This is a genomic window from Streptococcus sp. F0442 (assembly GCF_000314795.2).
Taxonomy (GTDB): domain Bacteria; phylum Bacillota; class Bacilli; order Lactobacillales; family Streptococcaceae; genus Streptococcus.
The window spans coordinates 269,454-384,796 of sequence record NZ_KB373314.1; the positions used below are offsets into that span (position 1 = coordinate 269,454).

Annotated in this window: 104 protein-coding genes, 1 pseudogene and 1 other annotated feature (1 of these 106 only partly in view); of the genes and pseudogenes, 11 read left to right on the plus strand and 94 right to left on the minus strand. The window is 41.3% G+C overall.

All coding sequences use genetic code 11. From position 1 onward, the window contains the following. Positions 1-195 precede the first annotated feature (195 nt). Entirely contained in the window at positions 196-1,266 is a 1,071-nt protein-coding gene (gene xerS, locus HMPREF9186_RS01470) for a tyrosine recombinase XerS (RefSeq protein ID WP_009731048.1), read from the plus strand. A gap of 85 nt (positions 1,267-1,351) precedes the next feature. Here xerS and HMPREF9186_RS01475 read toward each other — a convergent pair whose 3' ends face one another. From HMPREF9186_RS01475 to HMPREF9186_RS01825, 70 genes and pseudogenes are all read right to left on the minus strand, one after another. Then, positions 1,352-1,993 carry a hypothetical protein gene (locus HMPREF9186_RS01475; protein WP_009731049.1) on the minus strand — a complete coding sequence of 214 codons (642 nt, stop codon included), beginning with the start codon at positions 1,991-1,993 and terminating at the stop codon, positions 1,352-1,354. A gap of 115 nt (positions 1,994-2,108) precedes the next feature. Beyond that, the gene (locus HMPREF9186_RS01480) at positions 2,109-2,999 is read right to left on the minus strand and encodes a C39 family peptidase (RefSeq protein ID WP_009731050.1); all 891 of its coding nucleotides are present in this window, start codon (positions 2,997-2,999) and stop codon (positions 2,109-2,111) included. Between the two features lie 14 nt (positions 3,000-3,013). Continuing rightward, complete coding sequence (locus HMPREF9186_RS01485; protein ID WP_009731051.1) at positions 3,014-4,147, minus strand: hypothetical protein; 1,134 nt, start codon at positions 4,145-4,147, stop codon at positions 3,014-3,016. A 70-nt stretch (positions 4,148-4,217) separates the two neighbouring features. After that, complete coding sequence (locus HMPREF9186_RS01490; RefSeq protein ID WP_009731052.1) at positions 4,218-4,844, minus strand: putative bacteriocin export ABC transporter; 627 nt, start codon at positions 4,842-4,844, stop codon at positions 4,218-4,220. A gap of 1 nt (position 4,845) precedes the next feature. Further along, positions 4,846-6,855: a DUF1430 domain-containing protein gene (locus tag HMPREF9186_RS01495; RefSeq protein ID WP_009731053.1), complete on the minus strand. Its 2,010-nt coding sequence runs from the start codon at positions 6,853-6,855 to the stop codon at positions 4,846-4,848. Positions 6,856-7,228: 373 nt separating this feature from the next. Continuing rightward, positions 7,229-8,218 carry a lipoate--protein ligase gene (locus tag HMPREF9186_RS01500; protein ID WP_009731054.1) on the minus strand — a complete coding sequence of 330 codons (990 nt, stop codon included), beginning with the start codon at positions 8,216-8,218 and terminating at the stop codon, positions 7,229-7,231. A 228-nt stretch (positions 8,219-8,446) separates the two neighbouring features. Next, positions 8,447-10,150, minus strand: coding sequence for a dihydrolipoyl dehydrogenase (gene lpdA, locus HMPREF9186_RS01505; protein ID WP_009731055.1), 1,704 nt, complete (start codon positions 10,148-10,150; stop codon positions 8,447-8,449). A 41-nt stretch (positions 10,151-10,191) separates the two neighbouring features. After that, positions 10,192-11,235 carry a dihydrolipoamide acetyltransferase gene (locus tag HMPREF9186_RS01510; RefSeq protein WP_009731056.1) on the minus strand — a complete coding sequence of 348 codons (1,044 nt, stop codon included), beginning with the start codon at positions 11,233-11,235 and terminating at the stop codon, positions 10,192-10,194. Positions 11,236-11,566: 331 nt separating this feature from the next. Next, the gene (locus HMPREF9186_RS01515; RefSeq protein WP_009731057.1) at positions 11,567-12,559 is read right to left on the minus strand and encodes an alpha-ketoacid dehydrogenase subunit beta; all 993 of its coding nucleotides are present in this window, start codon (positions 12,557-12,559) and stop codon (positions 11,567-11,569) included. A gap of 16 nt (positions 12,560-12,575) precedes the next feature. Further along, a complete protein-coding gene (locus HMPREF9186_RS01520) occupies positions 12,576-13,544 on the minus strand; it encodes a thiamine pyrophosphate-dependent dehydrogenase E1 component subunit alpha (protein ID WP_009731058.1) in 969 nt (322 codons plus the stop codon). 223 nt (positions 13,545-13,767) lie between these two features. After that, positions 13,768-14,933, minus strand: a pseudogene (locus HMPREF9186_RS01525) (ATP-grasp domain-containing protein). A gap of 22 nt (positions 14,934-14,955) precedes the next feature. Then, a complete protein-coding gene (locus tag HMPREF9186_RS01530) occupies positions 14,956-15,696 on the minus strand; it encodes an esterase family protein (RefSeq protein WP_009731061.1) in 741 nt (246 codons plus the stop codon). Positions 15,697-15,734: 38 nt separating this feature from the next. Next, complete coding sequence (locus HMPREF9186_RS01535) at positions 15,735-16,562, minus strand: alpha/beta hydrolase (RefSeq protein WP_009731062.1); 828 nt, start codon at positions 16,560-16,562, stop codon at positions 15,735-15,737. Between the two features lie 93 nt (positions 16,563-16,655). Beyond that, a complete protein-coding gene (trmFO, locus tag HMPREF9186_RS01540; RefSeq protein WP_009731063.1) occupies positions 16,656-17,990 on the minus strand; it encodes a methylenetetrahydrofolate--tRNA-(uracil(54)-C(5))-methyltransferase (FADH(2)-oxidizing) TrmFO in 1,335 nt (444 codons plus the stop codon). A gap of 170 nt (positions 17,991-18,160) precedes the next feature. Then, entirely contained in the window at positions 18,161-18,865 is a 705-nt protein-coding gene (locus HMPREF9186_RS01545; RefSeq protein ID WP_009731064.1) for a DUF3307 domain-containing protein, read from the minus strand. Then, complete coding sequence (locus tag HMPREF9186_RS01550; protein WP_009731065.1) at positions 18,849-19,526, minus strand: SatD family protein; 678 nt, start codon at positions 19,524-19,526, stop codon at positions 18,849-18,851. The genes HMPREF9186_RS01545 and HMPREF9186_RS01550 overlap by 17 nt, the downstream gene beginning before the upstream one ends. Positions 19,527-19,633: 107 nt before the next feature. After that, a complete protein-coding gene (topA, locus tag HMPREF9186_RS01555) occupies positions 19,634-21,715 on the minus strand; it encodes a type I DNA topoisomerase (RefSeq protein ID WP_009731066.1) in 2,082 nt (693 codons plus the stop codon). 86 nt (positions 21,716-21,801) lie between these two features. Continuing rightward, on the minus strand, positions 21,802-22,656 hold the full coding sequence (gene dprA, locus HMPREF9186_RS01560; protein WP_442852208.1) for a DNA-processing protein DprA: 855 nt from the start codon (positions 22,654-22,656) through the stop codon (positions 21,802-21,804). A gap of 55 nt (positions 22,657-22,711) precedes the next feature. Continuing rightward, positions 22,712-23,641: an ROK family protein gene (locus tag HMPREF9186_RS01565; protein ID WP_009731068.1), complete on the minus strand. Its 930-nt coding sequence runs from the start codon at positions 23,639-23,641 to the stop codon at positions 22,712-22,714. Positions 23,642-23,654: 13 nt separating this feature from the next. Then, positions 23,655-24,425: a ribonuclease HII gene (locus HMPREF9186_RS01570; protein ID WP_009731069.1), complete on the minus strand. Its 771-nt coding sequence runs from the start codon at positions 24,423-24,425 to the stop codon at positions 23,655-23,657. After that, a complete protein-coding gene (gene ylqF, locus HMPREF9186_RS01575; RefSeq protein ID WP_009731070.1) occupies positions 24,412-25,263 on the minus strand; it encodes a ribosome biogenesis GTPase YlqF in 852 nt (283 codons plus the stop codon). Before ylqF ends, HMPREF9186_RS01570 begins: the two co-directional genes overlap by 14 nt. Before the next feature lie 112 nt (positions 25,264-25,375). Next, a complete protein-coding gene (locus tag HMPREF9186_RS01580) occupies positions 25,376-26,812 on the minus strand; it encodes a zinc ribbon domain-containing protein (RefSeq protein ID WP_009731071.1) in 1,437 nt (478 codons plus the stop codon). A gap of 17 nt (positions 26,813-26,829) precedes the next feature. Further along, positions 26,830-27,657, minus strand: coding sequence for an ABC transporter permease (locus HMPREF9186_RS01585; protein ID WP_009731072.1), 828 nt, complete (start codon positions 27,655-27,657; stop codon positions 26,830-26,832). Continuing rightward, positions 27,647-28,987, minus strand: a complete 1,341-nt coding sequence (locus HMPREF9186_RS01590) for an ATP-binding cassette domain-containing protein (protein ID WP_009731073.1) — start codon at positions 28,985-28,987, stop codon at positions 27,647-27,649. The genes HMPREF9186_RS01585 and HMPREF9186_RS01590 overlap by 11 nt, the downstream gene beginning before the upstream one ends. 102 nt (positions 28,988-29,089) lie before the next feature. Beyond that, the gene (locus HMPREF9186_RS01595; protein ID WP_003001449.1) at positions 29,090-29,428 is read right to left on the minus strand and encodes an ATP cone domain-containing protein; all 339 of its coding nucleotides are present in this window, start codon (positions 29,426-29,428) and stop codon (positions 29,090-29,092) included. A 142-nt stretch (positions 29,429-29,570) separates the two neighbouring features. After that, positions 29,571-30,200 carry a hypothetical protein gene (locus tag HMPREF9186_RS01600; protein WP_009731074.1) on the minus strand — a complete coding sequence of 210 codons (630 nt, stop codon included), beginning with the start codon at positions 30,198-30,200 and terminating at the stop codon, positions 29,571-29,573. A gap of 20 nt (positions 30,201-30,220) precedes the next feature. Beyond that, the gene (gene dapA / locus HMPREF9186_RS01605) at positions 30,221-31,156 is read right to left on the minus strand and encodes a 4-hydroxy-tetrahydrodipicolinate synthase (protein ID WP_009731075.1); all 936 of its coding nucleotides are present in this window, start codon (positions 31,154-31,156) and stop codon (positions 30,221-30,223) included. 88 nt (positions 31,157-31,244) lie between these two features. Further along, a complete protein-coding gene (locus tag HMPREF9186_RS01610) occupies positions 31,245-32,321 on the minus strand; it encodes an aspartate-semialdehyde dehydrogenase (RefSeq protein WP_009731076.1) in 1,077 nt (358 codons plus the stop codon). 155 nt (positions 32,322-32,476) lie between these two features. Beyond that, the gene (locus tag HMPREF9186_RS01615) at positions 32,477-33,031 is read right to left on the minus strand and encodes a LemA family protein (protein ID WP_009731077.1); all 555 of its coding nucleotides are present in this window, start codon (positions 33,029-33,031) and stop codon (positions 32,477-32,479) included. 2 nt (positions 33,032-33,033) lie between these two features. Continuing rightward, a complete protein-coding gene (locus tag HMPREF9186_RS01620; RefSeq protein WP_009731078.1) occupies positions 33,034-34,032 on the minus strand; it encodes a DUF3137 domain-containing protein in 999 nt (332 codons plus the stop codon). Between the two features lie 346 nt (positions 34,033-34,378). Next, positions 34,379-34,906 carry a GNAT family N-acetyltransferase gene (locus HMPREF9186_RS01625; protein ID WP_009731079.1) on the minus strand — a complete coding sequence of 176 codons (528 nt, stop codon included), beginning with the start codon at positions 34,904-34,906 and terminating at the stop codon, positions 34,379-34,381. A gap of 298 nt (positions 34,907-35,204) precedes the next feature. After that, complete coding sequence (locus HMPREF9186_RS01630; protein WP_009731080.1) at positions 35,205-36,977, minus strand: ABC transporter ATP-binding protein; 1,773 nt, start codon at positions 36,975-36,977, stop codon at positions 35,205-35,207. A gap of 13 nt (positions 36,978-36,990) precedes the next feature. Continuing rightward, positions 36,991-38,730: an ABC transporter ATP-binding protein gene (locus HMPREF9186_RS01635; RefSeq protein WP_009731081.1), complete on the minus strand. Its 1,740-nt coding sequence runs from the start codon at positions 38,728-38,730 to the stop codon at positions 36,991-36,993. Positions 38,731-38,909: 179 nt separating this feature from the next. Then, positions 38,910-39,362, minus strand: a complete 453-nt coding sequence (locus HMPREF9186_RS01640; RefSeq protein ID WP_009731082.1) for a hypothetical protein — start codon at positions 39,360-39,362, stop codon at positions 38,910-38,912. Between the two features lie 147 nt (positions 39,363-39,509). After that, the gene (locus HMPREF9186_RS01645) at positions 39,510-39,953 is read right to left on the minus strand and encodes a hypothetical protein (protein ID WP_009731083.1); all 444 of its coding nucleotides are present in this window, start codon (positions 39,951-39,953) and stop codon (positions 39,510-39,512) included. Between the two features lie 250 nt (positions 39,954-40,203). Next, positions 40,204-40,572, minus strand: coding sequence for a 50S ribosomal protein L7/L12 (gene rplL / locus HMPREF9186_RS01650; RefSeq protein ID WP_003016256.1), 369 nt, complete (start codon positions 40,570-40,572; stop codon positions 40,204-40,206). Between the two features lie 76 nt (positions 40,573-40,648). Then, entirely contained in the window at positions 40,649-41,149 is a 501-nt protein-coding gene (rplJ, locus tag HMPREF9186_RS01655; protein ID WP_009731084.1) for a 50S ribosomal protein L10, read from the minus strand. Positions 41,150-41,187: 38 nt separating this feature from the next. Then, positions 41,188-41,322: a sequence feature (ribosomal protein L10 leader region), on the minus strand. 61 nt (positions 41,323-41,383) lie between these two features. After that, entirely contained in the window at positions 41,384-42,181 is a 798-nt protein-coding gene (locus HMPREF9186_RS01660) for a formate/nitrite transporter family protein (RefSeq protein WP_009731085.1), read from the minus strand. Between the two features lie 166 nt (positions 42,182-42,347). Then, entirely contained in the window at positions 42,348-43,049 is a 702-nt protein-coding gene (locus HMPREF9186_RS01665) for a glucosaminidase domain-containing protein (RefSeq protein ID WP_009731086.1), read from the minus strand. Positions 43,050-43,196: 147 nt separating this feature from the next. After that, positions 43,197-43,799: a ribosome biogenesis GTP-binding protein YihA/YsxC gene (yihA, locus tag HMPREF9186_RS01670; protein ID WP_009731087.1), complete on the minus strand. Its 603-nt coding sequence runs from the start codon at positions 43,797-43,799 to the stop codon at positions 43,197-43,199. Positions 43,800-43,810: 11 nt separating this feature from the next. Next, on the minus strand, positions 43,811-45,043 hold the full coding sequence (gene clpX / locus HMPREF9186_RS01675) for an ATP-dependent Clp protease ATP-binding subunit ClpX (RefSeq protein WP_009731088.1): 1,233 nt from the start codon (positions 45,041-45,043) through the stop codon (positions 43,811-43,813). Between the two features lie 208 nt (positions 45,044-45,251). Beyond that, positions 45,252-45,761, minus strand: a complete 510-nt coding sequence (locus HMPREF9186_RS01685; RefSeq protein ID WP_009731090.1) for a dihydrofolate reductase — start codon at positions 45,759-45,761, stop codon at positions 45,252-45,254. A 145-nt stretch (positions 45,762-45,906) separates the two neighbouring features. Further along, positions 45,907-55,113: a CshA/CshB family fibrillar adhesin-related protein gene (locus HMPREF9186_RS01690; protein ID WP_009731091.1), complete on the minus strand. Its 9,207-nt coding sequence runs from the start codon at positions 55,111-55,113 to the stop codon at positions 45,907-45,909. A 205-nt stretch (positions 55,114-55,318) separates the two neighbouring features. Beyond that, a complete protein-coding gene (locus HMPREF9186_RS01695; RefSeq protein WP_009731092.1) occupies positions 55,319-56,158 on the minus strand; it encodes a thymidylate synthase in 840 nt (279 codons plus the stop codon). Positions 56,159-56,236: 78 nt separating this feature from the next. After that, positions 56,237-57,196 carry an ROK family glucokinase gene (locus HMPREF9186_RS01700; protein ID WP_009731093.1) on the minus strand — a complete coding sequence of 320 codons (960 nt, stop codon included), beginning with the start codon at positions 57,194-57,196 and terminating at the stop codon, positions 56,237-56,239. Positions 57,197-57,282: 86 nt separating this feature from the next. Beyond that, positions 57,283-57,801, minus strand: coding sequence for a hypothetical protein (locus HMPREF9186_RS01705; RefSeq protein WP_009731094.1), 519 nt, complete (start codon positions 57,799-57,801; stop codon positions 57,283-57,285). Positions 57,802-57,810: 9 nt separating this feature from the next. Next, positions 57,811-59,679 (minus strand): ABC-F family ATP-binding cassette domain-containing protein, encoded by a 1,869-nt coding sequence (locus tag HMPREF9186_RS01710; RefSeq protein ID WP_009731095.1) that lies wholly within the window; start codon positions 59,677-59,679, stop codon positions 57,811-57,813. Further along, a complete protein-coding gene (locus HMPREF9186_RS01715; protein ID WP_009731096.1) occupies positions 59,676-60,887 on the minus strand; it encodes a CCA tRNA nucleotidyltransferase in 1,212 nt (403 codons plus the stop codon). Before HMPREF9186_RS01715 ends, HMPREF9186_RS01710 begins: the two co-directional genes overlap by 4 nt. Continuing rightward, positions 60,884-61,651, minus strand: a complete 768-nt coding sequence (gene dapB, locus HMPREF9186_RS01720) for a 4-hydroxy-tetrahydrodipicolinate reductase (RefSeq protein WP_009731097.1) — start codon at positions 61,649-61,651, stop codon at positions 60,884-60,886. Before dapB ends, HMPREF9186_RS01715 begins: the two co-directional genes overlap by 4 nt. A 10-nt stretch (positions 61,652-61,661) precedes the next feature. Next, entirely contained in the window at positions 61,662-62,510 is an 849-nt protein-coding gene (locus HMPREF9186_RS01725) for a DegV family protein (protein WP_009731098.1), read from the minus strand. Between the two features lie 3 nt (positions 62,511-62,513). After that, positions 62,514-62,888, minus strand: a complete 375-nt coding sequence (locus HMPREF9186_RS01730; RefSeq protein WP_009731099.1) for a DUF1149 family protein — start codon at positions 62,886-62,888, stop codon at positions 62,514-62,516. Positions 62,889-63,112: 224 nt separating this feature from the next. Beyond that, positions 63,113-63,493 carry a hypothetical protein gene (locus tag HMPREF9186_RS01735; protein WP_414325783.1) on the minus strand — a complete coding sequence of 127 codons (381 nt, stop codon included), beginning with the start codon at positions 63,491-63,493 and terminating at the stop codon, positions 63,113-63,115. 162 nt (positions 63,494-63,655) lie between these two features. Continuing rightward, positions 63,656-64,735, minus strand: coding sequence for a hypothetical protein (locus HMPREF9186_RS01740; protein ID WP_009731102.1), 1,080 nt, complete (start codon positions 64,733-64,735; stop codon positions 63,656-63,658). Positions 64,736-64,792: 57 nt separating this feature from the next. Continuing rightward, the gene (locus HMPREF9186_RS01745) at positions 64,793-65,230 is read right to left on the minus strand and encodes a hypothetical protein (RefSeq protein WP_009731103.1); all 438 of its coding nucleotides are present in this window, start codon (positions 65,228-65,230) and stop codon (positions 64,793-64,795) included. Between the two features lie 123 nt (positions 65,231-65,353). After that, positions 65,354-67,324: a PTS fructose transporter subunit IIABC gene (locus HMPREF9186_RS01750; RefSeq protein ID WP_009731104.1), complete on the minus strand. Its 1,971-nt coding sequence runs from the start codon at positions 67,322-67,324 to the stop codon at positions 65,354-65,356. Beyond that, positions 67,321-68,232 carry a 1-phosphofructokinase gene (gene pfkB / locus HMPREF9186_RS01755; RefSeq protein WP_009731105.1) on the minus strand — a complete coding sequence of 304 codons (912 nt, stop codon included), beginning with the start codon at positions 68,230-68,232 and terminating at the stop codon, positions 67,321-67,323. Before pfkB ends, HMPREF9186_RS01750 begins: the two co-directional genes overlap by 4 nt. After that, on the minus strand, positions 68,229-68,972 hold the full coding sequence (locus HMPREF9186_RS01760; protein WP_009731106.1) for a DeoR/GlpR family DNA-binding transcription regulator: 744 nt from the start codon (positions 68,970-68,972) through the stop codon (positions 68,229-68,231). The genes pfkB and HMPREF9186_RS01760 overlap by 4 nt, the downstream gene beginning before the upstream one ends. 230 nt (positions 68,973-69,202) lie before the next feature. Then, positions 69,203-71,524: a CAP domain-containing protein gene (locus tag HMPREF9186_RS01765; RefSeq protein ID WP_009731107.1), complete on the minus strand. Its 2,322-nt coding sequence runs from the start codon at positions 71,522-71,524 to the stop codon at positions 69,203-69,205. Positions 71,525-71,937: 413 nt separating this feature from the next. Further along, on the minus strand, positions 71,938-72,654 hold the full coding sequence (trmD, locus tag HMPREF9186_RS01770; protein ID WP_009731108.1) for a tRNA (guanosine(37)-N1)-methyltransferase TrmD: 717 nt from the start codon (positions 72,652-72,654) through the stop codon (positions 71,938-71,940). Continuing rightward, positions 72,644-73,162, minus strand: coding sequence for a ribosome maturation factor RimM (rimM, locus tag HMPREF9186_RS01775; RefSeq protein ID WP_009731109.1), 519 nt, complete (start codon positions 73,160-73,162; stop codon positions 72,644-72,646). The genes trmD and rimM overlap by 11 nt, the downstream gene beginning before the upstream one ends. A gap of 53 nt (positions 73,163-73,215) precedes the next feature. Beyond that, a complete protein-coding gene (locus tag HMPREF9186_RS01780) occupies positions 73,216-73,548 on the minus strand; it encodes a MazG nucleotide pyrophosphohydrolase domain-containing protein (RefSeq protein WP_009731110.1) in 333 nt (110 codons plus the stop codon). A 42-nt stretch (positions 73,549-73,590) separates the two neighbouring features. Continuing rightward, entirely contained in the window at positions 73,591-73,830 is a 240-nt protein-coding gene (gene kphA / locus HMPREF9186_RS01785) for an RNA-binding protein KphA (RefSeq protein WP_009731111.1), read from the minus strand. 19 nt (positions 73,831-73,849) lie between these two features. Continuing rightward, on the minus strand, positions 73,850-74,122 hold the full coding sequence (rpsP, locus tag HMPREF9186_RS01790) for a 30S ribosomal protein S16 (RefSeq protein ID WP_006596292.1): 273 nt from the start codon (positions 74,120-74,122) through the stop codon (positions 73,850-73,852). A 123-nt stretch (positions 74,123-74,245) separates the two neighbouring features. Next, on the minus strand, positions 74,246-74,986 hold the full coding sequence (locus tag HMPREF9186_RS01795) for a hypothetical protein (protein WP_037613869.1): 741 nt from the start codon (positions 74,984-74,986) through the stop codon (positions 74,246-74,248). Positions 74,987-75,036: 50 nt separating this feature from the next. Then, a complete protein-coding gene (locus HMPREF9186_RS01800; RefSeq protein WP_009731113.1) occupies positions 75,037-75,723 on the minus strand; it encodes a YjjG family noncanonical pyrimidine nucleotidase in 687 nt (228 codons plus the stop codon). After that, a complete protein-coding gene (locus tag HMPREF9186_RS01805; RefSeq protein ID WP_009731114.1) occupies positions 75,723-76,217 on the minus strand; it encodes a YkgJ family cysteine cluster protein in 495 nt (164 codons plus the stop codon). Before HMPREF9186_RS01805 ends, HMPREF9186_RS01800 begins: the two co-directional genes overlap by 1 nt. 84 nt (positions 76,218-76,301) lie before the next feature. After that, positions 76,302-76,946: a hypothetical protein gene (locus HMPREF9186_RS01810; RefSeq protein WP_009731115.1), complete on the minus strand. Its 645-nt coding sequence runs from the start codon at positions 76,944-76,946 to the stop codon at positions 76,302-76,304. Positions 76,947-77,059: 113 nt separating this feature from the next. Next, entirely contained in the window at positions 77,060-77,704 is a 645-nt protein-coding gene (locus tag HMPREF9186_RS01815; protein WP_009731116.1) for a hypothetical protein, read from the minus strand. A 162-nt stretch (positions 77,705-77,866) separates the two neighbouring features. After that, entirely contained in the window at positions 77,867-79,693 is a 1,827-nt protein-coding gene (gene lepA / locus HMPREF9186_RS01820) for a translation elongation factor 4 (protein ID WP_009731117.1), read from the minus strand. Between the two features lie 66 nt (positions 79,694-79,759). Continuing rightward, entirely contained in the window at positions 79,760-80,197 is a 438-nt protein-coding gene (locus tag HMPREF9186_RS01825; RefSeq protein ID WP_009731118.1) for a GNAT family N-acetyltransferase, read from the minus strand. Between the two features lie 195 nt (positions 80,198-80,392). Between HMPREF9186_RS01825 and HMPREF9186_RS01830 the strand changes: the two genes are divergently transcribed. From HMPREF9186_RS01830 to pepT, 3 genes are read left to right on the plus strand one after another with little or no spacing between them, the layout of a single operon-like run. Further along, positions 80,393-81,148: a LexA family transcriptional regulator gene (locus tag HMPREF9186_RS01830; RefSeq protein ID WP_009731119.1), complete on the plus strand. Its 756-nt coding sequence runs from the start codon at positions 80,393-80,395 to the stop codon at positions 81,146-81,148. Continuing rightward, positions 81,145-81,966, plus strand: a complete 822-nt coding sequence (locus HMPREF9186_RS01835) for a Cof-type HAD-IIB family hydrolase (protein WP_009731120.1) — start codon at positions 81,145-81,147, stop codon at positions 81,964-81,966. Before HMPREF9186_RS01830 ends, HMPREF9186_RS01835 begins: the two co-directional genes overlap by 4 nt. 2 nt (positions 81,967-81,968) lie before the next feature. Continuing rightward, complete coding sequence (pepT, locus tag HMPREF9186_RS01840) at positions 81,969-83,189, plus strand: peptidase T (RefSeq protein WP_009731121.1); 1,221 nt, start codon at positions 81,969-81,971, stop codon at positions 83,187-83,189. Positions 83,190-83,225: 36 nt separating this feature from the next. Here the strand turns inward: pepT and HMPREF9186_RS01845 are convergent, their stop codons facing one another. The 16 genes from HMPREF9186_RS01845 to HMPREF9186_RS01925 form a co-directional block, all read right to left on the minus strand. After that, on the minus strand, positions 83,226-84,965 hold the full coding sequence (locus tag HMPREF9186_RS01845; protein WP_037613872.1) for an ATP-binding protein: 1,740 nt from the start codon (positions 84,963-84,965) through the stop codon (positions 83,226-83,228). Beyond that, positions 84,962-86,053, minus strand: a complete 1,092-nt coding sequence (locus HMPREF9186_RS01850; protein ID WP_009731123.1) for a carbamoyl phosphate synthase small subunit — start codon at positions 86,051-86,053, stop codon at positions 84,962-84,964. The genes HMPREF9186_RS01845 and HMPREF9186_RS01850 overlap by 4 nt, the downstream gene beginning before the upstream one ends. A 124-nt stretch (positions 86,054-86,177) precedes the next feature. Beyond that, positions 86,178-87,101, minus strand: a complete 924-nt coding sequence (locus tag HMPREF9186_RS01855; RefSeq protein ID WP_009731124.1) for an aspartate carbamoyltransferase catalytic subunit — start codon at positions 87,099-87,101, stop codon at positions 86,178-86,180. A gap of 39 nt (positions 87,102-87,140) precedes the next feature. Next, the gene (pyrR, locus tag HMPREF9186_RS01860; protein WP_009731125.1) at positions 87,141-87,662 is read right to left on the minus strand and encodes a bifunctional pyr operon transcriptional regulator/uracil phosphoribosyltransferase PyrR; all 522 of its coding nucleotides are present in this window, start codon (positions 87,660-87,662) and stop codon (positions 87,141-87,143) included. Between the two features lie 262 nt (positions 87,663-87,924). Next, positions 87,925-88,560 carry a Pr6Pr family membrane protein gene (locus HMPREF9186_RS01865; protein WP_009731126.1) on the minus strand — a complete coding sequence of 212 codons (636 nt, stop codon included), beginning with the start codon at positions 88,558-88,560 and terminating at the stop codon, positions 87,925-87,927. 43 nt (positions 88,561-88,603) lie between these two features. Next, positions 88,604-88,939 carry a zinc ribbon domain-containing protein YjdM gene (locus HMPREF9186_RS01870; protein ID WP_009731127.1) on the minus strand — a complete coding sequence of 112 codons (336 nt, stop codon included), beginning with the start codon at positions 88,937-88,939 and terminating at the stop codon, positions 88,604-88,606. Between the two features lie 117 nt (positions 88,940-89,056). After that, entirely contained in the window at positions 89,057-89,809 is a 753-nt protein-coding gene (locus tag HMPREF9186_RS01875) for an HAD family hydrolase (protein WP_009731128.1), read from the minus strand. Next, the gene (locus tag HMPREF9186_RS01880; RefSeq protein WP_009731129.1) at positions 89,784-90,188 is read right to left on the minus strand and encodes a PaaI family thioesterase; all 405 of its coding nucleotides are present in this window, start codon (positions 90,186-90,188) and stop codon (positions 89,784-89,786) included. Before HMPREF9186_RS01880 ends, HMPREF9186_RS01875 begins: the two co-directional genes overlap by 26 nt. A 121-nt stretch (positions 90,189-90,309) precedes the next feature. Continuing rightward, complete coding sequence (locus tag HMPREF9186_RS01885) at positions 90,310-90,777, minus strand: 8-oxo-dGTP diphosphatase (protein WP_009731130.1); 468 nt, start codon at positions 90,775-90,777, stop codon at positions 90,310-90,312. Positions 90,778-91,411: 634 nt separating this feature from the next. Continuing rightward, a complete protein-coding gene (locus tag HMPREF9186_RS01895; RefSeq protein WP_009731132.1) occupies positions 91,412-91,765 on the minus strand; it encodes a hypothetical protein in 354 nt (117 codons plus the stop codon). Between the two features lie 103 nt (positions 91,766-91,868). Further along, on the minus strand, positions 91,869-92,492 hold the full coding sequence (locus HMPREF9186_RS01900) for an NAD(P)H-dependent oxidoreductase (RefSeq protein WP_009731133.1): 624 nt from the start codon (positions 92,490-92,492) through the stop codon (positions 91,869-91,871). Between the two features lie 93 nt (positions 92,493-92,585). Continuing rightward, on the minus strand, positions 92,586-93,083 hold the full coding sequence (locus tag HMPREF9186_RS01905) for a GNAT family N-acetyltransferase (protein ID WP_009731134.1): 498 nt from the start codon (positions 93,081-93,083) through the stop codon (positions 92,586-92,588). 14 nt (positions 93,084-93,097) lie between these two features. Beyond that, the gene (gene uvrB, locus HMPREF9186_RS01910; RefSeq protein WP_009731135.1) at positions 93,098-95,086 is read right to left on the minus strand and encodes an excinuclease ABC subunit UvrB; all 1,989 of its coding nucleotides are present in this window, start codon (positions 95,084-95,086) and stop codon (positions 93,098-93,100) included. Between the two features lie 446 nt (positions 95,087-95,532). Beyond that, the gene (locus HMPREF9186_RS01915) at positions 95,533-96,222 is read right to left on the minus strand and encodes a hypothetical protein (protein WP_009731136.1); all 690 of its coding nucleotides are present in this window, start codon (positions 96,220-96,222) and stop codon (positions 95,533-95,535) included. Then, positions 96,203-97,015, minus strand: a complete 813-nt coding sequence (locus tag HMPREF9186_RS01920; protein WP_009731137.1) for a hypothetical protein — start codon at positions 97,013-97,015, stop codon at positions 96,203-96,205. Before HMPREF9186_RS01920 ends, HMPREF9186_RS01915 begins: the two co-directional genes overlap by 20 nt. 1 nt (position 97,016) lies before the next feature. Beyond that, positions 97,017-97,727 (minus strand): ABC transporter ATP-binding protein, encoded by a 711-nt coding sequence (locus HMPREF9186_RS01925; protein WP_009731138.1) that lies wholly within the window; start codon positions 97,725-97,727, stop codon positions 97,017-97,019. 158 nt (positions 97,728-97,885) lie between these two features. Here HMPREF9186_RS01925 and HMPREF9186_RS01930 point away from each other — a divergent pair, with 158 nt between their 5' ends. Together HMPREF9186_RS01930 and HMPREF9186_RS01935 are read left to right on the plus strand one after the other, a co-directional pair. Next, positions 97,886-98,557: a response regulator transcription factor gene (locus HMPREF9186_RS01930; RefSeq protein WP_009731139.1), complete on the plus strand. Its 672-nt coding sequence runs from the start codon at positions 97,886-97,888 to the stop codon at positions 98,555-98,557. Then, positions 98,542-99,618 carry a sensor histidine kinase gene (locus HMPREF9186_RS01935; protein ID WP_009731140.1) on the plus strand — a complete coding sequence of 359 codons (1,077 nt, stop codon included), beginning with the start codon at positions 98,542-98,544 and terminating at the stop codon, positions 99,616-99,618. The genes HMPREF9186_RS01930 and HMPREF9186_RS01935 overlap by 16 nt, the downstream gene beginning before the upstream one ends. Positions 99,619-99,727: 109 nt before the next feature. Here the strand turns inward: HMPREF9186_RS01935 and HMPREF9186_RS01940 are convergent, their stop codons facing one another. Next, a complete protein-coding gene (locus HMPREF9186_RS01940; RefSeq protein ID WP_009731141.1) occupies positions 99,728-100,660 on the minus strand; it encodes a CPBP family intramembrane glutamic endopeptidase in 933 nt (310 codons plus the stop codon). Between the two features lie 262 nt (positions 100,661-100,922). Here HMPREF9186_RS01940 and HMPREF9186_RS01945 point away from each other — a divergent pair, with 262 nt between their 5' ends. Continuing rightward, entirely contained in the window at positions 100,923-103,106 is a 2,184-nt protein-coding gene (locus HMPREF9186_RS01945) for an amino acid ABC transporter substrate-binding protein/permease (RefSeq protein ID WP_009731142.1), read from the plus strand. Continuing rightward, entirely contained in the window at positions 103,106-103,846 is a 741-nt protein-coding gene (locus HMPREF9186_RS01950) for an amino acid ABC transporter ATP-binding protein (RefSeq protein WP_009731143.1), read from the plus strand. The genes HMPREF9186_RS01945 and HMPREF9186_RS01950 overlap by 1 nt, the downstream gene beginning before the upstream one ends. 382 nt (positions 103,847-104,228) lie before the next feature. On the opposite strand, the gene HMPREF9186_RS01955 is transcribed toward HMPREF9186_RS01950, so the two are convergent. From HMPREF9186_RS01955 to asnS, 4 genes are all read right to left on the minus strand, one after another. Continuing rightward, on the minus strand, positions 104,229-105,971 hold the full coding sequence (locus HMPREF9186_RS01955) for an ABC transporter ATP-binding protein (RefSeq protein ID WP_009731144.1): 1,743 nt from the start codon (positions 105,969-105,971) through the stop codon (positions 104,229-104,231). Continuing rightward, the gene (locus tag HMPREF9186_RS01960) at positions 105,968-107,695 is read right to left on the minus strand and encodes an ABC transporter ATP-binding protein (RefSeq protein WP_009731145.1); all 1,728 of its coding nucleotides are present in this window, start codon (positions 107,693-107,695) and stop codon (positions 105,968-105,970) included. Before HMPREF9186_RS01960 ends, HMPREF9186_RS01955 begins: the two co-directional genes overlap by 4 nt. Before the next feature lie 167 nt (positions 107,696-107,862). Further along, positions 107,863-109,062 carry an MFS transporter gene (locus HMPREF9186_RS01965; RefSeq protein WP_009731146.1) on the minus strand — a complete coding sequence of 400 codons (1,200 nt, stop codon included), beginning with the start codon at positions 109,060-109,062 and terminating at the stop codon, positions 107,863-107,865. A 117-nt stretch (positions 109,063-109,179) separates the two neighbouring features. After that, positions 109,180-110,523: an asparagine--tRNA ligase gene (gene asnS / locus HMPREF9186_RS01970; protein WP_009731147.1), complete on the minus strand. Its 1,344-nt coding sequence runs from the start codon at positions 110,521-110,523 to the stop codon at positions 109,180-109,182. 317 nt (positions 110,524-110,840) lie between these two features. On the opposite strand from asnS, the gene HMPREF9186_RS01975 reads away from it, so the two are divergent. Next, the gene (locus HMPREF9186_RS01975; RefSeq protein ID WP_009731148.1) at positions 110,841-111,863 is read left to right on the plus strand and encodes a hypothetical protein; all 1,023 of its coding nucleotides are present in this window, start codon (positions 110,841-110,843) and stop codon (positions 111,861-111,863) included. A 59-nt stretch (positions 111,864-111,922) separates the two neighbouring features. Here the strand turns inward: HMPREF9186_RS01975 and HMPREF9186_RS01980 are convergent, their stop codons facing one another. Further along, entirely contained in the window at positions 111,923-113,101 is a 1,179-nt protein-coding gene (locus HMPREF9186_RS01980) for a pyridoxal phosphate-dependent aminotransferase (protein WP_009731149.1), read from the minus strand. 16 nt (positions 113,102-113,117) lie between these two features. Further along, complete coding sequence (locus HMPREF9186_RS01985) at positions 113,118-113,531, minus strand: cell wall elongation regulator TseB-like domain-containing protein (RefSeq protein WP_037614003.1); 414 nt, start codon at positions 113,529-113,531, stop codon at positions 113,118-113,120. A 293-nt stretch (positions 113,532-113,824) separates the two neighbouring features. Between HMPREF9186_RS01985 and HMPREF9186_RS01990 the strand changes: the two genes are divergently transcribed. Then, the gene (locus HMPREF9186_RS01990) at positions 113,825-114,271 is read left to right on the plus strand and encodes a MarR family winged helix-turn-helix transcriptional regulator (RefSeq protein WP_009731151.1); all 447 of its coding nucleotides are present in this window, start codon (positions 113,825-113,827) and stop codon (positions 114,269-114,271) included. Positions 114,272-114,542: 271 nt separating this feature from the next. Here the strand turns inward: HMPREF9186_RS01990 and yaaA are convergent, their stop codons facing one another. Beyond that, positions 114,543-115,268 (minus strand): peroxide stress protein YaaA, encoded by a 726-nt coding sequence (gene yaaA, locus HMPREF9186_RS01995; RefSeq protein ID WP_009731152.1) that lies wholly within the window; start codon positions 115,266-115,268, stop codon positions 114,543-114,545. Positions 115,269-115,334: 66 nt separating this feature from the next. Between yaaA and HMPREF9186_RS02000 the strand changes: the two genes are divergently transcribed. Continuing rightward, a protein-coding gene (locus HMPREF9186_RS02000; protein WP_009731153.1) for a DUF1836 domain-containing protein crosses the window boundary here: on the plus strand, positions 115,335-115,343 show its 5' end (the start). Its footprint extends 492 nt past the window's final position; only the first 9 of its 501 coding nucleotides appear in the window; it begins with the start codon at positions 115,335-115,337; its stop codon lies beyond the right edge, outside the window.

A 115,343-nucleotide genomic window follows, 5' to 3' on the forward strand; every position in this document is an offset into this window, starting at 1 on the left:
TTCAAGTAGATAATGTACAGAATTTAAGTATGCGAAAGATTTAGTTTTCGCGGGAATAAAGTACATTTTTTGCTCAAAAAAAAATTTTTGTTAACCTATATAAACCCTATAACATCTTTCCGAAAAACTATAATTTTCTTGAAAAATATATCTAGCTATGCTATACTACTAGTATAGAAAGATTTGGAGAAAAACATGAAACGCGAGATCTTATTAGAACGGATTGATAAACTCAAACAAGTCATGCCTTGGTACGTCTTAGAATATTACCAATCAAAACTGGCCGTTCCATATAGTTTTACGACCTTATACGAATACTTAAAGGAATACGATCGATTTTTCACCTGGGTCTTGGAATCTGGTATATCAGATGCTGACACCGTGGCTAATATCCCTTTAGAGGTTCTGGAGCACATGACCAAGAAAGATATGGAATCCTTCATACTTTACTTGCGTGAACGTCCTCTGCTTAATGCCAATACTACGAAAAATGGGGTTTCTCAAACAACCATTAACCGTACCCTTTCGGCACTTTCTAGCCTTTATAAGTATTTGACTGAGGAAGTTGAAAACGAGCAAGGGGAACCTTATTTCTACCGTAATGTCATGAAGAAGGTTGCTACCAAGAAAAAGAAAGAAACCTTGGCTGCTCGGGCTGAAAATATCAAGCAAAAGCTCTTTTTAGGTGATGAGACAGAAGGTTTCCTTAACTATATCGACCAGGAATACCCTCAAACACTCTCAAATCGTGCCTTATCTTCCTTTAATAAGAATAAAGAACGAGATTTAGCGATTATCGCACTCCTTCTTGCCTCTGGTGTCCGTCTCTCTGAAGCAGTTAACCTTGATCTTCGAGATCTCAACCTTAAGATGATGGTGATTGACGTCACTCGAAAAGGTGGAAAACGAGACTCAGTCAATGTTGCTGCCTTTGCTAAGCCTTATTTAGAGCAATATCTTGCTATTCGAGACAAACGATACAAGACAGAGAAGACCGATACAGCCCTCTTCTTAACCTTGTATCGAGGTGTTCCAAACCGGATTGATGCTTCTAGTGTTGAAAAGATGGTGGCCAAGTATTCAGAAGACTTCAAAGTCCGCGTAACCCCCCACAAACTGCGGCATACTCTTGCAACCCGTCTCTATGATGCTACCAAATCCCAAGTTTTGGTCAGCCACCAGCTAGGACACGCTAGCACACAGGTAACAGACTTGTATACGCATATCGTTAATGACGAACAGAAAAATGCCTTGGATAGTTTATGAGATACATAATATAAATTATGTAATATTTCAGCGTTAGAAAAAGAGCGTAGGATTTTTTATGAAATCTTACGCTCTTTTATTCTTTCTATAAAAATTCGATCCAATAATTACGGTGTGGCTCAATAATGACTGGTTTTCCCCAGAATGATTTTAGATAGACCAAGTTTGCAGGGGTGACCGGTCTTTTTTCACCATTGAACTTCTCTGCACTCTCTTCCGTTAGAAAGCATTTAACTGCTTCATATGGTGTACCATCGCTCGCTATTCGATCAATTCCTAAATAAGCAATTTCATCACCTGTTTTTGGAAAATCTGTAAATAGTTTACCAATAAAATAAACCGTCTTATCTTTCATTAATTCATAAGCCTTACTATTTTCCAGTCTGTTATTCGCTGCAGCGTACATAATACAAAAACTATCTACAATATCTTTCAAAGGCATTAATTCTTCTTTGCTGACGATAATTTCGTCGGGAGCAAGTCCACCAAGGATTAAATTTTTATAATGAGGTTGCTGGATGATATTATCTAAAGCCATTCCTAATGGTAGTTGGACAGCTTGATAGCCTAATGGTTCGAGCTCTTGCTTTTTCCGGTCAAGGTGTTCTTGTGTAATACTGATATTCAAATCATATGGACTTGAAGGTTGTTGCTTGCTAAAAAAAGCCACTACTATACGATCTAACTGTTCAAATAGACCAAGATTTTCAACTGGAATTTTCATCATCGAATATGAACCCCTTTTTTGTTGAGATTTCCTCTATATTCTACTCTCATTATTTTTGAATATCAAGAAAAGAGACCGTGTCATGAACTAACTTTCGTTTTACAACTATATTTTCTCACCAGGCATAATTTTTCTCACCGCATGTAACCATGGCTGCTAATAACTCCTCTGGTGTCAGTTTCTTCAAGCCTCCATAGGTTGGATCCTGTACATGTGTATCGGGGTCTAGATAATAGATTGCTGAGATGTCCTTGCCATCTGCTGTCAATTCATAGCCTACTCCAATCACATTATGTTCCCCACTTTTTCCAGGATAGATTTGTGCCACATTGAAGGTGTAATAGAGAGGATAGCCATCATCAATATCTTTGCGCACGCGTTCTTTAAAGATTCGGATATCTTCAGAATCTGGACGAGCGTCCGTTACAGTAGCTAGTCGATAACCAGCTTGATTTCCACTTGGTTCTGGATAGCCAAATAGATTCTGATTCAATACGCGAATCGCATCTCGATTATGAGTCCCATAGGGATTATAAGTCCCCATTTCCTTAGCTAATTGATGTTGAGAGACGCTAACCCCTCGACTAGCCAGCATCATATGGACTGTCGCTGGAGCACAGAAATACCATTCTTCTTGAAGTTTTAAAGAAATAGGCAATAGTTTTCGGATCCCTTGATTCTCTTGGGACGATGTTCCTTGTTTGACCGATTGAGAAGGTTGCGTATTCTCTTTCAATGAAGCTTGTTCCTCGCTTGAAGATGGCAAGGTTTCCTGACTACCGGCTTCCGTTCTGCCTTCCTTGATTTTTAATCGCTCTACTACTTCTGCTGGCATTGGTGGATTAGGTTCTGTACGCTCCTTCGTTTTTTCACTAACTGTTTTTGATGAAGAGGATGTGACCTTACGAGTGCTAGAAGGACTTGTTTGGCTTCTTTTTTGTGTCTCTGTACAGCCAGATAAACCAAGCAAAGCTAGAAATACAAGAAATAAATGAACTTTTCTCATGATTTTTCTCCTTTCTACCATTCCTGATAGCGCATTACGGAGTTTTCATTTCGGTAGATTTCACCTTTTGGAATCTCACTATCCTTCTTTTTGAATTGAATCCATAGAATCCCTTTATCCGATAGTAAAATGGGGCCATGATCATATAAATAATGAATCCGATGCTTTAAATCCCACAAATAATATTGAGATTTAACACGCTCCTCACTTCTTCTTTCTCCCATATATGTGAGATAAATATTGCGATATATGGAGGTTTCTGCCTGTGAAGTAGAAAATATCTTCTTATAGTTTTTATTTTCAAAGGTAAATGAAGCGTCTTTATTATTTACAACCAAGTAAAGGAGTTTGTGCCCATTCGTCAATAAATCGACATAATAGCGTTGATCATCCTTTGTTTGATCTATAACCTTTTTCTGCCCATCACTTAAGGAGTAGGCTACAATTTTTGTGGTTAAAGCTGTGTTATCAATTTGTACATAATACAAGTAATCTTTAAAGACATTCGGAAAACCGCTATTTTCTGATTCAATCGTCTGATGAGACCCTGTTTCAAGGTCAAATTCTTCAATTTGATATAGGCTATCGCCTACTTCATAATTTATAAAGAGTTTCTGGTTGGATCGAGCTACTTGAGTAACTGGAACCGTTCCAATAGGTTTCCTATCGATCAGTGTCGTTAAAGATTTGTCTTTTATCTTCCAAAGATAGTAAATCCCTGTCTGATTGAGTTGATCATACTCTTCAAAAACAACAATATCATGATCTACATAGCTAACAGCCACATGAGTCAGATTAGATGTCTTTTCAACATCTTTTATCTTTTGAAAGTCCTTGGTATGTAAATTCATACAGGCAAGATAATTCTGATCTTCGTGTCCTTGGTCAACAGCCTCGCCATAAGCAATCCCATCATTTGACAGCGCGGTAGGTGTAAAGATTTTCCCATCTGGATAAGGAATAGGAATAGAATTTTTTAATAAATCTTCTGCCTTTCTTTCCTCGAATCCTATTTTCCTAGACACATTGGTACTACCGGAAGGAGATTTTTGGGGTGGCCCTACAAGAGTGCAGGCTGATAAGAGTATGATAATCCCAATGATGATAAAACTTAAAAATTTTTGTTTGACAAGATCTTTTTTCTTCATCAGCCTATACCTCATGAATAGCTAGCTATAAAAGATAATGTAGAAAATCAAACCATTCTTCAGCCATGGACTAGTTGAGTTTTATCACTTCGTCAGCTTTTTCCCAAATCACTGGATTATGGGTTGCGATAATGATTATACGCTCTTGATTCTTTAACATTAAGAGCAAGTCCATCACCTCTTGTGAGGTTTCTGGATCCAGTGCTGCAGTTAGTTCATCTGCCAAAATTAAAGGTGGATCTTTTAAAATAACTTTAGCTAATGCGACACGTTGCGCCTCTCCCCCCGATAATTCATAAATCTTTTGATCCAGAGCAAGGTAAGCCAATCCTACTTTTTTGAGCACTTCTTCCTCTTGCTGCTTCTTCTCTTTTTTCGTTAATTTTTGCCCAATCAATCCCAAATCTAAATTTTTAGCGATCGTTTCGTTTTCAAGTAGGCCAAAGTTTTGGAAGAGATAACCTAATTCACGCTTAAAGAAGTGATGCTGTTTGATTTGTTTCAGTTCTTGCCCCTGATAGCTTATACTCCCTTCTTCATAAGGCTCTATCTTCGCCAAAATATTAAGCAAGGTTGTTTTACCACACCCACTATTTCCGATCAGAGCATAGACCTTACCTTCTGTAAATTGCAAGCTCAAATCTTGAAAGACAGTTCGTTGGCCAAATGATTTGGTTAAATGTTCTACGCTAATCATATTAGGCTCCTTTCAGTACAGTGGCTAACAAGTGGTCTTCTTTATGAGACCGGTACAGGAGAATGAACCAAGCATTAGTAATAAATAGCAAGAGAGTGACAAGAGCAATCCACCATTCCGAAGTGAGAATGATTACCAAGAGGCTTCCTAATAGCAAGAGGCTACTTTCTGAGAGCAAAATCATTTGGTGAATGTTTACAAATCCCAGACCTGCAATCTTCTTCAAGAAGATTTGTTTTCTAAACTCTTCAAAATATAGGAAATTCATAGTGTTAAAAAGAAGAACAGAGGTTGCTATACCAAAGACTCCTCCTGCAATCGCCATGAGATTTTCTATTTGTATTTTTTGGGCCATTTGCTGGTAAACGTCCACTGCATAGTCGTACTGACTAACACTTTTTTCAAGATTATACTCAGCGATTAGCTTCTTACTATTCTGAAGCCCATTAAAATAAAGGTAGGAATCAAGGTGGGTGAAATATGGATTCTCATAGCCTCCAAAACTTTCAGGTTGTATAACCACTAAAACAGGATCTGTAAAGAATTGCTGATAGCTGATTGGTGTGTTGTTGTAGATAAAGCGTTTTTGATGATTCGGAATATACGTTACCTGCGCCTTCATTGATAAGGTGATATTTCCTTGATCATCTCGAGGAGATAGATAATCTTCATATCGTTTGATCATCTCCTCTTCTCGACCTTTTAATTTTTCCGGAAGTAACAGACCAAATTCCCCTGCTTGTAAGTGATTTAAGTGATCTTTTTCTTCAGGAGAAACTGGAACACCTTGGATTTCGAGGTAATTTGGAGTTACATAGAGAGTTCGTGCAAGAGGATCGTAATCTGTGATTGAAAACTCTTTACCTGTACTAGGATCCGTCATAACTCCTTTTGGACTAAAAGATACGAGGTGATGATAAGCTAAAAGACCACCATTTTCAATGCCAGACTCGATGAGCTTAGACCATTTTGCTCTGTTCTCAATTTGCGTCTCTTTGTTTGTTTTCTGTGAAAAATCCTCCCGACTTGTACTAATTTGGACCCAATTCGACTGTTTTAACCAAGCCTCACTTCCCTCTCGGTGAGTTTGCCAGACTGATCCATAAATACTGATTCGATGAATCGCAAGGCCAATTAATGCCACAGCGAGAAATTGACAAATAAAGAGGAAAACCAATATGCGCTTCAATGGAACCTTCCCTTTTAAAAGGGGGACTAAATGAATCGTTTGAATACTATATGCAAAGAGGAAGGATAAGAAAACAGACAAAATTAGTAAAATCCCATTGTAAATAATACTACTGAAAATGACGATGGAATAGGAAAAAGGTGTCAATTGAAAGCAATAAATCAGAACAGCACCAATTATACTTGCGCCAATACATCCCAAAAGCAACTCTATACTATCATCTTTTAGAGAATGTCCGAAAAGTTGCAAGCGTCTCATTCCTGAAATATATCGAATCCCAGCACTTCTCATTTCTTGTGTTTTTTGAATAATCGTAAAAGAGCTAAAACTAATGATAAAAATGACTAAGGCAAGTGATTGTGAACCTGAGCCAAAAAAGGCAATAAAGGTCAGCAGAAGATTTGGTTTCTCAATAAAAGTTTGTGAGAAACCAAGAGTATGAAGAGTTTGATCCAGCTTTTCAGTTTCCAATTCACCTGTTAATACATAATAATTCGTTAGCAGGCTTTCTTTGGCAGCCAGTTCTTTCTTCTCTCTTTTAATCCCAAGAGGAAGTTTTCCCTCTCCGTAGATTTCATAGGTGAAAACAACCTGCCCCTTAGAGTCTGTTCTTTGTATCTGACGGGCAATTATACTATGATTTTCCCTTGCCAAGCGGTCTAAACTGGAAGATAACTCTTCATATGTGACGCTCTTATCTTGTCTTACCACACCTACTACCGGAAGACTGCGGTGGATAAGCGTATTTGGAGAAATAAAGGCAATCCAAATCAAAAAGCTATAGATGAAAAGGTTTGATAAAATAATAAAAACACGTTTCATATCATCACACTTTCTAAAGCAGAAAAGGAAAGTAATACCTAGCTAGTCAATTAATTTCGTTGTTTAATAATTACTGAGTTTTATAAATTACAGTTACATTCTTTGTAAGCGAATACACTTTTCCACCTTTACTATACTACAAAATCCTTAGTAAAACAATAATTTCTATGTGAAACTAGTTTCAAAAAAAGAGGCTGGGACAGAAGTCCTAGCCTCTAAATTGTTTTTATTTTGTCGAGCAAGACGCAGTGGTTGAGTGGGCTCTACTACGCCGATTTCATCAGCTTTTACAGCCCTACTCAACTGTGCGGAGGTGGGACGACGAAATCGAATTCTAACGAATTACCGATTTCTGTCCCACTCTCTTATGACTTTATTCCACCACAGCCTCAGCAATTTCTTCTGCAGTGATTCCTGCGAAGTAACGACCTAGGTTAATGGTTTGAAGGGCTTTAAGAACGTCTTCGCGTTCGTATTTGACACCACGAAGGACATCTTCTACTGCTGCAACATCTTCGATACCGAAAAAGTCACCGTAAATCTTGATGTCTTGGATTTTGGATTCAATGACATTTGCGAAGATTTCAACCTTACCGCTTGGGAATTTGGTGCCACGACGGACATTGTATTCAGGGGACTTCCCATAGTTCCAATCCCAGCTACCGAACTTGGTTTCCTTAATACGATTGATTTCAGCCAATTCTTCATCCGAGAAGACATATTCTGTCATCTCAGGATATTCTTTCTTCATGTAGTCCAAAAGTAGGTCACGGAACTCTTCAACCGTGATTTTTTCTGGCAATTCATCGATGATATTGGTCACACGAGCACGAACCGATTTAACCCCTTTAGACTCGAACTTGTCTTTAGATACCTTGAGAGCATTGGCAAGGACTGACAAATCAACGTCAAAGAGAAGGCAACCATGGTGCATGATCCGACCATTGATGTAAGCTTGGGCATTTCCACAGAATTTCTTGCCGTCAATCTCTAAGTCATTACGACCTGTAAATTCAGCCTTAACCCCAAGTTGAGCCAAGGTATTGATCACTGGAGTCGAGAAGCTCTTGAAGTCAAAAGCCTTGTTTTCATCTTCTTTTGAAATGATGGTGTAGTTGAGGTTGTTCAAATCGTGATAAACAGCTCCACCACCACTGATCCGGCGAACCACTTCAATCCCATGCTCCCGAACGTAGTCACGGTTGATTTCTTCAATGGTATTTTGGTGACGGCCCACAATGATCGATGGTTTGTTGATCCAAAGAAGGAAGATTTGATCCTCGTCCAAAAGGTGTTTAAAAGCATATTCCTCTAAAGCAATATTAAAAGCAGTGTCATTTGAATAATTAATAATGTATTTCATAGTAATTCCAAAAATTCGTTTTATAAATCCTACTCATAGCAGGATGAGCATTAGACAGAAATAGTTGAATTTCACTTAATTTTCTGAAGTAGTAAAAAGAAATGTAACGAGTTATCGTTACATTTCTCGGAAAAATTGAGACAAGTGGCTCAATTTTTAGGCATGGAACTCTAATAGAGGTCGCTGCCGTCCGTACTACTTTAAGAAAATCTAATTGAAAGAATGATATTATTTCTTCTTAGGTGAGTGAACTGCCAAGCCAAGTACATCCGCAAAGGCTTCGTACATCACTTCTGAGAAGGTTGGGTGCCCATGGATGGTCTTGAGCATTTCTTCTACAGTGATTTCCATCTCAATGATAGTTGAAGCTTCGTTAATCAATTCAGCTGCCGCTGGACCAATGATGTGAACCCCAAGAACTTCACCATATTTCTTGTCTGCAATGACTTTTACAAATCCTTGAGCCGCATCTGATGCAATGGCACGTCCGTTAGCCGCAAAGTTGAATTTACCGATTTGGATATCATATTTCTCACGAGCTTGTTCTTCTGTCAAACCAACAGCCGCAACTTCTGGAAGTGTGTAGATAGCTGCAGGAGTCAAGTTCAATTTGGCAACAGCGTGGTTTCCCTTAAGGGCATTTTCAGCCGCTACTTCACCCATACGGAAGGCAGCGTGAGCCAACATCTTCGTACCGTTGATATCACCTGGCGCATAGATACCTGGAACAGATGTTTCCATATATTCATTGACCTTGATACGACCACGGTCTAATTCAAACTCAACTTCTCCGATTCCTTCAAGATCTGGAACACGACCGATTGAAAGAAGAGCTTTGTTTGCAATGATATCGTCTTTTCCTTCAACCTTGATACGAAGTTTGCCATCTTCTTCAATGATTTCTTGCAGTTTCGTATCGGTCAAGATTGTCATACCTTTGCGTTCAAGGATCAAACGAAGGTTCTTAGATACTTCCGCATCCATAGCTGGAACAATGCGGTCCATCATTTCAATAACAGTTACTTTTGAACCAAAGGTCATAAAGGCTTGACCAAGCTCGATACCGACAACCCCACCACCAATGATCACAAGGCTTTCTGGGACTTCATTCATATCCAAGATGTCATCACTCGTCATTACAAGGGAAGACTCCATACCAGGAACGTTAATCTTGCTGACTTTTGAACCACCAGCAAGGATAATTTTCTTAGTTTCAAGTAACTCAGAACCATTGACCAAAACATTCTTATCTTTCGTAATGGTACCGATCCCCTTATGAACATCCACTCCGTAGCTACGAAGAAGTCCTGCAACACCACCAACCAAAGTATTTACGACCTTGTTCTTAGTTTCAAGAACCTTGTCCATATCCACTGTGAAGCTAGGATTGTCAATGATGATCCCACGGTTTGCCGCATGACCGATATTTTCAATGATTTCAGCGTTGTGTAGGTAAGTCTTAGTTGGGATACATCCGCGGTTCAAGCAAGTTCCACCAAGTTCAGATTTTTCAACAAGAGCAACCTTACCACCCAATTGAGCCGCCTTGATAGCAGATACGTAACCAGCAGGACCACCACCAATAACAACGATATCATAAGCATCATCGCTCTTACCATCATCGTTCGAAGCGCTTGCTGCAGGTGCTGGGCTAGCTTCTGGTGCAGTTGCTCCAGCTGTTGGGATATTTTCCCCTTCTTCACCAAGATAACCAATCACTTCTGTTACAGGAACAGTCTCGCCGTCCCCTTTCAGGATAGCGATCAAGTAACCGTCTTCTTCAGCTTCCAATTCCATGCTGACTTTGTCAGTCATGATTTCAAGGAGAATTTCTCCTTCTTTTACAAATTCGCCGACTTTTTTATTCCACTGAACGATTTGTCCTTCGGTCATATCTACGCCGGCTTTTGGCATAATTACTTCTAAGGCCATTTTATTTCCCTCTTTTTCTTGTTTCTATTCTCTCTCGTTAATTAGACCAACATTGAAATCGGGTCTTCAATCAAGGCTTTCAAGTCTTTCATAAACTTAGCACCAGCCATACCATCTACGACACGGTGGTCAATTGTTAAACCAAGACTCATAATTGGACGAATCACGATTTCACCATTAACTACAACAGGTTTCTCAATTGTCGAGCTAACCCCAAGAATGGCAGAGTTTGGTTGGTTGATAATCGGTCCAAAAGATTGAACACCAAACATTCCCAAGTTACTGATAGTAAAGGTTGAATTTTGCAATTCGCTTGGCGCTAATTTACCGTCCAAGGTCCGTCCGATAACGTCCTTGAAGGCTACCACCAACTCTGATAAAGTCATCTTTTCTGCGTTATAGACAACCGGTGTCATCAGCCCATTGTCCATCCCAACCGCCATAGCCAAGTTGACATAGTTGTGAGTGATGATGGTTTTGCCATCTTCCGTCAATGACGCATTGATGTATGGATGTTTCATCAAGGTCTTAACCACTGCTAGAGAAAGCAAATCTGTTACAGTGACTTTCTTGCCAGTTGCTTCCATGATTGGATCCAATACTTTCTTACGAAGGGCCAACATTTGAGACATATCGACGTCATAGTTCAATGTAAAGGTTGGTGCTGTCAAATAAGATTCTACCATCCGTTGAGCGATTACCTTCCGCATTGGTGTCATCGGAATTCGCTCGATTTCACCATAAGGTGTCACATTATCTGGAGCTTCCTCCACCTTCTCGATTTGAGCAGGTGACTTAATGGTATCCTTCTCAATATTTTCAGGAAGGAAAGCAAGGACGTCCTTCTTCATGATCTTGCCACGATGACCAGTTCCTTGGATTTCTTGCCAAGCAATATTGTGTTCTAAAGCAATTCGTTTTGCAAGTGGTGAAATGCGAACCACATTTGTGTCTTTATATGTTTCCACGTCTTCTTTGTGGACACGACCGTTTGCGCCTGAACCAGAAACATCATAGAGGTTGATCCCAAGATCATCCGCTAATTTTCTAGCCGCAGGAGTCGCTCTTAGCTTATCATCAGCCATGACCTCTCCTATTCTATTATAAGATACTAAGGGCGTTAAAAGTCAAAGTGAAAATAGGAAACTTGACGAAGAAACTTTAGTTTCTAGGAAAGTTTATCTTTTTCACACAGACTTTAGCCCGAGTTCAATTATATGATGCAAAGGGCGTTTAAAAGCGTCCGAAAAATAGGAAATCAACGCAGACTTCGATGAAGTCAAGGAGATTTATCTTTTTTCCGAGCTTTTAGCCCGTGCTCTAATCTTAGATATCAAGGACGCAGAGAACTTTGCATCGATAGATACAAAGTTTCTTCGTCTGATTCAATAGATGCCACATAATTTAAATTATGTATCATTCTTTATTATACGTTTTCCGAATGGCATCTTTGATGCTTGCAACTGTTGGAATCATTGCATTTTCAAGGTTTTGTGCGTAAGGCATTGGCACATCTTCCCCCGCACAACGACGGATGGGTGCATCCAGGTAATCAAATGCTTCTGATTCAGAAATGATAGCTGAGATTTCACCGATATAACCACTTGTTTTATGGGCATCATTGACAAGGACGACTTTCCCTGTTTTCTTAACAGAATTAATAATAATCTCTTTATCAAGTGGAACCAAGGTACGTGGGTCTACTACTTCTACTGAAATGCCTTCTTCAGCTAATTCTTCAGCTGCTTGCATGACACGACGAAGCATTTTCCCGTAGGTTACGACAGTGACATCAGTACCCTCACGTTTGATTTCTCCGACACCAAGTGGAATAGTATAGTCGGGATCAACAGGAACTTCCCCTTTTTGGTTGAATTCTGATTTGTACTCAAGAATGATAACGGGGTTGTTATCACGGATAGAAGACTTGAGAAGTCCTTTCATATCCGCTGGAGTTCCCGGAGCAACAACTTTCAAACCAGGAATATGGGTAAACCATGATTCCAAAGATTGGGAGTGTTGAGCTGCAGATCCAACTCCGTTACCGGCAGCACAGCGAATGGTCATCGGTACTTGCCCTTTTCCACCAAACATGTAGCGCGTCTTCGCAGCTTGGTTGACGATAGCATCCATGGCAATCACTGAGAAATCCATGAAGGTCATATCAACGATTGGACGAAGTCCGGTCATGGCTGCACCAGCTGCAGCACCTGAGATAGCAGCCTCCGAAATTGGACAGTCACGAATACGTTCTGGACCGAATTCCTCTAGCATCCCTACGGAAGTTCCGAAGTCTCCACCAAAAACTCCGACATCTTCCCCCATCAACAATACATTTTCGTCGCGACGCATTTCCTCAGACATAGCAAGGATAATGGTATCGCGGAAAGACATTAATTTTGTTTCCATAATTCTCTACTCCCCCTTAGTCTGCGTAAATATCTTCGAAAGCTGATTCGAGTGGAGGGAATGGGCTTTCTTCCGCAAATTTCACTGAAGCTTCAACGGCATCTTTCACTTCTTCTTGAATCTGATCCAATTCTTCTGCGCTCGCAATTTCATTTTCAAGGAGATACTTACGAAGATTTTCAATCGGATCTTTCTTCTTCCACTCTTCGACTTCTTCACGAGTCCGGTATTTACCAGGGTCAGATGAAGAATGACCAAGCCAACGATAGGTGACACTTTCGATCAAGACAGGACCTTTACCGGAGCGGACGTGTTCAACAGCTTTTTGGAATCCTTCATAGACATCAATGACGTTGTTACCATCAGGAATAAACATTCCTGGAATTCCGTAAGCAGCACTACGCTCATGAATGTGCTGGATATTGGTCATTTTCTTAATGTCAGCAGAGATTCCATAACCATTATTAATACAGTAGAAAATTACTGGTAGGTTCCAGATGGAAGCCATATTGACCGCTTCATGGAAGACACCTTCATTGGTTGCACCATCCCCAAAGAAGCAGACAACAATCTTACCAGTCTTATGCATTTGTTGAGTAAGGGCAGCCCCTACAGCAATCCCCATACCACCACCAACGATACCGTTGGCACCAAGGTTACCAGCATCCAGGTCAGCGATATGCATAGAGCCTCCCTTCCCTTTACAAGTACCAGTATACTTACCAAGGATTTCAGCCATCATGCCATTCAGGTCGATACCTTTAGCGATCGCTTGACCGTGACCACGGTGGTTAGATGTCAGCAAATCGTCATCGTTTAAAGCCAGCATCGCTCCAACGTTTGCTGCTTCTTCCCCAACAGAAAAGTGCGTCATTCCTGGCACTTTCCCTTTTTTTACTAACTGTGCAATTTTTAAGTCCATGCGACGGATTTCTTCCATTTTACGGAACATTTCCAATAAGAGACTTTTGTCTAATGTTGCCATTATTTCGCCTTTCTTAGCATTTATTCATTCTCTTTTATTCTAGCCAAAAATGAAAGCACTGTCAAAACAAATGCTCATTTCCTTTCACAAACTAATCCGTCTAGAACACTGATAGATATGAATTCCCAAACTATTATATAAAAGATTCACAAACTTAAATACTGAACTGCCCTTACTAATTTTGCAATAAAAAACCGATAGGAGAACACCTATCGGTAAGATTTTATTCAGCGCGTTGGCCAAAATCATGAATCATTTGTTCTAACTCTTCACGACTTGGCGTTGTTAACATGTAGAGGTAGTCCCCTTGAAGTTCCGCAAAGGCTGCAGGCATGTCTTTTTTCACTCGGAATTGATGCTGGTATTTTGCTAAAACTTCTTCCTCTGAAAGGACATAGGCTGCATTGGCACGGCGTGAAGTCGCCAAACAATAAAGTGGCTCAAACTCAGAAGCTGGGAAAGGTTCGCCGGCTACAAGGGCCGCGTAGCCTCTGTACAAGTCGATAGAGTGAGCATAATTGTAAAATCGATGGTAAAGCCACCTGCTGGGCGATTATTGTACTCGATCGCAATATAGTCATCCCCATCGCGGAAGAACTCAATATGGAAGAAACGCTCCTTCATTCCAAAAGCTTTGACAATCGCTTCTCCGTATTGACGCAATTTTGGATCCATCTCTTTGAGGACATAATAAGAATTGTCCATCTTGTAGAGCATTAAGTCAAGTGGCGTATAGGCATAGTCAAAAGTAGTTGAGAAGACAATGTTACCATCGCGATCGACCAGACCATCGAAGGTACAAATCTCGCTAGAAGTGACGAATTTCTCAAAGAAGTACTCCGTATGTCCATCCCATTCAGCTTTAAAATGGTCGACATCTTCTGGTGTTTCAAGTTTAAAGGTCGCTGCTGCACCTACTCCATTATCAGGCTTGGCAATCAATGGCAACCCAATCTTCTTCACAGCCTTGTCGATATCTTTTTCTGCTTTTACCACAGCACCAGGAACGACAGGAACTCCTGCTTTCTTGAAGAGTTTTTTCATTTCTGATTTAAACTTGGTTTTCTTCAAATCTTTAGGTTTGGCCCCAAAGACATTAAATTGCTCACGAAGTGCCGCATCCAATTCCAACCAGTATTCATTATGAGACTCGATGCGATCGATTGGGCCGTGTTTATAGAACAGAAAGGCTGTTGCACGCTTCACTTCATCTAAGTCTTCCATATTTTCTACACGGAAATACTCTGTCAAACTATTGCGCAAAGGCTCATCTAACTGTTCGTACGGCTCTTGACCAATCCCCAAGACAGTGATTCCTTTGTTAGCTAGTTCAATGGTGAATTGTTGGAAATTTTGTGGATAATAAGGTGAAATAACAAGATAATTCATAGAAGTCTCCTCCCTTTTTGACTTATAGATACATTTGTCCTAAGAAATATGGCATTTGCTTGCGCCACCAGTCCCAATCATGGGCTACATCGTGTCCCCATTCAGCAAACCAAGCAGGAATATTTTTCTGGTCAAAGGCTTCTTTCAGTTTGTAGAAAGATGGTAGGCCATCCTGTTCCCAAGCGCCAAGACCGGTACAAACGACAATCTCCGCCTGACGGTAACGGTCGATAAACCAGCCATCATTTTGATGCCAAATGTAATCAGATGGAGAATTTTGGTAAATCGCTTCATCCCCACCAAACTCACCAACAAAGAAACGAGCATCATAGATACCACTCAAAGCTACAACTTTGTTGAAAACATCTGGATGTTGCAAGAAGAAATTAAGGGCATGGTAGGCTCCCATAGAGCAACCGGTTGTCATCATTGGGTCAAACCAACCCGTTTTGTGCTTAATGAAAGGAATGGCTTCTTCAATCACGTAGCGTTCATAGGCACGATGCATTTCTGCACGGTCGTGAGGGTTTTTCCAATTACAAAGCCAGCTTTCACTATCGACACTTGAAAGGGTGAAAAATTGAACCCGTCCTTCTTCGATGAACTGAGCACAGGCATCAATCATACCAAAATCATAGTATTCGTTATGGCTTCCACCTGATGAAGCGAAGACCACTACAGGAATCCCTGCATGTCCATAACGGTTTAGATACATTTCGCGGTTAAGTTGACCACTCCAGTGGCTTAGATGTTCAATATTCATAGGTTCCCTCTTTCTTTATGATAAAAATTTAAAAGCTTCTAGTCCCACTTCTCTGCTAAGAAACGCAGACATTCCGGTAAATGCTCTGCCCAGGCCTCTTCATGGTGGATAGCTCCAGACTGAATCCGAATGGCGATATTTTCTAAAGCTACTCCTTGTTGAATGACATCATGATAGTAACGAAGAGATGAGTCAATATAGGCTTGCTTGATATTCCCTGCCATCAGGGTTTTATCTGTATCATCCGCCTCTTCAGTCCCCACATAGATGTAGATACGTTGATCTGCATAAAGGTTCTTCCGCTCAATATAGCGGTCAAAAGTCTCTTGGTGTAACCAGTTAGCAGATGAGAAGACTCCCAGACAACCGATTTGGTCTTGGTATTCCAAGCCCAAAAATTGGGTAATATTTCCACCAAGCGACGAGCCAATCATGGCTGTATGTTCTCGATCAGCAAGCGTTCGATATTCTTGATCAATGAAAGGTTTGACCACTTCCATAACGAACTCTCCGTACTCAATACCCTTGCCACCAAATTGCATCCCAGGGATATTGGATTCCTTGTATTTCCAGGCAGAGTATTCGTTCATACGCTGTAAGCCATCATTATCAATCGCAACAACAATCATCCGACTAATATCGGGATTCCGCTTAATGGCTGGAATGACCTTCCAAGAGTGACCTACATAGGCCTCCTTGCTATAGAAGACATTTTGCCCATCATGAAAATAAACCACAGGGTAGCGTCGATCGGTATCTGTTTCATAATTCTTAGGTAATAAGACTCGCACACGACGGAGTTTTCCGGTATAAGGCACTTTCAACTCGTGTGTCTTCATATCTAAATAAAAATAGGAATTGTTCATTGTCAGAAAACTCTCTATATTCTAAATTTTATTCATTATACCATTTTTAGAAGAAAAAGTCTGGATTTTCTCCAAACTTTTTCACTTCATACACTATTTTTCCATAAATTGGGCCAAATCTTCTAAAGAACGTTCGGCAATTTTTTCATAGCGTTCTTTCTTATCTCGAATGCGTGGGCCTTCTAGCTCCTTGATTATCCCGAAGTTGACATTCATGGGTTGGAAATGCTTGCTGTCAGCATGGGTGATATAGTGGGCTAAACTTCCGATAGCAGTTGTTTCAGGGAACACAAGTGCTTCTTCCCCATTAAAGAGACGAGCTGCATTAATCCCAGCCACCAAACCTGAAGCTGCCGACTCGACATAGCCTTCTACCCCTGTCATTTGACCTGCAAAGAAGAGGTTGGCTTGTTTCTTCGAACGGTAGGTTTGTTCAAGCAGATTTGGAGAATCCATGTAAGAGTTGCGGTGCATGACTCCGTATCTCACAAACTCCGCATTTTCCAAACCTGGAATCATTTGGAAGACTCGTTTTTGCTCACCCCATTTGAGATGCGTTTGGAAACCAACGATATTGTAAAGACTTCCCGCTGCATTGTCTTGGCGTAACTGAACGACTGCGTATGGGGTCTTAAACTCCCCATCACGAGGTCCTTTGTAGTCATCCGGATACTCGAGCCCAACTGGCTTCATGGGACCATAGAGCATCGTTTTGATGCCGCGTTTAGCCATGACTTCAATTGGCATACAACCTTCGAAATACTTTTCTTTTTCAAAAGAGCTGAGCGGGGCTTCTTCCGCATTCACCAAAGCCTCATGGAAGTCCATAAACTCTTGTTTGGTCATGGGACAGTTGAGATAGGCTGCTTCTCCCTTGTCATAGCGTGATTTGAGATAAACCTTGTCCATATCGACCGTATTGACATCGATGATCGGAGCCGCTGCATCGTAGAAATAGAAGCCATCGCCACCATTGAGGGCATGGATCTTTTCTGCCAAGGCATCGCTGGTTAGAGGACCCGTTGCGACCACTGTGATCGCATCTGTAGGCAATTCTGTAATTTCATCGCGAATGACTTCAATGAGCGGGTGTTGGGACACCTTTTCCGTCACTCGGCTAGCAAAGCCTTCCCGGTCCACAGCAAGAGCTCCACCGGCAGGTACCCGAGTCGCTTCTGCTGCTTCAAGAATGACCGAACCCAAGCAACGCATTTCTTCTTTGAGGAGCCCGACAGCATTGGTTAACGAATCCCCACGAAGAGAGTTGGAACAGACTAACTCAGCAAAATTGTCTGTTTTATGTTGCGGAGTAGATTTGACCCCACGCATTTCATAGAGCTTGACCGGAATTCCCTGTTGGGCAATCTGATAAGCCGCTTCCGAGCCAGCAAGGCCCGCACCGATAACATTGATATAAGATTGAGACATGACACTAATACCTCTTTGGGTGGAATCGAAATCCATAGTAAAATACACTGGACTGTTTGACACCCACAAATCTTTCTAATTTTCTACTCGGTCTATTATACCAAAAAGCCAGGTAAAAAGACAGGAAGGCTAATCCTTCCTGTCTAGGCTTAAGTCTGTTATTTGTTTCCTTATAGGCACAACCAGGCTGCTAAGAGGGCAGAGAGGATACTGAATAAGGACCCAATCAAATAATACTCCGCAAAGGCTGGATTTTCCGAAATTTTATTGTAGCGAGCAATGGACTTGGCTGTAAAGACTAGGCCGATCGAAGCAAATTGCCCATAGACGAGACAGGCCCCAATCACCAAACGCTCTAAAAAGCCAATCATGGAACCAGCCCCAGTGATAGTATCCATTTTCTTCTTGCTGGTTGGTTGATACTTAGCAAACAGAATTTTAAAAACAATATTGGTCGGTTTCCCAACTAGGAGAACATATAAAATCAGATTTAAACTGTCCATAGGCAGATAGGTTGAACCATTCTTCGCTCCTAAAAGGACTAGACAAGTAATGATACCGATATGCAAGACTTGATCCAGCGCAAAGGTCCAGGAAGTTTTCAGTTCTAACTTTTTTTGAAGCCAGGGCTTACCATAATCTATTCCCGCATGAGTCAGCAAAATGATCAAGCAAATCCACCACAAGTCTAGATGAAAGAGCGAAACAATGAACAAAGGCAAAGCCACATACAGAATATGAAGGCCAAGTACTTTCTGATCCTGATCCTTGCGATCTGCCATCTTCTGACTTTGAAAATAATAATCCGATAACAAATGACAAATCAACAAGAGGATCAAGTATGGATTCGTTACGATACTAGACAATCCGCTCATAGGCCTCTCCTTTCTCTAAGCTATGAATACAAGCTAGTGCTGCTGCTCGTCCCCGTAAATAAACGCGAATACTGCTACTCTTTAAACGTTTGGACAGAGCACTTGGGTTGATGGCCAGTGATTGGGCCAAGTCCTGCTGGCTAAAGGTTTCGCTATAGACAGATCTCTTTAAAAGATCAAGCAGGATTTCTTCCTGACTGTCTCTCCAACTTGAACGAATAGCCTCTCCAGAAGCGATGAGGGCGTTCACCAATAAGTCCTGGCTGTCGTTCCCACTTGAAAAATAGATCTGGGTGTTGCCATAATCATTTTTCTGATGAACCAAATTAATGGCTGCGCGTGCATTCCAATAGGCTGGACCATCTGCTCCAATACTTTGCAAGGGATCAATAGCTGTTACAATCTCTCCAAGACCAATCCCAAAACGAAGTTGCGTCGGGCTTAGTTCTGAACGCAGGGTATCGATGATTTGAAAAACCGGAGCATTCATTTTTAAAAGCGCCTGAAACTCATCCCCCAAGGTTAAGGTAAAACAGGATGCCAAGTAGTCCGCAAAAAGTCCATTCATCTTTTGAAGCGTTTCTTCTAACTGTTTTTGCAAGTTGAAACGTGCTTGAACCATTTTAGAATCGATGACATCTGCAATCAAAGCAAGATACATAAGCCCACCTCCTTATGTCTATTATAACGGAAAAAATAAAAAATGTCTATTATAACAGACATTTATGAAAATTTCCGTTATAACAGACATCGGATCATTCTAAAAACTTACTTTACTTTTTCTTCTTCGTAGTCCCCATTGCTACATACGACTTGCTTCCCACCACCACGAACTTTTTTCTCAACTAAGTAGTGACCACATTTTGGACAGTCACGGCCGATTGGCTTGTCCCAAGAAGTGAATTCACAGTCTGGGTAGCGATTACAGCCATAGAAAATACGGTTCCGTTTTGTTTTACGCTCGATGATCTGTCCCTGGTGACAGTCTGGACATTCCACCCCAATTTCTTTGACAATCGCTTGGGTATGACGACAATCTGGGAAGTTGCTACAAGCATAGAACTTACCAAAACGCCCTAATTTAATGACCATTGGACTTCCACAAACCTCACAGTCAAAACCAGCTGGTTCGTCTTTGATTTGGATTTTTTCCATCTCTTCTTCAGCCTTGGCTACTTCTTTTTTAAATGGTTGGTAGAAGGAATCGATGACCTTTTGCCACTGCTCTTTCCCAACTTCGACATCATCCAGTTTCCCTTCCATCTCCGCTGTGAAGGTCACATTGACAATATCTGGGAAAAATTCAACAATCAGTTTATTAACGATCTCCCCTAATTCCGTTGGTTCAAAGCGTTTGGCTACCAGCTTCACATAATAGCGTTTTTGAATGGTCTCAATGGTCGGTGCATAGGTTGAAGGACGACCTACTCCATTTTCCTCCAGCGTCTTAATCAAGGTCGCTTCAGAATAACGAGCCGGTGGTTGGGTAAAGTGTTGCTCAGGCTTGCTATTGACCTGCTTGACCATATCACCTTCTACCATATCCGGCAGCATCTTGTTTTTGTCTGAATCATTATAAATCGCCAAATAACCGTCAAACTTTACCTGACTCCCATTCGCTGTATATTGGACCCCATTTTGACCTAACCGAATATTCATGGTATCAAAGACAGCTGCAGTCATCTGGCTGGCGACAAAACGGTTCCAGATCAAGGTATAGAGCTTGAGCTGATCCTTGTCCAGGTACTTGGCAATTTTCTCAGGCGTATTGTGGACGCTAGAAGGACGAATAGCTTCGTGGGCATCTTGGGCACCGGAAGCATTCTTGACCCGACTACCATGCTTGGAATACTTTTCTCCAAAGCGATCTACGATAAAGCCGGCTGCTTCATTTTGTGCAACTGGGCTAATCCGTGTGGAGTCTGTACGCATGTATGTAATCAAACCTTGAACACCAGAACCAATATTAATTCCTTCATACAACTGCTGCGCTACCATCATGGTCTTCCTCGTACGGAAGTTGATCTTATTGGCAGCATCCATCTGCATGGAAGAAGTTGTATATGGAAGTGGCGCATTTCGACGACGCTCTTTCTTTTCCACCTTTTCAACGGTAAAATCTTTGCCATCTAAGCGTTCAAGAACAGCTTTCACCTCTTCATTGGTGTTGAGCTTCATCTTCTTGCCATCAATCCCATAGAAACTAGCCTGGAATTGCTTGGTTCCTTTTTTGAAGACGCCATCGATGGTCCAGTATTCTTCCGGCTTGAAATCATTAATTTCATTTTCACGATCAATGATTAATTTAAGGGCAACAGATTGCACGCGCCCTGCAGAAAGACCTTTTTTAACCTTTTTCCAAAGAATAGGAGAGATCGAGTACCCTACAATCCGGTCCAAAACCCGACGTGCTTGCTGGGCATCAACCAGGTCCGTATCGATTTGGCGCGGTTCTTTGAAAGCATTTTTGACCGCATCCTTAGTGATTTCATTAAAAACTACTCGGTTCTTTTCTTTGGCATCTAAGTTCAAAATATGCGCTAAATGCCAAGAAATAGCTTCTCCTTCTCGGTCCGGGTCACTTGCGAGAAAGACTTGTTTGGCTTTTTTAGCTTCTTTTTTCAAATCATTGATCAAGGGGCCTTTCCCGCGAATATTGATGTATTCCGGTTCATAGTTATTGTCGAAGTCAATCGACATGGTTGATTTTTTCAGGTCCCGAATATGACCAACACTGGCCATGACTTTATAGTTACGACCAAGGTATTTCTCGATTGTTTTCGCCTTGGCAGGAGACTCCACAATCACCAAATTTTTCTTGGTTGTACTGCTTTTCTTTTTTGTTACCACGTTTTATCCCTCTGTATTGTATAAATCTCATTGAGTTTAATACATTTTAAGAAAGATGTCAACTAGGAACTTCTCCTATAGGAAAATCACAATTCGTATTTCAATTCATCCAGGATGTCCTGGCCTGATGTGACAAGCTTTGCGCCTTCTTGAATCAAGTGATGGCAACCTGCAGATTTTCCATCTAAAATATTTCCTGGAATAGCAAAAACATCTCGTCCTTCCTCCATGGCCCGCTCACAGGTAATTAAACTTCCTGAACGGAGTCTTGCTTCTACCACAATCACGGCTTGACAGAGTCCTGCAATGATGCGATTTCTCTCAGGAAAATGAAACTTCAAAGGAGCCTGTCCTGGTCCATACTCGCTCAAGACAAGATGGTGTTCTCCCATGTAGGTCTGTAATTTCTGATTGCTTTTCGGATAAAAAACATCCAGCCCCGTTCCTATGACTCCGATGGTCTTTCCACCATTGCGAATGCTGGCATAATGCGCTGTCGCATCAATCCCTTTTGCTAGTCCACTGACGATGACCAGTTCATTACCAAGTTCCTTAATAATTTTCTCTACAGATCGCACCCCTTCTCGCGTGGTCTCCCGAGCTCCAACGACTGCAATCTTCGGTTTGGTTAATAGCTCCAAATCCCCTTGGTAAAAAAGGAGTACAGGAGGATTGTAGATCTGTAGTAATTCCTCAGGGTATTCAGGATCAAAAATGGATAAAGATGGGAATCGTTCAAAGTCTTTGTGTAATCGATCGTCATCTAGTTGCCGGTATTTGTCTACAAAATGAATGATACTGCGAGAGCCAGCTATCCTTGCTATCTCTTCTAAGCCTGGTAAGGGTTCATCTTTTCTACAGTAATGCAAGACTCTTAAGACTTGCTCATTTGATAAGCCAGCTACTTTTAATTTAAAAATTTCAAATTTCTCCATGGTCACCTTCCACTTCCTCTTACTTATCTATTCGAAAAAGAAAAGAAAAAAAGATCTATTTCTAGAACTTTTTTTGATGTGTAGAAGAATAAAAGTAAGATGCGGCACCAATCAAGTTGCTTTCATTATGGAAGCGAGCTGCTTGAATGGGCAAAGCCTCAAATTGTTTATGGCCTTTTTGAGAGAGCAGGTCATGGTATTGGTGATTGATTTCATCGATCAGTAGCGGTTGGCTACTAATGCCACCTCCAATGGTCACCTTCTCAAGTCGCAACAAAGATTGAAGATTAAAAATCAGAATAGCAATATCATAGCAATAGGCCTGAAACAAGGTTTTCAGCTCCTCGTTGCCTCCTTGCTCAAGAGCCTTGAAAACAGCTATACCGTCTGCCTCTTCTAGGTTCAAGATGTGACTAGCTTTCTCAACAAATTGAACAGCTGAACCGGTGTTTTCCAAAAGATTGGAAATACCTTGAAAAAAGAGTTCACGATGAAAGCGACGATTTTCTGGTGTTCTATCTGTCTTATCAATAGACCGAATGTATTCTGTCAGTTGCCATCCTCTCAATAAATCACCATTAGAAAGAAGAGCAAGACCAACTCCTGTCCCTAAGACCAAGATTGCACCGCACGGACAATCTTTTAGATTGCCAAGGCTTGCTTCCGCTAAACCTGCAGCATCCCCATCGTTGAGGACGGTCACTGGGACTTGAAACGCCTTGATTAAACGAGAAGCTAAAGGAATATTCCTTAAATAAGGAATGAGGCCACCTTTAAAGACAAAACCAAGTCGACTATTGATTTCACCCGGACAAGAGATGGCAATCCCAGTCATTCGATTTTGGAACGAGCAAATCACGTGCTCGAGAGCTTCCCAGAATTCCTCAATAGTATCTGGTGTCGGGACTTTAGAAGAATCACTCACCTGATAGGCTTCATCGACTAAGGAATATTTAATAAAAGTTCCCCCAATATCAAAGGCTAATAGCATGTCTCTCTTCCTCCTAATCAAAGTTTGTCATCGACTTAATGGGTTCGAAGCTTCGGCGATGGATAGGAGTAACCCCATGTTTTTCCAATCCTTCAAGATGCTTGGTTGTCCCATACCCCGCATTCTGACCAAAATCATAACCTGGATACTCTTGGTCATATGCCACCATCATCTGATCCCGAGTCACCTTAGCTACGATAGAGGCTGCAGCAATGGATAAGGAATTAGCATCTCCTTTGATGATACTAGTTTGAGGGATAGAAAGATCCAACTTCATGGCATCAATCAAAAGATGCTGGGGTTGAGGATCTAGCTGACCAATAGCCTCCATCATGGCTAGTTTCGTAGCTTCATAGATATTGACCTGGTCAATCACCTGATTGTCCTTGACACCGATGCCGATCGCAATAGCTTCTTTGAGCACAGCCTCATAGATTTCCTTGTGTTTGGATTTCGGAATCTTTTTACTATCGTTAAGTCCTGGAATCTTAGAACCTTTGGGTAAGATCACAGCAGCTGCAACAACTGGTCCCGCTAATGGGCCACGTCCCACTTCATCCACTCCTGCAATGAGCTCAATTCCACGCGCATAGCATTCTTTTTCATAGGCCAGCATTCCTTCCAAGCGCTCTTCTTCATCTAAACGTTTTTGGATTTCTCTTTTTCGCTTTGCGACCGCTTGGACAACACCAGATCGGCTATCCTGTTCCAATTCATCCAATAAAGGGTCATCTAACTGCCGGATGTTTGCTAATTGTTCTTTAATTTCCTTAATGGTTGCCATCAATTTCCCCTACACGATCCAGCGTATACCGGCCCAATTTCCCATCGCGGACATCTTTGACAAAGAGTTGGTAAAACCGGTCGTAATCCTCGCGAAATCCCATTTTTTGAGTCATCTCCATAATAATTTCAGGAGCTTCTTGCTCCAGGTCCATTTGTTTAAAACGTTCCTGCAAAACAGCTGGGTAATGCTCTTTAAAATAGTTGAGACCGAAAATAGTCACTTCATCCATTGGAAGCAACTGGTCCTTAATAGCTCCTGTTAAGGCAAGCTTTAAGGCCACTTCTTCATCTTCAAATTTGGGCCAAAGAATCCCAGGAGTGTCCAAGATTTCGAGATCCTTATTGGTTTTCAACCATTGTTGCCCCTTGGTCACCCCTGGTTTATTGCCAACGACTGCAATCTTTTTCCCTGCTAAACGATTCATCAGCGTTGATTTACCAGCATTGGGAATCCCGATGATCATGGTCCGAAGGGTTTCAATCTGAATCCCACGTTCCTTTTGACGAGCAATTTTATCGGCCATCAAGCTCTTAGCAGCATCCGTGACCTTCTTAACCGTCGACTGCTCTTTGGAGTTGATCGCCAAGGTTTTGATGCCTTGAGATTCGAAATAGTCCTGCCATTCTTTTGTTGCCACAGGATCTGCCAGGTCTACCTTGTTCAAAATCATTAATTTTGGCTTCTCACCAACAATTTTTGTTAACATGGGATTTTGGCTTGATAGGGGCAAACGAGCATCTACCAGAACCGTCACAAAATCCACGAATTTTAAATTTTCTTGTACTTGTCTTCTAGCTTTGGACATGTGTCCAGGAAACCATTGAATAGTCGCCATAATCTCACTTCCTTTCCAGTTCAATCTCCTCTATTATACCATGTTTTCTTGAATTCTCAGCCTTAAATGAGAATACAAAAAATGAAGCTACCTAGGCAACTTCATTTTCGCTCTATTCCGTCCAATTGATCAACGATTTCAATTGATCGTCCATTGTATAGGTATAGGTGTCGATATTTCTAGTAAAGTAGTTCTTCAAGTCTTTCTCATCAGACATGCTTTGGAAGTCGTACTTCTTAGCATTTTTCTCAAAGGTTTGAATAGTTTTTCCAGGCTTTTTATGAACATTGGCTTTTCCATGATTTTCGACCTGTTCAATAACCGCTATGTTTGAAATAACAAAATAACTTGTTTTTGATTTACCATAAGATGTATCGGTAATAGAGTATACATAGACCAATTGCGGGATTTTGGAATCAAATGTACCTCCCCAATCAACTCCATCTTTGATTGCCGCAAAAGCCATCCCTTCAAATTTTGGAAGGTCTTTATAGTTGCGGTCAGCTGCATAGGCCTTTGCTGCATCCTCTACATTCTTAGAGATGGCTTCTTGTGTATCCTCATCCACTTTTGACAAGGAAGTCACATAAGCCCCTTCCTCAAAATCAGCCAAAGTGACCTTGTATTTCTTACTGTCTTTTCCTTTCTCAACAGTTTTACCATCTTTTTTCAATGCATTTTTACCACTTTCATTGAGACGAATTTCGATTTCATCACCAACTGCAATAGGATCATTACTTGAAACTTCTTTTCCATTCAGATAATAATCAAACGGGAAGCCATCGTTAGCGGTTGCTTTTGCAACAAATTCTAAGTCTTTTCCTTCAAATTGAGACGGTTTTGATAAACTTCCATTTGGAGAAATGCCCTTGATCTTTGGATAAAAACCCTTAAAGGGGTCAATACCTACAAGCGGGATTAGATCAGCCTCCTGAGTTACAGATGTACCAGTAAAATGAAGGCCAGGTATTATGTCTTCAAGATCATTTTTATCGTAAAGTAATTTGACCGTAATTTTATCGTGATTGTTTAGGTTTTTCCGTTCTTTTACATCGATCAGTTCATCGCCTTTATAAACACTAAATTTTACTTTTGAAACTAGCTGATCGATATTGTAGTTTGAACTCTCGGTATTCAAGCCTTCTGCTTCTATCTTTTTCTTGATATCCCCGTCTAATCTTTCCTTGTTCAAACTAGGCGACTTCTCAGCAAAATAGCCTTCACCATCAGTCCCTTCAATTTCCAGCTTCACATAGTCCTCTAAATTAATGGTGTCACTGCTACCACGGTTTAATAAGAAATAACCTGCAACAGCAATGACAGCAAGAAGGACAAAGATCCCGGCTAAAATTCCTTTAACGTTTCTTTTTGGTTTTTTAGGTGCTGGGGCTTGAGTTGAACTTGGACTTGGCCCTAATTGCACTGTCTTTGGTTGAAACGCAACAGCTTTTGGTTCAGCTTGGGCAGCTACTTGAACTTTAGCTCCACACTTAGAACAAAAGGCATCACCAGCATGGATAGGTGCCTGGCAATTGGTACAGTTTTTCATACATCATCTCCTTAAATTTATCGAGCGTCCTTACGGACAGAAGTCAATACGAGGGAAGTTGCGACCATAAATAGAGCTGCAAAAGCAAGCAAGACTCCCCAATTTCCAAGAATCGCAAGTAGATCATAAGCATAGGTTCCTACCCCATCTTTTTGATAAACTTGCCAGTCAGTATGACCTTGAGACGGGACCATATTATTCATATTTGCAATCCGAAAGAAGGCCGTTGTTCCCCATCTCGTAATAGTCGCATGTGAGATCCATACTAAAAACGGAATTTTCTCATCCAAAGATTGGAGAAAATTGGAAAACAGCAATTGAACCATCAAAACAAGCGGCATGACTGTCATCGCTTGGGATGATTTTTTTACAAAGGCTGAAATCAATAAGGCCAACATATCTGAAGTAAAGATCACTAAAAACAAAGTGATCCCAAAAAGGAATATCTGGCTACCGTTTCCTTGGATATGTGGATAGCGCACAACAATGGTTCCAATCATTAAGATCGCTTCCGCAAAACAGAGAACCAACTCTGTTAGCACGCGCGCCGTCACATAAGAAGGTAAGGACAAACCTTTAATTTGGTACTCAAACTTGATGACTTTACGCTCATTACAAATACTGGTCACTGAATTAAAGAGACCAATCCAGAGTGCTGCAGAAATAAACATAATGGAAGAAGTTCTCGTAATATGGTATTTATCAAAAACTTCATTGGCGTTAAAAGCGATCGAAATGATGAAAGGAAGAAGAATCGCTTCTAGCACAAAAAACAGAGATTTTTTATTGAGAAGGAGTCGAAGGAATTTTCTAAAATAAATCGAGACTTGCTTCTTATCCAGCATGGCCACCTCTCCTTTCATTTTCAAACCATTGAACATATTGGTCAACAAGAGCTGCATTTTCAGCACCTGAAATTTTATGGACGATTTCTTCTAAACTCTGAGCAGCAAAGACTTTCAGGGCATTGTCTACGGAGCCAAAATAACACAGTCTACCACAGCCTTCCGAACTCTTTCCGACCACCATGACCTTATCAAAAAGATGACGAATACGATCGGGCGTATGCGTGATGACACATAAGATCTTTCCTTCATCTGTAATCTCTCTCAATGTGGTCATGACCTCCATGACCATGCTCCCATCAACACCGGAATCCGGCTCATCCATAAAGAGGATTTCAGGGCTCGTGATGTATTCCATGGCTATCGTGAGTTTTTTCTTTTGTCCTCCAGATAGAGAAGAACACTTGGATCCTTTGACAGATTCTAAATCCAGCTTTTTCAGAACAGATAGCACTTCTTCTTTTCGAAGTTCAGGATTGTCTGTTAATTCGGATGGACCATAGAGTTTTGCTGCATCTTCTAGATTCTTATAGACCGTATCTTCCATTCGGTAATGCTCATCAGGAGATTGAGGAGCCAGGGTGATGACCCCTTGTTTCACCCCATCATTTAACAAATCCACTCCATTAAAATAAGCACTAGTATTTGAATGAACGAGTCCCGTTACTGCTTCCATAAAGGTAGATTTCCCAGCACCAGAACCACCCAGAATGAGTATCATCTCCTTAGGCTTAAATTCTACTTGAATATCCTTGAGGATGGTTTTACGGTTTAAGAGATTTCCGACTGTTACATCTTGAATAGCAATCGTTAGTGATGAATAAGAAAACTTCGACCCCTCAGCAGATGATTGAGAAGAACTGACAGGTCCTGCTTGAAGCTCTTGGTAAATAACTTGATCACCTAGGCGCACAACCAACTGATCAGATAAGATGGCACAATCAATTGAAGCAAGCGAGGACAGATCCGACGGAAAAGCATCTTTTGCTATAGTCTTCCACTCAATAGATTGCATTTCAACAATGATGAATTTTGAGCGAAAAACATGGCCGTCGGCGTCACAAAGATGAATAATGGAACGATGATTTAATAAAACACGTTGATTTTTCGGATAGGTGACACCATCCACCTCGATCATCCCAGATAAACATTCAAGAAACCATTGACCGTTTAGAAAATGGAAAACAGCTTCAGAGGGGGACTGAAAATCATCAGCCAAATGCAAATCTGCCTGACTTTCTTGAGAAATACCATCGACGCTCAATCCATCAAAAAGTGGAATAGCTGTAAAATCCTGATTGAGATAGGTATAGATGGTTGGGTTTTGCATATAAGTAAACCTTTCGAAATAAACGAATTTGCTAGACAGTCAAAACCACCCTATAAGGGTGGTTCAAACACGATGGCGTTACCTCGCGAGCACTACTCTAGCTTAGCGAATTTGCTCAAAATGCAAATGTACGGCGATGTGATCACCATAACCACTCCGTTCCAAATCGCGTTGCAAGCGATAAGAAATGTAGTGTTCTGCAATGGTAATATAGCCTGCTCCCAGCAAACGTTGTTCCACTAATGATTGGATCATACTGATGGTTGCGCGTTCTACTTGGGCTTCATCCAAGTCCATGGCAACTTTCTTGGTCACTTGAGCTAGGTTTTGTCGCAAATCATCTGTCAAAACATAGACAACTTGCGCAGCTTTCAAAATAGCTTGGTAAATTTTATCTGGGTTGAATTCAACCACTTCTCCACTACGTTTAATGACTTCCATCGGAGTCTCCTTTATTTTAAATATTCATGAATACTCCATTTCCTTTATAAAGAAATGAAGACCTACTACTTTATTATATAATTTTTTTGCCAAGAATCAAAGCTCTTTTCAGGAATCACCGTGGTTGTTTGGATGAAAAAATCTAACGATCACTTTTCTCCATGACCACATCTTCTTTTTTATAGCTGTAGGTCAATCTCCAAAGATGGTCAGAGACATGGTCCAAACGGAAAGTCTTCAAAATCTTCTTCAGAGGTAACTTCTCCATCTCTACTTTTCTAAGGAGTTCCACGAGTAGTTCACCACCAGCATTGACAGCAATTAGATGATCTTCGTCACTATCATATTGGAGAAGGACTGTTTTAGTCGGTTTATAGAGAACATTGTAGAGATTGTAGGCGCTATCGATTTCAAAAAGTTTATTCTTATCGGCTTCTCGTGAGTAGCGGTGAACCGTAAGCGGACCGATTTGAAAAGCTCCTGCTAAACTAAAAACGAATCCTAAAGCAGCGATCGATTCCCAGAGTAAATTGAGTAACTTGGAATCAAAGTCAAACACTAAATGAACTAGGAACAGAATGATTCCTGTTCCAAATCCCAGTAAAAGTAAGAGTGCACCGATACAGCCGGCTTTTTCACCTGTTTTTATCGTCGGTTTATCATAGATCATCACACCGTCTAACTTTTCAAGGCTATGACCTTCTTTAAATTTTTCTAGTTCTGATTTTTCTGAATCCGTTTTTTCTAGCTCTGTTTTCTCTAACTCTGACATACATTCCTCACGACATTTTTTTAATAATCCGGACGAAGAACTCCCGTAATAATCTCTTTGCTGGCATGGTAATCCCCATCCACTACTACTTTGATGATGCGCTTAGCTTCCTCAGCGGGTGCTGGCACCAATGGCAGACGAGTCGGACCTGCTTCAAATCCCATATAGTTCAAGACAGCTTTAACAGGAGCTGGGCTTGGATAAGAGAAGAGAGCATTGACTTTAGGGATAAATTGGCGCTGGATAGCCGCTGCCTTTTTAATATCATTATTCTCAATGGCTTGGAACATTTCGTGCATTTCATCCCCATTAGTATGAGATGCTACTGAAATCACACCGTCTGCTCCAAGGTTCATAGCGTGGAAAGCATCCCCGTCTTCCCCTGTATAGATGAGAAACTCATCTGGCTTGTGCTCGATTAAATAAGCCATATTGGCAAGAGTCGTACATTCTTTGACCCCGATGATGTTTGGATGTTCGGCCAAGCGGAGCATGGTTTCTGGTGTCATTTCGACCACCACGCGCCCTGGAATGTTATAGATAATAATTGGCAAGTTAGAAGCGTCTGCAATAGCCTTAAAATGCTGGTACATCCCTTCTTGAGAAGGTTTATTGTAGTATGGAACAATGGCCAAACCAGCAGCAAAGCCACCAAACTGATCTACTTCCTTTACAAACTCAATGGAATCTCGGGTCTCATTGGTCCCGACACCAGCAATCAAAGGCACCCGTCCATTGACTACCTTTTGCACCGCAGCAAAAAGTTCTAATTCTTCATCGTGAGTTAGAGTAGGGCTTTCTGCTGTGGTACCAGCTAAAAGAATCCCATCTGTGTGATGAGCTAAAAGATGTTCGATGAGTGGAGGAATGGCCTCGAAGTTTATCGAACCATCTTCATGGAAGGGAGTGATAAAGGCAGTGATCATTCTACAATTTTTTAAATCTTGATAAGACATACATACTCCTTCTTGAGACAATCATAGGGAAGAGGGACAGCACCAAAAGTTGGTAGCTGTCCCCTATACAAATTATTTAGTTAATGAATCATTTCAACTCAAACTTCAATTCAGCTGTCGGGCGAACGAGTCCACGTTCATGAAGCGTTTCTGCAATTTGAACTGAGTTCCAAGCAGCTCCTTTAAGAAGGTTATCCGAAACAACCCACATATGGATCCCTTTTTCAGCATCCAAGTCTTTACGGATACGACCAACAAAGGTATCGCGTGAACCAACGGCATTGACAGCTTGTGGATAGATTTGGTGAGCGACATCATCTTCCAAGACGGCACCAGGAAAGGCCGCAATCGCCGCTTTTACTTCGTCGATTGGAGCTACTTCCTTGGTCTCGATGTAGACAGACTCTGAGTGAGCTGATAAAACTGGAATCCGCACACAAGTTGCAGAAACGGCGATGCTATCATCTTCCATGATTTTCTTGGTTTCATTGGTCATCTTCATTTCTTCGTAAGTGTAGTCATTGTCAGTGAAGACGTCAATTTGAGGAAGAGCGTTAAAAGCAATTGGATAGTGTTTCTTATCACCACCTGATGGCAAGATCTCCGCCTTCACATCACGAGGATCTACACCTTCATCCAACACTTCTTTCAACTCGCGTTTGGTTTCAAGAATAGCTCCCATCCCTGCACCTGAAACAGCTTGGTAAGTGGATACAATAATCCGGTCCAAGCCCCATTTTTGACGAACTGGCTCTAAAGCTACCATCATTTGAATCGTTGAACAGTTAGGGCAGGCGATAATCCCGTTGTGAGCATCAAGAGCATGAGCATTTACCTCAGGCACAACCAAAGGAACATCCGGATTTTGGCGGAAGAAAGATGTGTTATCAACTACTACTGCGCCTGCTTTAACAGCATAGGGTGCATACTTAGCTGAAGTAGATCCACCCGCTGAGAAGAGAGCAATATCAACTCCTTCAAAAGCATTTTCTGTCGTTTCTTCAATCGTTACTTCTTGACCTTTGAATGACAAAACTTTCCCTGCAGAACGTGCAGACGCAAGGTAGCGAATCTTATCGATTGGAAGAGACGATTCTTCCAACATTTTGATCATTTGAGCACCAACGGCACCTGTAGCACCGACAACAGCAACTGTGTATCCCATAGTAAATCCTCTTTCAAAATTTTCTAAAAATTTATGAATTTCAACTATTATACTATTTTTCCCAGTAAATGAAAAGACTTATTTGTATTTGAAGAGACAAAAAAACCGATCTTAAATCGGTTTTTTTCTGAACAAAATCAATGATTTATCCAAGCTTAATGGATTTCATAATCCAAATCACTCAAGTCCCTCTTTCCTTGTGTATCCTCCATTAAAAATGGCACCTGTTGCATTCCTTTGATTCCAGCAACGACTGAAGTTGGGAAAGTTACGATAGCTTGGTTGATTTGGCTAATATTGCTATTGACAATGCGTTTAGAAGCTGCCAAATCTTCATTCTCGTCAGCAATTTCTTTTTGCAAGGCCAAGAATTGGTTTGAAGACAAGAGCTCAGGATAATTCTCACCTACCGCTCGGATTTGTGCCAAAACATCGTTTTGATTGGCAATGACTTGGTTGGATTCTTGGATGGACGCACCTTGACGAAGGGCTACCAATTCCGTGAAGACCTTTTCCTCATGTTTGGCGTAGGCCTTAGCCGCCTTCAACATTTCAGAAATGGTATCGTAGCGTTTGACAAGAGTGATATCCACCGTTCTCTTTGCTTCTTCAATCATGACCTGATAACGGTTCAAGCGATTGCTTTCTCCGATAAACCACATAACAACTACAAGAGCAAAAACGACAATGGCAATTATTAAAGCTGACATAGTTATTCTCCTTTAAATATATTGGTTAATTCATCGACGAGGTCGATTTCCTTACAAAGTTTTTGATACTCTTCAGCGATCGAAAGACGTTCGATTGCTTCTTTGTTTCCTGGCGTTGGGAAAAGATAGCGACTTGTATATAAGGCTATATAGAGTGTATCTTGAACAAAATACACACACATGGCATTTTTTGATATTTGTTGATCAAACCATTCTAGGATCTTGGGTTTTAGAAATTTTCGAGCAGCCAGTTCATCTGTACAATAGATATTGTAGTTTTCATTGTTTTGGATATCTTCTGTTTCAATTTGGACTTCATTAGGTCCAGCACCCGGATAGGCACCTTTGACTTCTCTTTTTAAAAAGAAAGATTTCTTAGTCGGTATAACTCTCAAGTGTCCTGGAAATGAAATTGGAGATTTTAAAGAGAAGATCTGACCAGCGAAATCCTCCACTTCTTTTTCGACAGTTTCGATATGCCCATTAGAATCTCTCTCAATCCTGGTCTCTATATGATAGGCATACAGGTTGGTCACCGTTAGATTTTTTTCATCATGAAAAAGCAGCTGATTAAAGAGTTGAAATTTCGAAGAACGTGGACTAAAAACTTTTAAGGCATCCATCGAGTAGGTCGCTGTTCGTGTTAAGTCCGCTTCTGGAAAGACTTCCTTCAAAATTGGACAAAGAAATTCATTGATATAAATCTCATCATTCGTGTGAATTCTATCCCCGAAGAGGGTCTTCCTTTTCATATATTGGGGCCAATAATAGAAAACGATCCCTAACAAGATCGGAACGATAGCCTTTAACTTGAATAGGGCGAAGAAGAACATCGCTAGAAGCATCCCTACCATCGTAGCCGTCTTCCACTGAAGATTACTGGTCATCTGCTCCTTCATTAATAGGAGTTTATCCTGAAATTGTTTTGACCCTTCCAACTCATTGATTCGTTGGAATCTTTCCTGGGACCACTTGCTAGTTGGATTCTTTTGATCAACCATCCGAATCATCTCCTTTCAAGCACCAATGAGCTTTCTAATTGACTCACATTTACCTCATTATACCATTGAAAAATCTAGGAAGCAACTATATTTCTGTAGGGAAAAAATAAGATTAGAAAAACAAAAAATCCCCTACCAAACGGTAAGGAATTGAGGCATCTTTCGATGAGAACAGCCGGTTCACACAACTGTTCAAGGTCCGCTCCTGCGTTACAATTGAATGTAGACCTCCTCAGCGCAAAAGGCTCCTAAGAGCCAATCGACTCATCGCATAAATCTAGTTTACCATGGACAACTCACCCTGTCAAGAAGCTAGCACCTTGCTTCTATAAAGAGTATCTAACACCTATCTTTTCTCTTCTACTTCTTTCAGGGTATTTACAGGCCCATCGATGGTTTTTTGCATCCAGACAATATCATGCCATTGATCAAATTTATAGCCAATTCTTGGGAAATGCGCCACTTGAACATAGCCCCGGTTTTCATGCATAGCAATGCTGGCCTCGTTCGGGACTGCAATACAAGCCAAAAAGCGTAAATAGCCTCGTGCTTGCAACTCCTCTTCTAAGGCAGTATAAAGAGCTGATCCAAGCCCTTGTCCACGCGCTTCTTTAGCTACATAAATAGACAATTCAGTGGTCCAATCGTAGGCAGCGCGTGCATAATAGCTAGAGGCATAGGCATAACCTAGAACTTTTCCACCGACTTCTGCAACTAAATAAGGGTATTGAGCTAGCGTTTTCGTGATTCGTCTTTCAAATTCTGGGACAGTTGGCACATCGACCTCAAAGGTAATAGCAGTCTCTGTCACATAAGGTTGGTAAATAGCTCGAATGGCCGCTGCATCGGCTAGCTGAACGGGACGAATGATCATGAGGCTCTCCTTTTTAGAATACCCTTAGTATACAGATTAGCGTCCTCACTGTCAATGGCGGACCATACAAAATGAAATCATACTATTTCATAATGTAGAAAAGAGAGAGTGGGACAGAAATCGGTAATTTGTTAGAATTCGATTTCGTCGTCCCACCTCCTCACAGTTGAGTAGGGCTGTATAAGTTGATGAAATCAGCGTAGTAGAGCTCACTCAACCACTGCGTCTTGCACGACAATCCAACATCAAAAAGAGGCTAGGACTTTTGTCCCAGAACCTCTTCAACAAACAGTCATTCCTAGCTTTCATTGTTGGAAAACTGACTGTTATACAATTCGTAATAGAACCCTTTGTCTGCCAACAAGGATTGGTGATTCCCTTGCTCAATGATTTGGCCATCTTTGAGGACAAGGATTTTATCCGCTTCTTGAATGGTCGACAAGCGATGGGCGATGACAAAACTGGTCCGTCCCTTCATTAAGTTCTTCATGGCTTTTTGAATCAAGAGCTCTAGACGCGTATCAACGGAAGACGTTGCTTCATCCAAAATCAAGATCTTTGGATCAGCAAGAAGCGCACGCGCAATGGTTAAGAGTTGCTTTTGTCCTAGAGAAATATTACTAGACTCCTGGTTCATTTCCATGTTGTAACCACCAGGCAGGGTCCGGATAAAGTGATCAACATTGGCTGCCTTGGCAGCTTCTACAATTTCTTCATCCGTGGCCTCCAGATTCCCAAAACGAAGGTTTTCCTTGATGGTCCCTTCATACAACCAAGCATCTTGAAGTACCATCCCGAATTGCTTGCGGTAATCCTGACGGGATATATGCCGAATGTCATGACCGTCCACTGTGATGGAGCCCGCTGTCACATCGTAGAAACGCATCAGCAAATTAATGAGGGTTGTTTTCCCAGCACCGGTTGGTCCAACAATGGCCACCATTTCACCCGGTTTGACCTCTAAATTGAAATCACGAATCAAAGGTTTGCCCGCTACATATTGGAAATCCACATTTTTAAAGCTCACTTGACCAGTCAAATCTTCACTAAGAGCCTCTGTGACCTCTTCTTCATCCGGTTCATCCATGACTTGGAAAATCCGATCCAGCGATGATTTGGCACTTTGTAGCTGACCAGCTAACTGGGTTAAATTTTGAATGGGTTGATTGATCTGCCAGACATATTGAACGAAAGCCTGCATATTCCCGACCGTCAAGCGGCCAGCCAATACTTGCAGACCTCCCATTAAAGCGACCACCAAGTAGGTCAAATCGGATATTCCATTCAGAACTGGCATCATCAAACCTGAAATGAAATTAGCCTTGAAACCAACCTTTTGTAAATGCTGGGTAATCGCATGAAATTCTTCTTGTGAAGATTCTTCTCGTACATAGAGCTTGAGGACGTTAAAGCCTGTCAAATTCTCTTGGACAAAACCGTTCATAGCTCCTAGAACATCTGCTTGCTGCTTGAAGTAAGGCTGTGATTTCTTCATAATATAACGGGCACTCAAGTAGGTGATTGGAATTGATAGAATCACCACCAAGCCCAATTGAAGGTTCAAATAGAGCACCATGCCGATGACAAAAAGCAAGGTAAAGACGGCATTAACAATCTGCAAAAAAGATTGCTGCAGGGCATTGGAGACTGTTTCGACGTCGCTAGTAAAACGCCCTAGGAGGTCCCCGAACTGATGACGGTCAAAATACGACACAGGAAGCCGATTGATTTTATGAGATAAGTCATTTCTCATATCCTGAATTGTTTTTTGAACAGCATTGGTCATGAAATAGTTGGAATAATAAGAACCTAATTCGTAAAAGACTCCACGAATCAAATACAGCGTCATAATGATCGCAATATAAGTAGCATTCAGACTAGCTCCAGGTACTCCATTAGCCATTTCCAAGAGATTTTGAGTCAATTCTGTAATCGCAAGCCCTAAAACAAAAGGTTCTACGACACTCATGACCACACTGATGATTTTTAGAAAAATGGACAAGCAAACTTCAAATCGATAAGCTTTCAAATAGGTCCATAGTCGACTAAAACTATTTTGTTCTTGTTTCATTTGCTTCTCCTTTCTATTCTTCCGTGAGGGATGGGCTACTATTTAGCTGGGAATTAGCAATTTCGCGATAGATTTCATTGCTTTCCATCAACTCTTGGTGCTTTCCTCGACCTACGATTTCACCTTGATCCAAGACAATAATTTGATCTGCATCCATGATGGTGCCCACGCGTTGGGCAACGATCAAGACTGTTGCATCTCCTGTCACTTCTTTCAAACGCTTGCGCAAGGTGGCATCCGTCTTGTAGTCCAAAGCAGAGAAGGAATCATCAAAGATAAAGACATCCGGATGTTTGACGACAGCACGGGCAATGGACAAGCGTTGTTTTTGCCCTCCTGATAGGTTACTTCCGCCTTCTGCTAGATGCGTGTCGAAACGATCCTCCCGACTATCTATAAATTCTTTAGCTTGAGAGATATCAGCTGCTTTTTCCAACTCTTGCACAGATGCATCTTCTTTTCCGTAGCGAAGATTCTCTGCAATGGTCCCTGTAAAGAGCAGAGCCTTTTGTGGAATAAAGCCAATCTTTTGACGAAGGGCCTTGAGATTGTAATCACGTACATCCACACCGTCGACCAAAATCTTACCAAGAGTGACATCGTAGAATCGCGGAATCAATTGCACAAGTGAAGACTTCCCTGAACCGGTCGAACCGATAAAGGCGATGGTTTCACCTGGTTTCGCTTTAAAGGAAATATTGTGCAGAACCGGACTCTCTGTCTCACCTGGATAGGCAAAGGTCACATTGTCGAATTCCAAATAGCCATGTGTTGCTGTTTCTGTCACACCATTTTCATTGGGATCAATCGAAATGGGCATATCCATGACTTCCTTGAGACGACGGCTAGAAACCGCTGTACGAGGATACATGGTGAAGAGATTGGCTAGGAAAAGGAAGGACAGAAGCGCGTGGAAACTATACTCGATAAAAGCAACCAGATCCCCAATTTTCAAACTGCCATCATGAAGAGGATCCAAAGCAAACCATACAATCGCCACAATCATAGCAATAATGATCTGTACAAATAGAGGTTCTGTTAAACCGGTTAATTTAAAGAGCTTATTTGAGTTTTCTGCGTAGACGTCATTTTCAGCCGCAAATTTATCTTCCTGGAAATCCTCCCGAGCAAAGGCACGAATCACTCGAAGTCCAGTTAAATTCTCCCGAGCAAACTGATTCAGCCGGTCCAAGGTCTTTTGTTGCTTCTCAGAAAGGGGACGTGTATTCACCGCCACATACCATACAACGACCGCAAGGAAGGGAACCGATACGGCTACAATCCACGCTAGAGAAGGGCTGGTTGTCAGAATCAAGAGGATACTTGAAGCCATCATCAAGGGTGTAATAACCCCCATCTTCAACATAGAATCGGTAAATTGCATCAAGACAAATGCATCCGAGGTGATCCGAGTGACTAAGGATGAGACCCCGATCTGTTCATACTCGCGATGGGAATACTCCTGTAGTTTTGCATAGAGATCATTGCGCATGTCCCGTACCATGGTAGTAGTCAGCTTTCCTACTGCATATGACAAGACAATCCGTCCCAAGATCCCTAGCAAGATGATCACAAACATGATCCAACCCCAGAAATACAGCCGATCTACATCACGCGGATTAATTCCTTCGTCAATCATCCGAGCTAGGATCGTTGGCAATCCCAAATTGACAACGACAAAAAGAACCGCTGAAAATAAATTCAGGGCTAGCCACTTGGGATACTTTTTCAAGTAAGACCAAATATAAAGCATAGGCAACTCTCCTTTTTCATAAATTATATCCCTAAGCACACAGAAAAGAGGGAGCGAGGCCGAATAAATTTTAAGCAAAATTTAATCCTGCCCCAATCCCATCTGTAGTCACATTCATTATACCAAACCCTACCCAAAAGTAAAGGAAAAGAACAGGTTCTCCCTGCTCTTTACTTGCTTTATTTAGTGCGTTTAAATTTAGCGTTTTTGAACATTTCTAAAGTAGCTGCACTATCTGAGCTATCTTGATCAGATAAATCAAAGGTAAATACGTCGCCTGAAACCTTATATTTAATCTTTTCACCTTCACCTGTTTTAGCTTGGAATGTTTTAGCTTTTTGGTCTACTTTTACTTCATAAGATTGGTCCATCTTATTCCCCAAAGCTTCACCTTTGATGCTAATGCTACCTTTTTTATCTTTGATAGTAACAGAAACTTCTAATTTAACTTGATCAAGCAAGGCTTCTACAGATGAGTCTGTTACCCCTTGTTCTCCAAGAATTTCCTTCACTTCAGATTTTGCAGGTTTATAGACATAAGTCCCATTATCACTCTTGCTACTACAAGCGACTAAAAGAACTGCTGCAAAAACGGCAACAAAAGCTAAAAGAATGCGTTTAAAGTTTTTCATAACTTCTCCTTTTTAGTTAGAATATCCCTATTATAGCAACATTTCCAATCCACCGCAATGAAAGTTTATAAATGTCATATTCTTGTAATATTTCTTGTATCAACAAAGAAATAGAATAAGGCGGAATTTAAATCCCGCCCTGATTGCTTATTTAACTTTTTTGAACTTAGCAATTTTCATGTAGTTATTAAACATGTCTGTGTCACCCATCAAAGAATTCTTCACATCCTTAATCGTTAACACATTTCCTGAAACTTGATAAGTAATTTCCGCTTTTCCATACTCATTTTCTGAGACAAGTGTTTTAGCTTTTTGGTCTACTTCCAACTCAATCACTTGATTAACATTTTGACCACCTGCATTCGTGTCTACTTTCATCTCACCTTTCTTATCATTGATTGTAATCGAAATAGTGAATGAGTAATTATCACCTATCAAAGATTGAAATTCACTTGGCATAATATCTTTGATTTCATCCTTAGTAGGCTCAAACACATATGTCCCATTATCGCTTTTAGCGCCACAAGCTACCAAAAGGACGGCTGCAAAGACAGCTACAACAGCTAACAAAAGACGTTTAAAATTTTTCATCATCTTCTCCTTCATGATATGATTTATAGCCATTATAGCAACAAATCAGAAACATCTCAAGGGAATAAATTAAATGTAAAATGATTGTAACATCATTAAAACTGCACTATTTAGTAGGGTTGAGAGAAAATAAAGAGAGCTACACATGTTAGCTTTATAAAAGCAATCTATTCACATTCTATCATCATTATTTTCAACGACAAAAAAACCGAGGCCTAAACCTCGGTTTTCATTTTGATTGGAAACTCGATTATTTAAGAGTAACTGAAGCTCCAGCTTCTTCCAATTTAGCTTTGATTTCTTCAGCTTCAGCTGTAGCAACACCTTCTTTGATAACGCCAGGTGCTCCATCAACAAGTTCTTTAGCTTCTTTAAGACCAAGACCTGTGATTTCACGTACAACTTTGATAACGCCGACTTTCTTGTCGCCTGCAGATGTCAATTCGATATCGAATGAATCTTTAGCAGCACCAGCGTCAGCAGCACCAGCTGCAGCAACAGCTACAGGAGCAGCTGCAGTTACACCAAATTCTTCTTCGATAGCTTTTACAAGGTCGTTCAATTCAAGGATTGAAGCTTCTTTAATTTCAGCAATAATGTTTTCAATGTTCAATGCCATTGTTATTTCCTCCAAATAAGTTTTTATATTTTATGTTTTTGTTTTTTGTAGCTAGGCTACGCTGCGTAGCTTAGAATTAAGCTGCGTCTTCTTTGTTGTCTGCAACCGCTTTGACTGCAAGAGCAACGTTGCGCACTGGCGCTTGAAGTACAGAAAGGAGCATAGAAAGAAGTCCTTCGCGGTTTGGAAGAGTTGCAAGAGCAAGGATCTCTTCTTTTGATGCGACAGCGCCTTCGATTGCACCACCCTTGATTTCAAGTGCGTCAGCAGTTTTAGAAAAATCGTTCAAGATTTTCGCTGGTGCAATAACATCTTCGTTAGAAAATGCTACAGCAGATGGTCCAACAAACACAGATGCAAGATCTTCAAGTCCAGCTTTTTCAGCTGCACGACGCAAGATTGAGTTTTTAATAACTTTAAACTCAACTTCGCTTTCGCGAAGGTTGCGACGGAGAACTGTATCTTGCTCAACTGTCAAACCGCGAGAATCTACAACGACGATTGATGCAGCAGCTTTCATCTTTTCGGCTACTACGTCAACTAGTTCCGCTTTTTTAGCAATAATTGCTTCACTCATTAGTGTGTTCACCTCCGTAATTATTTTGCTTGGGGAATTTTTCCAAAAGAAAAACGCGCCCAAACCTAGACACGAAAGTACAATACGCTTCTTTTCATTGATACGTTTTGTCCTCGGTAGGATTCTTATGAGTCGAGCTCCCCTACTGTCTTAGGCAGTTTTTTCAAACCGTTAATTAGTTTATCACATAAAAAAAAAGAATGCAAGTATTTTTGCAAACTTTTTTAAAATTTTTTAATCCTTATAGATAGTCTTTGTACGATTGAGCCATGCATAGGCCAAGCCCATGATCACTCCTCCTCCTACCCAGTTACCAACAAAGGTAACAGCATAATGACGAAGAACATTGAAGAACTCTAAGTGAGGCAAATCTTTAGATATGGAATTAAAAGTAGCTAGTGAGAAAGAAGCAAAGTTTGCCGCAATGTGTTCATTTGTAAGAAATACAAACATATAAATTGCTGACAAAGCCAAAAGAACTTTTGCTGTTTCGTCTTTAAAGAAAAGGTAGGACAAAATCGCTACGTTAACGAAGATGTTTGCAATAACTCCCTCGAAGAAAACCAATTGATTCGAACGTTGAAGCTTCATCTCAACAACCGATCCAAGGAAGCCTTTTGGATTTAGGTTTGCAAATGCACTTGTCTGTCCAAAGAGGAAAGCCAGAAACAAAGCACCGACTAAGTTAAAGAATGTACAATAGAGTAAAATTTCTAAAGCTTTCTTCCAATTAATCTTCTTTAAATAAACACCAGCAGTAAGGTACATCATATTGGAAGTCGTTAACTCACTATTTAAGAAAAGTAAATAAACCAATCCCCAAGCAAAAATAAATGGAAACAAGAAACGACCAGAACCTGGCAAAAAGGTATTGAGAAGATCTGCCCCAACAATCCCTACTGCAGTACTCATTGTCAGAAATGCACCCGCAAACATGGAGCGAACTGCATAACGAGCTTTAGAAGCTGTGTACAGTTCTTCCTTCTTCTGACATGCTGCTTCTACCTTAAGAACAAAATTTGATTCTCCCATCTGAATCTCCTTGATTAAAAATTTTAGTTTTGTGAACTAATTCATTATATCATAGATAAAAAATTCTGAAAAGGCTTTCAGGAAAAAAGTTGCAAAAAAATATTCGATTTAAATCAATGTAACCAAAAAAATAAAAAAACAGGCACCTGCCTGCTTTTCTTTTACATTAGTACAAACGGTTAGCCCATGCGATATCCAAATTGAGGATTTCTTGAGAAGTGAACTGTTGGCGATAAGGATTATAAACTGTACCTGTGATACCACCTTGAACGTTTGGAGAATCATATTGAGTCAAATTATAGGTTTCAATGATATTGTTTAATTTTGCATAGTAGCTTGTATCTGTCGCATAAACACCCGTCAAAGCTGCTGTTGCATCTTGATAACTAGATGTATTGCTTTTCCAAGCTCCTGCAAAATGGCCTTGTTTCAAAACAGCTACATAGTCTTGTAAAGATTCATAGTAGGATGGATATGAACGGAAGGCGTCATTAATGGTATAAGCATTTCCAGCGCCGTCATCTTCCCAGGTTTGCATAACAGCGGATTGACCTGCATAACTACCTTTAATACCAAAAAGGTTGTAATGTGGGTAGGAAGAAAGTCCAGACTGTCCTGCTCCACTTTCTAAAAGTGCTTGTGCAATCATAACAGAAGCATAAAGATCATTCTCTTGTCCAAGCTGACGAGCAGACTCTCCAATTTGTGAGATAAAGGCTTCATTTGGATCAGAATAAGCCTGGTAAGTACCATCATTCGCTCCAACGGAGGTTATATGCTCACTCATAGCAGCTGCAAATGTTCCAACTGCTAAAACAGAAACAAGCACTCCAAATATTTTCGTTTTATTACGTATTTTCTTTTTCATAATTCAATTTATCTCCAATAAATTTTTATCATCTTTTATCTTTATAGAAATTATACCATATAAAAGAAAGAAAACAAGATATTTTTATTACACTTGTATTACAATTGCGAGATAAATCCAAAACAAAAATGACATTTTCATGTCATTTCAATTTATTTCGTAAAAGGCGTTTTCTAGGATAGCATCCCAAGACTTCTCTAAACCTTCCTTCGTTACAGAAGAAAAGATGATAAAGTCATCAGATGGATCAAACTCTAATTTTTTCTTGATAATAGATTCATGCTTGTTCCATTTTCCGCGTGGAATTTTATCTGCTTTGGTTGCTACCAAGATCACAGGGATTTCATAGTATTTTAAAAATTCATACATCTGAATATCATCTGCAGAAGGTTCATGACGAAAATCGACCAGACTGACAACGGCTTTTAGATTTTCACGGCTGGTCAGGTATTCTTCAATCATGCGTCCCCACTTCTCCCGTTCTTTTTTAGAGACACGTGCATAGCCATAACCAGGTACATCCACTAAGCGTAATTTATCATCGATATTGAAGAAGTTTAACAACTGAGTTTTACCTGGTTTACCAGAGGTTCTAGCAAGATTCTTTCGATTTAAGAGAGTATTGATAAAAGAAGACTTGCCGACATTTGAGCGACCGGCAAGTGCAACTTCTGGAATCTCATCTTGAGGATAATGACTTTTATTCGCAGCGCTTAAGAGAATATCCGCATTATGTGTGTTTATTTCCATATTTAATCTTTCTATGCAGTTTCAAGAACTGGTTTTTCTGTTCCGTCAACTGCTTCTTTTGTGATTCGGACAAGTTTGACATCTTCTTGACTAGGAATTTCAAACATGACATCCATCATGGTTTCTTCGATAATCGAGCGAAGTCCACGAGCTCCTGTTTTTCTTTCGATGGCTTTATTAGCAATCTCTTGAAGGGCTTCATCATCGAATTCCAATTCAACATTGTCATAAGAGAGCAAGGTTTGGTATTGTTTTACCAAGGCATTGCGTGGCTCTTTTAGAATACGGACAAGATCCTCAACTGTCAATTGTTCAAGAGCTGCAAAGACTGGAAGACGGCCAATCAATTCTGGGATAATACCGAATTTTTGAATATCTTCTGCAACAATTTCTTGCATGTAAGAGCTGGATTCATCGATGGCTTTATTGTTCTTACCGAAACCGATGACTTTTTCACCGAGACGCTGCTTAACAATTTCTTCGATTCCGTCAAAGGCTCCTCCTACGATGAAGAGAATATTCTTGGTATCCACTTGAATCATCTCTTGTTGTGGGTGTTTGCGTCCACCTTGAGGTGGTACACTAGCGACAGTTCCTTCGATGATCTTCAAGAGAGCTTGTTGCACTCCTTCACCAGAGACGTCACGTGTGATAGAGACATTTTCACTTTTCTTAGCGATCTTATCAATTTCATCGACGTAGATGATGCCTCGTTCTGCACGCTCGATGTTGAAATCAGCTGCTTGAAGAAGTTTTAAGAGAATATTTTCAACGTCTTCACCCACATAACCGGCTTCTGTCAAGGCTGTTGCATCAGCAATAGCAAATGGGACATTCAAGCTACGTGCTAAGGTTTGGGCCAAGAAAGTCTTACCTGAACCAGTAGGTCCAATCATGAGGATGTTTGATTTTTGCAATTCAACATCTGTCTCGTCTTCGCGCGTATCGTGGAAGTTAATGCGTTTGTAGTGGTTGTATACCGCTACAGCAAGGGCACGTTTAGCCCGATCTTGACCGATGACATAGTGGTTTAAGATATTGAGCAATTCGATTGGTTTTGGAACTTCGCTAAGGTCAGCAAGGACTTCTTCAGCAAGCTCCTCCCGGATGATTTCTTGAGCTAACTCTACACATTCATTACAGATAAACGCATTGTTCCCTGCAATAATTTTTTGGACTTCATCTTGGCTCTTTCCGCAAAATGAACAATAAACCATCATATCATTATTTTGATTCGTTGGCATGTATTTCCTCTTTCTGTCATTTTCTGTTTCTATTTAGTTTAAAATAAGGTCATGTAAAAGGCGTGAATGGAATTCACAAGATTGTTAAAAGCATTTAGTAAGAATAAAATAGCGAGGCCAAACCGTTTTTTACGAAAGGTTTGTAAGGCACAAATCAAACAGATGACACACAAGACAGCTGTAAAAAAACCAAAGACACTTCGCTCCATTAATCTAAATCCTTTCTCTTGTAATAGTTGACCGTGAAATCGTATGGATTTTTCTCATCTTTTAAATGGGAAACTTGACGGACTCTTTCATAGTGACTCTCTTCAAATTTTGGTGCCAAAGCGTCTCCATCAATAGTTGCATGAATCACAGTCTGGATCAACTCTTCTAACTGATCAGAAAATAGCCTTAAAATCTGACTCCCCCCAATAATATAAAGATTCTTGTCCTGGTTTCGATACCAGTCTAAAACTTCTTCTTTGCTGTGCATAACAAGAACAGCGTCATTTTCAGGATCATAAGCCTGATCTTGGGTTAAGATAATGCTGGTCCGCCCCGGTAAAACCCGCTTATTCATTCCATCAAAGGTCACTCTTCCCATGAGAATCGCTTGCCCCATGGTTGTTTCTTTGAAATGCTGAAGCTCTGCTGGCAGATGCCAAGGCATAACTTGGTCTTTTCCAATAATACCATTTTCAGTCTGAGCCCAGATACCAATAATCTTTTTCATTCTCTCATCCTTTACACTGATACTTCTATTTTATCAAATTTTCTTATAAAAGACTGATTTCAACTATCTGGTTTAGAAGATATTTTTTAAATATAAACAGAAAAAACCGCGAGGATTTCGCGGTTTTTCTTAGCCACAATTTAGCTTAGTCTTCTTTTTTGCGTTTTGCAAATCCGAATAATGAGAGACCTGCTAAAGCACTAAAGATTGCAAGACCAGCAGATGAAGATTCTTTTGTTCCTGTATTTGGAAGTTGTGCAGTAGGATTTTGTGGATCGATATACTTCACTTCTTCTTTCGTTTCTGGAACGATAGGAATCGTTGGCTCTTCTGGTTTTGGTTGTGGAGTAGGCTGTGGTTGTGGTGTAGGTTGCGGCTGTGGAGTAGGCTGTGGTTGTGGCTCTGGTGTCGGAGTTGGATCCGGCGTTGGAGTTGGTGTCACAGTCTTCTTGTAGATATGTTGAGTATTTCCATCTTTATCTACAACAGTCTTCACGAAGTCATAACCTGGGATTTCTTTCTTCGGTTGTTCCCCATCTTCTGTAGGGTTACCTGGGATAGGATCCCCATTTTCGTCTACGTATGAAGTTGTAACTTTTTCATAGACGTGTTCAGTATCACCATTAGGCAATTTCTTCGTTTCCACAAAGCGGTAACCTGGAATTTCAGCTTTTGGTTCTTCTCCATCAACTGTAGGATATCCTGGGATTTCCTTACCTTCTTTATCAACAAATTTAGTGATTGGAAGAACAGTTGGTGTGTAAGTTGCAGAAGCTTTTGTTCCATTCACATCTTCACGAACTACTGTTACTGCTGGTGCAGTTCCAGTAAATTCAGGTTCTGGAGTGAAGGTTACAGTTCCGTCAGCTGCTACTGTGTAAGTACCAACACCTGGAATTGTCTTCGTAGTTGAACCATCTTCAAAGGTTGCTGGAACTTTGTCATTCATTGGTACACGGCTATCACCTTCTGTAAAGCTTGGTTTACCTGTTTGAGTAGCACCCTTCTTACCAATTGAAGTAACTGGTTCACCTGTTGGAGCAACTGGTGTTACTGTTGGTGTGTACTTAGCTGTTACTGGTGTACCGTTCTTATCAACACGTTTGACAGTTACGCCTGTACCTGTTCCTGTGAATGATTTCTCTGGTACGAAGGTTACAGTACCATCTGGAGCAACTGTATAAGTTCCTTCACCTGGAATAACCTTAGTTGTTGAACCATCTTCGAAGGTTGCTGGAACCTCATCATCCATTGGCACACTTGGGTTACCTGGTGTGAAGGTTGGTTTACCAGATTGTGTTTGACCTTGGATGTCTGTAGTAGTCGCAGGTTCTGCTGTTGGTGTTACCGGTGTTACAGTTGGTGTGTATGTTGCAGAAGCTTTGGTTCCGTTCACATCTTCACGAACCACTGTCACTGCTGGTGCAGTTCCGACAAATGATTTCTCTGGTACAAATGTCACTGTTCCGTCTGGGGCTACAGTATAAGTACCAACACCTTCAACTGTCTTAGTAGTTGAACCATCGTCAAATGTTGCTGAAACTTCATCGTTCAATGGTACTCGGCTGTCACCTTCAGTGAATTCAGGTTTACCTGTTTGAGTTGCACCTTGTACATCTGTAGATACTGCTGGAGTACCTGTTGGTGTTACCGGTGTTACTGTTGGTGTGTACATTGCTTTCACAACTGTACCATTCTTATCTTGACGTTGAACCACGATACCTGATGCAGTTCCGACAAATGATTTCTCTGGTACGAAGGTTACTGTTCCGTCTGGTGCAACTGTGTAAGTTCCTTCACCTGGAACAACCTTAGTCGTTGAACCGTCAACAAATGTTGCAGGTACATCATCGTCCATTGGCACTGCAGGATTTCCTTCTGTGAAGCTTGGTTTGCCTGTTTGAGTAGCACCTTGAATATCAGTTGATGTAGCTGGTTCTGCTGTTGGAACTACTGGAGTGATGTATGGTGTGTACGTTGTACGTGCATAGGTACCATTTGCATCTTCCATTGAAACGCCTACCGGAAGAACTTCACCTGAGTATGCTTTGTTAGTTGGAGTGAAGATCACTTCACCTTTCTCTTTATCTACTGTGAAGATACCGATGATATCTCCTGCAGGTGAGAAGGCATCCAATTGATCAGTTGGGTTACCAGAATCATCGTAAAGTTTCAAGGTTGAAGGGTTCATTGGGGCAATTGGGTCCCCTTCTGTGAAGGTTGGTTTGCCTGTTTGAACAATTCCTTGAGGAGCTTCTGATCTAGCTGGTTTTGCTGTTGGAGTGATTGGTGTTACAGTTGGTGTGTAGGTCGCAGAAGCTTTCGTTCCGTTCTTATCTTCACGAACCACTGTAACTGCTGGTGCTTCACCAACAAAGCGTGGGTCTGGTGTGAAGGTTACAGTTCCATCTGCTGCTACTGTGTAGATACCAACAGTCGGAATTTCCTTAGTAGTTGAACCATCTTCAAAGGTTGCAGGAACTGCATCGTTCATAGGAACATTTTCATGACCTGCCGTGAAGGTTGGTTTACCTGTTTGGATTTGACCTTGCTTATCAGTTGAAGTTGCTGGTTCAGCAGTTGGGATTACTGGTGTCACTGTTGGTGTGTAAGTTGCAGTAACTGGAGTACCGTTCTTATCAACACGTTTCACTGTTACGCCTGTACCTGTTCCTGTGAATGATTTCTCTGGTACGAAGGTTACAGTTCCGTCTGGAGCAACTGTGTAAGTTCCTTCACCTGGAATGGTCTTCGTTGTTGAGCCATCTTCAAAGGTTGCTGGCACATCATCATCCATTGGGATTGCAGGGTTACCAGGTGTGAAGCTTGGTGTACCTGTTTGTGTTTTACCTTGGATATCTGTAGATATTGCAGGTTCAGCAGTTGGGACAACAGGAGTGATCTTCGGTGTATAGGTTGTTTCAGCAACTGTTCCGTTTGTATCTTTACCTTGAACCTTAACTGGGACCACATCACCTGAGTAAGATTTATCAGTTGGTGTGAAGGTTACAAGGCCTGTTTCTTTATCAACTGTGAAAGTACCAATTTCTTTACCTTCTGGTGATTTAGCAACTACAGATTCTGCTGGTTGACCATTTTCATCAAGAAGAGTAATGGTATCTTTGTCAATTGGTGCAACTGGGTCACCTTCTGTGAAGGTCACAGTTCCAGTTTGAACCACACCTTGAGGTGCTTCAGATTCAGCTGGTGTTGCAGTTGGAGTTACTGGTGTCACAGTTGGTGTGTACTTAGCAGTAACTGGAGTACCGTTCTTATCGACACGTTTAACCGTTACGCCTGTACCTTCTCCAGTGAATGATTTTTCTGGTACAAATGTTACGGTTCCGTCTGGAGCAACTGTGTAAGTTCCTTCACCAGGAATAGTCTTGGTTGTTGAGCCATCTTCAAATGTTGCAGGTGTATCATTATCCATTGGAACATTTGGATTACCTGGTGTGAAGGTTGGTGTACCTGTTTGCGTTTGACCTTGTTTGTCAGTAGATGTTGTATCTTCTGCAGTTGGTGTAACTGGTGTTACGGTTGGTGTATAAGTTGCAGAAGCTTTTGTTCCGTTCTTATCTTCACGAACAACCGTCACTGCTGGAGCTGTTCCAACGAATGATTTTTCTGGTACAAATGTAACAGTACCGTCTGCTGCTACTGTGTAAGTACCAACACCGTCTACAGTCTTAGTCGTTGAGCCATCATCGAAGGTTGCTGGAACATCATCGTTCATTGGCACACGGCTATCGCCTTCAGTAAATACAGGTTTACCAGTTTGTGTAGCACCTTGGATATCTGTAGTTTCAACTGGTGTTGCAGTTGGAGTTACTGGAGTCACAGTTGGTGTGTACTTGGCTGTGATTTCTGTACCGTTCTTATCCACGCGTTTCACTGTTACGCCTGTAGCAGTTCCAGTGAATGATTTTTCAGGAACGAAGGTTACTGTTCCATCTGGAGCAACTGTGTAAGTTCCTTCACCATCGACAGTCTTCGTAGTTGAGCCATCTTCGAAGGTAGCTGGAGTATCTTCATCGATTGGAACATTTGGATTTCCTTCGGTGAAGGTTGGTTTACCTGTTTGAGTTGCACCTTGGATATCTGTCGATGTTGCATCTTCAGAAGTTGGGACAACTGGAGTAATCTTAGGTGTGTAAGTTGTTTCTACTGTTGTTCCATTAGTATCAGCTGCTTGAACCTTAACTGGAACTACATCACCTGAGTAAGATTTATCTGTTGGTGTGAAAGTAACTACACCTGTGTCTTTATCAACTGTGTATGTACCGATCACATCACCTGCTGGTGATTTCGCTTCTACTGATGCCGCTGGTTGACCATTTTCATCAAGAAGAGTAATGGTATTCTTGTCGATTGGTGCAACTGGGTCACCTTCAGTGAAGGTTACGGTTCCAGTTTGAACCAAACCTTGAGGTGCTTCAGATTCAGCAGGAGTTGCTGTTGGGGTTACTGGAGTCACAGTTGGTGTGTAAGTCGCAGATGCTTTGGTTCCATTCTTATCTTCACGAACAACCGTTACGGCTGGCGCTTTACCTGTGAATGATTTTTCAGGGACAAAGGTTACAGTTCCGTCTGCTGCTACTGTGTAAGTACCAACGCCATCCACTGTCTTGGTAGTTGAACCATCGTCGAAAGTAGCTGGAACGTCTTCATTCATTGGTACTCGGCTGTCACCTTCAGTAAATTCAGGCTTACCTGTTTGAGTTTGACCTTGTTTACCTGTTGTTTCAACTGGTGTAGCAGTTGGAGTTACTGGTGTCACAGTTGGTGTGTAAGTTGCAGAAGCTTTGGTTCCGTTCTTATCTTCACGAACAACCGTCACTGCTGGCGCTGTTCCGACGAATGATTTTTCTGGTACAAACGTAACAGTACCGTCTGCTGCTACTGTGTAAGTACCAACACCGTCTACAGTCTTAGTCGTTGAACCATCGTCAAATGTTGCTGGAACATCATCGTTCATTGGCACACGGCTATCGCCTTCAGTAAATACAGGTTTGCCAGTTTGTGTAGCACCTTGGATATCTGTAGTTTCAACCGGTGTAGCTGTTGGTTTAACAGGAGTTACAGTTGGTGTATAGGTCGCAGAGGCTTTAGTTCCGTTCTTATCTTCACGGACAACGGTTACAGCTGGAGCAGTTCCAACGAATGATTTTTCTGGTACAAATGTCACTGTTCCATCTGGAGCTACTGTGTAAGTACCAACACCTTCAACGGTCTTAGTTGTTGAACCGTCATCAAATGTCGCTGGAACGTCTTCGTTGATTTCAACAGTCTTCTCAACGCCATCAACCGTTACAGTTCCACCCTTGAATTCAGGCTTACTTTTTTGTGTAGCACCTTGGATATCTGTTGTTTCTGCTGGTGTTGCAGTTGGTGTTACTGGCAATACTGTTGGTGTGTAGGTTGCAGAAGCTTTGGTTCCATTCTTATCTTCTCGGACAACGGTTACAGCTGGGGCAGTTCCCACGAATGATTTTTCTGGTACAAATGTAACAGTACCGTCTGCTGCTACTGTGTAAGTACCAACACCTTCTACTGTCTTAGTTGTTGAACCATCGTCAAATGTCGCTGGAACATCTTCGTTGATTTCAACAGTTTTCTCAACGCCATCAACTGTTACAGTTCCACCCTTGAATTCAGGTTTACCTGTTTGAGTTGCACCTTGAACATCTTTTGTTTCAGCTGGTGTTGCTGTTGGGGTTACTGGAACGATTTCTGGTGTGTAAGTTGTATCCACCTTGATACCGTTTGAACTTTCAGCTTGAACCTTAGCTGGGGTTACTTTACCAGTGTATGATTTGTCTGTTGGTGTGAAGGTTACTTGCCCTGTTGCTGGATCAATAGAGAAAGTACCAATTTCAGTTGTACCATCTTCAGCAAAGGCTGGTGTGCTTGAAACTTCGTTACCATCTTTATCTAGCAATGTGTAGCTATTGTCTTTAATGGTAATAGCTTTATCTTCACCATTTACTTGAACAGTAGTTCCTGCAAAGGTTGGTGTTCCTGTTTGTGTTGCACCTTGGATATCTTTAGAAGTTGCTGGGTTTGCAGTTGGAACTGCTGGCACAACAGTTGGTGTGTAGGTCGCATCTGAAGTAATGGTTGCAGTCTTACCATTAGCATTTGTAATAGTAGCAGTTGCCTGAACAGTAACTCCTTTTGCAGTACCAACAAAGTCTTTTTCAGGTGTGAAGGTCACCGCTCCTGTAGTAGGATCGATTGTATAGCTACCTTCACCTGCTACTGTCACAGTTGTTTCATCAGTTGGTTGACCAGTTGCGGGATCCACCAATTTCTTGCTTGTGATTTTAGCAGTCTTATCATTACTCAAATCAAAGGTTGGTGTTTGGGTTTGAGGAACGTTTTGAACATCCGCAGAAACCTTGTCTGTAGGAGTCACTGTGATTGGTGTGACAGTTGGAGTGTACTTAGCTGTTGCAGTCTTGATGTAGTCCTGTTGGATCTTACCATCTTTATTTCTACCAACTGGCGCTGACAATGAAACATCCACACCTTTGGCTGTACCAGTAAAGCTTGGGTCTGGAGTGAAGGTTACTTCACCCGTTGAAGGATTAATCGTATAAGTTCCTTCCCCTTCAACTGTTACAGATGGCGCATCAGTAGTGAGACCTGTGGCAGGATCCACCAACTTAGCAGGATATTCTGCACTTGGAGTGATTGCAATCTTGTCACCATTTGAGTTAGTCGCAGTTGTGTTAAAGGTCGGAGTTTCTTTTTGAGTCGCACCTTGAACATCAGTCGAAGTTTTGTCAACTCCTTCGATTTCAATTGGAGTGACTGTTGGAACGTATTGACCATCCATGGTATTCAACTGACCATTAATGTTTGGTTCTTGATCTGGGAATTTTGTTGACCAACCAGTATCGTAACCGTTGTTATCTGAACGACGGATAGAAATACCATCAGCTGTTCCAAGGAAGTTATCTTCTGGGATAAATTCAACGTCTACGTCCTTACCATTGGCAGTAATCTTGTACTTACCTTGTCCTGGAACGACATAGTAACCATCCGCATCAAGAGTTGCTCGGTTACCATCTTTATCAACGATGTATGGTTCTACCGTTTCGTCAATAACGGCACTAGAATTAAGCTCATACTTGTGTTCTCCACGTGCTGTAAAGGTTACAGTTGCAGTTTGCTTCGCCCCTTGAGGACCACTTGTTTCCTTGAATTCCCCTTTTGGTGGGTGCGTAATTTGAGTTCTGAAGTCTTCCACTTCCCCTGAGAAGGCCATACCAGTTGGGCTCTCAATCTCGGTAGCTTTCTTGGCAATACGAACACGAGCACCTAGTTCTTTAACGCTAGGGTCGATATAAGTCTTGCTATTTGCAAAGGTCAACTCAACAGTGCCATCTTGTGTAATTGTAGCGAGATTTGAGCGTTCATCCTCATCGAATTTACCATTTTGGTTAAAGTCTACCCAACCATAGATATGTGCTTCTGAAGCTCCATCTGTATGAGCTTCTACTGTCAGCTTGTAATTACCTGGGCGTGTACGGTCCATCTTGATCATCTCATTGGTTGTACCTTTAAGCTCATCTGGAAGCAATTGGTCAATTCCTTCATCGGCCGTAGTTGCCTTATCATCACCGAACCAGTCAAGAGAAGTATTTTCATCCATATCAGGACTCACGTTACCAAGATACGGTTGATTTACTTTAGCTCCAGTAACACCGTCTACAGTTGCAATGGTATGCATAGCTTTTCCGTATGACTCAGGAGCGTCCCCTTCATCAATTGGGAAGAATCCTAGCATTGCTGACTGTTTACCACCTGAAGCGACATAAAGCCCCACTTCAGAGGCACCACGCGTCATAACGATTGGAACAGTATAATTACCTGCAGAAATGTTAGGTCCAAAGATACCGGTTCCTAGACCACCTGTAACTTGGTCAGGATTTCCAAAATACTTCCAAGCTACTGGTTTCTTTTCTGGTCCAACTTCAGTAGATCTACGAAGTTGGTTTAAGTTGGTATTATTAAATTTAGGATTAGGTCCAAAAAGATTTTCAGTATCTTGTGGTGAATATGTTTCAGAAGTACTTGGTCTGGTATACTTTTTCCATTCTCCAATATGCTGCCAACCTTGTCCGTTGGTAGTGAACATAACTAATTCACCTGGGTTAGCAGACTCCCCATCAGCCATAACAATAGCTGGCTTAACTGTCTTACCTCGGAAGGTTGCAGAGATTTCAAACTGAACTCCAATATTTCCACCATTCAAAGCTGAACTTATGGTAGTCTTCTTGGTTTTCGTATCAATATTCTCAAATCTGATTTCAGTCCAATTATTTTGGGGATCAGCGATGACTTTGGCTTCTTCACCATCGTTAAAAGCTTGCTTAGCAGCATTTGAAGTGACTCCACTTACATAACCATTTTTTGCATTTGGATCATAGGTTGCTTTTTCTGCTTCTGTAGCCCCTTGATTTTCCATCCGTTTCTTATAGATTTCAGTCGCTTGGAATGGTTTCAAGGATTTGACTTTTACAGTAACTACATAACCAGGCATGATTTCCTTGGTATAGGTAGACCCAACTTGAAGAGCCATTTTTTCTTCTAAGTTCTCAGTTGGTTTAACTTCACTTTTAGGAACTAATACTGTAGTAGTTCCTGTCCAGTTAGCTACATCTCCAAAGTCCAACCATGAGATCTGGCTAGCCATAGATTTGGCATCAACATTTGTTGTAAAGCCAGGTTTTTCAACTTTTGGAGTTGAAGTTGCATCCTCAACATCATCTGCAATCAAGTTTGGATCATTGGCATCACCCAATGCACGGCGATTACGACGTTTAGGACCAGAAGTTTCTGCTGTCACAGCAGTAGTTTCAGTAGCTGGAGCTTCGACACCTGCAGCTACTTCTTTTTTCTTATCTGTTGTAGTTGCTTCTGCTGCCTTGTTTGCTGGCGTAGTTGCTTCTAATTTTGGTGTTGCAGTGGTTGATGTTGCTGGTGCAGTCGAGGCTGCAGACGCTGCTGTGCTTGTGCTACTTGCTTGACTAGTTGAAGCAGGCGCTGTTGAAGTTGCGGCTGCCGTAACAGCTGGGCTTGCTTCATACGTTGTCGCTGCTGTACTAGTAGTTTCAGCAGTTGATGTTGCTGAAGTTGCTGTAGCTGTTGACGCTTCAGGCGCCTCTGATGCTGCCGTAACAGCTGCTACACTTTCACTCGTCGTATCTGTATTTTCTTCTGCGGCTGCACTTGCTGCTGTACCAACCATAACAAGTGTTCCCAATAGTACTGAGCAAACACCCACATTCAGTTTACGAATTGAGAATCTGCTAATACGATCATTAAATAAGTCTTTCCCCATCTAATGGACCTCCATTTTTTTCTATAGTTTAACTTTCTTTTTTTATTGAATAGTTTTCTTCCAAACCTTATCTATTTTAACAAAACACGAATGATTTTCAAAACATTTTGACTCAAAAATGAGTAAAAATTTATAGCTTTATTCGTTTTAAATTCAAAACTATTTTCCTATTAAATAAAGGGCTTGAAAAACCTTTATTTTATCACTAAATCGCAAGATCGAACTTTAATTGTGGCTTCACTGGATCGTAATCGACCAGTTCAAAATCTTCTGGTTTGATGTCAAAGAAATTGGTTCCATCTGGCACATTCAAGACCAGGTGCGGTTGACAATCAGAAGGCTCGCGACGGAGCAATTCTTCTGCCTGTTCAAATTGATTATCATAAATATGAAGATTATTAATAAAGTAAAAGAATTTTCCGACCTTCCAGCCAAAGTGTTTGGCAATCATCATCTGTAGCGCTACATACTGCATGGCGTTGATATGGTGGGCCACCAACATATCATTCGAACGTTGGGTTAAGGTCGCATCTAGATAGATTTCTCCTTCCACGCGCCTCACGTCAAACATGGTTTGGAAAGCACATGGCAGAAGACCTTCTGTCTCTTCAAAGGCATCATAATCCCAAAGCGAGATAATATTGCGGCGATTCCAGGGATTGGCTTCTAATTGTTTGAGGATTTTATTGGTAATGTCATGCTTTTTGACCACCGCACCATAGCGCTGACCGATGGTACGACTATCCCCTACTTCCCAGTCATTCCAATAATGGACATTGTACTTTTCTTCTAAGACATCTAAACGATTGGACTGGTCTTGGTAAATCCAGAGCATCTCTTTGATAGCTGATTTAATAGCAATAGGACGAAGGGTCGTAATGGGAAACTCGCCTTTTGCAAGATTAAACTCCATAAAGGCACCCGTGATGTATTTGGAGTTGGCAGTTCTACCATCCTTGTATTTAGGTCGGGCCTGTTCCGACCAAACACCTTCTTCCATGATTTTCCGAATATACTCTTTAAAAATCGTATCTGCTTTTGTCATATCTCCTCCTTTAATCTACTATTGCCTACATTATATCACAGGATAAAGAAAAAAGGAGAGGCAAATCTCCTTTTAATCTTATTGTAATACTAGAGATGCGGCACCAATGACACCGGCGTCATTTCCCAATGTAGCAAGCGCCAATTGGGTTGATTCACGTACTTGTGGGAATGAATTTTCTTCAAAGACCTTGCGCACGCCATCCAAGAGGAAGTCTCCAGCAGCAGATACCCCACCACCGATAACGATCTTAGATGGGTTCAAGGTTGAACCAATATTGGCTGCAGCAAGTCCAAGGTAACGTGAGAAGTTCTTATAAACGATCAAAGCAAGAGCGTCACCCTCTTTTGCTAGATCAAAGACAGTTTTAGCGGTTACTTCTTCACCATTGTCGATCAAGATCTTCAATTGAGAGTCTCCTTCGTACTCGTCTGCATAACGACGTGTGAGGTTGACGATCCCTGTAGCAGATGCAACCGTTTCAAGACAGCCCTTTTTACCACAAGTACATTGGATTGGATCATCAAAGTCAACCGTGATGTGACCAAGTTCCCCAGCCGCACCGCGAACACCGTGCAAGAGACGACCTTCAGCGACGATACCACCGCCGACCCCTGTACCAAGTGTCATGAAGACAACATCCGGTTGGTTTTCACCAGCCCCTTTCCAACGTTCACCCAAGGCAGCAACATTGGCATCGTTATCAATGAAGAATGGAATATGAAGGGCACTTTCGATTTTTTCTTTAACGGGTTGAAGGGTCTTCCAGTTCAAGTTGTAGGCCCCGATAACTGTACCTTTTTCACGGTCAACAACACCAGGCGATCCCATTCCGATTCCTTGGAATTCAGAAGCATCAAGTTCAAGCATCTTCAAACGATGCGCGATTGATTCGATCATATCGTCGACGATATGGCTACCTTCATCCAAGATATTTGTTTTAATAGACCATTTTTCTTGAACTTCACCATCTAAAGTGAGGATAGCAAACTTGATGGAAGTTCCTCCAAGGTCAATACCGATAATTTTTTTAGACATCTGTAACTCCTTTCAAACTTGTAAACACTTACAGTTCTATTATATCAGACTTTTAGGCAAATGCAAAGGTTTGCACGTAACTTTTCTTAACTTTTTAGCAAGAGGCTGAAGGATTGAAATCCTAGAAGCAGGAAAATCAAACCAATAATATTCAGGAGAATGACACTGATTGATAATGGACTGACAATTAAGAACAAGCCGATAAAGAGCTGCACCAAGGCAAAGAAAATATAGCGCTTGGAAAGCTCTTCAATCTTCTTGGAATAGAAGTTGGCTTTTCGGAAATTTAAAATAGAGCGATAGATCAGCCAAATCCCTAAGGTGACTGGGAAGACAATCGGTAAGGTCTTGTAGCCATATAGTAGTAAGTAAACCGCGAACACCAAGGCAACCATACTGTGAAAGAGCTGTTGCTGCTTGATAATACCTGACTGACGCAATCGGTAATAGCGTGAAAAACGTGAAAATGAAATTAAAAAGAAGCCACAGGAGATCAACCAGCTAAAAGAGCCGATGTGCTCAATTGGATTGATAAACAAGACAATACCAATAATGGTAAACATAGTAGCTGAAATTCCAAGGGATATCCGATTCAATTGATTCATAGGGCCTCCTTATTCATCCAATTCACTTAGGTAATCATAACGATCATACTTTTCAAGTAGTCGCTCGTTTTCCTGATCCAGTTCTTTTTGAAGGGCTGACAACTTGCCAAAGTCAGAGCCGTTTTCATTCATCTCCACTTCAATCTCTGCAATTCGATTTTCAATCGCTTCGATGTCTGCTTCAATACTTGCCCACTCTTGCTTCTCCATGTAGCTCATGCGCTTCTTCTCTTCTTTTGGCTTGACAGGCTTCTCTTTTTCAATCTTTTGACTAGCCGTTACCTGGGCTGCTTCAAAGGCTTTTTCATCTAAATAATCCGTATAATTGCCAAAGAACTCACGAATGCCCCCATTTTCAAAAGCCAGGATCTTGCTAGCGACCTTGTCTAGGAAATAACGGTCGTGACTAACGGTAATGACTGGTCCACCAAAGTTTTGAAGGAAGTTTTCCAAAACCGTCAGGGTAGCGATATCCAAGTCATTGGTTGGCTCATCGAGGAGAAGCACATTGGGTTTTTCAATCAAGAGTTTCAAGAGAAAGAGGCGCTTCTTCTCCCCACCGGAGAGTTTTTCGATCAAGGTTCCATGCATAGAGCGTGGGAAGAGAAATTGCTCTAAGAGATCTGCGATCGAAGTTGTTCCGACAGTCGTCTTCACTTCCTCAGCAACTTCCTGGAGGAAATTAATCACGCGTTTGGTCTCATCCAAGCCATCGATCTGTTGAGAGAAATAAGCCACCCGCACTGTTTCCCCAATAATCACTTGCCCTGACTGAGGCTGGAGTCGCTCGGCGATCAAATTAAGCAGGGTTGATTTGCCGACGCCATTATCCCCAACGATTCCAATGCGGTCCTTATTTTGCACCAAGAGGTTAAAGTCCTGTAAAATCGGCTTGTTTTCAAAAGCAAAACTCACATCTTTAAACTCAATGACTTTCTTTCCGATCCGGCTGGTCTCAAAGTTCATCTCTAGATCCGTCTGGTTGCTTTGACCAGACAAGTCTTGTTTGAGATCATGGAACCGATTGATCCGTGCCTGTTGCTTGGTCGCACGCGCCTGGGGTTGCCGCCGCATCCAGGTCAACTCCTGCTTATAGAGTTGCTGCTTCTTGTGAAGAAGGGCTGCATCTCGCTCATCTTGCTCAGCCTTTAAGCGGACATAATCCTGGTAGTTGCCTTGATACTCAATCAAACTAGCTCGATCCAACTCAAAGATCCGTGTTGAAATATTATCTAAGAAATAACGATCATGGGTAATGAAGAGCACGCTTTTCTTAGAGTTCTTCAAGAAATTGGTCAGCCATTCGATGGTATCAATATCTAGGTGGTTGGTCGGCTCATCTAACAAGAGCAGGTCGTGATGAGACAGCAAAACCTGGGCCAGCTGTACCCGACGACGCAAGCCCCCAGATAGATCTCCAACTTTTGCATTCAAGTCCTCAATTCCAAGTTTTGAAAGGACTGTCTTGACCTGACTCTCGATTTCCCAAGCATTGAGCGAATCCATCTCCGCCATGACCTTTTCAAGACGTGCTTGGTTCTCTTCTCGGTAATCCGCCATCAAGAATTCATAGTCGCGAATCAGTTGCATTTCGCGCAAATCGCTAGATAACACCGTATCCAAAACAGTCTTTTGATCATCAAAGTCTGGCTCTTGCGTCAAGTAACCAATCGTATAATCACTCTCGGCAGAAAAAGGACTCACATCTCCATCAAAGCCAGAGCGACCAGACAACACATCTAACAGAGTGGTTTTTCCAGTCCCATTGACCCCGATCAATCCGATCCGATCCAAGTCGTGAATAATAAAGGAAATCTCACGAAAGACGGTCTTATCTCCGACAGATTTGGTTAATTTATCGACAATAAAATCGCTCATTTTTCCTCCTTTTTTGCTTGCTGGATATAGGCAATGATGGCTTCTTTTTCATTGGCCAGTTCCCCATCGACAATGGCATATTCGATCTTTGTCAAAACCTCACCTAAGGCTGGACCAGGTTGGAAGCCATATTCTTTGATCAACATACCGCCATTAACCACAACCTCATGCTTATCATGAATGGTCAAGCTATCATAGACACGCTCAATAGCCAAATAATCCACACTCAAGGCATACGCTTCCCGAAGCTCTTCAGCCACTAGCAACAAACGCTTCTCATACTTGTAGCAAGCACGCTTGTCTAGACTTCCTTTTTCTCTAAGCTTAAGAATCTCCACGATCTGCTCCACCGTCTTGGCAAAGTCTCTTGAGGTCTTCCATTTCTTAAAGAATTTTGGAATGTCTTGGATGTCTAGTGCTAAAACCAGAGCAGCCCAAGCTTGCTCAGAAGTTGAAAAGGTAAATTCAAGCTCTATGTCAAACAAACGCTCAAGTGCTTCTTTGCGATCCTTCATTTCTGGTAGATAGTGATAGGCTTTGCTTGCAAGCATGGCCTCCAAGCCTTGTCTCCAGTATGGAGAAAGTAAGAGCTTATCAAACTCGATGAAGGTGCGCTCAACAGAGATTTTCTCTAGCAAAGGAGCACACTCCTTCATAGCATCAAAGGTTGCTGCTTCTAATTCAAAGCCAAGACTGGCTTGAAAACGAAAGCCTCGCATGATGCGGAGCGCATCTTCGTTAAACCGTTCATGAGGAAGTCCAACGGCCCGAAGGACCTTGTTTTCTAAATCTGCTAACCCCTGAAAGAGGTCAACAATCTCTCCTTTTTCGTTTAAGGCAAAGGCATTGACGGTAAAATCGCGGCGCTTCAGGTCTTCTTCTAGTGAGCGGACAAAAGACACGGAGCTTGGTCGGCGATAATCAACATAGACATCCTCCGTCCGGAAGGTCGTAATTTCATATTCTTGACCATTTTCAAGAACCAAGACGGTCCCGTGTTCGATACCGATATCTACTGTTCGATCAAAAATCGCCTTTGTTTCCTCTGGATAAGAGGAGGAAGCGATATCGACATCGTGAATCGGACGATCCAAGAGAGCATCTCGGACAGATCCTCCCACAAAATAGGCCTCAAACCCAGCTGCTTTAATCTTCTCTAATATTGGTAAAGCCTCCTGAAACTCAGAAGGCATCTTTTTTAATCTCATAGTAAGTGTTCCAAACCATATACAAGCTCATGACGCTTGATAACTTCTTTAATCCCTAGATTTACTCCTGTCATGAAGGAACCACGATCATAGGAATCATGACGGAGAGTCAAGCCTTCGCCTTGGCTACCAAAAATCACCTCTTGGTGAGCCACTAGGCCAGGCAATCGAACCGAATGGATGCGCATCCCTTCAAAATCTGCCCCTCTTGCTCCAGACATCAACTCTTCTTCGTCTGCTGCACCTTGCTGGATTTTCTCGCGCTTCTCAGAGATCAGCTCAGCTGTCTTAATCGCTGTTCCACTAGGTGCATCTTTCTTCTTATCATGGTGCAATTCGATGATTTCCACATTTGGGAAATACTTGGCAGCTTGCGCTGCAAATTGCATCAAGAGCACAGCTCCAATAGCAAAGTTCGGAGCAATCAAGCCACCCAATTCCTTTTCACGCGAAAGGTCTGTCAATTCCTGAATCTGCTCAGGTGTAAAGCCAGTTGTCCCTACAACAAGCGCAAAGCCATTTTCAATTGCAAAGCGAGTATTTTCATAAGCGACTTTTGGCATGGTAAAGTCCACCCAAACATCTGCTTCAAGACCCACGACATCTTCTTTGCGGTTAAAGACAGGGACTCCTGCGACGTCAGTCTCATCTGTGAATGGATCGATCAAGCCAGCTAATTCTAGCTCAGGATCTTCAGAAACCATCTGGTAGGCTGCTTGTCCCATTCTTCCCTTGAAACCTGCGATAATGACTTTAATTGACATAGAATTCTCCTTAAACGATAGGGATATACCCAACTGCTAAGCTATGGTCACCTAAGTGCGTCCCAATCACGCCTCCAAAGGTGGCAAAAGGAATTTCTCCCTCTACCCCTTCAGCCACCAACATCTGACGAAGCGCTTCGGCTTTTTCAGGTACATTAGCATGGATGATAAAGACTTGGTAATGCCCTCCGGTGAGTCCTTCATCAACGATTTCCACCAAGCGTTTCATGGCTTTCTTTTCCGTACGGACTTTTTCAAAAACTTCGATGACACCTTGGTCATTAAAGTGAAGGATCGGCTTGATACTCAAGAGATTACCAATGATGGCAGCGCCATTTGACAGGCGTCCCCCCTTGACCAAGTGATTCAAATCATCGACCATAATATAGGCAGTGGTCCCATCAATCTGGTGTTGGACATTGGCCACAATCTCATCAAATAAACGACCTTCACCAGCCCATTTCAAGCAATCTTCTACCATCATTCCTAATGGAGCGCTAGTGATTTTTGAGTCAGGAAATTCGACGGTCAAGCCTTCAAATTCGTCCTTCAAATATTGGATATTTTGGTAGAATCCAGAAATGCCTGATGACAAGAAGAGACCAAGAGCATGCGTATAACCTTTAGCTGTCAAACCAGATAAGAGTTCTTCTAACGCTGCCACACTCGGTTGGCTAGTCTTTGGTAATTCCTTAGACGCAGCCATCTTTTGGTAGAACTCGTCGTGTGTCAGATTCTTCCCTTCCACATAGGATTCTCCATCGATATAGATCGGAATGTCTAAAATAAATAAGTCGTCGTGATGGAGAAGGTGCTGCGGTAAATAGGCAGACGAATCCGTAATCACTGCTAATTTCATTGATTAAAACTCCAAATTAATACCCGGTAAATCGAGGGCAATTTCTGTAACTTCATAAGTCAAACGGTTGAGCATATCCAAGCAAGGACGAGCCAATTCTTCCACTTCGTCTTTGCTGAATTCGCTTGGTTCATTGACATAACGACCAAACAAGTGGTTAATTTGAGTGATGGTTCCACTGATCACAAAGCCGTCAAATACAATCATGTAGCTCAAAATCACAATCAAAGACGTTGTGTTTTGTTGTTGATCACGATTGATTAATTGAAAGTTTACATCTACTTTTGTTTCGGGAATGCCATTTTCTTTTTCCCACTCAAAATTACGAGCGTCATAGTGGTATTGGCTGACAAATTCTTTTTCACGTTGAATATCCATTTTTATTCTCCTAAAAATATGCGATAGGCTTATTATATCATAATTCGGAGCAAGATACCAATGTCGAATGAGGTGATTTTTTCGTTGGTACAAGAAGAAAAAGCCGGGGAAGCCAGACCATTCTTTAGACAGAGGATAACGAATTCTGATCAATTATTAGCTTGTTTGGCTTATTATCCTTTTGTCATGCTCGAAAAAACAAGATAAAGGCTTTTGAATGACGATTAGTCATATAAAAACCACCCACCATCTCTTAAAATTCTTATGGGTTGCATTTCATAAATAACCAGTTCCTCAGGAACTTCATTAGAATCTCGTTTTAGAGGAATCCCTAATGTAAATTTAGTATCCTTATTATTATTGATTCTACCGTCCAATGTTAACATATACCCGCCACCTTGAGGAGTTCCGTTTCCTATTTCACCAACTTCCATACTATCCCAATTAAACTGAACACTATCAACTTTAGGACTCAAAGATTTTACAAAATCAGCCATATCCTTTTCGTGATCCTTTAAATAAGCCAGTTGCTTCTCTTTGGGACTATGGTGTTTGTTCTGTTGAGTACCATTTGAAAAGATATCTTGTTTTTGACTAGCGATAATCACACCTCCTGCTATTACAGAGGCAATAGCTAAAAGAATGACCAGTTTCCCTTTTTTCACGATCCGTCCTCCTTGAAAAGGAAAAGTTATAATAATTGTATCGAAATAAGAATAGATTGCAACTTCATTACTAGATGATATTTATGTTAGAAAAGAAAATAACTAGTTTTGCTCCACTAACACCCTACGTTGCTTGGTTAGCTCATTGTCCTTTTCCACATCATAATAAGCTTCAAACTCTTCTTTAGTATTTATTTGATGGACCTGTCCATCTTTACTCATTTCTGCCGGAATTGTAATACCTTCATAAAGATTTGTATTAGCTGGAACAAAGAGTTGATATAAATCAATAAACTGTTGAACATTACCATAGACTCTATCATAATTCAATTTAGCATCAAGCAAAATATATAATTGAGAATCTTTTTTACGGAGTAATTGATAGGCTTTTGGATCAGACTTTTCCAGTACGCTTCTCCTTAAATTATTAGGAAAGAATGTTAGTTGATTCTGATATGAGTCATCATATGCATTAGTGGTTCGATATATTTTCGTTGTATTTTTTAGAGTAACTTTTAATTGTCCTAAATCAACAGAAGGAGTTTCCGGATGTCTTTGCTCTTTTGAATCCTCCCACTCAATTTTCTTCGTTTCGAGATTTAGCCAAAGTTGTCTAGTCCCTGAATTCCTCGAATCTAATTTATATACTTTTATCGGTAAATAATCTTTACCGTTAATTTCTTCAATACCACCTGTTTTTTCTGGAACATAATTCGAATTATAGTCTTCCACCAACTTATAGAGATCTACCCGACTTCCTTCTAACTTTTGATCTCTAATTCGATAAATAGATAGAGCAAAATAAACATCTGGGTCCTCTTTAGGTAACTTTTGTGTCCATCTATAGGTTGAATTGTGGAAATAGGTACGAACTATATAACGCTTATTAGATGCTCCATGAGCTCCTAATAAATTTTCTTCTTCATCTGGATGGTACTTAGCAAAAATCTTATCTTCTTCAGGAGTCAGTGACTTCCAATGAACTGCAACACCCTCACCATCCTCCAAAAATTTATAAGAATCGATTTCCCATATACCGGTGTAGTAGTCATATTTCTCATATTTTTCACGTTCTTGTTTAGCTTTTTCTTGTTTCTGGTGGTGTTGATAGGTAAAAAGTCCAAAAACAGCGACTGCAATTGATAAAACTAACGAAGCAGCAATAATTATTTTCTTTTTCATTTATCTTTTTTCCATCTCTATTATAAATCTAATAAATTGCTAAAATTTTTTAGAAGGCTACTCGTCAAAAAGTTTTCCTTCTACACGCAGTGGACTACCGCTACCAATTCCTTCGATTAAATCTTTCTCGCCATTTTTACCGTCTTTTAAATAGACCAAAACACTCCAACTTGAATTTTGAATATGATTAAATCCTCCATAGACCATAACAATTTCGCCACCTCCTTGTGGCGTACCATTTCCTATCTCATCCCATTGCGTTTCATCCCAAGCAATCTGGACAGATTCAACTTTAGGACTTAACGATTTTACAAAATCTTCGATTTCTTGCCCGTGCTTCTTTACATCTTCTAACTGTTGTTCCTTACGACCGAATTTCTTTGTTGTATGGCTATTAATAGAAAACAAGTTTGGATATTGAGAACTGATGATTGCTAGTCCTGATAAGGCAATTACTGTTATTCCCAAAATGAGAACTTTCTTCATTTTTCTCATTATTCCTCCAATAAAAATTGCTTTCTACTATCATATCGAAATCTATAGAGATAAGCAACTTCATCACTAGTTGGTGTTTTTGTGCAGTAAAAAAGGTTGGCATTCCCAACCTTTTAATCATATTTAGTTTTTAGGTTTGCGAAGCAATCCGAACAAGATACCACTTACGACTGCACCGATCAATACAAACACGATGTATAGAAGTGGATTTGATGTAAGGGCGATAACGAAGATTCCTCCGTGAGGAGCCATCAGTTTCAAGCCTGCAAGACCAACAAGGGCACCTGTCAAAGCCGAACCTGCGATGAAGCTTGGAATCGCACGCGCTGGATCAGCTGCACCGAATGGAATGGCACCTTCTGTGATGAAGGAAAGACCCATGATAATGTTTGTCAAACCTGAGTTGCGTTCTTCTTCAGTAAATTTGTCTTTGAACAAGACAGTTGCTACAAAGACTGCCAATGGAGGAACCATACCAGCTGCCATAACGGCCGCCATAACGGTTGAACCACCACTAGTAAGGGCTGAAGCTGTCAACGTACTTGTACCAAATACATAAGCTGCTTTGTTGACTGGTCCACCCATATCGACAGCCATCATACCACCAACAAGGAGACCAAGAAGAACTGCCGAGCTACCTGACAAGCTAGTCAAGAAGTTGTTCAAAGATGTATTGATCGCTGACATTGGGATGTTGATAAGGAACATCAAGAATCCTGTCAAACCAACACCAAGTAAAGGCAAGAGAAGGATCGAGCGGATACCATCGAGTGAACGTGGAAGACCTGCAAGGGCTTTGCGAAGCACGAGAACGACTCCACCTGCAAGGAAACCACCTACCAAAGCTCCAAGGAAACCAGATGATACGGCTGCTGGTAATTCACCTTTAGCAGCACCGAAAGCGATGTTCCCAAATGCTGAACCTGAGCTAGCAATGGATCCAGCAACGAAACCTGCTACAAAACCTGGTTTTTCAGCGATGGAGAATCCGATGTAACCTGCAAGTACAGGAAGCATGAAGCCAAAGGCTGCACCACCGATTGTTTTAAATTGAGCTGCTAATTCATGGTATGAACCAAGTTGAGACAATTGATCTTGAGGCACCCCAAGAATTTGGTCGATCAAGAAGGCAAGGGCAATCAAGATCCCACCACCGATAACGAATGGAAGCATTTGAGAAACCCCACTCATCAGGTGTTTGTAGAAGGCTCCACCCAAGCTCAATTTTTCTTGGCTAGCGCTTGCTTCTACCGCATTTTCTGCGTGGAAGACATCTGCTTTGCCATCCAAGATGGTTTGGATCAAATCTTCCGTTTGACGGATACCGGCTGCGACTGGTTTAGAGATCAATTTTTTGCCATCGAAACGAGCTGTTTCAACTGCCTTATCCGCTGCAATGATGACTCCTTCAGCTTTGGCGATTTCTTCAGCTGTCAAGCGGTTGCCTACACCGGATGCACCGTTTGTTTCAACGCGGACCGTAACACCCATTTCTTCACCTTTTTTGATGAGGGCTTCTTCTGCCATGTAAGTGTGAGCGATCCCTGTTGTACATGCTGTAACAGCAACGATGAGCGGTTTGTCAGATGAAGCTGCTTCTTTGACAGCTTCTGCTTTTTTCGCTTCTTCAGCTGCAGCTTCTTGCTCTTCTGCATCAAAGGCTGCAATGACTTGATCAGGGGTGCTTACTTGGCGAAGTTTGTCTGCAAATCCTGGTTTCATCAAGTACTTAGACAGTTCAGCAAGGGCTGCCAAGTGCGTGTCATTGGCTCCTTCTGGAGCTGCGATCATGAAGAACAAGTCTGTTGGTTGGCCATCAAGTGATGCATAGTCCACACCCTTGTTTGATTTTGCAAACAAGACCGTTGCTTCTTTGACAGCTTCATTTTTGCTGTGGGGCATAGCAATTCCGTCACCCAAACCAGTTGAAGTTTGTGCTTCACGGTTCATAATCCCAGTCTTGAAGGTTTCAAAATCTGTCACCACACCATTGTCAACGAGCGATTGGACCATCTCATTGATCACACCCTCTTTATCTGTTGCTTGGAGATCAAACAACATCACGTTTTTATTTAAAACGTCTTGAATTTTCATAGTTTTTCTACCTCTACTTTTTCATAAGTTTCTTTAATATAATCAACTGTCGCCAAATCATCTGAGAAGGTGGTCGCTGTTCCACAAGCCACGCCCCATTTGAAGGCTTCGATGATATCTCCTGTCGTTGCGAGCTTACCAGTGAAGCCTGCTACCATAGAATCTCCAGCCCCGACTGAATTCTTCACTTGCCCTTTGATTGGTTTTGCGAAGTAAGTACCGCTTGGACTGACAAGGAGAGCACCATCACCTGCCATGGAAATAATGACGTTTTGTGCTCCTTTGGCCAAGATTTCTTTGGCATAGCGTTCGATTTCTGGCAATTCCGTCAAGGTCACGCCAAAAATAGCTCCCAACTCATGGTTGTTTGGTTTAACCAATTGCGGATTAAACTCCAAGGAATCAATCAAAGTTTCCCCTTCAAAGTCGCAAACGACTTGTGCACCTGTCGCACGAGTTGCTGCGATCAATTCTTTGTAAATGGTATTTCCAAGTGAAGATGGGGCAGATCCTGCAAAGACCACCACATCTTCTGCTGTTAAGCTAGAAAGAATCTTGAGCAGTTCTTGCAACTGCGCTTCCGTCACTTCTGGGCCGTTCCCATTGATCTCGGTTTCCTCATCGGCCTTGATCTTGACATTGATCCGTGTATCTTGGTCCACTGTCACAAAGTTGGTTGAAATAGCTTCGCTAGTCAGTACGTCCTCAATGAAGCGTCCGGTGAAACCACCGATAAATCCAGTCGCTGTGTTCTCGATATCGAGCCGCTTCAAGACACGACTGACATTGATTCCCTTACCACCGGCAAATTTATCTTCCGAAGCCATCCGGTTGACCGCCCCGGTCTCTACATGATCCAGACGGACAATGTAGTCAATGGCTGGATTCAGTGTTACTGTATAAATCAAACCTCTATAACCTCCGTTTTTTCTTTTAAAACCTTTAATCGTTGCGGTTCACATTGATTGGTGATAATCATGGCTCGCTTGATCGGAGCCACTTTTACAAAGGATGTCACTCCAATTTTTGAATCATCCGCTAGGATATAGGTTTTTTTTGCATTTTCGATAATCGCACGCTTGACAGATCCTTCTTCCAGGTCTGGAGTGCTGTAAAATTCATCATCGATTCCATTCATCCCAAGAAAGGCCTTGTCAAAATTCAACTGACCGATTTGATTGAGCGCGATCCCTCCGATACTTGCATCTGTAGAAGATTTTACCTTTCCACCGATGATGACCGTCGGAACATTTCGCTCGACCAACTTGGTCGCATGGTGAATCGAATTGGTCACCACAGTTACCGTTGGATTGACAATTTCTTGTACCAAAAGTTCATTGGTCGTCCCAGCATCGATAAAGATCACATCATGATCTTTGATCAATTCCGCCGCTTTTACAGCGATCTTTGACTTAACTTGAATGTTTTTGATAGATTTTTCTTTATTACTTTCTTCCTCTTGAAGAAAATGCAGGCTTTCCGCACCGCCGTGAACCCGGCGAAGTTTGCTTTCAGCTTCTAGCTCATCCAAGTCTCGCCGAACGGTTGATTCAGACGTCCCCAACTCATGTACAAGGGTTTCTAAGGAAACAAATTTTTCCTTTAATACCTTTTCGAGGATAAATTGTTTTCGTTCAGACTTGAGCATTTCTCCTCCTTTTGCAATCGATTACAAGAACCATTATACTCTTTCTTCAAAAAATGTCAACACTTTTTTATCATTTTCTATCATTTTCTTTCAAAAATTCCAAAAGCGTATAAAAAAAGAGCAGGAAAGAACTCATTTTGTTAAAAGAGTTCTTTTCCCACCCTCATAAATTTTCTTTGAAGATTTTAAGCAATAAAGTGTCTAAGCATCCACTCTATTCTCAGTATGTCTTAATCATTATTTGAAGATTGTTTCTTTTTCTTGAAACCAAACAATCCGGCAAGTAGCCCAACGACTACACCTGTTGTTGCTGCTGCATATTTGGATGAATCCGATCCTGTGACAGCTTGGCTGTTTTCTTTTTTGGGTTTGATTTCTTCTACTTTGGCTTCTTGTTTTGGAGCCGGAGTAGCTTTTGGTGCTTGCACTTGCGGACTATTAGTGTGAGTTGGAAGAACTGCAGGTCTATCTGAGAAGGTTGTTGGATTGCTTGATCGGATATCCATCGGCATATCTGCTGCTTCTAAAATAGCTGGATCCATACGTGACGCCAAATCTTCATATTGAGAATTCAAGTGTTCAACCATACCTTGATAGGATTGAAGGGTGTTGAATTCTGCTTCTAATTTATCCTTTTTATGCTCAAGATTAGCCACCGCAGCTGCCAAAACAGACTGGGCTTTCACCAATAAGTCTGGAGCATTTTGGACGTCAGAAAGACGTTTTTCCGCAGCAACCAGACGCTCTTGAGCTGCCTTTAAGCCCTCGTGAGCTTCCTCAACAATTTGTGCTTTTTCTGCTTCTTCTGCTTTCAAAAGATTCAATTTCTCACGCGCAGCTGCTAACAGGTCTTGCGCTTTTTGAAGAGCGACTTCTTTCGGATGAATGGTCGACTCAATCCGACCTCGAGATACTTCCAGTGTAGCTTTCGCTTTTTCGACCGCATGGTCCTTGCTAAGAAGAAGAAGTTTGTAATTTTGGATGGCCTTTTGTACATTGGCCACTTCGACTTCCACATTCGAATTGGAATGGCGGGTATCCTCTAACTTCCCTTGCAAGATGATGATTTGAGATTCTAGATTGGCCTTGTCCAATTTAAGATTGGCTACTTCATCGGACTTCGCTTTGACATCTGCTCTCGTCGTCGTAGCACCAGCTCCCTGGCGCAACTGGTAAGCAAGAGCACTTGTTGATACAGCTGAGGTGACTGGGCTGTGTATGAAAGCCGCTTCTGACATAGCCTTGCTCGGATCATAAGCGACTGATAAAGCAGTGGCTTTGTTGTCCATCATTTGCAGGTAATGACCAACCTTAGCAAAGGCTTCAGCTCCGATCTTCATATAGATGTCATTGGCATCAATCTGTGTTTCATCTGTTGGCAGACCGTATTGAGCTGCTACCTCTTGGTAAGCCGTTTTTTCATTGTACCAAAAGTCAACTGCACCAGCAGGCGAGAAGCCATAAGCGATGTTTTCGTTTGGCAAATACTTAAACATATGCCAGTTGGCCTTTTTAAAGTATTCCAGCTGCACTTGGCTAGCAGGGAGGGAATAGAGATCCAGCTCTAATTCAGCAAGACCTGCGTTGCGACGATATGCATTGATAGCATCTGCGATTTCAAGAGCCCGCAAATTGGCTTGGAGTGAACCAGAGTCTCCCACTGTTATGCCATCTTCTTCCCGCCCACGTTTATAGAAGGCTAAGGCACTTGCTGCAGCTTCATTGCCATTGTCTGCTAAGTGTTGCAAGTAGCCTTCGTAAGTCGCTTGGCTCAATTGAACTGGACTATTAGCCGCTGCTTGCTCTAAGGCTGCCAACTCCGCTTCTTTTGTCGCAATGACGGCCTTCAAATCTGTGAGTCGCGTTTGGGCGAGTTGGATGTCACTCTCAATTTGAGCCACTGTGTCAGACCCATTCTGCTGACTCTCTTGCAAGGTTGCCAGATAATATTGAGATTCTCGAATACTTTGCTCGACTTGACTTTGCTCCACCAAGGCCTGGGCCAGGACGTTCTCATCATTAGAAATCGGCATCTTGGCTTGCTTTAACTCATTCTCTGCCACATCGACCAAAGATTCCTGAGCGGTGACTTGATTTTCCTGCTGACGAACGGCCTCTAAGACTTGATCATGTGCAAGTTCTGCTTCTCGAACCTTATTTTCTTCGATGGTGACATAAGCTTGGGCTACCTTAACCCCATTTTCTGCATTTTGAACTTGTGCATCTGAAGTCGTTGCGATGAGGTTTTCCGCCTCCGTCACTTCTTCTTTCTTTTCTTCTAGCTCTTGACCGGCTGCCCTGACATCCATCTGAGCGTCAATCACTTTTTGCTCCTGGTAGTGGACATCTTTGACTACTTGACCTTTTTGAGCCGTAATTTGCTTCAATTCATCGACTGTAATAGGTTTCTCAACTACCTCAGTGCTATTGGTTTCAGCATTTTCATTTTGCTTGACCTCTTCCGCACTAGCCTTATGATGAAACATTCCAGACAGTACCGTTGTCGCCGCAACTCCTGTCGTAAAAACCGATTTTCCTAACTTCTTTCCCAATGAAACTCACCCCCAAAACCTGATCTTTTTTCTTGAAGTTTATCTCCCCTTAGCATACCACATTTTGGTACTAATAACTAGTAGGTTGAAAGAGATTTTTTAATAAAATTTTAGGGCAAAAGAAAAACAGCACAGGCTGCTACAGAATGTAGACAAACTACTTTTAAGTAAAGTAAGTTAAGCGATTTTGCAAAAAAAATGAGTTCCAATTTTTAAATCGATTCAAGAAAATACCTTAACTTTCCGCCGTGAGAAAAGTGCCTGAAACAATAATGTTTCAGGCACTCGGAATTATTGAGACCCTAGGCTCAATAATTAGTCATGGAACTTCTAAGAAGTTCGCTGACGTCCGTACTCACCTAAGGAAAGTTTTTTTATATGACTTTGTCTTCAATCTAAAATAGCTAAGGCTGTTAGTCTTCTTGTTTAATTTGTTCCAACATCTTCACTTCTTCTGCTGTCAATTCGTAGTTTTCTAGCAGGTCAGGGCGACGCTCCAAGGTCTTTTTCAAACTCTGATAGAGGCGCCACTGACGGATATTTTCATGATGTCCACTCATGAGAACATCTGGAACTGTCATTCCTCTGTATTCATAAGGCCGTGTGTATTGAGGGTATTCTAGAAGACCAGACGAGAAACTATCATCCTGGTGGCTGGATTCTTTGCCGATCACTTCTGGAATCAAGCGGACTGTCGCATCAATCATGGTCATAGCCGCAAGTTCCCCACCTGTCAGTACATAATCCCCCAGTGAAATCTCATCCGTTACCAAGGTCTTGATCCGCTCATCGTAGCCCTCATAGTGACCGCAGATAAAGATCAATTCATCTTCTTGAGCTAATTCTTCTGCGTAACTTTGGTCAAAAGTCCGACCAGCAGGATCCAACAAAATCACGCGCGGATTCTTTTTTTCGATGGCATCAAAGGCATCGAAGATGGGCTGAGCACGTAAGAGCATGCCTTGCCCGCCACCATAGGGTTCATCATCCACATGACGTGACTTCTCCGCGTTTTCACGGAAATTATGGTAGTTGATCTCGAGAAGTCCCTTTTCACGCGCCTTTCCGACGATGGAATGCTCCAAAGGCGAAAACATCTCTGGAAAGAGTGTTAAAATATCAATCTTCATCGTCTAACCCTTCTAAGATGTCTACATCCACCCGATTTCCTGGAATATCAATATTGAGGATCACAGGTGGGATATAAGGCAAAAGAAGGTCTCGTTTGCCTTTTCGTTTGACTACCCAGACATCATTGGCACCTGGTTGCAGGATCTCCTTGATCTGACCGATCAGGTGGTCATTTTCGTATACATCAAGGCCGATGATCTCATGGTAATAAAACTCGCCTTCCTCCAAATCCGTCAAGTCTTCTTCCGCAACCTTGAGGCTAAAGCCTTTGAATTTCTCGATGGCATTGATATGGTACATATCCTTAAACTTGATGATATCAAAGTTCTTGTGCTTGCGGTGACTAGCAATGGTTACCGTTTGGACAAAACGATCCTTTTCATCAAAGAGAGCCAACTCTGCTCCTTTTTTAAAGCGCTCTTCCGCAAAGTCTGTCACAGACAAGACCCGCATCTCACCTTGTAAGCCTTGGGTATTGACAATTTTCCCAACGTTAAAATAATTCATGATTTCTCCAGTGTAGTTTATTCACTCTATTTTATCACGTTCAAGGGATTTTCTCAAATGCTCTTTTCTGCTAGAAACTGCTCCAAATCCTTCTCGTGCTGGTATTTGACAGCTGCTGTTTTATCCTTTTCAAAGATGGTTTTAGTGAGGTCGATGTCATTGATAGCTGCGATAGCGACTGTATAGTGAATGATATCAGCCAGTTCTTTGGCCAATTCCTCATTTGAGTCCTGAACCCCTTCTTTTCGTCCAGAACGACCATTTAAGACCTCGGCAACTTCCCCAACCTCTTCGACGAGCTTGATAAACAGACCTTCTTCCGTACGACTATCTTTGTAATATTCTTTTAAATAGGCTTGTAATTGCTGAATGGTCACTTCTTTCATTCCTTCTCCTTCTAATAAAAAACAGGACCAAGTCCCGCCTTTTTATTTTTCGTCAATAACGATTCTTACTTTTTTATCTTCAGTTGGGACAGAGTAGACAATCGTTCTTATCGCAGAAATGGTGCGACCTTTTCGACCGATTACACGACCAACATCGCTAGGATCAAGGTCAAGGTGGTACTCCAAGAATTCCAGAGTATCTTCGATCTTGATGGTTAAGGCATCCGGTTGTGAAATCAAAGGTTTCACAATTGCAATAATAAGATTTTCAATCGTATCCATACATCAACCTACTTTATGATTATTTTGAGAATTTAGAATCGTGGAATTTCTTCAAAACACCTTCTTTTGAAAGGATGTTACGAACTGTATCTGAAGGTTGAGCTCCATCAGCCAACCATGCAAGAACGCGGTCTTCTTTCAAAGTTACTTGGTTTTCTTCAACAAGTGGATTGTAAGTTCCAACTGTTTCGATGAAACGTCCATCACGTGGTGAACGTGAATCTGCTACGTTGATACGGTAGTAAGGTTTTTTCTTAGAACCCATACGAGTCAAACGAATTTTAACTGCCATTTTTATAAGTCTCTTTTCTATATTTTAATTTTCGGTGAAATAGACAAGCTATTTAGCACATGATCTATTATAACACATTTCATAGACCTGTCAAGAAAAAAACTTGACACTATTAAAAATTTTTTAATTGATCTCAAAGTAATAAGATTCTTCATTTTTGGAAGCCGATTCAATCACATAGTTCCCAGGAGGAAGACCAGATATATCCAAGTGCTTCCCTTCAAATTCTTTGGCGAGGGAAGTCACTGTAATGGTAAAGGAAAATCCCTTAATTTGGCGGTAGGTAGCATAATCCAAGTTCAGAATCCCTCGAAGTTCTGTTTCTCCAGCTTTTTCAGCAGCCAGTAAGTCTGTTGCCAATTGATCTTCAAAATCGGGATTTTGGATTGGTAAGTTGAGATCAACCTCACTTACCTCGAGGCCTTGTTGATGAAATCGCTCTTTTATCTCTTGCTTTAATTGTTGAAACCCTTGAGATTCCGTAAAGCCTCTTTCAAAAAACGGGGCTACTAACCAACTGTTGTAATGTTGAGCCAGTTCTCCTGCCGTGTCATAGTTTTTCCCAGTTTCTTCTTTTGATAGATGAGTCGCATAGGGAAAGTCAAACTGGACCGTCTTTCCCTCAACCCTTTCTTGATAGCTATAGGCATATTTGGTCGACATCCCATGGAGTTCAGCTGCTTTAAAATGTAGGTCTCCTTTAAATCCCGCTTCCTGATAAAAACCAGAAATTTGCTCTTGGATTTCTTTTTCTTCTTGATTAGTAAAATAAAAGAGAAAACAAATCAAGAGAGCGACCCCTGTGAACAATGCACGAAGCAGATAGAGAAACCATTTTTTGATGTTACCCTTTATTATATTCATTATTCCATAATAACAAAAAACCAGCTTGAGAGCTAGTTTAAAATAAATCTTCACTTAAGGATAGCCAGTAGTTCTTGATAGTCAGAAACAACATATGTCGGAACGGCTGGACTGGTATTATCCTTATGATCTGGATTGTACCAGACAGTATCAATCCCCGCAGCATTCCCTCCAGCGATGTCCGCCGTCAAAGAATCCCCAATCATGAGTGCTTGCTCCTTGGCAAATCCTGGGATCAAGTTACCGATCTTTTCGTAAAAGGCCGGTTCCGGTTTTTGAGTCCCTAATTGTTCAGAGATAAAGATTTCTTTGAAATAAGGGGTGATGGCAGATTTCTTTAAACGCCCTTGCTGAATAGCGGTAACGCCGTTGGTAGCACCGTAGAGCAGGTAACCTTTTTCTACTAATTTGGCCAGTAAGTCTTCTGCTCCTGGAAAACTCTGTCCCTGTTGACTAATGTAGTCCTGGTAGCGCAAGGCCATCTCTTCACCATCTACCTCTCTACCAAAATGAGCAAATGCGATGGCAAACCGGCTGTTAATCAAGTCTTTCTTGCTAATCTTCTTTTGCTCCAAATCTTTCCAGAGCCCTTGGTTCATGGGTTTGTAGTAATCCTTAAAGGCTTGAATATCTTGAACCCCCTGATCTTGGAGGAATTGCGTTAAAGCCACTTCCTCCGCTGTGTCAAAATCTAACAAGGTGTGGTCTAGGTCAAATAGTAAAAATGTGTATGCCATTACAAACGATCCTTCAATTTTTCTACAAATAAATAAGCTGCTGGGCAAGTCAGCGTATTCTTGATGGTCAGATGGTTGATCTGGTAGATCTTCTTGCGATCTGTATGAGGAAATTCCCGACAGGCTTTCGGACGAACATCGTAGATAGAACAGAGATTATCACCACCCAAGAAAGGACATGGCATGGATTTAAAAACCTTGTCGCCATCTTCATCCACTTGAAGAAATTCCGCCTCAAAAGCAGGCAGTTTCATTTTGAAATACTTGGCGATGCGCGTGATATCTGCTTCCTTAAAATCGGGTCCTAGGGTCTTACAGCAATTGGCACAAGCCGTACAATCAATTTCTTGAAAGACTTCATCGTGAATTTCTTGCGCTATTTTATCTAAATTCTTAGGTGGCTTCTTTTTCAGATTCGCCAATACCTTACGATGCTCCTTTTGCTTTTGGAGCGCTAACTGATGGTATTTTTCTAAGTCAATTTCCTGTGTCATCCTCTATTTCCTCTTCTAAACAATAGAAAGATTATACCACAAAGACTATGAAAAAAGATAGATCCAGCGATCTATCTCACTTGATTAATCCGTTACAGCACCTGTTCCGTCTAAGCTCCAAGTGTCTTCGACATAAGGTGTAAATTGAGTTATTGTTTTCTCAAATCCTTCAACAACAATCAAATAAACCTTATCATCTTTTTGGAATACCCAACCAGCAACCTGCAAGCCTGACTTGAGAAAAATATGTATTTTAAGCGACTCATTTCCTCCAACGGTCGTTGTAGATTTTATCATTTTCTCAACAAGTTTAGGGTCATTCCACCTAGTCTCAAATCTTTGGGCCATCATCTCGGCATTAAATTTCACTCCTTCGGGGACATTTGCTTTTTCTCTATTGGCAGCATTTAAAACAATAATATTGAAGGCGTTTTTATCTGTATACTGAATATTATCTCCGACTTGGATACTATCATTCTTTTTCCAGTCACTCGGGATATTGAGGTAACCATAATCTGCTGAACCGATTCGTTTAGTTTTCACATCCTCCTTATCACTATCCGATATTTCTTTCTCTACCTTGCTACTTGATTTTGTAGTCTCTTTCACCACATGAGTGGAACTAGTATCCAATGATGATTTTTTAGACACTTTCTTCGGACTAGTACAAGCAGAAAGACTTACAACAGACAAAAACGTAACAGACGCGAGTAAGAACTTATTTTTCATATTCTCTCCTCAATGATGAATTTTCTTTCCTCTAGTCTACCATGATTTTTTAGGATTTGAAAGTGCGATTTCTATAGTATAAAGAGACTAGAAATGATTCTAGCCTCACTTCATCAATCCGTTACGGCACCTGTTCCATCCAGACTCCAAGTGTCTTCGATGTATGGGATAAAGGTTTTCAACGTTTCTGCATCCCCTTCAAAAGAAATGGTATAAACTTTTTCACCCTTCTGGAAGATCCAAGTAATCAGGTATTGACCAGATTTCATGACAATTTGAAGCTGGTAAGCGTCCAGACCTGCGACTTTAGTCCGCGCTCCCGTCATCTTATCAACATCCTGGTTATCTTGCCACATAACGGCCAGTTTCTTGGCTAGAAATTCAGCATTAAACTCGATATCAGCAGGAGCTTTGGCTTTTTCCCGCGTAAAGCTGTTCAAGGTGACAATGTTATAGGCACTTCCATCTGTGTATTGGACCCCCTCAACCCCACTAAGATCCGTAAACTTGATCCATTTACTTGGAATATCGATATATCCATAATCGGCATTTCCAATCCGCTTGGTTTCCTGAGTTGACTTGCTTTCCTTTTTAGATGGAGCATCCTTTGATGAAGAACTGCTTGTTTTCTTTTCGACTTTGCTGCTACTTTCTTTTGCAGAAGAAACTGCTGTATCTTTTTTAGTGGTGTGACTACAGGCCATTAGTGTGCAGGCAGAAAGAATCGTAAGGGATGGGACTAGTAATTTATGTTTCATGATCAACCTCCTTGAGAACGTTTTCTACTTCTAGTCTACCATGAATGAGGGTATTTTAAAATAGGAAAAGTGTCACATCTGATCCAAGCCCACTAATCCCGTTCATTTCTTTTTAATATCAAACATAAAACAAAAGTGCCCTCTAGGGGGGCACTTTCTTTCTTATTCTTCATCCATTGACAGAACTGACAAGAAGGCTTCCTGCGGTACTTCTACCGAACCGATAGCTTTCATCCGTTTCTTACCGGCTTTTTGTTTTTCAAGAAGCTTGCGTTTCCGTGAGACGTCCCCTCCATAACACTTGGCCAAGACGTTCTTACGAAGAGCCTTGATATCTGTACGGGCTACGATCTTATGACCGATGGCTGCTTGGATAGGCACTTCAAACTGTTGACGAGGGATAATCTTCTTGAGCTTCTCAACAATCAACTTCCCACGTTCATAGGCAAAGTCCTTGTGAACGATAAAGCTGAGGGCATCGACGGTATCTCCATTGAGGAGAATATCCATCTTAACCAATTTAGATGGACGATATTCAGACAACTCATAGTCAAAGCTAGCATAGCCACGAGTAGAGGATTTCAATTTATCAAAGAAATCAAAGACAATTTCCGCCAGTGGGATTTGATAGATGACATTAACCCGATTTTCATCGATGTAGTCCATGGTCACAAAGTCCCCACGTTTGCGTTGGGCCAATTCCATGACAGCTCCGACAAACTCTTGTGGCACCATGATTTGTGCTTTAACATAAGGTTCTTCGATCGAAGCGATCTTGGTTGGATCTGGAAACTCAGACGGGTTAGACACATCTAGTGCTTCGCCATCTGTCAAATTGACCTTGTAGATAACAGACGGTGCTGTCATGATCAAGTCAATATTGAACTCACGCTCTAAGCGCTCTTGGATAACGTCCATATGAAGAAGTCCCAAGAAACCACAACGGAAACCAAACCCAAGAGCTTGAGAAGTTTCCGGTTCAAATTGAAGACTAGCGTCATTCAATTGCAATTTTTCCAAAGCTTCACGAAGGTCATTGTATTTATTGGATTCGATCGGATAGAGACCTGCAAAGACCATTGGGTTCATCTGCTTGTATCCATGTAGTGGCTCACTTGCTGGATTGGTCGCTAAGGTCACAGTGTCCCCGACACGGGTATCTGCAACGGTCTTGATAGAGGCTGCAATATAACCAACATCTCCTGTCGCAAGGAAATCACGACCAACTGCTTTAGGAGTAAAGATCCCAACCTCAGTCACATCAAAGGTTTTTCCATTACTCATGAGCTGGATCTTATCGCCTGGTTTGACCATCCCGTTGACAACCCGTACCTGAAGGATAACCCCACGATAGGCGTCATAGACGGAATCAAAGATCAAGGCTTGAAGTGGCGCTTCAACATCACCTGTCGGAGCAGGAACCTTCTCAACGATCTGCTCCAAAATCTCTTCAATCCCAATACCAGCCTTGGCAGAAGCTAGGACTGCTTCACTGGCATCCAAGCCGATGACATCTTCTACTTCTGTGCGCACACGTTCTGGATCTGCAGCTGGTAAGTCAATTTTGTTAATAACTGGCAGAATCTCCAAATCGTTGTCCAAAGCAAGGTAAACATTGGCTAGAGTCTGGGCTTCAATCCCTTGAGCGGCATCCACTACGAGAATGGCACCCTCACAGGCAGCAAGTGAACGCGAAACCTCATAGGTAAAGTCCACGTGTCCCGGAGTGTCAATCAAGTGGAAAATATAGGTTTCCCCATCTTTAGCCGTGTAGTTCAACTCGATGGCATTGAGCTTAATAGTGATTCCACGTTCCCGTTCCAGGTCCATGCTATCTAGGAGTTGGGCTTGCATCTCCCGACTAGACACGGTTTCGGTTTTTTCTAAGATTCGATCGGCCAAGGTTGACTTTCCGTGGTCAATATGGGCGATGATCGAGAAGTTCCGAATCTTCTCTTGTCGTTTCTTTAATTCTTCAAAATTTGGCATAATCATCTTCCTAGTAAAATTAATCGTACTCTTCATTATAACAAAAAAGATAGGCCTTTGCCTATCTTAATCCATTATTTTCAAAAATCGCTTCTGCGTTTTATTTCCATCATAGCCTATTCGTTCGTAAAAGACATGGGCTTCTTTTCGATGAGATGCAGAATTTAAACGAATAAAAGCATAATGGCTGCTTTTGGCAAATTCTTCAACTCGCTCCATCAATTGGCGACCAATCCCACGTCCTTTAGCAGAAGGAAAAACAGCAAGTCCTAAAACATTTAAACCCGAATCGCTATATACACTCTCATAGGCCTCTGCTTCGACATAACCAAGAATAGTGCCTGTTTGGTCCTCTTCATAAACAAAGCAAAAGTGACCCGAGTCTGGCAGATTGAATTTTTCGATCTGAGCCGCCACTTTCTCAAGGGTAGAATCATACCCCAATGCTTGGTGACATAAATCTCTAATTTGGCCTGCATCTTTGACTTGAACAGTACGAATCATACTCCAACCTCCATGAATTATCTGCTTTCATATTAGAACTTTTCCCTCAAAAAGTAAAGGAAATGCAAATAAAATTTCAATCAAAAATCTGATTTATATCGAATTCATCTTTTTTAACATTTATCAGGGATTTCTATTTACTTTTTCGATTTAATTCATTATAATAGAAAAGGTAAATACAAGGAGGTGAGTACGTTGGCTAGAGGCCGTGGAAAAGCAAGCCCTCAAGACAAAGAGGCATTACGGATTATATCGGAAAAAATCAGAGAATTACTGAAAGAACAAGGGAAAAAACAAATCGAATTATCTCGTATTACTGGAATCCCTGCCAGTACCTTGACTGGATATGTAAAAGGAACTTCTCTTCCCGTTCCTGAAAATTTAGAGAAGATTGCAGCCTTTTTCCAGGTAGCAGTTTCTGAAATTGACCCTCGATTGCGCAATGATTTTGTGGTCATTGATTCAGAAATCGAACGATTGTATAAACAGCTCGATGAAGGAAATCAAGAAAATTTTCTTTCTTATGGAAAGAGTCTCTTGACCCATCAAAAAGAAAGACAGAAAATTGAAAAGCAATACCACTCTTATTCTGTCTATGATTCTTTTGCAGCATATCAAAATCAGAAGCAAGCTGATATCGTTTGGTTTGATCAAAAGATTCCTTACGATTTGGCTTTTTGGATTCATACGGACTCCCTTGAGCCCAAATATGAAAAGGGAGCTGTTGTGCTAATCAAGCAAACCTACTACGATCAGGCAGGGGCTATTTATGCCATTGATTTTGATGGGCAAACTTTGATCAAACGTGTCTTTCGTGAGGCCAACGGGGTACGACTCGTTTCCCTCAATAAGAAATATAGTGATCAGATTATTCCACTAGATGAGGAACCTGGGGTGATTGGAAAAGTGATTGATGGCTTTGTTCCTCTCGATTTGGAGGAGACCAAATGATTCAATTAATCGCGATTGACCTGGACGGTACTCTCTTGCATGAAGATAAGTCGCTGTCTAAAGGCAATATCGAAGCTCTTCACAAGGCCCATGAAGCTGGCTATGATATTGTGATCTGTACGGGACGTCCCTTAACGGGTGTCCGTCCCATCTTTGAAGAGATTGGTCTTCCGGATGGCAACTACTATATGATTATCAATAACGGCTGTACAACCTTGTCTACTCAGAATTGGGAAATCATTGGCAAGGAAGAATTAAGCCTTGAGGACATGCACCGGTTGCATGTTTTGACGAAAGATTCAGGCGTCCAGCTGACCTTATTTGACATGGATCACTACCTAGTGGTCGCACCTGAAGCCAGTGAACTGGTTACGATGGATGCCGGCATCGTAAATAGTAAACCGACACCTGTCTCAGAAGAGGATCTACCCAACCTTGTTCCTATTTTTCAAGCTATGTATGTAGGAGCTCCTTCTGCTATTGATGTCTTTCAAGCTCAGCACGAGGCTGCATTAGAAGCTGATTTTAACACTGTTCGTTCACAGAATATCCTATTTGAAATCCTTCCTAAAGGTGCGAGCAAGGCATCTGCTCTTCAAGCATTAAGCCAAACTTTAGGCTACAGTCGAGACCAGGTTATGGCTCTTGGAGATGCTAATAATGACCTTGAAATGCTTCGTTTTGCTGGCTATAGCGTCGCTATGGGAAATGGCAATGCTGCTGTCAAGGAAATAGCTGACTTCATCACCTTGGCTAATGATGAGGATGGCGTGGCCCATGCTATTCACAAATTAATTGAAACTGAAAAAGGAGAATAATTATGAAATACGCAAATCTTTTGGACCGTTTTATTACCTATGTAAAGGTCAACACACGTTCAGACGAAAACTCTACAACCACTCCAAGTACCCAATCACAAGTTGATTTTGCAACCAAGGTCTTGATCCCTGAGATGACACGCGTGGGTCTTGAAAATGTCTACTACCTACCAAATGGCTATGCCATTGGAACGCTTCCAGCTAATGATCCAAGCTTTACGCGCAAGATTGGATTTATCTCTCACATGGACACTGCTGACTTCAATGCAGAAAATGTCAATCCACAAATCGTTGAGAATTATGATGGGGGTGTCATTGCCCTTGGGGACTCTGGTTTCACACTGGATCCAGCTGATTTTGCTCATTTGAACAACTACAAGGGACAAACCTTGATCACGACGGACGGTACTACTCTTCTGGGAGCAGATGATAAATCTGGTATAGCTGAAATTATGACGGCTATCGAATATCTGACAGCGCATCCTGAAATCAAACACGGGGAGATCCGTGTCGGCTTTGGTCCAGATGAAGAAATCGGCGTCGGAGCAGATCAATTTGATGCAGAAGATTTTGATGTAGACTTTGCTTATACGGTTGATGGCGGTCCTCTTGGGGAGCTTCAATACGAAACCTTCTCAGCAGCTGGAGCTGAAATCACCTTCAAAGGACGCAATGTCCACCCAGGTACAGCTAAAGGTCAAATGATCAATGCCCTTCAATTGGCCATTGATTTCCATAACAAACTACCTGAAGGAGCACGTCCTGAATTAACCGAAGGCTATGAAGGCTTCTACCACTTGATGAACATTGAAGGAACTGTTGAGGAAGCAAGTGCCAGTTACATCATTCGGGACTTTGAAACTGAAAGCTTTGAGAAACGCAAAGACCTCATGACATCTATTGCGGATCAGATGAATGCAGAACTCGGTAGCGAACGCGTTCTCCTCACCCTCAAAGATCAGTACTACAACATGAAGCAAGTGATTGAAAAAGATATGACGCCGATTACCCTTGCTAAGGAAGTCATGGAAGATCTTGGCATCACTCCAATCATTGAACCGATCCGCGGTGGTACAGATGGGTCTAAAATTTCCTTTATGGGAATTCCTACACCAAACATCTTTGCCGGTGGAGAAAATATGCACGGTCGCTTTGAATACGTTAGCCTCCAAACCATGGAACGCGCTGTTGATACCATTATCGGTATTGTGACCAAAAAATAAGAAACAAAAAGGATTCGGATAGATTGTCCGGATCCTTTATTGTAGGTTAGAAAGCTTGACAATATCTTTTACCTGATCAATGGACTGAATTAAGTTAAGGCTTGTCTCATTGATAGGAAGATAATAGACTTTATCTGCCAAAGATTCTGTAAAAGGACGATTGGTGACTAAGATCACCTGTTGTCCTTTTTCTTTTAACTCTTGTCCCTTCTTTCGTACCTTTTGGTAAAAACTCGGGTCCCGAATTTCTAGATCATCCACCAAGACACACGCAGCATCCAAACCGAATGATTCATTGGTCCCATTTTGGGTCAGATAATAGGCTGCTCCTGCTTTGACCTCATATAAGCCAGCTGATGGCTCAACCGGAAGAAAGGCTGGGCTTGTTGCAACTTCTGCTGCTTTTTCCATCGCTACAAGATTGGCCAAGACCTGCAAATAAATAGGGGATAATTTACTTAAATCCAAGAGTTCCTCAAACTCAAAACCACGTTTCAGAGCCTCTAAGATATAGAAGAGCCGATGGGGCATATGACGAGCAATTTTCTGAATTAATTCATCATCGCTCATTTCTTCAGGAAAGACAGTCAGCAGTTTTTTATCTTTAATGGTTTCTAAGGCCTGTTGGTAAGCTTCATCGATCCTCTTTCCAAATCCATAAACTGCCCCATAAGAGTGAATTTGGGTATTGAGACGAGCATTCTGTGCAGTATCTGAAAAAATCGGGATCTTAAAGAATATATAGTCCAAACTCGGTTCATAGACGGCCTTTAGATCCTGTAATAAGGGGTGAGGCAAATGCTCGAGAGAGCGCCCAAATTGTAGCTGCACGCCTTGCTCAAACAAGGAATAGCCCAATCCCATAGAGGCCATCGAGATACTATCTGAAGCAAATGGATTAACCTCTAAGATGTAGAAGGCATAGCTCATCGGATCCAAGGCAAACTTAATGGAGATGGCTCCTGTCAACTTCAGATACCGACAGATATGAATAGCAGCTTCACGAAGATTTTGAAACTCCCGGTCAGTCAGAGTGATCGCTGGCATGAATTGGTAAGAGTCACTGGAGTGGATCCCGACAGGATCAATGCTTTCAATAGAGGCCGCCAAGTAGTGATTGTCTTCACGATCCCGCATGACTACAAAATCCAGTTCCTTAAAGCCATAGGTCGAAAACTCCAGCAAACACTGCTGACTTGGAGAAACCGAAAGTCCCATTTCTACAGCTTCGCACAGATCATCCAGATTATGAGCAATCTTTCGCCCTTGCCCTTGCTTACTCGCTACGGGCCAGATCATAATAGGAAATTGAATGCCTTCAGAAAACTCGATAGCTTCTCGAACTGAGCTCACCAGTGCCGAAGCCGGTACCTGATAGCCCAGCTCTTGAAAGAGACGTCGTTGATCTGCCTGCTGATAAAAGCTACGGTAGCGTTGGAGGCTTGGTCCGACAATCATGATCGATGCATCTTTGAAAAATCCAGTTTCTTCCAAACGAAACAAGAGATTCAAAATCTGTTTGTCCGCGAAAGCTAAGAGCAAGCGAGATCCAGTATAAGAAAGAAGAGTCGTCCTAAGAGCATCCAGCTTGAGCTTACTAACTACAACTATATCTGCAGCTTCTTGGGTGATAGCATTTTCTTCGCCCAAGTAAAGGACAAGAGCATTCCCATCCTTGGCATTGAGTTTTTGTGCTTCATTTACCGCAGCCAAGAGGCTAATATCCTGATAAGAATCTCCACACAGGAGAAGCAATTTCTGGTTTTGTTTCATCATTCCTTCTCCCTTCTACTTTCGTGAATTTTGGCATCAATCAACTCTAAAAATTCATCGTAAAAATAGAGATTTTCTCTTGGACCTGGACTAGCATCTACTTGGAATTGAACCCCTAAAATTGGTTGGTAACGATGACGAAAAGCTTCAATACTATGGTCATTGACATTTTCATGTGTGACCAATAAATCATGGGGCAGACTATTTCGTCTAATACTATACAAGTGATTTTGGCTGGTCAACTCAATTTTTCCTGTTGCTATTTCACGAACAGGAATATTCAATCCGAAGTGACCAACTTCCATAGGGGCTAGTTCTGCTCCATAAGCTTGAGCTAACACCTGTGCTCCCAAGCCCATGCCCCAGATCGGAATTTGACCATTTATTTTTTTGATCAAGCGGCAGAGTTTTTTCACCTGACGGGGATCGCCTGGCCCACTGGATAAAATCACCCCATCTGGTTGTTGCTCCATCAGCTCAAAATATGAGATATCATAGGGATAAACTGTCACATTACAGTCCCTTTGACTCAGCTGGCGTAAGACAGAGTGCTTGACCCCTAGATCAATCAAGGCAATACTCTTTCCAAAACCAGGTACAGCATAGGCTGTTTTGGTCGAGACTTGACGTACTTGGTCTTTTGGAAGGACTGTCGCTCGCAACTGATCCAAGATATGCTCGATCGAATCCCCCTTGTTAATCACAGTCGCTTTCATCCGTCCATACTTGCGGACAATTTTTGCAACCTGGCGGGTATTAATCCCTACAATACCTGGGATTTTTTTTCGCTTTAAGAACTCATCCAAGGTCATCTGCTGCCGCCAATTGCTCGGCATCTCCACCAAATGCTGAACCACTACTGCTAAACAAGTGGGTGTAATGGATTCAGAATCATCCCGATTGATCCCTGCTGCGCCAATAACCGGGAAGCTAAAGGAGAGAATCTGGCCACTAAAAGCCTGATCCGTGAGCAATTCTTGATAACCTGTCATGGCTGTGGTAAAGACCAACTCTCCAGTCACATATAGATCTGCACCAAAGGCTTCTCCTTCAAATACAGTCCCATCCTCTAGGACCAATAATCGTTTCATCGAACCCCTCCCTTCTTTTACACTAATCCAATTTTATCACAGTTCCTCAAAAAAAGGAAAGTCAGATTCCATGTAGCGATCTACTCTGTCCTCTTTCTTTCCTTTCAATGGATTATCAGTTATCTTATTTTGCTTCGCGACCTTTAAGGACGGCTTCAATGATAGCCATACGGACAAAGACACCATTGGTCATTTGTTCTACGATGCGTGATTTAGGAGCTTCTACCAAGTGGTCCGCAATTTCAACGTCACGGTTGACTGGTGCTGGGTGCATCAAGATCGCAGTATCTTTCATACGGTCATAACGTTCTTGTGTCAAACCATGAAGACGGTGGTAGTTTTCTTTAGAGAAGAGTGATTCGTAATCATGACGTTCGTGCTGCACACGCAAGAACATCATCACATCTACTTCTTCAATCACTTCATCGATAGTGACAAAGGTTCCATACTCTTCAAATTCTTCACTTCTCCATTCGTCTGGACCAGCGAAGTAAAGCGTTGCTCCTAAACGTTTCAAGATTTGCATGTTAGATTTTGCCACACGTGAGTGGTCCAAATCTCCAGCGATACAAACTTTCAAGCCATCAAAGTGACCAAATTCTTGATAGATGGTCATCAAATCTAGCAAGCTTTGGCTTGGATGCTGACCTGAACCATCCCCACCATTGACAATTGAAGCTGTAATGGTTGGACTTTCCACTAATTCTTTGTAGTAGTCCACTTCAGGGTGACGGATGACACAGACATCAACTCCAAGAGCAGACATGGTCAAGATGGTATCGTAGAGTGTTTCCCCTTTGTTTACAGAGCTTGTCTTCACATCAAAGTCAAGGAGATCACATCCCAATTTCAACTCTGCTACTTCAAAGGCTTTATGGGTACGAGTTGAAGATTCAAAGAAAAGGTTTGAGACGATATGTTGGTCTTCGTAGGCTACTTTAGCTCCGTTTTTGAACTCAATCCCACGCTTGATCAAAGCCATTACTTCTTCGTTGGTAAGAGTTTCCATTGAGACAAGGTTTTTAAGAGCGATTTGATTTTCAGACATGATGATTCTCCTTTTAGTTTGGATGTAGATGGTTACAAATTAATTAGCTTCTTTGATGAGGACGCGGTCTTGACCGTCTAGCTCCACCATCTCGACAATGATTTCTTCTGACTTACTTGTCGGGATATTTTTCCCAACAAAGTCTGGACGAATCGGTAACTCCCGATGCCCACGGTCGACTAGAACCGCAAGACTTACTCGAGCAGGACGACCGTGACTGACCAGATTGTCAATGGCAGCGCGAATCGTGCGACCTGTATAGAGGACATCATCGATCAAGATGACCTCTCTGTGAGCGATATCAACTGGTAACACTGTCGTATCTTCTGTTGCCTTCATATCATCTCGGAAAGGCTTGGTATCGAGTTCTGCAACAGGAACATCAATTTGCTCCAGCTGAGAGAGGCGTTCTTGGATCCGGCGAGCAATGTAAACACCGCGCGTCTTGATCCCCACCAGCACAATCTGGCTTAAATCTTTGTTTCGTTCAATGATTTCGTAGGTGATGCGGGTAATGGCCCGCTTCATCGTCAAATCATCAACGACTTCTTTGGTTTTCATTCAGTCCTCCTTAGTGGTAAAAGAAAAACCTCCTTTTTCAAGGAGGTTCAGCAAATGAATGGTCTAAGAGGATAGAGTCTCGCCCTATGGTCCTAGCCATTGTTTTTCACAGTCTCCTTGCCTGCCTCACGGGACAGGATTAAAGGATTTATTTAATTGAGATAACTATATCACAGTTTCAAACGACATGCAAGAAAAAACGCAATTTTTTTCAAAAAAATTTAAAAACTGCACTTTTACATGAAAGAACGTTCGGTTTTTACTAAGAAACAGACGATTTTCGCTTGATATTTTTGATCCCATAGAGCACATAGCCCGCTAAAAGGTAGGCGATAAAGATGATCACCACCCATTTGCCCACAAAAGCCCAGCCGTATTTATTGACATTGATAAAGAAATAGGCAAAGGGACTATCTTTAGCACCTGGAATCGGCCACTTAAGAACCAAACCATTGAGAAGAGCAAAAAGCATATAAGCTACAGGAAGCAAGGTCCAAGCCAAAGGATCCAGCTTACGGTATTGCTTGGGCTTATCAATCACTAGAGTGTCAAAGAAGAACATCAAGGGAACAATATAGTGACAGAGGAAGTTTTCCAAGCGGTAAAACTTCTCAGGTGTCGCGATGGGAGCTAGCATAAAGTGGTAGATGACACAGGTGATCATAATGGACATGGTGACCGCCCCCTTTATGCGAAGGTAACCTTGGGTCTGGGTTGATCGACCCCGAAGCATGCGCCAGACCATGTCTCCCATGAAGAACATGACCAACATGTTGGACAAAATAGTGTAATAAAGCATCATCCCAAAACCACCATGCTTGGTCAGTTGCAGATAAACGCCGATGACACTCAAGATAAACAATAGAAAACGATAGCTAAACAATAGTTTGAATTTCATAGTATTCTCCTGAAAGAAAAGGGCTGGGCCCTTCTTCTTATCCTTAGATTTTCTTTACAAATTCTGATTTGAGTTTCATTGCGCCAAAGCCATCAATCTTACAATCGATATTGTGGTCGCCTTCGACGATACGGATGTTTTTCACGCGCGTTCCTTGTTTCAAATCTTTTGGTGCCCCCTTGACTTTTAAGTCTTTGATCAAGGTCACGGTATCGCCATCAGCCAATTTATTCCCATTTGCGTCGATGGCTACGACACCTTCTTCTTCTACGACTTCAGCTGGGTTCCATTCATAAGCACACTCTGGGCAAACCAAGAGTGCTCCATCTTCATAGACATATTCAGAGTTACATTTTGGACAGTTTGGTAAGTTATTCATTTCAATCTCCTTAGAAAAATTAACTCCCATAGTATACCATGAAAGCGAACATTTGACAAATCCTGCTCGACTGTATAAAAAGGAGGCGACTTGGCCTCCTTACATAGATAATATCTTTCAAACTTCTTGCAATTCTTGAATGTCTTGAATCACGCGCACGCCTGCTTGACTCTTCTCGCGCAGTTCAGCTTCAGAGTATGGGAAGGTATTGATCAAGATACTCTCCATCCCGATACTTTGGGCGACAGCGACATCTGTTGTAAAGTCATTCCCCACCATGACTGTTTTCTCAGGGTTCAACTGGTGTTCTTTGATGACTTCCAAGAGGAACTCTGGCTGAGGTTTGCGAATCCCTGCATCTGATGACAAGTAAATGGCGTGGAAAAGTTCTCTCAAGCCTACTAAATCAATCTCAGGATTGGTAAAATCTGCTTGGGCATTGGATAAGAGATAGATCCGGCAACCTGCAGCTTTCATATCCTCTAATACTTCTTTCGTGTGAGGATAAAGCTCCAATCGTTTGCGAGAAAGGACACGGAAAGTCCGTGAAATCAAACGTCCCCACTCTTTGAGGTGGGCAACACTGTTTCCACTTGGATGACTTTCTAAATACAATTGCACAAAAATGACCGTCAGATCAATCTCAGGATAGGCAACTTGTTTTTCCTTAGCCAAGTCTTCTTCGGCTTGTTGCACCAACTCTCTATAACGCAGGCGCAGACCTTCTCCTGTGTAACTTACCCCGTAGGATTGGTAGATCTGAGCCATGGTATCCCATAAGACTGGACTTGACTCATCGGTTTCGATATCGACCAAGGTTCCATAAAAATCAAAAATATAGTTTTTAAATGCGTACTTGCGCGGATTCATCTCTCACCCCCGTAACAAACATGGTAAAGGTTGCCTTGCAGACATTGGTACCGTCTTGATTCGTAATATCGACATCTACAACTCGAGTCGTCCGCCCACTGTGGACACATTCCCCGTGAATGGTCAGAACATCCCCCAAAGCACCTGCTTTCAAGTAATTGATAGAAGACTGCAAGGTTACCCCGTCTACTCCCTGAGAAATCACGACCAAGCCACTAATCTGGTCACACAAGGTAAAGAGATAGCCACCGTGCGCATTTCCATAATAATTGAGAGAGGATTCAACGACTTTGGTTGTCACAATGACATGGCCATCTCTCATCTTTTTAATATCATAATTTTCAAATGCAGCAATCGCATCGAAGTGAAAATCTTTCATCTATTTGCCACCTTTTCTACCATCTTTTCAACTCCTCTATCATACTACAATTAAAGACTAGATACAAGAAAAGGGGCAGTTCCTTAGAGCTAAAAAGAACTAGATAGGTCTAGCTCTTTGCTTAAAATCTTAATTTATCCCAGCCATCGTCTGTCCGTTTTCGATAATAGTACTCGGATAAATCTGGGTCTTCCATCACTTCCAGTAGAGGAAGCATGTCGTAGGACAAGTCCAACTTTTCTAATTGGTCCTTCTCAACCCAAGAAACTTCTCCCTCATCAGACGATCTTAGCTGGCCGGTGAATTTTGTTGCCTTGTAGCAAAAGACAATATAGCGGCCTCCCTCATCTGGCTCCCAGTCTTTGACTGCGACCAGTTTTGGATCTGCAATTGTCAGTCCTGTCTCTTCGTAGACCTCACGAATGACGGATTCTACTAAGCTTTCTCCTTCTTCGATATGGCCACCTGGAAAAGCATAGCCAGCCCAGTGAGTCTTTTCAGGTGAGCGGTATTGGAGGACTACTTTCCCATTTTCAAGATCTTCAACCATGCAAAGATTGCACAGTATAGTAGGCGTTGTACGTGACATATATTTCCTTTCTATGGATTTACCATCCATCTTCTCTGTATTTCACTTCTAGCTTCATGATGATGGGATTGACCAGTTCATAGTAATCACGACTCCGTATAGGGATCGCTCCATGTGGGATTTCAACATAATTCCCTCGTATTTCCGAATTATGATGGATTGGAGGGATTATGGTATTAGCTGAATCTGTAAAAGACACTTGGAGAATGAACCAAATGAAAAATGCTAGAATGACACTCAAAAATTGTAAGATTAGATGAAAAAACTTGAACTCTCTCTTTTTATAAAAGATAGACCAAAGATGGAAAAAAAGAACTAAAAATAAGAAATCAAACCAGAGACAACTAAGTAGAGGGGTAAATGATAGACCCAAAAAAACTAGTATTACTTCAATAACGAAAAAAGCTAAGAAGAATAAATATAACTTTTTAAAACCATTTAACTGCTTTAGCATAGAGAAGGCTCCTTATTTAGAAATGCTGTAACTAACCATATTATAAAGCGAATCCATAACTACATCAATGTGCATTGAATGGATACCTTCATTTAAGATTTTTCACTTCCATCTCTGGTGGGTTGCAAATCTCAAGGGACAAAAAACTCCACATTCAGGCTTGAAAGTAGAGTTCTTGCCCTAAATAATGATCAAAAGAATATGAACACCCAATCGTAACCAATGATCAACAAGAGGCGTATCCGGATCACTTTTTTTGCTATCTAAGTATAGGCTAAGAGATAACAAAAGCAAAGCAAGGGCAATAACTATTTTAAGAGATAGCATCATACCGCCAATAGCAAGAGCAGCTAGAAAGCCAAAAAATGGCAATGGGCTAAATAAAAATGCCAAAAATCTGAAATAGAACATAAACAAAGAGAGAATCAATAGGCCGTAAACAATCACCTTAGTAAAAATAGAGACCCTTTTTCCTTCATTTTTCATTTTGGATAGTGAAAGAACGACATAGATCATATAGATAAAAAGCAGCATATTGAATCATCCCTATGTTTTATGAATTATATTAATAGTTTAACTAAAACCTATTCAAAATACAACTAAAGACACTAACTTATCAGTAGTCTCTCATCTCTGATCAAAGCTTCTTCACTTCTTCTGCGACCTTTTGGAGATGCTGTTCCCGGATGCTAGCAGTGTTCACATCCCGTCCAACCTCTCCCAAGATACACACGCGCTTGGTTTTGATCCCACAATGGTTCAAGACGGCATTCTTCAAAACAGAGATGCCATAACTATCCGGAATGTTGAGAGGGCCTGAAAAAATCTTGTACCACCAAGTAGGCGCCATGGAGGTCGCATAAATACTGGCGGTTTTTCCTTTAAGCAACTTCTTAAATTGCTTGCCTCTAAGGTAATTCCATATGAAACTTCCTTGATCATTGGCCGAGTAGGCAATCCCCGGTGTAAAGACTCGATCGATCCAGCCCTTCATAAGGCTAGGCATACTACTCCACCAGATGGGATAGACAAAGATCAGGTGATCCGCCCACTGGATCCATTCTTGAGAACGAAGGATAAAGAGATCTTCCTCCATCCGCTTTCGATAGCCGTAGCGAAGAACAGGATCGAAATCCTCTTCATTGAGACTGATCACTTTAAGCTCGTGGCGATTTAAGTCAATAGTTTCAACAATGGTTTGAAAAATAGCCTGACAGTAACTTTCCTTATCCGGGTGTCCATTGATGACTAAAATCTTCATTCGTCTTCTCCTTCATCTCTTTGGTTCATTCTATCTCTTTTATTTTTTTACTTGATTAATTGATAATGGTTCAAAGATTGATAGATAGGTCCTTTAGGAATTTTTATTTGAAGAACATATCATCCGCAATTCCTTAACATGTTTTCCAAGTTTAAGTATTTTTTCTTGGCCATCAAAAGTAAAACCCATTTTTTGATAGAAAGCAATAGCTCGCTTATTTTCTTTCAATACCCATAAATAAATCTCAGAGAAATAATCGAGAGCAACAAATGCAGTATGCATTAACTGTTCACTCACACCTTTTCCATAGTAATCTTTTAAAACATATAAGGCAATGATTTCACCAGCTTGAATGGTCTCATCACGGTAATTTCCATAGCTGATAAATCCAACGACCTTCTTTCCATCCATCGCAATCAAGGTATTTTCTGGATATTTTTGACTAAAGAATCGACATTTTTCTAATGTCATCGTCTCCTGAAAATCCGCGGGTAAAAGATCGTCATAAGCCTCTCTCCACGTTTGCCAATGAACGAGAGATTTTCCTTCTATCTCTTCAGGAGTTTCCATTGTTTTAATGATAACCTTCAATCTCTTTATCCTTTCTAATCCAAGGCCTTGACTTCCAACATCATATCGCGAATTTGCGCTGCCAGCTCGAAATCAAGCACTTCGACGGCTTCTTGCATTTGACCTTGCAGTTTCTTGACCAGTTCCTTGCGCTCTTGGCGGTTGAGACTGGTGATATCCACTTCCTTGTCTTCTTCCTTGCTCACCGCCTTAGTAACAGAAATAAGATCTCGGATTTCCTTCTTAATGGTTTGTGGCACAATGCCATGCTCTTCATTATAGGCCATCTGAATCTGACGACGACGGGCTGTTTCATCAATCGCACGTTGCATAGACTGGGTCATGGTGTCCGCATACATGATCACGTGACCCTCACTATTACGGGCTGCACGCCCGATGGTCTGGATAAGCCCACGCTCATTACGGAGGAAGCCTTCTTTATCTGCATCGAGAATGGCCACTAGACTGACTTCTGGTACGTCAATCCCTTCGCGAAGAAGGTTGATACCGACCAAGACATCAAAAACGCCCAGACGCAAATCACGGATAATTTCCGTCCGCTCCAAGGTCTTAATATCCGAGTGCATGTATTTGACCTTGACACCCATTTCCTTAAAGTAGTCGGTCAAGTCTTCTGCCATCTTCTTAGTCAAGGTGGTGACAAAGGTCCGCTCTCCACGTTCTACACGCGCATTGATCTCACCCAAGAGATCGTCCATTTGTCCCATGGTCGGACGTACTTCCACCTTGGGATCTAGAAGACCTGTCGGACGAATGATTTGCTCGATGACGGTATCGGTTTGTTCCATCTCATAGTCACCTGGTGTCGCTGACACATAGACAATCTGGTGGACATGGCTTTCAAACTCCTCACGACGCAGTGGTCGGTTGTCCAAGGCCGACGGCAAACGAAAACCATAATTAACCAACATCTCCTTGCGCGAGCGGTCTCCATTGTACATGCCCTTGATCTGTCCCATGGTCATGTGACTTTCATCGATCATGATGAGGAAATCTTCTGGGAAGAAGTCAAGGAGGGTGTAAGGAGGTTCTCCTTCACTCCGGCCATCCATATGACGAGAGTAGTTTTCGACACCATTGGTGTAGCCCATCTCTCGCAACATTTCAATATCATACTCAGTCCGTTGTTTCAAGCGTTGGGCTTCCAAGAGCTTGCCTTCTTTTTCAAAGATTTTTAACTGCTCCTCTAGTTCCGCCTGAATCTTGGCAATGGCCACTTCCATATGGTCGTCATTGGTCACGAAGTGAGTGGCTGGGAAAATGGCTAAGTGGTCCACATCTCCTAGAACCTGGCCGGTCAAAGCTTCAATCTCACGAATCCGCTCGATCTCATCCCCGAAAAACTCGACTCGAAAGGCATGCTCATCACGCGAAGCTGGGAAAATCTCGACCACATCTCCACGGACACGGAATTTTCCCCGTTGAAAGTCAATATCATTGCGTTCAAACTGGATGTCCACCAAGTCATTGAGCAAACGATCACGAGAAATCTCCAGACCCGGGCGCAGGCTCACCACGCTATCCGAGTATTCTTTGGGAGAACCCAATCCATAGATACATGAAACAGACGCGACTACAATGACGTCATTTCGTTCTAAAAGAGCGGAGGTTGCTGAGTGACGAAGCTTGTCAATCTCATCATTGACCGAGCTATCTTTCTCGATATAAGTATCGCTCGATGGCACATAGGCTTCTGGCTGGTAGTAATCGTAGTAAGATACGAAATACTCGACCGCATTCTCTGGAAAGAATTCCTTGAACTCCCCATAGAGCTGTCCCGCCAGCGTTTTATTGTGGGCGATGACCAAGGTCGGCTTATTGACCTGGGCAATGACCTGGCTCATGGTATAGGTCTTCCCCGTACCAGTTGCCCCCATCAAGATTTGGGCCTTTTCGCCACCTTCGATGTTATCCACCAACTGTTCAATGGCCTGCGGTTGGTCCCCAGACGGTTGGTATTTGGATACTAGTTTAAATTTGTTATCTGTAATTCGATTAATCATCTCTTTGTCCTCACATATATAGACCTTATTTTACCATAAATCATTAGAATTCTCTGAGATGAGGAATGAAGAGAGAAGACAACAGGTTACAGAACGATCCATCAAATTGGTACATGAGCGAATTACAATCTAATTAATTGGACACGCATTAGCATAAAAACTAAACAAGACTCTCGCAATTACTTCGAAAATCTTGTCTTTTATTCTAAAACCATGCAATACGTAACAAGAGGCTGGGACAAAAGTCATAGCCTCTTAATTATTTTTGGATTGTTGAGCAAGACGCAGTGGTTGAGTGGGCTCTACTACGCTGACTTCATCACCTTTTACAGCCCTAGTCAACTGTGCGGAGGTGGGACGACGAAATCGAATTCTAACGAATGACCGATTTCTGTCCCACTCTCCCAAAATTAGAAAAGTTTGCTCATCAGTATCATTTTTATTTACTACTTAACTTCTTGATTCCTTACCAAGAAGTAGAGAGTTGCTCCAAGTGAACATACCAGTCCAATAACGTAAATACAGAGTTGCAGATTGGAAGCTCTCCCTAATATTGTATCTGCAACAATATTATAAAATAGGTAACTAGTCAATGGTTCCACTACTCTTTCTATGAATGGTTGTACTAAAATAGGAAATAGCAATAAAATAGCTAAACTCCCCATTGGACTTTTGAAAAAATAACTTAAAAAGTAAGAAATCAAAAAGTATTGGATGGAGCCAATCAAATAGAAGCTGAAAATTTCTAAACTGACAGCTTTTTCGCTACTAAAAAAATGAAACCATATAAGCAATACAATGAAATACAAGGTTGATTGTAGTACTACATCACATAACTCTACGAACAGGATCCTAATTGAACTTAAGATCCTTTTTCCACTTACCAAATAAACTAGTTTTGTTTCGTGTGATTGTAACTCAACAAATGCATTAACACACCCTATACTAACAGAGAGCATTGAGGTAAAAACAAGAGCTTGCTTTATAGATAATTGTAAAACAGTATCATTGATTGAAACTGGTAACACACCGAAGAGACACACAAAACCTATCAAAAGTGACTGTATAGCTATCTGGTACTTTACAGGTTTTAAACTATATTTTTTGACGATAAGACTAAATAATATTCTTGCCATTCTTCCTCCTCATTCGAATCATTTCTACAACCATTATGAACACCAAGAACAAGATCCCTTCTACTACTAAAAGTGTAAAGCCGTACAATTGGCTCGTTTGAGTCCCTTCAATTCGACCAAATGCAAATGACTTTGCTCCAATCAAAGGCAATAGATTTTCTATTTTAGAGGAAATTCCTCTTAGAATACCTGATAAGGTGATTACCAATAATAAAACGTCTGCAATTAATGCGGTCATTGATTTTTTCGTTACGATTACGAAAAGTAAAGCTAATAAAGTAAGAACGATTGCAAATATCATAACTCTCACCGTGACATCTAAAAACAATGTCAATTCTAAAAAATTCTTTAGAGTTGAATCTAGAAAAACGAATAAAATAACAGCGTTTACTATAGAAAATATTAAAGTAGAGAGTAACGATAGGACAATCGAACTTGCAATAAACCCAGTAAGACGAACTTTCCAGTTAGGAATCAATAACTGGCTAAAATAATCATCACCAAATTGATAATGGGTTGAATAAACGAGTGAAACCAAGATTGGTAAGAAAATAACACTTGCTTGGTAGGGGGAGGATAAGAGAGCATCCCTGACTGTATAGACTGGATTCGATGATAACATAGATGGATCAAGGTTAACCGCCTGTCCATTTCCTTCTACTAAGGCATTTATCACCTGGATATTTTGAATTGAAAAAAATATGCTGACTCCCAAAATAAGAAAAAAAGTAACTTTAAAAGTAGGTAAACTACTATATTTATAAACGTCACTAAAAAAGGAACGCTTCAGCATATTATGCACCTTCTTTCCCTTCGAGCGCCTTAAAATATGCTTCCTCAAAAGATCCAAACTCTTTCAAAATGTCTTTTGTAGGAGCATCAATAACAATTTTGCCATTAGAAATACCAACCAAATGATCTACAGTTAATTCTAACTCACTCATATAATGACTTGTCATTAATACAGTTTTACCTTCATTGACAAAAGACTGCAAAAAATTACGTACCCAGCGAATTCCTTCTGGATCTAGTCCATTGATTGGTTCATCTAAAATTAAGATGTCAGGATTTGCTAATAAGGCTGTTGCTAACCCAAGACGTTGCTTCATTCCTAATGAATAGTCTTTTACCTTTTTATTTTTAGCTTCACTTAACCCCACCAACTTTAAACATTCCTTGCACCTATTTCTATCAACCCCACAAGCCAACCCAATCCACCGAAGATGCTGAAATCCTGTTCTGGTTGGATAAGGTTGGCAACTGTCAAGGAACGATCCAACAATACAAAAAGGATTATCTCCCAATTGAGAGTATTTTTTGCCATCGATCAATGCCATTCCCATTTGACTATTTTCTAAGCCAAGTAAAATTCTGATTAAAGTTGATTTTCCAGATCCATTCGGTCCAATCAATCCAGTAATCTCACCTTTCTTAGCTTTGAAAGAGACGTTTTGAAGGACAATTTTATTATTATATTCCTTATGTAGCTTTTGAATTGTTATCATTCATTCTTTTTCCCTTCTGACTTTTAGTGAAATTCCACCTTCACTTGGAGCAAGTATAACAGGAGAAAATCAGGAAATTCTCAGAATAATTATTTTTTTTATTTTCAACAAATTACATTCTATATTTGCTATAATATGCTCATATAATTGGAGGAACTATGAAGTATAAAATTTTAGCCATTGACGATGATGAAAAAATCTTACGATTAATAGGGAATGCATTAGAAGCAAACAACTTTCACGTAGAAACTCGTAAAAATATAGAGGAGATCAATATCTGTGACTTTACTGGATTTGATCTAATTTTACTTGACGTCATGATGCCTATTTCTGGTTTAGAAATTTGTCGTTCCATTCGTCCACAAATTGCTACTCCAATCTTATTTCTAACCGCTAAAGATTTTGAAGAAGATTTACTAAAAGGAATACAAGCCGGAGCCGATGATTACATTACAAAACCATTCAGCATTAAAGAATTGATTGCAAGAATTCAAATGCATCTTCGGAGAGAAGAAAGATCTCACCCTGCCTCTAAAGAAGAAATGAATTCAGATATTACTTTTTATCGAGATCGTCAAGAAGTTTATTATCATTCAAAGAGAATTTCATTAACTAAGCGAGAGTTTGATTTACTTTATCTTTTAGCTAAAAATGAGAACCGAATATTTAGCGTAGAGGAACTTTACGATTACCTCTATCCCGTAAGCTCTGATGCTCAACTACGGTCAATCACTGAATACATCTATCAAATTAGACAAAAATTCAAGGCTCATCAAATTGATCCTATCAAAACAGTATGGGGAGGAGGATACAAATGGAAAAAGAATTGACAATCAAGCAACTCATTAAGCGTACCTACCTTAAAATCATTTGGCAATTTCTTCTGTGTCTGATACTTTTTTACATACTCCCCGCTCTTCTATCTTCTGTATCTGGAATTAATGAGAAAAATGCCAATCGCTTTGCTTTATTTTTTAGCGTCAGTTCTTGGATTTATCTTTGCATCATTTTGATTTTTATCATTGTAATAAATATTAGACAATTATTAACCAAGATTCAAAAAGAAATGAACATGGTTTATCATAGTGGTCTATATTTCACCAAAAATGAACATCACCATTTGCAGATTAAAGAATTCATTGAAACAAATGAACTAATCGAAAAAATGCAATCTGATATAAAAAATAGGATTGAACATGAAAAAGAACAAAAAAAAGAACTCATGTTTCAAGTATCTAGCGCTGCACATGATCTTCGTAGCCCTCTAACTGTCATCAGAGGAAATGCTGAATTCCTACAATCTACCAAGCAAACACCTCAAACAATGGAATGTCTAAAAGATCTTGAGCAAGCAAGTATTCAATTAAACGATTATTTCAACCACTTCATCCAATACTCCAAAACCTTTTACGACCATGATATTCAACTTGAAAATATATCGATTCAACAAGTAACTCATCAATTGAAGGAATATATCACACCTTTACTCCCGAGAAATACACATTTTGTTTTTACTAACACAGTAAATTCTTCGACACAAATTGCTATTCATTCCAATTTATTTTTTCGAGCAATCACAAATGTTATTAATAATGCAATACAACATCAAAAAGATAATGATGCAAAGATCCAGCTAACAATGTCACAAGAAAATAATCGATTAGTTCTAACCATATGGAATAATCAATCTACTTTTTCAAAAAATATATTACAGAATGCTGGAAATCTTTTCTATAAAGATGACCAAGCAAGAACATCCTCTCAAGAAAGTCACTATGGACTTGGTTTATCTTTCGTAAAACGCGTCATGAAACTTCATAATGGAACGATGCATTTAGAAAATATTCATGATGGTGCACAAGTCAAGCTAATCATTCCCATTATTATATAGAAAAAGCCGAACTCATCAATATGTGTTCGACTCAGAATACAGACAAACGTCATTTTTGGTGTTTGTCTTTTTCATATATGACTTTCAGACATTACACAGAAGTTAGTCATTAAACTCTTTCTTTCCTCTCTCCTAAACGATAAACAATCACGACGGATACTAGAAGAACCAGAGTTGTGATGATCGATCCTTCCGCTCCAAATTCCCCTCCAGTCAACCAGTCAGGTCCTGACCCCATGGTAAAGGTAAAGATAGAGGCATCTGCCCCCGTCCCACTGACTTGAAAACCAAGGAGATTGCCTTGTACATAGTTCCAGGTGCCGTGTTGGGCGACCACTAGCCAAATACTATCCGTATAGATAAAAAGCAGAGCAGCCAGCACTCCATCGAGGATGATATTCAGAACGGATAAGAAGGTCACTCCTGCATTTCCCAGATGAAGAATGCCAAAGAGACTACTAGAAATCCCGATTGCTAAGGGAAGATTGGTTCTTGCAGCAATCCGAGTCAGGAGCCAACCCCGCGTCGCTACTTCTTCTGTCCCACCTTGAAGGAGCCAAAATGGGAATAAACCTAGAATAAAGAGGATGGGTTCTAAACTTAATTCATTCAGTTCAAAAGACCCAATTCCACTTACTTGGTAGACAAGGGCAATCACACCCATTTGAAGCAGTGAAATCAAGATTCCCCAACCTAGATACTTTAGCCAGTTCTTTTTTACAAAACCTAAAGTCGATAAGGGATTCTTCTCAATGAACTTCACCCAAAAAATAAAGAGTAAGAGAATAAATACAAAACTGAAGAGCTCATAATAGAGAATATAATGGTAGAAAAACTCTTGAATACTTGCAACCCCATTTCCTGGTGAGAAGAACTCTGTTAGAGTACCTATTGCAATGGAAAATGGTCCCACCAATTCACTACTGATCCATAGTCCTCCTTCTATAAAGAAGGAAGCTAAAAACACGTAGAATAGTGTAGAAACGAAAACTGGCACAGAAGCTTTCGTTTTGATACCTTGAATGATCATCCCTTTCTTCATCTAATAACCTCCATTTATCTGATAGGTCCATTGTAGCAAAGAAAATCCAGACCTGCAACACCACTTCATGTCAGAAAACCTAACATCGAAAGTTGATTTTTCTTGCTGAACTGATACTTTTCTGATATAATAGCTTTTATAGAAAAACATAAGATCATTCATACTCTATTTGGTATGAATGTTTTGTTTTTTCAGGCCATCCTTTGGTCAATGCACTCATGGGTCAAACACCCAAAGAGAAATGAAGAAAAAGGAGACAGAAATGAAGAAAAAATTACTAGCCTATTTGCTTTTCTTATTTCCACTGGTAGCATTCGCTGGTCATGCTCATGCTGAGACGATCAAGGTCGTTTTCGACACAGCTTATGCTCCGTTTGAATTTAAGGATTCAGATCAAACCTATAAAGGAATTGACGTAGAAATCTTGGACAAGGTCGCTGAAATCAATGGCTGGGATTTAGATAAATCCTTCCCTGGATTTGATGCTGCAGTTAATGCTGTCCAAGCTGGTCAAGCGGATGCCATTATGGCCGGAATGACCAAAACAACTGAACGTGAAAAAGTCTTCACCATGTCTGATACTTACTACGATACAAAGGTTGTCATTGCAACTACAAAAGCCGACAAAATCACGAAGTACAGCCAATTAAAAGGGAAGACAGTCGGTGTCAAAAACGGTACTGCAGCCCAACGCTTCCTCGACAAAAACAAGGACAAATACGGCTACAAGATCAAGACTTTTGATACGGGTGATCTCATGTACAACAGTTTATCAACTGGTGCAGTGGATGCAGTCATGGATGATCAACCCGTCATTCAATATGCCATCCAAAAGGGTCAGGACCTAGCGATAAATATGGACGGGGAAGCAGTCGGTGGCTTTGCCTTTGGTGTTAAAAAAGGTGGAAATCATGAAAAGTTGATCACTGAATTTAACAAGGCCCTCGCTCAAATGAAAGCTGATGGAACACTTGATGAGATCATCAAGAAATGGACCGGTGAAAGCCAATCAACTGCTAACAGTGCTGTTCCAACAACAACTACTCCTGCTGGACAAAAAGCAACGCCTAAAAAGTCAAAATATGTAATTTCAAGTGACTCATCTTTTGCACCATTCGTTTTCCAGAATGGGAAAAATAAGTATACAGGGATCGATATGGACTTGATCAAGGCCATTGCCAAAGACCAAGGATTTACCATTGAAATTGATAACCCTGGATTTGACGCTGCGGTAAGTGATGTCCAATCTGGTCATGCGCAAGGAATGATCGCAGGGATGACCGTGACCGATGCTCGGAAAGAAACATTTGATTTTTCTGAACCATATTATACTGCTAACTCTATTCTTGCAGTCCAAGAAGATAGTAAGATTGATTCTTACGATGACTTAAAAGGTAAGACGGTCGGTGTTAAAAACGGAACTGCATCGCAGACCTTCCTTGAAAAGAATAAAAATAAATATGGCTACAAGATCAAAACTTTCTCTGACGGGGCTTCTATGTACGACAGCTTGAACTCAGGTTCTGTCGCTGCGATTATGGATGACGAACCCGTCATCAAATACGCTATTAAACAAGGACGTAAATTCAAAACACCTATCGAAGGAACTCCAAGTGGTCAACTAGCATTTGCCGTTAAAAAAGGTGAAAATCCTGAATTGATCGAGATGTTCAATAACGGTCTTGCAAACTTAAAGAAAAATGGCCAATACCAAAAGATTCTCGATAAATATCTTAAGTCAGATAGCAAATCAAGTACTTCAAGTACAACAGCAGATGAAACAACGATCTGGGGCTTACTTCAAAACAACTACAAACAATTGTTAAGTGGTTTGGGTGTAACCCTTGCCCTTGCACTTCTCTCTTTCGCGATTGCTATGGTGATCGGTGTTATCTTTGGGATGTTTAGTGTTAGCCCTTATAAGTGGCTCCGCTGGACAGCAGAAATCTTTGTCGATGTTATTCGTGGGATCCCACTCATGATCCTCGCTGCCTTCATCTTCTGGGGAATTCCAAACTTGATTGAATCGGTCACAGGTCATCAATCCCCAATCAACGACTTTGTCGCAGGTACCATCGCCCTCTCTCTCAATGCTGCTGCCTATATCGCAGAAATTGTTCGTGGGGGGATCCAAGCTGTACCGATTGGACAGATGGAAGCCAGCCGAAGCCTTGGGATCTCTTATGGCAAGACCATGCGCAAGATCATCTTGCCACAAGCAACCAAACTCATGCTTCCAAACTTTGTTAACCAATTCGTCATTGCCCTGAAAGATACGACTATTGTGTCTGCAATCGGATTGGTAGAACTCTTCCAAACTGGTAAGATCATCATTGCTCGAAACTACCAAAGTTTCAAGATGTATGCTATCCTTGCCGTCTTCTACCTCGTGATTATCACCTTGCTAACACGATTTGCAAAAAAATTAGAAAAGAAGGTTAACTAATGGCTAAATTAAAAATTGATGTCCATGACCTCCACAAATACTATGGTGAAAATGAGGTCTTAAAAGGAATCTCAACGAAATTCTACGAAGGGGATGTGGTCTGTATTATCGGACCGTCCGGTTCTGGTAAATCTACTTTCCTTCGGAGTCTCAATCTCCTCGAAGAAGTTACAAAAGGTCAAATTACCGTAAATGGATATGATCTAACCGATCCAAAAACCAATGTTGATTTGGTCCGTGAAAATATTGGGATGGTTTTCCAACACTTCAACCTCTTCCCTCACATGAGCGTCCTAGAAAACATTATGTTTGCGCCAGTAGAGCACAAACTGATGACTCGCGAAGAAGCTCAAAAAGTCGGGATGGAATTATTAGAAAAAGTTGGTCTCGCAGATAAAGCCGATGCCAATCCAAACAGCCTTTCCGGTGGTCAAAAACAACGTGTGGCCATTGCCCGTGGACTCGCCATGAATCCAGATATTATGCTCTTTGACGAACCGACTTCTGCCCTTGACCCTGAGATGGTTGGAGATGTATTGAACGTTATGAAGGACTTGGCCAAGCAAGGGATGACCATGATTATCGTCACCCACGAGATGGGATTTGCCCGCCAAGTGGCCAACCGCGTCATCTTCACCGCAGATGGTGAATTCCTCGAAGACGGCAAACCAGACCAAATTTTCGATAACCCCCAACACCCACGTTTGAAAGAATTCTTGGATAAGGTTTTAAACGTTTAATTGAGATAAAAACGAGTGGTTCCTGAAGCATCTAGCAAAATTGCTAGATGCTTTTTTTAGACTAAAAAAGCATTTTCAAACCTGAAAATGCTTAGAATGTGGACTAACTATTTTAAAATAAAATAAGTAAAACGTTTCTAAAAGGAACAACAATGATTTTCAATTTTTAAAATGAATCAAGAAAATATTGAAACTTTCCGCTGTGAGAAAAGTGCTAGAAACAAATCAGTTTCTAGCACTCGGGAGTTTTGAAACTTTAGGTTCAAAACTAAGTCATGGAACTTCGTAGAAGTTCGCTGACTTCCGTACTCACCTAAGGAAAGTTTTGAATATGTCTTTATCTTCAATCTAAGCATTTTCAAATCTGAAAATGCTTTTCATGTTAACGAATCTGTTGCTGAGCTGTTTGCATCTTGTAGTAAACACCTTGTGCTTGCATTAGCTCTTCATGAGTGCCATGCTCGACAATATCGCCATCCACCATGACAAGGATCATATCGGCATTTTGAATGGTCGATAAGCGGTGGGCGATGATAAAGCTGGTCCGTCCCTTCATGAGTTGATGAAAGGCATCTTGAATCAAGGCCTCAGTCCGAGTATCAATGGACGATGTCGCTTCATCCAAGATCAAAATCTTAGGAACGGAAAGGAAAACACGCGCAATCGTTAAGAGCTGACGTTGTCCTTGAGACAAAGACTCTCCAGCATCTGAAAGATAAGTATCATACCCTTGTGGCAACTGCCTGATAAAGAAATCCGCATTGGCCGCTTTGGCTGCTTCTATCACTTCTTCTCTGGTCGCATCTGGACGAGAAAAAGCGATATTTTCATGAATCGTCCCGACCTTGAGCCAGGTTTCTTGTAGAACCATACCAAACTGTTGGCGGTAGGAAGCACGGGTGTAGTCCGTAATCGGCACCCCATCAATCGTAATCATCCCAGAGTTCACAGGGTAGAAACGCATGAGTAGATTGATCAAGGTCGACTTCCCTGCTCCTGTAGGCCCTACAATCGCTACCTTACTAGCGGCTGGAACCTGAATGGTTAAATCTTTGATCAAGGTCCTCCCTAAATCATAGCCAAATGCGACGTGCTCAAAACCTATCGCTCCTTTGACATCCTGAGTTTCTATAACACGATGTCCCGTCTCTTCGATCTCAACTTGATCCAATACGCTGTACAGGCGCTCTGCGCAGGCAAGAGCACTTTGGAGTTCTGACAAGACAGAAGAAATATCATTAAAGGGTTTGGTGTATTGGTTGACATAATTGAGGAAGGTCACTAATTGACCGACAGTAAAGTGAGATCCCGAAATAATCCGTACGGCTCCAAATCCAGCCACTACCGCATAAATCAAGGCATTCACAAAGCGAGTTGCAGGATTGACCGTTGAAGAATAAAAGACAGCAGATTGGGAATACTTGGCATAGCTTTCATTCGTTCCTTTAAAAGCCTTACGGAATTGATCCTGAGCGTTAAAGGACTGGATTAAACTTTCCTGGGTCAAAGACTCTTCGATCAACTGAGTTTGCAGGCCACGCGCCTTGGTTTGTGCTTGGAAAAGCGTATAGGAGCGCTTGGCAATGAAACGAGCAATCAAGAGAGACAATGGGGTCAATACCAGAACTGCTACCATCATAAAGAAATCCAATCCTGCCATGGTCACGATGGTGACAAGAATGGTTAAGAGGCCCACAAAGAACTGGTTAAAGACCATGAGAAGACCGCTATTAAGTTGCTCTACATCGGTTGTTAAACGACTGACGAAATCCCCACTTCCTTGCTTGTCCAGATAAGACAAGGGCAAGCGATGCACTTTTTCCATTACTTTTTCTCTTAGGGTTTGGCTAAACCGATAAACCAATTGATTGTAGAGAAGAGGATTAATCCATTGGATCAAGGTATTGGCCACAATGATTAGAAGCATCTGGATCAAAACGGGCCATAAGACTTTCATCCCTTGAGGATTCATGACCAAGTCAACCGCATGTCCGATCAGGATCGGTAACCAAACCGTTAAGCCAACTTGAACGATAGTTCCAATACTGGCTAGAATCAGGAGACCGGGATGGTGAGCAAAATCTCTAAAGAGACGTTTTAAATAACTGGAACGTTTTTGACTCATGCTTCCTCCCTTCCGTGTTGTGAATCATGAATTTCTTGATAAATCTCATTCGTGGACAAGAGGAAATCATGATTTCCCAGTCCTACTTGATGCCCCTTATTCAAGACCAAAATCTGATCAGCCGACTTGAGACTATTGGTTCGTTGAGATACTAAGATCAAACTTGTGTCACTCAATTCTTCTTTAATCGATTTTAAGAGACGAGCCTCCGTCAAATAATCCAAGGCAGAAGTCGAATCATCCAAAACCAAGAAAGGGGCCTTTTTCAAAAGAGCACGCGCAATGGTCAACCGCTGGCGTTGGCCACCTGAAAAATTTCGACCAAAGGCTTCTACCGGCTCATCCAGCTTTCCTTCTTTTTCACGGACAAAATCAGCCGCCTGAGCCGTTTCTAGCGCCCACCACAAATCATGATCCGTCAGACTTTCATCCATCCCTAATAAGAGATTCGAGCGGATAGTTCCTCTAAAGAGCTCTGCCTTCTGTGGGACTACAGCTATCCACTCCCGCCATTCCTTGAGAGTTCTAGGAGAGTGACCTTGATGATAGAGGGCTAATTTTCCCTGACTAACAGCATACAAATGACTCAATAACTGAACAAGGGTGGACTTCCCAGATCCTGTACCACCGATAATTCCCAGCATCTGTCCTTGGTCAAGATCAAAAGAAATTCCCTCTAGGGCTGGGCTTGAAGCCGTTGGATAGGTGAAAGAAACTTCCTCTGCACTGATCGCTTCTTGCTCTCTTGCAGTTTCTTCTGGCAGAGCTTCTAAGAGGTCTTCTTCCTTCAAATCAAAAATCTCTTGAACACGCTTAGCTGAAATATAGCTGACATTTAAAGACGTGACCAGCATCGCCAGTTTGATCAATTCTGTTAAAATTTGTAATAAATAATTGACCAAAGCGACCAACATCCCTTGGGTTAAAAGACCAGCAGAGATATTCAATTGTCCTTGCCAAATGACACAAACCAAGGTCGTATTGACCACAAGGAAGGTCAAGGGACTGACCAAACTAGACCAGATACCAGCGCGAATTTGCCAGATCTTGTAGTCCTGATTGACCTCTCTAAAGTCCTCTAATTCACTAGACTGTTGTCCAAAGGCCCGAATCACCCGCATCCCTTGAAATTGCTGACGCGTCACTGTGACCATTCGGTCTGTGATTTTCCGGATCTTGGCAAAAAGAGGATTGACAATCCGAGACATGATCACAATAATCAAGGTTAAAATCGCCACCATCCCCAAGAACCAAAGGGTTAGTTTAGGACTGATGGTGAAAGCCATGATGATAGAACCAAAGACAATAATCGGTGCTCTCAAAAAGAGGCGCAAGAATTGGTTGATCCCAACCTGAATTTGATAGGTATCAGAAGTGAGACGGGTTACCAAACTAGAAGTCCCGATCCTATCGCGCTTGTCCTTTGGAAGTGATAAGATCTTCTCATACAAATCCTTGGTCATCTCGCGGGTAAAGCCGACAGCTGCTTTAGAAGAAAAATACTGGGCCGTAATAGCTACGACGACACCAAAGCTCGCAAATAAAAACAAAACACCGACCGTCATCACCACTGCGCTCGTTTCCTTTTTCGGAATGACCTGATCGACTAAGTGGGCGATGATTAAGGGGACACACAATTCAAAAATAGCTTCTAAAAGCTTAAACACGGGCCCTAGAAAAGTTTCCCATAGATAGCCCTTAAAATACTTCAATAAAGATTTCATACTACTCGATTCTAATTGTAAGAGATGTACCTATTTTATCACAATTTTTAAAGATAAAAAAACTCTCCCTGCAAAGCAGAGAGAGTTCGTTCGGTTTTTCTTGACCAGCTTATTCAGCATGCTCTTGTTTCATTTGCACTTGTTTAGACGAATGAAGGCCAGGAATGTTATTCCATCTTTGTCCCCTTATTTAAGATCTTGCCCATTTTCCTCAATCCAATCAGTAAGAGTGGGAAAGAAAGGAGTGTTATCAGGCCTAGCACAAGAAAAACAACTACAAATCCACAAGTATCGATCAACCAACCAGTAAGTGGGAAGATCACAATCATGGAAAGACTAAACATCATGGAATTGATACTCAGCATGGTTGCTCGTACACTAGAAGGTAAATAAGCTTGTAGCTCATTGTAGTAAATGGGTTGATAAACTGCGTATAGTGCATTGGTCAAAAGATAGACACTCAGATAGGCAAATGGAGTCTTGAAAGCTACCAAAAGCAAGGCCAAACCTGTCAACGCAACCAGAATTGGAAAGACTTGATTACTATTCCATTTTTTCCCGATTTGACTGGCCAGATAAACCGCTAGGAGATTGAATCCACTGCCAATCAACATAATGAGCGAAACTTGCCAACTGGCTAAGTCACTGATTTTCTGTTGGTAGTAAAAATAAAACATACACATGATGGTTCCTAGCAGCTGATAGGTGAGCATCCAGTAAAACAAGACAGGTTTTTCCTGCCATTCTTGTTTCACTACTACCAATATCCGTTTTAAGGTCAAATGATTTCTTTCACTACTCTTGCTCTCTGGCTCTTTCATCAGAAAAATCAAGAGAATGGAAAGCAAGGAGAGTCCAATAGCAATCAGGTAAGTCCAAGCCAATGCTCCATGAACAAAGAAGCCTGCCACAACGGTACCTAAAGTTCGGGTGACTTCGGCCACCCCAGACAAAAAGCTAGAAATCTGAAGATATCGGTCCTTTTGCCCTGCTTCTACCGCAGAATCGTATAAGAAAGCGGTACTGGTCCCTGAGTCAAAATTGTAGGACCAAGCATTGACCATCATAGCAAGCGCATAAATCCAAAAATTCCCCTGACCAAGTAAGATCAAGATAGAGGACATAATACTGGCCAAGCGAGCCAAATAGAGATTGGCCTTGTAGCTAAATCGATCTGCCAACATACCTGATGGGATCTCACACAAGAGACTGGTCCCATGAAAGATACTTTCTAGTAAACCGATTTGAAGCAAGGAAAGACCATTTTGAATAAAGAATAAAATCCAAAAACTGGTAATTCCAAAATAAGATGTGAATTCCAGACCTGCTAGGAGTGGAATATTGCCTTTGTAAGTTCTTTTAAACATTGTTTTCTCTCTTTCCATATGTAGTATGAGGGTTTCTAAAAGACTTACCTAGATTTGCCTACATTTTCTCCACCTCTTTCATTAAAGTAAAAACGCCAGACGGCGTTTTTATAGTTATTAAGGTTTGATACGGTGCAACATACGTGGGAATGGAATAGCTTCACGGATGTGTTTCGTTCCAGCTGCGAAGGTGACCATACGCTCGATACCGATACCAAATCCACCGTGTGGTACTGTACCATATTTACGAAGGTCAAGGTAGAATTCGTACTCTGTAAGATCCATTCCAAGTGATTCCATCTTAGCGACAAGGGCATCGTAGTCTTCCTCACGCATAGAACCACCGATGATTTCTCCGTACCCTTCTGGCGCGAGCAAGTCTGCACAAAGCACGCGATCTGGGTTCCCAGGAACTGGTTTCATGTAGAAAGCCTTGATGTCAGCTGGATAGTTGATCACAAAGGTTGGTACACCAAAGTGGTTTGAAATCCACGTTTCGTGTGGTGAACCGAAATCATCTCCATGTTCCAAATGTTCGTAGTCAGCATCTTCGTCGTTTTCATGCTCTTGCAAGAGGTCAATCGCTTCATCGTAAGTAATGCGTTTAAATGGCTCAGCAATGTAGCGTTTCAAGAGCTCTGTATCACGTTCCAAAGTTTCCAAGGCTTGAGGAGCACGATCTAGAACACCTTGAAGCAACGCTTTAACATAAGCTTCTTGCAAGTCAAGTGACTCGTCGTGTGTCAAGTATGAGTACTCCGCATCCATCATCCAGAACTCAGTCAAGTGACGACGAGTTTTTGATTTCTCCGCACGGAATACTGGTCCAAAGTCAAAGACGCGACCAAGGGCCATAGCACCTGCTTCAAGATAAAGCTGTCCTGATTGGCTCAAGTAAGCTGGTGTTCCAAAGTAGTCTGTTTCAAAAAGTTCTGTAGAGTCTTCTGCAGCATTTCCTGAAAGGATTGGGCTATCAAATTTCATGAAGCCATTCTTGTCAAAGAACTCATAAGTTGCATAGATAATAGCGTTACGGATTTGCATCACTGCTACTTGTTTGCGTGAACGCAACCACAAATGACGGTTGTCCATCAAGAAGTCTGTTCCATGTTCTTTTGGAGTGATTGGGTAATCTTGAGATTCTCCGATGACTTCGATGTCTGTAATATCCAACTCATAACCAAATTTTGAGCGCTCATCTTCTTTGACAATCCCAGTCACAAAAACAGACGTTTCTTGGCTCAAGCGTTTGATGGTATCAAATTTTTCAAGCCCCACTTCTTCTCCGAATTTTTCGATAAAGTTTGGTTTGAAAGCCACACCTTGGAAAAAGGCTGTTCCATCACGCAATTGCAAGAAGGCAATTTTCCCTTTTCCTGATTTATTCGCTACCCAAGCACCGATAGTCACTTCTTGACCGACGTAGTCTTTTACTTCGATGATGGTAATCCGTTTTGTCATAATACATCTTCCTTTTCTCATTGTACTTGTCCGAAGACATTATCATTTCTCATTTTACCACAAATAGAAGCTAATAGCTATCCTCTACCGTCGAAATATCAAAATTTTAACGGATGACATGACTCTCTAATTGATCACACGTCCCAATCTGTTGAATAGCCCTTGTTTTCTCAAAATCTTGAACCACTTTTTAAAAAATCCACACTTATTTGATTTTTCAAACTGAAATCCTTGCATTTCAGGTCATGAAACTTGCTTTTTTTTGACAGAGAAAACTTTTTCAAGCTATAATATCACTACATAATAAGGAGGAAAATATGAAAAAGAAAATTCAACTAACAACAGGATTGTGCGCTGCTGTTTTAGCCCTCAGTCTTGCTACTACCACTTATGCAGAGGAGCAAACTGCATCTGCCGAAGCACCAATGACTGAACTACAGGCAACCCCTTCCCTAGCTCCGCTTGCTTCAGAAGAAACTGTTACACCAGTAACTCCAGAAGCACCTTTAAGCCTCAGTACAAGTGAAGAAACTCCGACAGAAGCTCCCTTAGATCCACGAATCTCTGAAATTCGTGTTATCCATCGTCGTCGGACTCTTAAACCAGACTATTCTCCAGTTGCATCTTCAACAGATGTCGTCTACAAGACAGTTGAGGCACGTGCTTTTACCGAATATGACGTATCTGGAAATGGACCAGCAACCGTTACAGACGAAAATGGAAAAACATGGTATCGAGTACGTTATTCTGAGCTTGATATTAAAGATGGCTTCCATTACAAGAGCGCTCCTGAAAAAGGCACTGCCACCGCGCCCGTCATTGAAGTCATCCATCTCTATGATGATATCGATTTGAATCCTGAAGTTGTAAAACGTGCTCGTTTTGTAGACGATAAGGGACAAGAAATTGCTCCTTCCCAAGAAAATAGCGTCGAGCGGAGCCTTGATTTGGCTTATGAAGCTGGTCTTCCTAAAGCACCTGCTCAGATCCAAGCCAATGGAAAAACTTATACTTACCAATCTGCTGACAAAGGGGAATTAACTTCCCATAAACTCCATGTTTCAAACCTGGTTACAGTAACCTATTTCTATAAAGAAGACACCACACCAGTTGTTGAAAAACCTGTAACTCCTCAGCTACCAGAAAAACCTAGTCAAAAACTCCGTCTTCCAAAAGGGAATAATGGAGTAAAAACACGGGTTCCAGTTGGTAAAAAAGTTCAAAGTAAACCAGCTAGTCCAGAAGTAAAAAAATTCCGCCTTCCAAAAGGGAACAATGGCGCAAAGACACGTATTCCTGTTAAAAAAGGACATACTATCCTTGCTGTCGATTATTTATAAGCAGGAATTTCCTAGCCTATCAAAAAGACCTTTGTCAGTTGAGACAAAGGTCTTTTCTTTTATTTCTCCATAAAGGCCTTGATACGGCGAACCGCTTCTTTTAGCGTATCCAAGTCTGTCGCATAAGACAAGCGTACATTTTCTGGGGCACCAAAACCTGCACCGGTTACCAGAGCCACCTCCGCTTCTTCTAAAATCGCTGTGGTAAATTCTGTCACATCCGTGTAACCCTTCATCTCCATGGCCTTCTTCACATTTGGGAAGAGATAGAAGGCCCCTTGAGGTTTGATAGCTTCAAAACCAGGCACTTCATTCAAGAGAGGATAAATGGTATTCAAGCGTTCCTCAAAAGCTTGACGCATGGTCTCAATAGAAGATTGATCTCCTGTGAGTGCTTCGATGGCAGCATACTGAGAAACCGTCGTCAAATTCGAAGTTGTTTGGCTGATCACCTTGGCCATAGCCCCGATAATCTCAGGATCCCCCACTGCAAACCCAACACGCCATCCGGTCATAGCATAAGTTTTGGAAACGCCGTTAATCACGATGGTTTGCTTGCGAATCGCTTCTGACAAGCTAGAAATTGGCGTGAAAGTATTGCCATTATAGACCAAACGACCATAGATATCATCTGCCAAAATCAAGATGTCATGCTCAACAGCCCAGTTGCCGATCGCTTCGAGTTCTTCTTTGCTGTAGATCATTCCTGTTGGATTGGATGGCGAATTTAGCAAGACAACCTTGGTCTTGTCTGTCCGTGCTGCTTCCAGTTGCTCAACTGTTGCCTTAAAGTGATTTTCTTCTGTTGTTTGGAAAGTAACGGGTGTTCCTTCAACCATCTTGACTTGATCCACATAAGAGACCCAGCAAGGTGTTGGAATGATGACTTCATCACCTGGATTGATAACAGAAGTAAAGAAAGCATAAAGGATAAACTTGGCACCTGTACCGACTACTACTTCATTGCGGCTGACAGCATAGCCATAAAACTCTTTCATATAGTCACTAATGGCATCCTTCAATTCTGGAAGTCCAGACGCTACCGTATAAAAGCTAGCTCGACCATCCTCGATAGATGCAACTGCTGCTTCTTGAATGTTTTTTGGAGTCGCAAAGTCAGGTTGACCAAGCGTCAAACTCAAGATATCACGACCTTCAGCTGCCAAAGCTTTAGCACGCGCATTTGCTGCCAAGGTCACACTTTCTTCCATTTCCAATACACGATTTGATAATTTCATATTTCCTCCTCAAATCTTAAAAAACACTAGTTACTTTCCCAGTCTTAAAATCCACCACATAATAAGAACTGCCAGACTTAACTTCCCAGATCGGTTTTCCCTTAAAGCGACCAAAAGTTACTCGATCAATCGCGTCCTGACTCTCCTCTTTCACAAGCGCGATAGCCTCCTTCTGGCTAGTCCCTTCTACTAAAGGATAAGTATAGACCTGATCATTTGCCTGCGCGACCAAGACCGCCAGCTTTTGCCCCTCTTGGTCCTTCCCGATAAAGGAAACATAAGCTTCTTTACCATGAAAGAAACTCTCCCTATCAATTGTGGCTAAGGAAGAGTGAGACAAAGCTACTTTTCTTGCTTGCGCAATTTGATTGTGCATGCGATCAGAAGTTTTTTCAGCAAGAAATAGCCAAGAAAAGAGAACCGTAACTATTACGATACAAATTCCTATAACGTGTTGCCATACGATAAAAAGATTTTTTTTCTGTTTCACTCCCCCATTATACACCAAAGCCACTTAGAATTCTATAGATTTTTTAAAGAAAGAATTGTTACTAATATTTCATCTCTTTTATAATATTTTAGTATAAAATTGTTTGAGCAACAAAGTAAAATTAACATCTTTAACACCATTTGTTCATAGTTGGATAAATTTGTTACAATTTTGTAACTAATTTGAAAATAAAATTAAACGACAGAAACACTATTTATTGATAAAATATAGATATGGAAAATTTAAAGAGATTATTCAAAGAAGCAAACGTAGATTTAAAAACCATGATCGTCTTCCACAAGGCAGAACGATTGATCCGTGCATCTGAAGCGCATATCTTTAAAAAGCACCAGTTGACACCAACTCAATTCTCTGTACTTGAGACTTTGTATACTAAGGGCGATCTCCGCATTCAAGATTTGATCGACAGCATCCTTGCGACCTCCGGAAATATGACAGTTGTAATCCGTAATATGGTTCGTGATGGCTGGATTACACGTGAAACAGATCCAGAAGACCGTCGTGCTTATCTTGTTTCGATTACAGATGCTGGTCGTCAAAAGATCGAGGAAGCACTTCCAGATCATATCAAAAATATCCAACGCTTGATGCAAGTCTTTAACAGTGGCGAACAAGCTGAATTGACAGAACTTTTGAAGAAATTCAAACACATCGCCTAATTGCACAAATCAAGATGGTAATGACTCCAAAATTCTTCATTTTGGAGTTTTCGTGGTGCATTCTCTTTATCTGATAGATCAAAAAAATGAGAGTGGGACAGAAATCGGTCATTCGTTAGGATTCGATTTCGTCGTCCCACCTCCGCACAGTTGAGTAGGGCTGTAAAAGCTGATAAAATCAGCGTAGTAGAGCCCACTCAACCACTGCGTCTTGCTCGACAATCCAAAGACAATGGAGAGGCTAGGACTTTTGTCCCAGCCTCATTTTTATTTATTCTTTCACAAATACCCATTCTTTCTCTTGCGATAAATCCTCACGATATGAGAAACCTGCTACTTCTAATAGTTTCAGATCTTCTAGCTGGCTAATACCTGCTTTCATCATAGCAGTGACCATAGCACCTCGTGCTTTTTTTGAAATCGTCGAGTGAACTTTAAGTTTGCCACCACGGTTCTCCATAAATTTAATCTGTATCATTCGTTCTCGAATGCTTTTTGAGAAGACCATTTCGAACTCAGATGACAAGAGTGATAGGATCTGCTCCTCTTCTTCTATAGATCGATCGTACTCCTCTTTCCAGAGCACCTTTAAAGACTGCCCAGCAGGTTTTAGCTTCATCATAAAGTCTAGACGATGGGAAGCAATCCCTTCATAGGCTGGGATAACTCCATAAAGGGCAGTGGTGATCAACAAATGTTCCTGAAGATAGGCCTGCTCTTTTTTGGATAAGTCCTGACGCTGGATGCTTCGGTACATCAGGCCGTCAAAGAGTTCTAACGCAGGATAGGACTTGGCACTCCCATTTAATAGAGACTCAATCCTCTCCTTTTCTACCTGGGCTCTTTCCTCTGAAATCCCGTAAAAGCTAGCCAAATCTGCTAGCGAATAGTCCTTTAAAGTTTGGAGGATTGTTTGTGTATGATCGGATAAGGGCTTTGCCTCGACGGTACGAGCCTGTTCGTTCAGTTCTTTAGCGGATGGAATTAATAGTTTCATAGTCCTATTGTACCATATTTTTCAAATTTTCTTGACAGGAGTTTTTATTAATGTTATTATCTAGTTATGAAAACC

Excerpts from the sequence above, each read along its gene's own strand:
- HMPREF9186_RS01710 (WP_009731095.1), bottom strand. The coding sequence starts at position 59,679 with ATGAGCGATTTTATTGTCGATAAATTAACCAAATCTGTCGGAGATAAG.
- HMPREF9186_RS01950 (WP_009731143.1), top strand. The coding sequence starts at position 103,106 with ATGGCTAAATTAAAAATTGATGTCCATGACCTCCACAAATACTATGGT.
- HMPREF9186_RS01730 (WP_009731099.1), bottom strand. The coding sequence starts at position 62,888 with ATGGATATTCAACGTGAAAAAGAATTTGTCAGCCAATACCACTATGAC.
- HMPREF9186_RS01545 (WP_009731064.1), bottom strand. The coding sequence starts at position 18,865 with ATGAGCGGATTGTCTAGTATCGTAACGAATCCATACTTGATCCTCTTG.
- pepT (WP_009731121.1), top strand. The coding sequence starts at position 81,969 with ATGAAATACGCAAATCTTTTGGACCGTTTTATTACCTATGTAAAGGTC.
- HMPREF9186_RS01955 (WP_009731144.1), bottom strand. The coding sequence starts at position 105,971 with ATGAGTCAAAAACGTTCCAGTTATTTAAAACGTCTCTTTAGAGATTTT.
- HMPREF9186_RS01695 (WP_009731092.1), bottom strand. The coding sequence starts at position 56,158 with ATGACAAAAGCAGATACGATTTTTAAAGAGTATATTCGGAAAATCATG.
- HMPREF9186_RS01600 (WP_009731074.1), bottom strand. The coding sequence starts at position 30,200 with ATGTCAGAGTTAGAGAAAACAGAGCTAGAAAAAACGGATTCAGAAAAA.
- rimM (WP_009731109.1), bottom strand. The coding sequence starts at position 73,162 with ATGAATTATTTTAACGTTGGGAAAATTGTCAATACCCAAGGCTTACAA.
- dapB (WP_009731097.1), bottom strand. The coding sequence starts at position 61,651 with ATGTCAATTAAAGTCATTATCGCAGGTTTCAAGGGAAGAATGGGACAA.
- HMPREF9186_RS01975 (WP_009731148.1), top strand. The coding sequence starts at position 110,841 with ATGAAAAAGAAAATTCAACTAACAACAGGATTGTGCGCTGCTGTTTTA.
- yihA (WP_009731087.1), bottom strand. The coding sequence starts at position 43,799 with ATGGAAATAAACACACATAATGCGGATATTCTCTTAAGCGCTGCGAAT.
- HMPREF9186_RS01515 (WP_009731057.1), bottom strand. The coding sequence starts at position 12,559 with ATGGAAACAAAATTAATGTCTTTCCGCGATACCATTATCCTTGCTATG.
- HMPREF9186_RS01930 (WP_009731139.1), top strand. The coding sequence starts at position 97,886 with ATGAAGTATAAAATTTTAGCCATTGACGATGATGAAAAAATCTTACGA.
- HMPREF9186_RS01945 (WP_009731142.1), top strand. The coding sequence starts at position 100,923 with ATGAAGAAAAAATTACTAGCCTATTTGCTTTTCTTATTTCCACTGGTA.
- xerS (WP_009731048.1), top strand. The coding sequence starts at position 196 with ATGAAACGCGAGATCTTATTAGAACGGATTGATAAACTCAAACAAGTC.
- HMPREF9186_RS01630 (WP_009731080.1), bottom strand. The coding sequence starts at position 36,977 with ATGAAACAAGAACAAAATAGTTTTAGTCGACTATGGACCTATTTGAAA.
- HMPREF9186_RS01805 (WP_009731114.1), bottom strand. The coding sequence starts at position 76,217 with ATGACACAGGAAATTGACTTAGAAAAATACCATCAGTTAGCGCTCCAA.
- HMPREF9186_RS01620 (WP_009731078.1), bottom strand. The coding sequence starts at position 34,032 with ATGGTTGATCAAAAGAATCCAACTAGCAAGTGGTCCCAGGAAAGATTC.
- HMPREF9186_RS01705 (WP_009731094.1), bottom strand. The coding sequence starts at position 57,801 with ATGAATCAATTGAATCGGATATCCCTTGGAATTTCAGCTACTATGTTT.
- HMPREF9186_RS01535 (WP_009731062.1), bottom strand. The coding sequence starts at position 16,562 with ATGAACAATTCCTATTTTTATTTAGATATGAAGACACACGAGTTGAAA.
- HMPREF9186_RS01640 (WP_009731082.1), bottom strand. The coding sequence starts at position 39,362 with ATGAAAAACTTTAAACGCATTCTTTTAGCTTTTGTTGCCGTTTTTGCA.
- HMPREF9186_RS01870 (WP_009731127.1), bottom strand. The coding sequence starts at position 88,939 with ATGAATAACTTACCAAACTGTCCAAAATGTAACTCTGAATATGTCTAT.
- HMPREF9186_RS01885 (WP_009731130.1), bottom strand. The coding sequence starts at position 90,777 with ATGTCACGTACAACGCCTACTATACTGTGCAATCTTTGCATGGTTGAA.
- HMPREF9186_RS01880 (WP_009731129.1), bottom strand. The coding sequence starts at position 90,188 with ATGAAAGATTTTCACTTCGATGCGATTGCTGCATTTGAAAATTATGAT.
- rpsP (WP_006596292.1), bottom strand. The coding sequence starts at position 74,122 with ATGGCAGTTAAAATTCGTTTGACTCGTATGGGTTCTAAGAAAAAACCT.
- HMPREF9186_RS01810 (WP_009731115.1), bottom strand. The coding sequence starts at position 76,946 with ATGAAAAATAAGTTCTTACTCGCGTCTGTTACGTTTTTGTCTGTTGTA.
- uvrB (WP_009731135.1), bottom strand. The coding sequence starts at position 95,086 with ATGATTAATCGAATTACAGATAACAAATTTAAACTAGTATCCAAATAC.
- HMPREF9186_RS01745 (WP_009731103.1), bottom strand. The coding sequence starts at position 65,230 with ATGAGAAAAATGAAGAAAGTTCTCATTTTGGGAATAACAGTAATTGCC.
- ylqF (WP_009731070.1), bottom strand. The coding sequence starts at position 25,263 with ATGGCGACTATTCAATGGTTTCCTGGACACATGTCCAAAGCTAGAAGA.
- HMPREF9186_RS01615 (WP_009731077.1), bottom strand. The coding sequence starts at position 33,031 with ATGTCAGCTTTAATAATTGCCATTGTCGTTTTTGCTCTTGTAGTTGTT.
- HMPREF9186_RS01645 (WP_009731083.1), bottom strand. The coding sequence starts at position 39,953 with ATGAAAAATTTTAAACGTCTTTTGTTAGCTGTTGTAGCTGTCTTTGCA.
- HMPREF9186_RS01865 (WP_009731126.1), bottom strand. The coding sequence starts at position 88,560 with ATGAAATTCAAACTATTGTTTAGCTATCGTTTTCTATTGTTTATCTTG.
- HMPREF9186_RS01835 (WP_009731120.1), top strand. The coding sequence starts at position 81,145 with ATGATTCAATTAATCGCGATTGACCTGGACGGTACTCTCTTGCATGAA.
- clpX (WP_009731088.1), bottom strand. The coding sequence starts at position 45,043 with ATGCCAACGAATCAAAATAATGATATGATGGTTTATTGTTCATTTTGC.
- HMPREF9186_RS01960 (WP_009731145.1), bottom strand. The coding sequence starts at position 107,695 with ATGAAATCTTTATTGAAGTATTTTAAGGGCTATCTATGGGAAACTTTT.
- HMPREF9186_RS01825 (WP_009731118.1), bottom strand. The coding sequence starts at position 80,197 with ATGATTCGTACTGTTCAAGTCAAAGATGCAGGCCAAATTAGAGATTTA.
- HMPREF9186_RS01965 (WP_009731146.1), bottom strand. The coding sequence starts at position 109,062 with ATGTTTAAAAGAACTTACAAAGGCAATATTCCACTCCTAGCAGGTCTG.
- HMPREF9186_RS01485 (WP_009731051.1), bottom strand. The coding sequence starts at position 4,147 with ATGAAGAAAAAAGATCTTGTCAAACAAAAATTTTTAAGTTTTATCATC.
- rplJ (WP_009731084.1), bottom strand. The coding sequence starts at position 41,149 with ATGAGTGAAGCAATTATTGCTAAAAAAGCGGAACTAGTTGACGTAGTA.
- pyrR (WP_009731125.1), bottom strand. The coding sequence starts at position 87,662 with ATGAAAACCAAAGAAGTCGTTGATGATTTGACGATGAAGCGGGCCATT.
- dapA (WP_009731075.1), bottom strand. The coding sequence starts at position 31,156 with ATGTCTTATCAAGATTTAAAAAATTGTAGAATGATCACTGCCTTTATC.
- kphA (WP_009731111.1), bottom strand. The coding sequence starts at position 73,830 with ATGGATACGATTGAAAATCTTATTATTGCAATTGTGAAACCTTTGATT.
- HMPREF9186_RS01935 (WP_009731140.1), top strand. The coding sequence starts at position 98,542 with ATGGAAAAAGAATTGACAATCAAGCAACTCATTAAGCGTACCTACCTT.
- HMPREF9186_RS01900 (WP_009731133.1), bottom strand. The coding sequence starts at position 92,492 with ATGAAGATTTTAGTCATCAATGGACACCCGGATAAGGAAAGTTACTGT.
- HMPREF9186_RS01500 (WP_009731054.1), bottom strand. The coding sequence starts at position 8,218 with ATGAAATACATTATTAATTATTCAAATGACACTGCTTTTAATATTGCT.
- HMPREF9186_RS01850 (WP_009731123.1), bottom strand. The coding sequence starts at position 86,053 with ATGAAACGATTATTGGTCCTAGAGGATGGGACTGTATTTGAAGGAGAA.
- HMPREF9186_RS01520 (WP_009731058.1), bottom strand. The coding sequence starts at position 13,544 with ATGGCAACATTAGACAAAAGTCTCTTATTGGAAATGTTCCGTAAAATG.
- HMPREF9186_RS01595 (WP_003001449.1), bottom strand. The coding sequence starts at position 29,428 with ATGGAAGTCATTAAACGTAGTGGAGAAGTGGTTGAATTCAACCCAGAT.
- HMPREF9186_RS01795 (WP_037613869.1), bottom strand. The coding sequence starts at position 74,986 with ATGAATATAATAAAGGGTAACATCAAAAAATGGTTTCTCTATCTGCTT.
- HMPREF9186_RS01480 (WP_009731050.1), bottom strand. The coding sequence starts at position 2,999 with ATGAGAAAAGTTCATTTATTTCTTGTATTTCTAGCTTTGCTTGGTTTA.
- HMPREF9186_RS01590 (WP_009731073.1), bottom strand. The coding sequence starts at position 28,987 with ATGCAAAACCCAACCATCTATACCTATCTCAATCAGGATTTTACAGCT.
- HMPREF9186_RS01925 (WP_009731138.1), bottom strand. The coding sequence starts at position 97,727 with ATGATAACAATTCAAAAGCTACATAAGGAATATAATAATAAAATTGTC.
- HMPREF9186_RS01685 (WP_009731090.1), bottom strand. The coding sequence starts at position 45,761 with ATGAAAAAGATTATTGGTATCTGGGCTCAGACTGAAAATGGTATTATT.
- HMPREF9186_RS01570 (WP_009731069.1), bottom strand. The coding sequence starts at position 24,425 with ATGGCAACCATTAAGGAAATTAAAGAACAATTAGCAAACATCCGGCAG.
- HMPREF9186_RS01585 (WP_009731072.1), bottom strand. The coding sequence starts at position 27,657 with ATGCTGGATAAGAAGCAAGTCTCGATTTATTTTAGAAAATTCCTTCGA.
- HMPREF9186_RS01565 (WP_009731068.1), bottom strand. The coding sequence starts at position 23,641 with ATGCTATTAGCCTTTGATATTGGGGGAACTTTTATTAAATATTCCTTA.
- trmFO (WP_009731063.1), bottom strand. The coding sequence starts at position 17,990 with ATGTCTCAATCTTATATCAATGTTATCGGTGCGGGCCTTGCTGGCTCG.
- HMPREF9186_RS01875 (WP_009731128.1), bottom strand. The coding sequence starts at position 89,809 with ATGAATCCGCGCAAGTACGCATTTAAAAACTATATTTTTGATTTTTAT.
- HMPREF9186_RS01940 (WP_009731141.1), bottom strand. The coding sequence starts at position 100,660 with ATGAAGAAAGGGATGATCATTCAAGGTATCAAAACGAAAGCTTCTGTG.
- rplL (WP_003016256.1), bottom strand. The coding sequence starts at position 40,572 with ATGGCATTGAACATTGAAAACATTATTGCTGAAATTAAAGAAGCTTCA.
- HMPREF9186_RS01750 (WP_009731104.1), bottom strand. The coding sequence starts at position 67,324 with ATGAAAATTCAAGACGTTTTAAATAAAAACGTGATGTTGTTTGATCTC.
- HMPREF9186_RS01815 (WP_009731116.1), bottom strand. The coding sequence starts at position 77,704 with ATGAAACATAAATTACTAGTCCCATCCCTTACGATTCTTTCTGCCTGC.
- HMPREF9186_RS01700 (WP_009731093.1), bottom strand. The coding sequence starts at position 57,196 with ATGTCTAAAAAAATTATCGGTATTGACCTTGGAGGAACTTCCATCAAG.
- HMPREF9186_RS01495 (WP_009731053.1), bottom strand. The coding sequence starts at position 6,855 with ATGAAACGTGTTTTTATTATTTTATCAAACCTTTTCATCTATAGCTTT.
- HMPREF9186_RS01780 (WP_009731110.1), bottom strand. The coding sequence starts at position 73,548 with ATGAAAGAAGTGACCATTCAGCAATTACAAGCCTATTTAAAAGAATAT.
- HMPREF9186_RS01475 (WP_009731049.1), bottom strand. The coding sequence starts at position 1,993 with ATGATGAAAATTCCAGTTGAAAATCTTGGTCTATTTGAACAGTTAGAT.
- HMPREF9186_RS01510 (WP_009731056.1), bottom strand. The coding sequence starts at position 11,235 with ATGGCTGATGATAAGCTAAGAGCGACTCCTGCGGCTAGAAAATTAGCG.
- HMPREF9186_RS01990 (WP_009731151.1), top strand. The coding sequence starts at position 113,825 with ATGGAAAATTTAAAGAGATTATTCAAAGAAGCAAACGTAGATTTAAAA.
- HMPREF9186_RS01760 (WP_009731106.1), bottom strand. The coding sequence starts at position 68,972 with ATGCTCAAGTCTGAACGAAAACAATTTATCCTCGAAAAGGTATTAAAG.
- HMPREF9186_RS01625 (WP_009731079.1), bottom strand. The coding sequence starts at position 34,906 with ATGATCATTCGTCCCGTTCAGCTAGCCGATGCAGCGGCCATTCGAGCT.
- HMPREF9186_RS01855 (WP_009731124.1), bottom strand. The coding sequence starts at position 87,101 with ATGTCTGAAAATCAAATCGCTCTTAAAAACCTTGTCTCAATGGAAACT.
- HMPREF9186_RS01895 (WP_009731132.1), bottom strand. The coding sequence starts at position 91,765 with ATGCTGCTTTTTATCTATATGATCTATGTCGTTCTTTCACTATCCAAA.
- HMPREF9186_RS01980 (WP_009731149.1), bottom strand. The coding sequence starts at position 113,101 with ATGAAATTATCAAATCGTGTATTGGAAATGGAAGAAAGTGTGACCTTG.
- asnS (WP_009731147.1), bottom strand. The coding sequence starts at position 110,523 with ATGACAAAACGGATTACCATCATCGAAGTAAAAGACTACGTCGGTCAA.
- HMPREF9186_RS01715 (WP_009731096.1), bottom strand. The coding sequence starts at position 60,887 with ATGAGATTAAAAAAGATGCCTTCTGAGTTTCAGGAGGCTTTACCAATA.
- HMPREF9186_RS01845 (WP_037613872.1), bottom strand. The coding sequence starts at position 84,965 with ATGATGAAACAAAACCAGAAATTGCTTCTCCTGTGTGGAGATTCTTAT.
- HMPREF9186_RS01920 (WP_009731137.1), bottom strand. The coding sequence starts at position 97,015 with ATGCTGAAGCGTTCCTTTTTTAGTGACGTTTATAAATATAGTAGTTTA.
- lepA (WP_009731117.1), bottom strand. The coding sequence starts at position 79,693 with ATGCCAAATTTTGAAGAATTAAAGAAACGACAAGAGAAGATTCGGAAC.
- HMPREF9186_RS01690 (WP_009731091.1), bottom strand. The coding sequence starts at position 55,113 with ATGGGGAAAGACTTATTTAATGATCGTATTAGCAGATTCTCAATTCGT.
- HMPREF9186_RS01635 (WP_009731081.1), bottom strand. The coding sequence starts at position 38,730 with ATGCTTTATATTTGGTCTTACTTGAAAAAGTATCCCAAGTGGCTAGCC.
- HMPREF9186_RS01725 (WP_009731098.1), bottom strand. The coding sequence starts at position 62,510 with ATGAAATTAGCAGTGATTACGGATTCGTCTGCCTATTTACCGCAGCAC.
- HMPREF9186_RS01915 (WP_009731136.1), bottom strand. The coding sequence starts at position 96,222 with ATGGCAAGAATATTATTTAGTCTTATCGTCAAAAAATATAGTTTAAAA.
- HMPREF9186_RS01610 (WP_009731076.1), bottom strand. The coding sequence starts at position 32,321 with ATGGGATACACAGTTGCTGTTGTCGGTGCTACAGGTGCCGTTGGTGCT.
- trmD (WP_009731108.1), bottom strand. The coding sequence starts at position 72,654 with ATGAAGATTGATATTTTAACACTCTTTCCAGAGATGTTTTCGCCTTTG.
- HMPREF9186_RS01660 (WP_009731085.1), bottom strand. The coding sequence starts at position 42,181 with ATGGGAGAATCAAATTTTGTTCTTAAGGTAGAAGCAGCATGTCAGAAG.
- HMPREF9186_RS01665 (WP_009731086.1), bottom strand. The coding sequence starts at position 43,049 with ATGAAAAAGAAAATACGTAATAAAACGAAAATATTTGGAGTGCTTGTT.
- HMPREF9186_RS01490 (WP_009731052.1), bottom strand. The coding sequence starts at position 4,844 with ATGATTAGCGTAGAACATTTAACCAAATCATTTGGCCAACGAACTGTC.
- HMPREF9186_RS01550 (WP_009731065.1), bottom strand. The coding sequence starts at position 19,526 with ATGTATCTTGCTTTGATTGCAGATGTCATCGATTCTAAAATGGTTCAA.
- yaaA (WP_009731152.1), bottom strand. The coding sequence starts at position 115,268 with ATGAAACTATTAATTCCATCCGCTAAAGAACTGAACGAACAGGCTCGT.
- HMPREF9186_RS01530 (WP_009731061.1), bottom strand. The coding sequence starts at position 15,696 with ATGAATATTGAACATCTAAGCCACTGGAGTGGTCAACTTAACCGCGAA.
- HMPREF9186_RS01800 (WP_009731113.1), bottom strand. The coding sequence starts at position 75,723 with ATGGCATACACATTTTTACTATTTGACCTAGACCACACCTTGTTAGAT.
- HMPREF9186_RS01580 (WP_009731071.1), bottom strand. The coding sequence starts at position 26,812 with ATGAAAAACTGTACCAATTGCCAGGCACCTATCCATGCTGGTGATGCC.
- HMPREF9186_RS01740 (WP_009731102.1), bottom strand. The coding sequence starts at position 64,735 with ATGAAAAAGAAAATAATTATTGCTGCTTCGTTAGTTTTATCAATTGCA.
- lpdA (WP_009731055.1), bottom strand. The coding sequence starts at position 10,150 with ATGGCCTTAGAAGTAATTATGCCAAAAGCCGGCGTAGATATGACCGAA.